General features: G+C 43.5%; 108 protein-coding genes and 2 pseudogenes (2 of these 110 cut by a window edge). 97 read left to right on the forward strand and 13 right to left on the reverse strand.

Annotation, left to right across the window (positions count from 1 at the left end):
- The 28 genes from rsgA to FKX92_RS06275 form a co-directional block, all read left to right on the forward strand.
- A protein-coding gene (gene rsgA / locus FKX92_RS06135) for a ribosome small subunit-dependent GTPase A (protein WP_149565819.1) crosses the window boundary here: on the forward strand, positions 1 to 778 show its 3' portion. The gene continues 101 nt to the left of window position 1, outside the view; 778 of the gene's 879 nt are visible here — the last part of the coding sequence; the start codon falls outside the window, past its left edge; the stop codon is at positions 776 to 778.
- 11 nt (positions 779 to 789) lie between these two features.
- Positions 790 to 1449, forward strand: a complete 660-nt coding sequence (gene rpe / locus FKX92_RS06140; protein WP_048773917.1) for a ribulose-phosphate 3-epimerase — start codon at positions 790 to 792, stop codon at positions 1447 to 1449.
- The gene (locus tag FKX92_RS06145) at positions 1442 to 2074 is read left to right on the forward strand and encodes a thiamine diphosphokinase (protein ID WP_187759399.1); all 633 of its coding nucleotides are present in this window, start codon (positions 1442 to 1444) and stop codon (positions 2072 to 2074) included. Before rpe ends, FKX92_RS06145 begins: the two co-directional genes overlap by 8 nt.
- A 1-nt stretch (position 2075) precedes the next feature.
- On the forward strand, positions 2076 to 3332 hold the full coding sequence (gene rmuC, locus FKX92_RS06150) for a DNA recombination protein RmuC (RefSeq protein WP_011837560.1): 1257 nt from the start codon (positions 2076 to 2078) through the stop codon (positions 3330 to 3332).
- Positions 3322 to 4266: a 3'-5' exoribonuclease YhaM family protein gene (locus tag FKX92_RS06155; protein ID WP_002893873.1), complete on the forward strand. Its 945-nt coding sequence runs from the start codon at positions 3322 to 3324 to the stop codon at positions 4264 to 4266. Before rmuC ends, FKX92_RS06155 begins: the two co-directional genes overlap by 11 nt.
- A 92-nt stretch (positions 4267 to 4358) precedes the next feature.
- The gene (gene purR / locus FKX92_RS06160) at positions 4359 to 5174 is read left to right on the forward strand and encodes a pur operon repressor (protein ID WP_032905583.1); all 816 of its coding nucleotides are present in this window, start codon (positions 4359 to 4361) and stop codon (positions 5172 to 5174) included.
- Positions 5175 to 5195: 21 nt separating this feature from the next.
- Positions 5196 to 5639: a hypothetical protein gene (locus FKX92_RS06165; protein WP_149565820.1), complete on the forward strand. Its 444-nt coding sequence runs from the start codon at positions 5196 to 5198 to the stop codon at positions 5637 to 5639.
- Between the two features lie 215 nt (positions 5640 to 5854).
- Positions 5855 to 6268, forward strand: coding sequence for a 30S ribosomal protein S12 (gene rpsL / locus FKX92_RS06175; protein ID WP_002893867.1), 414 nt, complete (start codon positions 5855 to 5857; stop codon positions 6266 to 6268).
- Between the two features lie 19 nt (positions 6269 to 6287).
- Positions 6288 to 6758 (forward strand): 30S ribosomal protein S7, encoded by a 471-nt coding sequence (gene rpsG / locus FKX92_RS06180; RefSeq protein WP_002893865.1) that lies wholly within the window; start codon positions 6288 to 6290, stop codon positions 6756 to 6758.
- A 240-nt stretch (positions 6759 to 6998) separates the two neighbouring features.
- The gene (fusA, locus tag FKX92_RS06185; RefSeq protein ID WP_004185285.1) at positions 6999 to 9080 is read left to right on the forward strand and encodes an elongation factor G; all 2082 of its coding nucleotides are present in this window, start codon (positions 6999 to 7001) and stop codon (positions 9078 to 9080) included.
- A 320-nt stretch (positions 9081 to 9400) separates the two neighbouring features.
- The gene (gene gap, locus FKX92_RS06190; protein WP_002899102.1) at positions 9401 to 10408 is read left to right on the forward strand and encodes a type I glyceraldehyde-3-phosphate dehydrogenase; all 1008 of its coding nucleotides are present in this window, start codon (positions 9401 to 9403) and stop codon (positions 10406 to 10408) included.
- A gap of 352 nt (positions 10409 to 10760) precedes the next feature.
- Complete coding sequence (gene glmS / locus FKX92_RS06195) at positions 10761 to 12572, forward strand: glutamine--fructose-6-phosphate transaminase (isomerizing) (protein ID WP_149565821.1); 1812 nt, start codon at positions 10761 to 10763, stop codon at positions 12570 to 12572.
- A 213-nt stretch (positions 12573 to 12785) separates the two neighbouring features.
- Positions 12786 to 13835 (forward strand): LLM class flavin-dependent oxidoreductase, encoded by a 1050-nt coding sequence (locus FKX92_RS06200; protein WP_062005071.1) that lies wholly within the window; start codon positions 12786 to 12788, stop codon positions 13833 to 13835.
- Between the two features lie 212 nt (positions 13836 to 14047).
- Entirely contained in the window at positions 14048 to 15094 is a 1047-nt protein-coding gene (locus tag FKX92_RS06205; protein WP_149565822.1) for a uroporphyrinogen decarboxylase family protein, read from the forward strand.
- A 55-nt stretch (positions 15095 to 15149) separates the two neighbouring features.
- A complete protein-coding gene (locus FKX92_RS06210; protein WP_149565823.1) occupies positions 15150 to 15350 on the forward strand; it encodes a hypothetical protein in 201 nt (66 codons plus the stop codon).
- An 87-nt stretch (positions 15351 to 15437) separates the two neighbouring features.
- A complete protein-coding gene (locus FKX92_RS06215) occupies positions 15438 to 16439 on the forward strand; it encodes a uroporphyrinogen decarboxylase family protein (RefSeq protein ID WP_149565824.1) in 1002 nt (333 codons plus the stop codon).
- Between the two features lie 15 nt (positions 16440 to 16454).
- The gene (locus FKX92_RS06220; RefSeq protein WP_149565825.1) at positions 16455 to 17339 is read left to right on the forward strand and encodes a transporter substrate-binding domain-containing protein; all 885 of its coding nucleotides are present in this window, start codon (positions 16455 to 16457) and stop codon (positions 17337 to 17339) included.
- A 195-nt stretch (positions 17340 to 17534) separates the two neighbouring features.
- A complete protein-coding gene (locus FKX92_RS06225) occupies positions 17535 to 18227 on the forward strand; it encodes an amino acid ABC transporter permease (protein WP_002920294.1) in 693 nt (230 codons plus the stop codon).
- A gap of 3 nt (positions 18228 to 18230) precedes the next feature.
- Positions 18231 to 18917: an amino acid ABC transporter permease gene (locus FKX92_RS06230; protein ID WP_002908663.1), complete on the forward strand. Its 687-nt coding sequence runs from the start codon at positions 18231 to 18233 to the stop codon at positions 18915 to 18917.
- Positions 18918 to 18929: 12 nt separating this feature from the next.
- Positions 18930 to 19694: an amino acid ABC transporter ATP-binding protein gene (locus FKX92_RS06235; RefSeq protein ID WP_060976176.1), complete on the forward strand. Its 765-nt coding sequence runs from the start codon at positions 18930 to 18932 to the stop codon at positions 19692 to 19694.
- 458 nt (positions 19695 to 20152) lie between these two features.
- Positions 20153 to 22291 (forward strand): ATP-dependent Clp protease ATP-binding subunit, encoded by a 2139-nt coding sequence (locus FKX92_RS06240; protein ID WP_149565826.1) that lies wholly within the window; start codon positions 20153 to 20155, stop codon positions 22289 to 22291.
- Between the two features lie 254 nt (positions 22292 to 22545).
- Positions 22546 to 22998 carry a hypothetical protein gene (locus FKX92_RS12155; protein WP_262405248.1) on the forward strand — a complete coding sequence of 151 codons (453 nt, stop codon included), beginning with the start codon at positions 22546 to 22548 and terminating at the stop codon, positions 22996 to 22998.
- Positions 22999 to 23058: 60 nt separating this feature from the next.
- On the forward strand, positions 23059 to 23433 hold the full coding sequence (locus FKX92_RS12160) for a CPBP family glutamic-type intramembrane protease (protein ID WP_125407672.1): 375 nt from the start codon (positions 23059 to 23061) through the stop codon (positions 23431 to 23433).
- Positions 23434 to 23705: 272 nt separating this feature from the next.
- On the forward strand, positions 23706 to 23978 hold the full coding sequence (locus FKX92_RS06255; protein ID WP_149565827.1) for a TIGR04197 family type VII secretion effector: 273 nt from the start codon (positions 23706 to 23708) through the stop codon (positions 23976 to 23978).
- 12 nt (positions 23979 to 23990) lie between these two features.
- A complete protein-coding gene (locus tag FKX92_RS06260) occupies positions 23991 to 24353 on the forward strand; it encodes an energy transducer TonB (RefSeq protein ID WP_125407566.1) in 363 nt (120 codons plus the stop codon).
- Positions 24343 to 25923, forward strand: a complete 1581-nt coding sequence (locus tag FKX92_RS06265; protein WP_149565828.1) for a virulence protein — start codon at positions 24343 to 24345, stop codon at positions 25921 to 25923. The genes FKX92_RS06260 and FKX92_RS06265 overlap by 11 nt, the downstream gene beginning before the upstream one ends.
- A gap of 17 nt (positions 25924 to 25940) precedes the next feature.
- On the forward strand, positions 25941 to 26261 hold the full coding sequence (locus FKX92_RS06270; protein ID WP_002907960.1) for a DUF4176 domain-containing protein: 321 nt from the start codon (positions 25941 to 25943) through the stop codon (positions 26259 to 26261).
- Positions 26251 to 26661 (forward strand): hypothetical protein, encoded by a 411-nt coding sequence (locus tag FKX92_RS06275; RefSeq protein WP_002922449.1) that lies wholly within the window; start codon positions 26251 to 26253, stop codon positions 26659 to 26661. Before FKX92_RS06270 ends, FKX92_RS06275 begins: the two co-directional genes overlap by 11 nt.
- Positions 26662 to 26793: 132 nt before the next feature.
- Here FKX92_RS06275 and FKX92_RS12045 read toward each other — a convergent pair whose 3' ends face one another.
- On the reverse strand, positions 26794 to 26934 hold the full coding sequence (locus tag FKX92_RS12045; RefSeq protein ID WP_173361598.1) for a hypothetical protein: 141 nt from the start codon (positions 26932 to 26934) through the stop codon (positions 26794 to 26796).
- Positions 26935 to 27302: 368 nt separating this feature from the next.
- On the opposite strand from FKX92_RS12045, the gene FKX92_RS06285 reads away from it, so the two are divergent.
- The 8 genes from FKX92_RS06285 (at position 27303) to FKX92_RS06325 (ending at position 36444) form a co-directional block, all read left to right on the forward strand.
- Positions 27303 to 27560 (forward strand): hypothetical protein, encoded by a 258-nt coding sequence (locus FKX92_RS06285; RefSeq protein WP_002893837.1) that lies wholly within the window; start codon positions 27303 to 27305, stop codon positions 27558 to 27560.
- 722 nt (positions 27561 to 28282) lie between these two features.
- On the forward strand, positions 28283 to 30259 hold the full coding sequence (tkt, locus tag FKX92_RS06290; protein WP_149565829.1) for a transketolase: 1977 nt from the start codon (positions 28283 to 28285) through the stop codon (positions 30257 to 30259).
- Positions 30260 to 30436: 177 nt separating this feature from the next.
- Positions 30437 to 30772 carry a preprotein translocase subunit YajC gene (gene yajC, locus FKX92_RS06295; protein WP_002920276.1) on the forward strand — a complete coding sequence of 112 codons (336 nt, stop codon included), beginning with the start codon at positions 30437 to 30439 and terminating at the stop codon, positions 30770 to 30772.
- 230 nt (positions 30773 to 31002) lie between these two features.
- A complete protein-coding gene (locus tag FKX92_RS06300) occupies positions 31003 to 31752 on the forward strand; it encodes an isoprenyl transferase (RefSeq protein WP_002907966.1) in 750 nt (249 codons plus the stop codon).
- Between the two features lie 18 nt (positions 31753 to 31770).
- A complete protein-coding gene (locus tag FKX92_RS06305; protein ID WP_002905403.1) occupies positions 31771 to 32574 on the forward strand; it encodes a phosphatidate cytidylyltransferase in 804 nt (267 codons plus the stop codon).
- Between the two features lie 226 nt (positions 32575 to 32800).
- Positions 32801 to 34057 (forward strand): RIP metalloprotease RseP, encoded by a 1257-nt coding sequence (gene rseP, locus FKX92_RS06315; protein ID WP_149565830.1) that lies wholly within the window; start codon positions 32801 to 32803, stop codon positions 34055 to 34057.
- A 65-nt stretch (positions 34058 to 34122) separates the two neighbouring features.
- Positions 34123 to 35973: a proline--tRNA ligase gene (locus FKX92_RS06320; RefSeq protein ID WP_149565831.1), complete on the forward strand. Its 1851-nt coding sequence runs from the start codon at positions 34123 to 34125 to the stop codon at positions 35971 to 35973.
- 90 nt (positions 35974 to 36063) lie between these two features.
- A complete protein-coding gene (locus FKX92_RS06325; protein ID WP_032916189.1) occupies positions 36064 to 36444 on the forward strand; it encodes a PH domain-containing protein in 381 nt (126 codons plus the stop codon).
- Positions 36445 to 36527: 83 nt separating this feature from the next.
- Here FKX92_RS06325 and FKX92_RS06330 read toward each other — a convergent pair whose 3' ends face one another.
- Positions 36528 to 37073 carry a DUF1307 domain-containing protein gene (locus FKX92_RS06330; protein ID WP_149565832.1) on the reverse strand — a complete coding sequence of 182 codons (546 nt, stop codon included), beginning with the start codon at positions 37071 to 37073 and terminating at the stop codon, positions 36528 to 36530.
- A 167-nt stretch (positions 37074 to 37240) separates the two neighbouring features.
- On the opposite strand from FKX92_RS06330, the gene FKX92_RS06335 reads away from it, so the two are divergent.
- From FKX92_RS06335 to FKX92_RS06375, 11 genes are all read left to right on the forward strand, one after another.
- Positions 37241 to 41629, forward strand: coding sequence for a PolC-type DNA polymerase III (locus FKX92_RS06335; protein WP_125378738.1), 4389 nt, complete (start codon positions 37241 to 37243; stop codon positions 41627 to 41629).
- 87 nt (positions 41630 to 41716) lie between these two features.
- Positions 41717 to 43615: an AAA family ATPase gene (locus FKX92_RS06340; protein ID WP_262405249.1), complete on the forward strand. Its 1899-nt coding sequence runs from the start codon at positions 41717 to 41719 to the stop codon at positions 43613 to 43615.
- Between the two features lie 37 nt (positions 43616 to 43652).
- Entirely contained in the window at positions 43653 to 44600 is a 948-nt protein-coding gene (locus FKX92_RS06345) for a helix-turn-helix transcriptional regulator (RefSeq protein WP_149565834.1), read from the forward strand.
- Between the two features lie 86 nt (positions 44601 to 44686).
- Complete coding sequence (locus FKX92_RS12165; protein WP_002893824.1) at positions 44687 to 44809, forward strand: hypothetical protein; 123 nt, start codon at positions 44687 to 44689, stop codon at positions 44807 to 44809.
- Between the two features lie 40 nt (positions 44810 to 44849).
- Positions 44850 to 46178, forward strand: a complete 1329-nt coding sequence (locus tag FKX92_RS06350) for a DUF262 domain-containing protein (protein WP_149565835.1) — start codon at positions 44850 to 44852, stop codon at positions 46176 to 46178.
- Positions 46172 to 48055, forward strand: a complete 1884-nt coding sequence (locus FKX92_RS06355; protein ID WP_149565836.1) for a DUF262 domain-containing protein — start codon at positions 46172 to 46174, stop codon at positions 48053 to 48055. The genes FKX92_RS06350 and FKX92_RS06355 overlap by 7 nt, the downstream gene beginning before the upstream one ends.
- Positions 48056 to 48154: 99 nt before the next feature.
- Positions 48155 to 48418, forward strand: coding sequence for a type II toxin-antitoxin system RelB/DinJ family antitoxin (locus FKX92_RS06360; RefSeq protein WP_002911650.1), 264 nt, complete (start codon positions 48155 to 48157; stop codon positions 48416 to 48418).
- Complete coding sequence (locus FKX92_RS06365; RefSeq protein WP_002908677.1) at positions 48411 to 48689, forward strand: type II toxin-antitoxin system YafQ family toxin; 279 nt, start codon at positions 48411 to 48413, stop codon at positions 48687 to 48689. Before FKX92_RS06360 ends, FKX92_RS06365 begins: the two co-directional genes overlap by 8 nt.
- An 87-nt stretch (positions 48690 to 48776) precedes the next feature.
- Positions 48777 to 48929: a hypothetical protein gene (locus tag FKX92_RS12050; RefSeq protein ID WP_187759400.1), complete on the forward strand. Its 153-nt coding sequence runs from the start codon at positions 48777 to 48779 to the stop codon at positions 48927 to 48929.
- Positions 48930 to 48950: 21 nt separating this feature from the next.
- Positions 48951 to 50192: an aminopeptidase gene (locus tag FKX92_RS06370; protein WP_149565837.1), complete on the forward strand. Its 1242-nt coding sequence runs from the start codon at positions 48951 to 48953 to the stop codon at positions 50190 to 50192.
- Between the two features lie 94 nt (positions 50193 to 50286).
- Positions 50287 to 50517, forward strand: coding sequence for a GlsB/YeaQ/YmgE family stress response membrane protein (locus FKX92_RS06375; protein WP_002908679.1), 231 nt, complete (start codon positions 50287 to 50289; stop codon positions 50515 to 50517).
- 61 nt (positions 50518 to 50578) lie between these two features.
- Here the strand turns inward: FKX92_RS06375 and def are convergent, their stop codons facing one another.
- Positions 50579 to 51211, reverse strand: coding sequence for a peptide deformylase (def, locus tag FKX92_RS06380; RefSeq protein WP_125378273.1), 633 nt, complete (start codon positions 51209 to 51211; stop codon positions 50579 to 50581).
- Between the two features lie 194 nt (positions 51212 to 51405).
- On the opposite strand from def, the gene FKX92_RS06385 reads away from it, so the two are divergent.
- The 3 genes from FKX92_RS06385 to rpsO all read left to right on the forward strand — a co-directional run bounded on the left by FKX92_RS06385 (position 51406) and on the right by rpsO (position 53751).
- On the forward strand, positions 51406 to 52575 hold the full coding sequence (locus FKX92_RS06385) for an MFS transporter (protein ID WP_149565838.1): 1170 nt from the start codon (positions 51406 to 51408) through the stop codon (positions 52573 to 52575).
- A gap of 11 nt (positions 52576 to 52586) precedes the next feature.
- On the forward strand, positions 52587 to 53315 hold the full coding sequence (locus FKX92_RS06390; RefSeq protein WP_149565839.1) for a pseudouridine synthase: 729 nt from the start codon (positions 52587 to 52589) through the stop codon (positions 53313 to 53315).
- Positions 53316 to 53481: 166 nt separating this feature from the next.
- Positions 53482 to 53751, forward strand: coding sequence for a 30S ribosomal protein S15 (gene rpsO / locus FKX92_RS06400; RefSeq protein ID WP_001018251.1), 270 nt, complete (start codon positions 53482 to 53484; stop codon positions 53749 to 53751).
- A 500-nt stretch (positions 53752 to 54251) separates the two neighbouring features.
- On the opposite strand, the gene FKX92_RS06405 is transcribed toward rpsO, so the two are convergent.
- Complete coding sequence (locus FKX92_RS06405; RefSeq protein ID WP_002914057.1) at positions 54252 to 55178, reverse strand: alpha/beta hydrolase family protein; 927 nt, start codon at positions 55176 to 55178, stop codon at positions 54252 to 54254.
- 288 nt (positions 55179 to 55466) lie between these two features.
- On the opposite strand from FKX92_RS06405, the gene FKX92_RS06410 reads away from it, so the two are divergent.
- From FKX92_RS06410 to FKX92_RS06430, 4 genes are all read left to right on the forward strand, one after another.
- Positions 55467 to 55880: a YjdF family protein gene (locus tag FKX92_RS06410; protein WP_002902267.1), complete on the forward strand. Its 414-nt coding sequence runs from the start codon at positions 55467 to 55469 to the stop codon at positions 55878 to 55880.
- Between the two features lie 188 nt (positions 55881 to 56068).
- Positions 56069 to 56290 (forward strand): DUF4649 family protein, encoded by a 222-nt coding sequence (locus tag FKX92_RS06420; RefSeq protein WP_002899027.1) that lies wholly within the window; start codon positions 56069 to 56071, stop codon positions 56288 to 56290.
- Positions 56291 to 56308: 18 nt separating this feature from the next.
- The gene (trxA, locus tag FKX92_RS06425) at positions 56309 to 56623 is read left to right on the forward strand and encodes a thioredoxin (RefSeq protein ID WP_002902269.1); all 315 of its coding nucleotides are present in this window, start codon (positions 56309 to 56311) and stop codon (positions 56621 to 56623) included.
- A gap of 157 nt (positions 56624 to 56780) precedes the next feature.
- Positions 56781 to 57191, forward strand: coding sequence for a hypothetical protein (locus tag FKX92_RS06430; RefSeq protein ID WP_002902270.1), 411 nt, complete (start codon positions 56781 to 56783; stop codon positions 57189 to 57191).
- 52 nt (positions 57192 to 57243) lie between these two features.
- Here the strand turns inward: FKX92_RS06430 and pepF are convergent, their stop codons facing one another.
- Entirely contained in the window at positions 57244 to 59040 is a 1797-nt protein-coding gene (gene pepF, locus FKX92_RS06435; protein ID WP_149565840.1) for an oligoendopeptidase F, read from the reverse strand.
- A gap of 114 nt (positions 59041 to 59154) precedes the next feature.
- On the reverse strand, positions 59155 to 60516 hold the full coding sequence (locus tag FKX92_RS06440; protein WP_149565841.1) for an MFS transporter: 1362 nt from the start codon (positions 60514 to 60516) through the stop codon (positions 59155 to 59157).
- Between the two features lie 409 nt (positions 60517 to 60925).
- Between FKX92_RS06440 and pnp the strand changes: the two genes are divergently transcribed.
- The 9 genes from pnp (at position 60926) to FKX92_RS12195 (ending at position 68371) form a co-directional block, all read left to right on the forward strand.
- Positions 60926 to 63127, forward strand: coding sequence for a polyribonucleotide nucleotidyltransferase (pnp, locus tag FKX92_RS06445; RefSeq protein ID WP_149565842.1), 2202 nt, complete (start codon positions 60926 to 60928; stop codon positions 63125 to 63127).
- A 91-nt stretch (positions 63128 to 63218) separates the two neighbouring features.
- Positions 63219 to 63836 carry a serine O-acetyltransferase gene (gene cysE / locus FKX92_RS06450; protein WP_002905377.1) on the forward strand — a complete coding sequence of 206 codons (618 nt, stop codon included), beginning with the start codon at positions 63219 to 63221 and terminating at the stop codon, positions 63834 to 63836.
- Between the two features lie 30 nt (positions 63837 to 63866).
- Positions 63867 to 64085: a YdeI/OmpD-associated family protein gene (locus FKX92_RS06455; RefSeq protein WP_004184265.1), complete on the forward strand. Its 219-nt coding sequence runs from the start codon at positions 63867 to 63869 to the stop codon at positions 64083 to 64085.
- Between the two features lie 13 nt (positions 64086 to 64098).
- A complete protein-coding gene (locus tag FKX92_RS06460; protein WP_149565843.1) occupies positions 64099 to 64863 on the forward strand; it encodes a nucleoside phosphorylase in 765 nt (254 codons plus the stop codon).
- A gap of 8 nt (positions 64864 to 64871) precedes the next feature.
- Positions 64872 to 65393: a dihydrofolate reductase family protein gene (locus FKX92_RS06465; protein WP_149565844.1), complete on the forward strand. Its 522-nt coding sequence runs from the start codon at positions 64872 to 64874 to the stop codon at positions 65391 to 65393.
- A 17-nt stretch (positions 65394 to 65410) separates the two neighbouring features.
- A complete protein-coding gene (gene cysS, locus FKX92_RS06470) occupies positions 65411 to 66754 on the forward strand; it encodes a cysteine--tRNA ligase (RefSeq protein WP_002917750.1) in 1344 nt (447 codons plus the stop codon).
- On the forward strand, positions 66747 to 67139 hold the full coding sequence (locus FKX92_RS06475) for a Mini-ribonuclease 3 (RefSeq protein ID WP_002917749.1): 393 nt from the start codon (positions 66747 to 66749) through the stop codon (positions 67137 to 67139). Before cysS ends, FKX92_RS06475 begins: the two co-directional genes overlap by 8 nt.
- Positions 67140 to 67158: 19 nt before the next feature.
- Positions 67159 to 67590 (forward strand): DUF6892 domain-containing protein, encoded by a 432-nt coding sequence (locus FKX92_RS06480; protein ID WP_002917748.1) that lies wholly within the window; start codon positions 67159 to 67161, stop codon positions 67588 to 67590.
- Between the two features lie 358 nt (positions 67591 to 67948).
- Entirely contained in the window at positions 67949 to 68371 is a 423-nt protein-coding gene (locus FKX92_RS12195) for a hypothetical protein (RefSeq protein ID WP_002917747.1), read from the forward strand.
- 124 nt (positions 68372 to 68495) lie between these two features.
- On the opposite strand, the gene FKX92_RS06490 is transcribed toward FKX92_RS12195, so the two are convergent.
- Complete coding sequence (locus tag FKX92_RS06490) at positions 68496 to 69452, reverse strand: aromatic acid exporter family protein (RefSeq protein WP_002917746.1); 957 nt, start codon at positions 69450 to 69452, stop codon at positions 68496 to 68498.
- A 152-nt stretch (positions 69453 to 69604) separates the two neighbouring features.
- Here FKX92_RS06490 and rlmB point away from each other — a divergent pair, with 152 nt between their 5' ends.
- From rlmB to rpsI, 5 genes are all read left to right on the forward strand, one after another.
- Positions 69605 to 70333, forward strand: a complete 729-nt coding sequence (gene rlmB, locus FKX92_RS06495) for a 23S rRNA (guanosine(2251)-2'-O)-methyltransferase RlmB (RefSeq protein WP_149565845.1) — start codon at positions 69605 to 69607, stop codon at positions 70331 to 70333.
- Positions 70330 to 70851, forward strand: a complete 522-nt coding sequence (locus FKX92_RS06500) for an NYN domain-containing protein (RefSeq protein WP_149565846.1) — start codon at positions 70330 to 70332, stop codon at positions 70849 to 70851. Before rlmB ends, FKX92_RS06500 begins: the two co-directional genes overlap by 4 nt.
- Complete coding sequence (locus FKX92_RS06505; protein WP_149565847.1) at positions 70841 to 71704, forward strand: DegV family protein; 864 nt, start codon at positions 70841 to 70843, stop codon at positions 71702 to 71704. The genes FKX92_RS06500 and FKX92_RS06505 overlap by 11 nt, the downstream gene beginning before the upstream one ends.
- Before the next feature lie 180 nt (positions 71705 to 71884).
- Positions 71885 to 72331: a 50S ribosomal protein L13 gene (gene rplM, locus FKX92_RS06510; RefSeq protein WP_002893769.1), complete on the forward strand. Its 447-nt coding sequence runs from the start codon at positions 71885 to 71887 to the stop codon at positions 72329 to 72331.
- A 19-nt stretch (positions 72332 to 72350) separates the two neighbouring features.
- Positions 72351 to 72743, forward strand: coding sequence for a 30S ribosomal protein S9 (gene rpsI / locus FKX92_RS06515; protein WP_002902303.1), 393 nt, complete (start codon positions 72351 to 72353; stop codon positions 72741 to 72743).
- A 207-nt stretch (positions 72744 to 72950) separates the two neighbouring features.
- Here the strand turns inward: rpsI and FKX92_RS06520 are convergent, their stop codons facing one another.
- The gene (locus FKX92_RS06520) at positions 72951 to 73829 is read right to left on the reverse strand and encodes a LysR family transcriptional regulator (protein ID WP_149565848.1); all 879 of its coding nucleotides are present in this window, start codon (positions 73827 to 73829) and stop codon (positions 72951 to 72953) included.
- A 127-nt stretch (positions 73830 to 73956) separates the two neighbouring features.
- Positions 73957 to 74307: a helix-turn-helix domain-containing protein gene (locus FKX92_RS06525; RefSeq protein ID WP_004185387.1), complete on the reverse strand. Its 351-nt coding sequence runs from the start codon at positions 74305 to 74307 to the stop codon at positions 73957 to 73959.
- A gap of 370 nt (positions 74308 to 74677) precedes the next feature.
- Between FKX92_RS06525 and FKX92_RS06530 the strand changes: the two genes are divergently transcribed.
- From FKX92_RS06530 to FKX92_RS06545, 4 genes and pseudogenes are all read left to right on the forward strand, one after another.
- On the forward strand, positions 74678 to 76303 hold the full coding sequence (locus FKX92_RS06530) for a malolactic enzyme (protein WP_149565849.1): 1626 nt from the start codon (positions 74678 to 74680) through the stop codon (positions 76301 to 76303).
- A 77-nt stretch (positions 76304 to 76380) separates the two neighbouring features.
- Positions 76381 to 77328, forward strand: coding sequence for an AEC family transporter (locus FKX92_RS06535; protein WP_149565850.1), 948 nt, complete (start codon positions 76381 to 76383; stop codon positions 77326 to 77328).
- A gap of 93 nt (positions 77329 to 77421) precedes the next feature.
- Positions 77422 to 77529, forward strand: a pseudogene (locus tag FKX92_RS12245) (30S ribosomal protein S9); the annotation flags it as partial.
- 257 nt (positions 77530 to 77786) lie between these two features.
- Complete coding sequence (locus FKX92_RS06545) at positions 77787 to 78299, forward strand: GNAT family N-acetyltransferase (RefSeq protein WP_149565909.1); 513 nt, start codon at positions 77787 to 77789, stop codon at positions 78297 to 78299.
- Between the two features lie 140 nt (positions 78300 to 78439).
- Here the strand turns inward: FKX92_RS06545 and FKX92_RS06550 are convergent, their stop codons facing one another.
- Complete coding sequence (locus tag FKX92_RS06550) at positions 78440 to 79576, reverse strand: YcjF family protein (protein WP_061595308.1); 1137 nt, start codon at positions 79574 to 79576, stop codon at positions 78440 to 78442.
- Positions 79566 to 79802, reverse strand: a complete 237-nt coding sequence (locus FKX92_RS06555; protein WP_149565851.1) for a hypothetical protein — start codon at positions 79800 to 79802, stop codon at positions 79566 to 79568. The genes FKX92_RS06550 and FKX92_RS06555 overlap by 11 nt, the downstream gene beginning before the upstream one ends.
- A 413-nt stretch (positions 79803 to 80215) precedes the next feature.
- Between FKX92_RS06555 and FKX92_RS06560 the strand changes: the two are divergent.
- From FKX92_RS06560 to FKX92_RS06575, 4 genes and pseudogenes are all read left to right on the forward strand, one after another.
- A pseudogene (locus FKX92_RS06560) lies at positions 80216 to 80658 on the forward strand (hypothetical protein).
- Between the two features lie 217 nt (positions 80659 to 80875).
- Complete coding sequence (locus tag FKX92_RS06565; RefSeq protein ID WP_149565853.1) at positions 80876 to 82126, forward strand: dicarboxylate/amino acid:cation symporter; 1251 nt, start codon at positions 80876 to 80878, stop codon at positions 82124 to 82126.
- Between the two features lie 14 nt (positions 82127 to 82140).
- Positions 82141 to 83079 carry an ATP-grasp domain-containing protein gene (locus tag FKX92_RS12055; protein WP_187759401.1) on the forward strand — a complete coding sequence of 313 codons (939 nt, stop codon included), beginning with the start codon at positions 82141 to 82143 and terminating at the stop codon, positions 83077 to 83079.
- 278 nt (positions 83080 to 83357) lie between these two features.
- Positions 83358 to 87584: a GH32 C-terminal domain-containing protein gene (locus FKX92_RS06575; protein ID WP_149565854.1), complete on the forward strand. Its 4227-nt coding sequence runs from the start codon at positions 83358 to 83360 to the stop codon at positions 87582 to 87584.
- A gap of 150 nt (positions 87585 to 87734) precedes the next feature.
- Here the strand turns inward: FKX92_RS06575 and FKX92_RS06580 are convergent, their stop codons facing one another.
- Entirely contained in the window at positions 87735 to 88571 is an 837-nt protein-coding gene (locus tag FKX92_RS06580) for a MerR family transcriptional regulator (RefSeq protein ID WP_149565855.1), read from the reverse strand.
- An 87-nt stretch (positions 88572 to 88658) separates the two neighbouring features.
- On the opposite strand from FKX92_RS06580, the gene FKX92_RS06585 reads away from it, so the two are divergent.
- Positions 88659 to 89693: an NAD(P)H-dependent amine dehydrogenase family protein gene (locus FKX92_RS06585; RefSeq protein ID WP_149565856.1), complete on the forward strand. Its 1035-nt coding sequence runs from the start codon at positions 88659 to 88661 to the stop codon at positions 89691 to 89693.
- A gap of 58 nt (positions 89694 to 89751) precedes the next feature.
- Here the strand turns inward: FKX92_RS06585 and FKX92_RS06590 are convergent, their stop codons facing one another.
- Entirely contained in the window at positions 89752 to 92859 is a 3108-nt protein-coding gene (locus FKX92_RS06590) for an LPXTG-anchored zinc carboxypeptidase (RefSeq protein ID WP_149565857.1), read from the reverse strand.
- Between the two features lie 255 nt (positions 92860 to 93114).
- Between FKX92_RS06590 and FKX92_RS06595 the strand changes: the two genes are divergently transcribed.
- From FKX92_RS06595 to FKX92_RS06690, 20 genes are all read left to right on the forward strand, one after another.
- A complete protein-coding gene (locus FKX92_RS06595; protein WP_149565858.1) occupies positions 93115 to 93381 on the forward strand; it encodes an ACT domain-containing protein in 267 nt (88 codons plus the stop codon).
- A 10-nt stretch (positions 93382 to 93391) separates the two neighbouring features.
- Positions 93392 to 94729, forward strand: a complete 1338-nt coding sequence (locus tag FKX92_RS06600) for a PFL family protein (RefSeq protein ID WP_149565859.1) — start codon at positions 93392 to 93394, stop codon at positions 94727 to 94729.
- A gap of 132 nt (positions 94730 to 94861) precedes the next feature.
- Positions 94862 to 95758 carry a hypothetical protein gene (locus FKX92_RS06605; protein ID WP_149565860.1) on the forward strand — a complete coding sequence of 299 codons (897 nt, stop codon included), beginning with the start codon at positions 94862 to 94864 and terminating at the stop codon, positions 95756 to 95758.
- A 130-nt stretch (positions 95759 to 95888) separates the two neighbouring features.
- A complete protein-coding gene (locus tag FKX92_RS06610; protein WP_149565861.1) occupies positions 95889 to 96590 on the forward strand; it encodes a histidine phosphatase family protein in 702 nt (233 codons plus the stop codon).
- Between the two features lie 99 nt (positions 96591 to 96689).
- On the forward strand, positions 96690 to 97388 hold the full coding sequence (locus FKX92_RS06615) for a histidine phosphatase family protein (protein ID WP_149565862.1): 699 nt from the start codon (positions 96690 to 96692) through the stop codon (positions 97386 to 97388).
- Entirely contained in the window at positions 97375 to 98163 is a 789-nt protein-coding gene (locus tag FKX92_RS06620; protein ID WP_149565863.1) for a M15 family metallopeptidase, read from the forward strand. The genes FKX92_RS06615 and FKX92_RS06620 overlap by 14 nt, the downstream gene beginning before the upstream one ends.
- Before the next feature lie 219 nt (positions 98164 to 98382).
- Positions 98383 to 98706, forward strand: a complete 324-nt coding sequence (locus tag FKX92_RS06625; protein ID WP_004185416.1) for a PadR family transcriptional regulator — start codon at positions 98383 to 98385, stop codon at positions 98704 to 98706.
- Positions 98706 to 99278, forward strand: a complete 573-nt coding sequence (locus tag FKX92_RS06630) for a DUF2812 domain-containing protein (RefSeq protein WP_149565864.1) — start codon at positions 98706 to 98708, stop codon at positions 99276 to 99278. Before FKX92_RS06625 ends, FKX92_RS06630 begins: the two co-directional genes overlap by 1 nt.
- A 41-nt stretch (positions 99279 to 99319) precedes the next feature.
- Positions 99320 to 100159: an ABC transporter ATP-binding protein gene (locus FKX92_RS06635; protein WP_149565865.1), complete on the forward strand. Its 840-nt coding sequence runs from the start codon at positions 99320 to 99322 to the stop codon at positions 100157 to 100159.
- Positions 100152 to 100880: an ABC transporter permease gene (locus FKX92_RS06640; protein WP_149565866.1), complete on the forward strand. Its 729-nt coding sequence runs from the start codon at positions 100152 to 100154 to the stop codon at positions 100878 to 100880. The genes FKX92_RS06635 and FKX92_RS06640 overlap by 8 nt, the downstream gene beginning before the upstream one ends.
- A 163-nt stretch (positions 100881 to 101043) precedes the next feature.
- Positions 101044 to 102078, forward strand: a complete 1035-nt coding sequence (gene hrcA, locus FKX92_RS06645; protein ID WP_149565911.1) for a heat-inducible transcriptional repressor HrcA — start codon at positions 101044 to 101046, stop codon at positions 102076 to 102078.
- 35 nt (positions 102079 to 102113) lie between these two features.
- Entirely contained in the window at positions 102114 to 102650 is a 537-nt protein-coding gene (gene grpE, locus FKX92_RS06650) for a nucleotide exchange factor GrpE (protein WP_149565867.1), read from the forward strand.
- A gap of 135 nt (positions 102651 to 102785) precedes the next feature.
- The gene (dnaK, locus tag FKX92_RS06655) at positions 102786 to 104615 is read left to right on the forward strand and encodes a molecular chaperone DnaK (RefSeq protein ID WP_149565868.1); all 1830 of its coding nucleotides are present in this window, start codon (positions 102786 to 102788) and stop codon (positions 104613 to 104615) included.
- A gap of 227 nt (positions 104616 to 104842) precedes the next feature.
- Positions 104843 to 105475: a DJ-1/PfpI family protein gene (locus FKX92_RS06660; RefSeq protein WP_149565869.1), complete on the forward strand. Its 633-nt coding sequence runs from the start codon at positions 104843 to 104845 to the stop codon at positions 105473 to 105475.
- Positions 105476 to 105613: 138 nt separating this feature from the next.
- On the forward strand, positions 105614 to 106747 hold the full coding sequence (gene dnaJ, locus FKX92_RS06665; protein WP_004192278.1) for a molecular chaperone DnaJ: 1134 nt from the start codon (positions 105614 to 105616) through the stop codon (positions 106745 to 106747).
- A gap of 320 nt (positions 106748 to 107067) precedes the next feature.
- Positions 107068 to 112800: a ZmpA/ZmpB/ZmpC family metallo-endopeptidase gene (locus FKX92_RS06670; protein ID WP_149565870.1), complete on the forward strand. Its 5733-nt coding sequence runs from the start codon at positions 107068 to 107070 to the stop codon at positions 112798 to 112800.
- Positions 112801 to 113055: 255 nt separating this feature from the next.
- A complete protein-coding gene (truA, locus tag FKX92_RS06675) occupies positions 113056 to 113805 on the forward strand; it encodes a tRNA pseudouridine(38-40) synthase TruA (protein ID WP_149565871.1) in 750 nt (249 codons plus the stop codon).
- The gene (locus FKX92_RS06680; RefSeq protein ID WP_149565872.1) at positions 113795 to 114565 is read left to right on the forward strand and encodes a bifunctional hydroxymethylpyrimidine kinase/phosphomethylpyrimidine kinase; all 771 of its coding nucleotides are present in this window, start codon (positions 113795 to 113797) and stop codon (positions 114563 to 114565) included. Before truA ends, FKX92_RS06680 begins: the two co-directional genes overlap by 11 nt.
- The gene (locus FKX92_RS06685; RefSeq protein WP_149565873.1) at positions 114546 to 115022 is read left to right on the forward strand and encodes an ECF transporter S component; all 477 of its coding nucleotides are present in this window, start codon (positions 114546 to 114548) and stop codon (positions 115020 to 115022) included. Before FKX92_RS06680 ends, FKX92_RS06685 begins: the two co-directional genes overlap by 20 nt.
- Before the next feature lie 17 nt (positions 115023 to 115039).
- A protein-coding gene (locus tag FKX92_RS06690; protein ID WP_149565874.1) for a TIGR01440 family protein crosses the window boundary here: on the forward strand, positions 115040 to 115343 show its 5' portion. Its footprint extends 260 nt past the window's final position; only the first 304 of its 564 coding nucleotides appear in the window; the start codon lies at positions 115040 to 115042; its stop codon lies off the right edge, out of view.

The following is a 115343-nucleotide window of genomic DNA, read 5'->3' on the forward strand; positions in this document are numbered from 1 at the left end:
GCAGACACCTTATGTCGGTGATGAAGTCGAATTTTCAGCAGAAAAAGACTCGGAAGGCTATATTTTAAAAATAGCAGAGCGAAAGAACAGTCTAGTACGGCCGCCGATTGTCAATATTGACCAGGCAGTTGTAATCATGAGCGCGAAAGAGCCGGATTTCAATGCCAATCTGTTAGATCGTTTTCTGGTGCTTTTAGAGCATAAACAGATTCATCCTATTATCTACATCAGCAAGTTGGACCTGCTAGAGGACGAGCAGAGCTTGGATGCCTATGTACAGTCCTATCAGGCTATCGGCTATGAGGTCGTTAAAGCAACTGAGGAGTTACTACCGCTGCTGACAGGGAAAATCACTGTTTTCATGGGACAGACTGGGGTTGGAAAGTCCACCCTGCTCAATAAAATCGCTCCAGACCTGCAGCTTGAAACAGGAGAGATTTCTGAAAGTCTGGGTCGTGGCCGCCATACGACACGGGCTGTCAGCTTTTACAATCTAAACGGCGGCAAGATTGCCGACACACCAGGGTTTTCGTCTTTGGATTACGAGGTGACTACAGCTGAAGATCTCAATCAAGCTTTTCCAGAGATTGCTGAGTTAAGCCAGTCCTGTAAATTTCGTACTTGCACTCATACCCATGAGCCAGCTTGTGCCGTTAAGCCAGCAGTCGAGTCCGGCCAGATAGCTTCATTCCGCTTTGATAATTATCTGCAATTTCTCAGCGAGATCGAAAATCGCCGGGAAACCTATAAAAAAGTTGCCAAAAAAAATTCTAAATAAGGAGAAGAACTATGACATCATTCAAAATCGCCCCTTCAATTCTAAGTGCGGACTATGCTAATTTTGAAGCAGAATTGAAGAAGTTAGAAGCGACAGGTGCTGAGTATGCCCATATTGATATTATGGACGGTCATTTTGTACCAAATATCAGCTTTGGAGCTGGGGTTGTTGCCAGTATGCGTCCTCACAGTAAGCTAGTCTTTGACTGCCATCTGATGGTTTCCAATCCTGAGCACCATATCGAAGAATTCGCTCGTGCCGGTGCAGATATTATCAGCATCCATGCCGAAGCGACACCTCATATCCACGGAGCACTGCAGAAGATTCGAGCAGCGGGAGTCAAACCTAGTGTTGTGATTAATCCGGGAACACCAGTTGAAGCAGTCAAAAATGTTTTGAATTTGGTTGATCAAGTCCTTGTGATGACAGTTAATCCAGGCTTTGGCGGCCAGGCCTTTCTGCCAGAAACCATGGATAAAATTCGTGAATTAGTTGTCTTGCGTGAAGTCAATCAGCTGAATTTTGATATTGAAGTGGATGGCGGTATTGACGATAAGACCATTGGGATTGCTAAAGAAGCTGGCGCCAATGTCTTCGTGGCTGGCAGCTATGTCTTCAAAGGCGATGTCAATCATCAAGTTCAGACCTTACGGGATGCCCTGTATGACTAAGGTCGCGCTGTTTGCTGGCGGGAACTTGGAGCATTTTAGCTTAGATTTTGATCTTTTGGTCGGAGTAGACCGTGGGAGCCTCTTTCTGCTTGAACAGGGAGTATGTCCTGACTTGGCTGTCGGGGATTTTGATTCTGTGACCGAGGAAGAATTGCTGCGCATAAAAGATAGTGCCAAGGAAGTCGTTCAGGCTCATCCTGAAAAAGATGATACAGATTTGGAGTTAGCTGTTCTAGCTTGTTTTGAGCGGTATCCAAATGCTTGTCTAACTATTTTTGGAGCCTTTGGCGGCCGTCTGGATCATGCCTTGGCCAATGTCTTCCTGCCCAGTAATGAAAAAATTGCACCTTATATGGAGAAGGTTTTTCTGGAAGACGAACAGAATCTGCTGACCTATGTTCCCAAGGGGCGCCATGAAATCAAACCAGTACCTGGCATGCGTTATCTGGCCTTTCTGCCATCGGATGATGCTACCTTAACGATTGAGGGCGCCAAATATCCGCTCAATAAAGATAACTTTTTTTTCAAAAAAGTGTATGCTTCTAACGAATTTATAGATAGGCCCATTTATTTGGACTTTGATAGCGGCTATACAGTCGTCATTTACAGCAAAGACAGGAGCTGATATGGAGTTTATAATCATCCTCATTCTTTTGGGAAACCTAGTGCTGACCTTTCTTTTATGGCAAAAGCTTAGTCAGCAGACCGAGACGCTAAAGCAAGTCTTGGAAAATCAGGCAGATCATCTATCGGATCAGTTGGACTATCGCTTGGAGCAAGAAAGCCAGAAAAAGCAAACGGCTCAGAAAGAGCTGGAATTAGCTCTGGGAGATCGTTTGAGCGAGGTCAGGACAGATTTGCACCGCAACTTGACAGAGCTGCGCTTGGAAATCAGTGACAACCTGACCAAGAATCGGGATAAAACTGACGAGCGTATGCGGCAGATCCAAGAGTCCAATGAAACTCGTCTAGAGCAGATGCGGCAGACCGTTGAAGAAAAACTGGAAAAGACACTTCAGACTCGTCTTCAGACTTCTTTTGAAACGGTCTCTAAGCAATTGGAGTCTGTTAATCGCGGTCTGGGAGAAATGCAGAGTGTTGCCCGAGATGTCGGCACACTGAACAAGGTCCTTTCCAACACCAAGACTCGGGGGATTCTAGGGGAGTTGCAGCTAGGCCAGATTATCGAGGACATCATGACGGCCAGTCAGTATGAGCGAGAGTTTGTGACGGTGGCCGGCTCCAGCGAGCGTGTCGAATATGCTATTAAACTGCCGGGACAGACGGAGCATGAATATGTCTATCTGCCCATTGATTCTAAGTTTCCTCTGGCTGATTACTACCGTTTGGAAGATGCTTATGAGTCTGGCAGCAAGGAAGAGATTGAGCTCTATCGCAAGTCTCTCTTAGCAAGTGTTAAACGCTTTGCCAAGGATATTAAGAGTAAATATCTGGCACCGCCGGCTACAACCAACTTTGGTATCATGTTTCTGCCAACGGAAGGTCTCTATTCGGAAGTTGTCCGCAACCCAGCCTTTTTTGACAGTTTGCGGCGGGAGGAGCAGATTGTGGTAGCGGGGCCATCTACCCTGTCTGCCTTGCTCAATTCACTGTCTGTCGGTTTTAAAACGCTCAATATCCAAAAAAGTGCGGACGATATCAGCAAGGTTCTGGGCTCTGTCAAATCCGAGTTTAACAAGTTCGGTGGTATTCTGACCAAGGCTCAGAAACATTTACAGCATGCTTCGGGTAACATTGATGAACTCTTAACCCGGCGGACAGGAGCTATCGAAAGAACCTTACGCCATATTGAGCTGTCTGACCAAGACCTCGATTTGAACTTACTTGATTTTTCAGAAGAAAGGGAAAACAATGAAGATTAATCAAATGAAAAAAGATGAACTGTTTGAAGGTTTCTATCTGATCAAGTCAGCAGAAGTCCGTCAGACAAGAGCTGGGAAAAATTATCTGGCCTTCACTTTCCAAGACGATACAGGAGTAATCGAGGGTAAACTTTGGGATGCTCAGCCACATAATGTTGAAGAATTCACTGCTGGCAAGGTTGTGCACATGCAAGGCCGACGGGAAGTCTACAATAACACACCCCAGGTCAATCAACTGACCCTGCGTCTTCCTAAGGCTGGAGAGCCCAATGATCCAGCGGATTTCAAGGAAAAACCGCCAGTAGACCAGAAAGAAATCCGAGATTATTTATCTCAGATGATTTTTAAGATTGAGAATTCGGTCTGGCAGCGCGTGGTCCGCTCTCTTTATAGCAAGTACGATAAGGAGTTTTATTCTTATCCAGCTGCCAAGACCAATCACCATGCTTTTGAGTCGGGACTAGCCTTTCATACCGCTACTATGGTCAAGCTGGCAGATGCAATCGGAGACATTTATCCTCAGCTTAATAAAAGCTTGCTCTTTGCTGGGATCATGCTTCATGATTTGGCTAAGGTTATTGAGCTCAGCGGTCCGGAAAATACAGAGTACACTGTGCGAGGCAATCTGATTGGTCATATCGCTTTGATTGATGAGGAACTGACCAAGACCCTGATGGAGCTGAAAATTGACGATAGTAAGGAAGAGGTTATTGTCCTGCGCCATGTCCTTCTCAGCCACCACGGTCTCTTGGAATACGGCAGTCCTGTACGGCCTAAGATTATGGAAGCAGAAATCCTTCACATGATTGATAATCTGGATGCGGAGATGATGATGATGACGGCTGCCTTAGGACTTGTTGATCCAGGTGAAATGAGCAACAAAATATTCGCTCTTGAAGGCCGTTCTTTCTACAAACCAAAACTTGAACAGTAAAATACGAAAAATGGACATTACTTGGAAAAGAATGTTCGTTTTTTTGTTTCTGTTATGGTATAATGAATAAAATAACTTTAATTGGTGAAAAAATGAAATTAAGAAGAAGTGAGCGTATGGTGGTTATTTCTAATTATTTGATTAACCATCCTTATGAATTAACGAGCTTAAATACATTTGCAGAAAAATACGAATCTGCCAAATCTTCTATTTCAGAAGATATTGTCATTATTAAGCGTGCCTTTGAAGAGATTGAAATTGGAACTATCGAAACGATTACTGGTGCCGGTGGAGGAGTGATTTTTAGCCCGTCCATCTCAGATACAGAAGCTAAGACTATTGTACAAGGTCTTTGTGATCAGCTGTCTGAAAGTAATCGGATTCTTCCTGGGGGCTATATTTATCTATCTGATCTGCTCAGTACTCCATCCATTCTGAATAATATCGGACGGATCATTGCCAAAAGCTTTAAAGATCAACAGATTGATGCGGTCATGACAGTTGCGACTAAGGGTGTACCTTTGGCCAATGCAGTAGCCAATGTTCTCAATGTACCTTTTGTCATCGTTCGTCGGGATTTAAAGATTACAGAAGGATCAACGGTTAGTGTCAACTATGTATCGGGCTCCAGCGGAGATCGTATTGAAAAGATGTTCTTGTCCAAGCGCAGTCTCAAGGCCGGCAGCCGCGTCTTGATTGTGGATGACTTCCTCAAAGGCGGGGGGACCATTACAGGGATGATTAGCCTCTTATCTGAGTTTGACTCTGAGTTGGCAGGTGTAGCTGTCTTTGCGGACAATGCGCAGGCCAATCGCGATTATCTGGACTATAAATCGCTCTTGAAAGTAACCAATATTGATGTCAAGGCGAATACCATTGATGTGGAAATTGGAAATATTTTTGATTAGGGAAAAGGGCGGAGATCATAGATGAAAACAGTTTTAGAAAAGTTTGACCACAGTCCGCTGTGGATTCGTTTAGGAGTATTGTCGATTTTATTTGGGATTCTGATTACCGGCATGGTTTTTGTGCAGGGTCAGTCTAATTCCACCAGAAATTCAGTTAGTTCGGCTGCCAGCATCGCATCAAGCAGCTCTTCCTTACAACTGTCTTCTGCTCAAAAAGAAGCACAGGAAAAAGAAATTCAGGAAGAGGAGCAAGCAGTTCAGGGCGCAGAAGAAGCGGTTAAACAGCTTGAAACCATGCAAACTTTGGAAGATTTGCAGCTAGCTAAGACTGCAGTAGAGAAGGTTAAGGATGCAGCGACGAAGGCTAGATTTCAAAGTCGTATTCAGGCGATAGCAGTCTTGATTGATCCGGAAACAGCCCAGGCAGCTGTATCAGAAGAAGCAGTGGCTCAGCCGCAGCAATAAGTTAGCAGCAATCTAATAAGCAGAGATAGGCTTAAAATAGAAAAAATGTATTGACAGAGAAGTATCCTCGTGCTATAATGATAGACGGTACTTTTTACTTTTGGTCTCTCAAAAGTGTACAGAGACGTGCTGACAAATGTTGCAAAAGTACACGCAGATGGTAGCTGTCACCAAGTGTACCATCACCAAAATTAAAAAAATACAGGAGAATGTAGATGCCTACAATTAACCAATTGGTTCGCAAACCGCGTAAATCAAAAGTAGAAAAATCTAAATCACCAGCTTTGAACGTTGGTTACAACAGCCATAAAAAAGTTCAAACAAACGTATCTTCACCACAAAAACGTGGAGTTGCAACCCGTGTCGGAACTATGACACCTAAGAAACCAAACTCTGCCCTTCGTAAATTTGCCCGTGTACGTCTGAGCAACCTGATTGAAGTTACAGCTTACATCCCAGGTATCGGACACAACCTGCAAGAGCACAGCGTAGTGCTTCTTCGTGGTGGACGTGTAAAAGACCTTCCAGGGGTACGTTACCATATCGTCCGCGGTGCACTTGATACAGCAGGTGTTACTGATCGTAAACAAGGCCGTTCTAAATACGGTACTAAAAAACCAAAAGCATAAGGAAAGGGGAGAAAGATAAATGAGTCGTAAAAACCAAGCGCCTAAGCGCGAAGTATTGCCAGATCCGCTTTACAATTCAAAATTAGTTACTCGTCTTATCAACCGCGTTATGCTTGATGGTAAGCGTGGTACAGCAGCTTCTATCGTTTACGGAGCTTTTGACCAAATCAAAGAAGCAACTGGAAACGATGCGCTGGAAGTATTTGAAACAGCTATGGAAAACATTATGCCTGTACTTGAAGTTCGTGCTCGCCGTGTCGGTGGTTCAAACTACCAAGTTCCGGTTGAAGTTCGTCCAGAACGTCGTACAACACTTGGACTTCGCTGGTTGGTAACTATTGCTCGTCAACGTGGTGAGCACACAATGGTTGACCGCCTTGCAAAAGAAATCTTGGATGCTTCTAACAACACCGGTGCAGCTGTTAAGAAACGTGAAGACACTCACCGTATGGCTGAAGCCAACCGTGCCTTCGCACACTTCCGTTGGTAAGAATAAGATACTAAGGGCGTTAAAAAAGCGACTGAAAATTAGGAAGCTTGACGCAGAATCAAAGATTCTAGAAAAGCTTATCTATTTTCTGAGTTTTTAGCCCGAGTTCAATTCAACTTATCTACAAGTTGAAACCAACAAAACAAGATAAACATTGAGAACGGGTAGGTCCTGCCTATCCGTTTTTGCTAAATCATGTTATAATAAATTGTAAAATAAATTAATAGGAGAAATAACCAAATGGCTCGCGAATTTTCACTTGAAAAAACTCGTAATATCGGTATCATGGCCCACGTCGATGCTGGTAAAACAACAACAACTGAGCGTATTCTTTACTACACTGGTAAAATCCACAAAATCGGTGAAACTCACGAAGGTGCGTCACAAATGGACTGGATGGAGCAAGAGCAAGAACGTGGTATCACTATCACATCTGCTGCGACAACTGCTCAATGGAACAACCACCGCGTAAACATCATCGACACACCGGGACACGTGGACTTCACAATCGAAGTACAACGTTCTCTTCGTGTCTTGGACGGTGCGGTAACCGTTCTTGACTCACAATCAGGTGTTGAACCTCAAACTGAAACAGTTTGGCGCCAAGCAACTGAGTACGGAGTTCCTCGTATCGTATTTGCTAACAAGATGGACAAGATTGGTGCTGACTTCCTTTACTCAGTAAGCACTTTGCATGATCGTCTTCAAGCAAACGCTCATCCAATCCAATTGCCAATTGGTTCAGAAGATGACTTCCGCGGAATTATCGACTTGATTAAGATGAAGGCTGAAATCTATACTAATGACCTTGGTACAGATATTTTGGAAGAAGATATCCCAGCTGAATACCTTGAGCAAGCTCAAGAATACCGTGAAAAATTGGTGGAAGCAGTTGCTGAAACTGATGAAGAATTGATGATGAAATACCTTGAAGGTGAAGAAATCACTAACGAAGAATTGAAAGCTGCTATCCGTAAAGCGACTATCAATGTTGAATTCTTCCCAGTATTGTGTGGTTCTGCCTTCAAGAACAAGGGTGTTCAGTTGATGCTTGATGCAGTTATCGACTACTTGCCAAGCCCACTTGACATCCCAGCAATCAAAGGTATCAACCCAGATACAGAAGAGGAAGAAACTCGTCCTGCATCTGATGAAGAGCCATTTGCAGCTCTTGCCTTCAAGATCATGACTGACCCATTCGTAGGTCGTTTGACTTTCTTCCGTGTTTACTCAGGTGTCCTGAACAGCGGTTCATACGTATTGAATACTTCTAAAGGTAAACGTGAGCGTATCGGACGTATCCTGCAAATGCACGCTAACAGCCGTAATGAAATTGAAACAGTATACGCTGGTGATATCGCTGCTGCCGTAGGTTTGAAAGATACAACTACTGGTGACTCATTGACAGATGAAAAAGCTAAAATCATCCTTGAGTCTATCAATGTTCCAGAACCAGTTATCCAATTGATGGTTGAGCCTAAATCTAAGGCTGACCAAGACAAGATGGGTGTTGCTCTGCAAAAACTGGCTGAAGAAGATCCAACTTTCCGCGTTGAAACAAATGTTGAAACTGGTGAAACAGTTATCTCTGGTATGGGTGAGCTTCACTTGGATGTCCTTGTTGACCGTATGCGTCGTGAGTTCAAGGTTGAAGCAAACGTAGGTGCTCCTCAAGTATCTTACCGTGAAACATTCCGCGCTTCTACTCAAGCTCGTGGATTCTTCAAACGCCAATCTGGTGGTAAAGGTCAATTCGGTGACGTTTGGATCGAGTTTACACCAAACGAAGAAGGAAAAGGCTTCGAGTTTGAAAATGCTATCGTCGGTGGTGTGGTTCCACGTGAATTCATCCCAGCGGTAGAAAAAGGTTTGGTTGAGTCAATGGCGAACGGTGTCCTTGCTGGTTACCCAATCGTTGACGTGAAAGCTAAACTTTACGATGGTTCATACCACGATGTCGACTCATCTGAAACAGCCTTCAAGGTTGCGGCATCACTTGCTTTGAAAGAAGCTGCTAAGACTGCACAACCAGCTATCCTTGAGCCAATGATGTTGGTAACAATCACTGTTCCTGAAGAAAATCTTGGTGACGTTATGGGTCACGTAACAGCTCGTCGTGGACGTGTTGATGGTATGGAAGCGCATGGTAACAGCCAAATCGTTCGTGCTTATGTGCCACTTGCTGAAATGTTCGGTTATGCGACAGTTCTTCGTTCAGCATCACAAGGACGCGGTACCTTCATGATGGTATTTGACCACTACGAAGATGTACCTAAGTCAGTACAAGAAGAAATCATTAAGAAAAACAAAGGTGAAGCTTAATCTTTGAGCAAACCTTGGCACTCGCATTTGCGGGTGCTTTTTCTATTTATATAGAACCGTCCCTTAATAAAAAGAGTAAATGATTGATTTTGTAAGTTGTATTCCTGCATTTTCAAAAGTTACTGCTTCGCTTTTTCAAATCAATGAAAGCAGAAATGAAAGTTAGTGAAAGAATTCATAATACTTGTTAATAACAATGAAATCAGTTGCATTTTACCTCAATTAAGTATATAATAGAAATGTTGAAAGGTGATTTGTAGCAACTCAAGTTACTCTTTTCACATAAAAATTTTTTGATTTTCATAAGGAGGAAATCACGAATGGTAGTTAAAGTTGGTATTAACGGTTTCGGTCGTATCGGTCGTCTTGCTTTCCGTCGTATCCAAAACGTAGAAGGTGTTGAAGTTACTCGCATCAACGACCTTACAGATCCAGTAATGCTTGCACACCTGTTGAAATACGACACAACTCAAGGTCGTTTCGATGGTACTGTTGAAGTTAAAGAAGGTGGATTCGAAGTTAACGGTAAATTCGTTAAAGTTTCTGCTGAACGTGACCCAGAACAAATTGACTGGGCAACTGACGGTGTAGAAATCGTTCTTGAAGCAACTGGTTTCTTTGCTAAGAAAGATGCTGCTGAAAAACACCTTAAAGGTGGTGCTAAGAAAGTTGTTATCACTGCTCCTGGTGGAAACGATGTTAAAACAATTGTATTTAACACTAACCACGACATTCTTGATGGTACTGAAACAGTTATCTCAGGTGCTTCATGTACTACAAACTGCTTGGCTCCAATGGCTAAAGCACTTCAAGACAACTTCGGTGTTGTTGAAGGTTTGATGACTACTATCCACGCTTACACTGGTGACCAAATGATCCTTGACGGACCACACCGTGGTGGTGACCTTCGTCGTGCTCGCGCTGGTGCTGCAAACATCGTTCCTAACTCAACTGGTGCTGCTAAAGCTATCGGCTTGGTTATCCCAGAATTGAACGGTAAATTGGATGGATCTGCACAACGCGTTCCAACTCCAACTGGATCAGTTACTGAATTGGTTGCTGTTCTTGAAAAGAATGTAACAGTTGATGAAGTAAACGCAGCTATGAAAGCAGCAGCTAACGAATCATACGGTTACACAGAAGATCCAATCGTATCTTCAGATATCGTAGGTATGGCTTACGGTTCATTGTTCGACGCGACTCAAACTAAAGTTCTTGATGTTGACGGCAAACAATTGGTTAAAGTTGTATCATGGTACGACAACGAAATGTCATACACTGCACAACTTGTACGCACTCTTGAATACTTCGCGAAAATCGCTAAATAATTCAATAGTAGAAGAAAGAGGCTCAATTGAGTCTCTTTTTCTGTACCTTGCTTTGTGAAAATCATCAAAGACAGGTCTGTGGTTTATTAAGCTTCTATTTCCCCAAATTTTTAGTCATATAGAAAGTCATTTTTGCTATATCTGTCCATTTTTCTAAATGCTTCAAGGGGCTGTTTTGCGGTAAGAGAAGCTAAGCATACTTTTCTTAAAGAAAACTATACCAATTTCATGCTTGACAAACCAAAAAACAGTGTGTATACTGGTTTTGTTGGAGTTTTTAGATTCCAAGAAGACTATACCAATTTTCAATAAGAAGGGCTGGTTTCTAAGACCAGAAATCAGAAGTAACGTTATGTGTGGAATTGTCGGAGTTGTCGGAAATCGCAACGCAACTGATATCTTGATGCAGGGCTTGGAAAAGCTGGAATACCGAGGTTATGACTCGGCTGGAATTTTTGTAACAACAGGAAAAACTTCTAGTCTGATCAAGTCGGTCGGTCGTATCGCTGACCTGCATGCTAAAATTGGCATTGATGTTGCTGGGACTGCTGGTATCGGACATACTCGTTGGGCTACTCATGGAAAACCAAGTGAAAACAATGCCCATCCTCATACTTCACAGACCGGCCGTTTTGTCTTGGTTCACAACGGTGTGATTGAGAACTACCTTGATATTAAGAATACTTATCTAGCTGGTCATGACTTCAAGGGGCAGACAGATACAGAGATTGCTGTGCATCTGATTGGCAAATTCGCTGAAGAAGAAGGCTTGTCTGTTTTAGAAGCCTTTAAAAAAGCTCTCCACATCATCCGTGGTTCTTATGCCTTTGCTTTGGTGGACTCACAAGATGCAGATGTTATCTATGTTGCTAAAAATAAATCACCTCTTCTAGTTGGACTGGGTGATGGCTATAATATGGTCTGTTCAGATGCCATGGCCATGATTCGTGAGACGAATCAGTTTATGGAAATTCATGATCAAGAGCTGGTTATTGTCCGTAAAGACAGTGTGGAAGTAAAGGATTATGATGGGAATACTCTGGAGCGTGAAAGCTATACAGCTGAGCTTGACTTATCCGATATTGGTAAGGGAACTTATCCATACTATATGCTCAAGGAAATCGATGAGCAGCCAACTGTGATGCGTAAGCTAATCAGCGCTTATACAGATGATAAGGGGCAAGTATCAGTAGATGCAGATATTGTCAAAGCTGTTCAGGAAGCTGACCGTCTCTATATCCTTGCAGCTGGAACTTCTTACCATGCTGGCTATGCTTCTAAGCGTATGCTGGAAGAGTTGACGGATACACCTGTTGAGCTGGGCATTGCTTCTGAGTGGGGCTATGCTATGCCGCTCCTCAGCAAGAAGCCTCTCTTTATCTTTATCAGCCAATCTGGTGAAACAGCTGACAGCCGTCAGGTCTTAGTCAAGGCGAATCAGATGGGCATTCCAAGTTTGACCGTGACCAATGTTCCGGGTTCTACGCTTTCTCGGGAAGCCAATCATACCATGCTGCTGCATGCAGGTCCTGAGATTGCTGTTGCTTCTACTAAGGCCTATACAGCTCAAATCGCTGCTTTGGCTTTCTTGGCTAAAGCTGTTGGTGATGCCAATGCTTCTGAAAAAGCGGCAGCCTTTGACTTGGTTCACGAGCTGTCCATAGTTGCGCAGTCTATTGAGTCCACTTTGTCAGAAAAGGAGTTGATTGACAATAAGGTCCGTGGCCTTCTGGAAACAACTCGCAATGCTTTCTATATCGGCCGTGGTCAAGACTACTATGTGGCGATGGAAGCTAGCTTAAAACTCAAAGAAATTTCTTATATCCAGTGTGAAGGTTTTGCTGCTGGTGAGCTCAAACACGGTACAATCTCTCTGATTGAAGACGGGACACCAGTTTTGGCCCTGCTTTCTGATGAAGTCTTGGCTAGCCATACTCGGGGCAATATTTCAGAAGTCGTAGCTCGTGGAGCCAAAGTTTTGACTATTGCTGAGGAAAATGTGGCTAAGGATGGAGACGATATTGTCCTGAGCCAAGTTCATCCATACCTGTCACCAATCTCTATGGTGGTACCGACACAGCTCATTGCTTACTTTGCAACCTTGCACCGTGGTCTGGATGTAGATAAGCCTCGTAATCTGGCTAAGTCTGTCACTGTAGAATAAGCTTTCTAACGAATCTTGATAATAATACTAAGCCTCAGATTTTTCTGGGGCTTTTGGTATGGTATTTGGTGATAGTGCTCTTTGGAAGTCTCTTTCTATCATGATAAAACCATGTTATTCTATGCAGATAGACAATGGATTGAGCATCATTTCTGTATTTATCACTAATTAGTGATAAAATATTTTTATCTTAAATATCAGGAGGACAAAAGCATGGTGGAATTAGGTATTTCTACTTTTGGAGAGACAACGCCGCTGGAGGGGACAGGGCAGACCTATACACATGATGAGCGGATTCGGCAGCTGGTAGCAGAGATTGAACTGGCAGACAAGGTGGGGCTGGACGTGTATGGCATTGGAGAGCATCACAGGGAGGACTTTGCGGTCTCTGCGCCGGAGATTGTGCTGGCGGCTGGTGCGGTCAAGACGGAGAAGATTCGCCTGACCAGTGCTGTTAGCGTCCTGTCGAGCTTGGATCCTATTCGAGTCTACCAGCAGTATGCGACGATTGATGCATTGTCAAATGGCAGAGCAGAGGTCATGGCTGGCCGTGGCTCTTTTATCGAGTCCTTTCCGCTTTTTGGCTATGACTTGAAGGATTATGAAGAGCTTTTTGATGAAAAGCTGGACCTGCTCCTCTATGCTAGTGCCGAGACTCGGCTAAATTGGAAGGGCAAGCTGACGCAGACTATTGACAATCGGGAAGTCTACCCACGGGCGGTGCAAGAAACATTGCCAGTTTGGGTAGCGACGGGGGGCAATGTCGAGTCCACCATTAAGGTCGCCCAGAAGGGCCTACCTATTGCGTATGCCATTATCGGTGGACAGCCTAAGCGCTTCAAGCCCCTGCTGGATGCGTATCGCCGGATTGGGCAGGAAAGTGGCCACTCAGATGAAAAGTTGAAGATCGCTGCCCACTCTTGGGGCTGGGTCATGGAGGATAATGAGGAGGCGGTCCGGACTTACTTCCATCCGACCAAGCAGGTAGTGGACGCTATCTCTAAGGACCGCCCTCACTGGCGGGAGATGACCTATGAGCAATACCTAGATCAGGTAGGACCAGAGGGGGCCATGTTTGTCGGTAGCCCTGAAAAGGTCGCTCAGAAATTGATCAAGATGATAGAGGAGCTGGGACTAGACCGCTTCATGCTGCATCTGCCGTTGGGATCGCTTCCGCATGAGCAGGTTCTCCAGTCTATCGAACTCTTTGGCACCAAGGTTGCACCGCTCGTGCGGGAGTATTTTGCAGCTAAGGGTAAGTAAGATCGGAATAGCAGTTTTTTGATAAAAATTACCTATCTCATCCATAGAAAATATATATGGTACTTATCTAGAAAGGGTACAAAAAATAAGGTTGTTCAGCAGAGTCTGAAAAGCCTTGAAAAAGCTAGCTTAGTCTAGCTTTTTTATTTTGCTTTGATAAATATTTTTAATCAGGCTGATAGGGAAAATATATTTCCCAGGAGAAAGAGAGGGTGGTAAGATATATTACAAATTCAAAGAAGGAGGAAGTAATGGTCAGCAAGAAAGAATTAGTGCTGAGAGCTTTTCGGGGTGAAGAAGTTGACCGAGTGCCTGTTGGTTTTTGGTTTCACTTTGTAAGCCAAGAGGAAAAGATGCTGGGCCTAGACAATCCGGTGATTTTCAATAAAAGTGTTGAGGGGCATGCTGCTTATGTTCGGGCTGCACGGCCAGACTTTGTTAAGATTATGAGCGATGGCTTCTTTAAGTATCCTAGTGCGCTCTATTCGGGTCATATTGAGTCCATTCGGGACTTGGCAGATATCCAGTCTATCGGAGAGCATCATCATTGGATTGAGCAGCAGATTGAGATGGTGAAGGCTGTAAAAGCAAGCTATCCAGAGGACCTCGCTTCCTTCTACAATATCTTTGCGCCGGTCTCCTATCTCAAGCGCTGGTTCCGCCGAGAAGGGTCGCGAGGAGATAGAGAAATAGCAGATTTTCTGGCAGAGGATCCTGAGCTGGCAGGACATGTTTTAGATGTTATTGCTGGCGATATTGCTATTTTGACTAGACGCATCATTGAGGAAGCGGGCATTGAGGGGATTTATCTCAGTACCCAGCAAGTCCAAGACGGTCGGGTAGATGAGGCCAGTTATCGTCGTTATATTGAGCCTAGTACAGTTAAGGTTCTGGAAGCGGCAAATGCGGCTGGCGGTCAGAATATTCTCCACATCTGCGGCTTTGAAGGAGCCAGCAATGATTTGGAACTGTTCAAGGACTATCCGGCTCAAGTGTTTAACTGGGCAACTCATCATGAGGGGGTCAGCTTAGCGGAAGGGCGCAGGCTCTTTGGCGGTCAGGCTGTCCTGGGCGGCTTCGAAAATGGCAGAGCAGCTCTTCTAAATACGGGCAGTCGTGCAGAGTTAGAGGCTGAGACCAAGCGGCTGCTGGCTGAAACTGGCAGTCAGGGAGTGATTCTAGGGGCTGACTGCACTGTACCAGATGATTTCGAAATAGAAAGACTGGACTGGATCCGTCAGGCAGCTAGTCAGTTCTGACGGACTTGCCAAAGTCCTAAAGAGTGATTTTCAACTCTTTCAAGGAGGAAGATAGATGAATCGATATCAAAAAAGGCTTGCAGCCCTTGCTCTGATATTCTTGATAGTAGGAGCATTTCTGAGTGTCACTCAGATTTATGCTCATCAGCCTTCAGACAAAAAAGAAGATGATTTGCAGGTGCTCAAGAAACTGCCAGAGCAGTCAACTGGCTTGATGCAGCCTAATGATATTGCTGCTCTGCTCTTGTCAGATTAGAATTTTTACTAAAATTTTAGACCAACATAATGAGAAAGATAAAAACAACTCATTGGCGAGATAGGAACAATAGAAAAAGGAGAGAAGATGACTTCAAAAAGAGAATTAGTACTGAAAGCTTTCAGAGGAGAGCCCGTTGACCGAGTGCCAGTTGGTTTCTGGCATCATTTTACCAGCGAGGATGAGTGGCTGGTAGGTTTTGGAAATCAGGCCATTATTGAGAAAAATCTGGCTGGCCATCAAGCTTTTCTGGCAGAAGTCGACCCAGACTTTATCAAGCTGATGAGTGATGGTTATTTTGCCTATCCTAATGAACGCTTGAAAAAAGTCCAATCTATCAAAGACTTAGCAGATATTGAGCCGCTAGGTGCTGACCACCCTTGGATTAGTGAGCAGGTGGAACTGGTTCAGAAGATTAGGGCTGGCTTTACAGAGGACTTGGTCGCTATTTACAATATTTTTGCGCCAGTGACCTACTTCAAATGGTTGGTCGGCAAGGTTGCTGGTGGAGATGATATCATTGCAGATTTCTTGGCGGAGAATGCGGTGCTCACGAAGCGGGTGCTGGATGTGATTGCTAAAGATATTGCGGCTTTGACGGAGCGGATTATCAAGGAAGCTGGAGCGGATGGAATCTACCTCAGCGTTCAGAGCATTCAGGATGCACGGGTGTCAGCAGAAGATTATAAGACTTTTATTGCTCCTAGTGAATTGGCGGTGCTGGAAGCAGCCAACGCGGCTGGCGGAGTGAATATCCTGCACATTTGCGGTTACGAAGGCGCGCGAAACGATGTTCATCTTTTCACTGACTATCCAGCTCAGGTCATCAATTGGGCAGTGGGGCCAGAAGGTATCAGCCTAGCGGAGGGCCGGAAATTGTTTGGCGGCCGGACTGTCCTCGGTGGCTTTGAAAATGGCAAGGACGGCCTGCTTTACACGGGCAGCCAAGCGGCTATTCAAGATGAGACCAAGCGGCTGATAGCAGAGGCTGGCAAGGAAGCTTTGATTATCGGGGCTGACTGTACTATTCCAAGCGATATTAAGACAGAGCGGATTCAGTGGGTTCGCCAAGCAGCAAGCTTAACATAAGAAGGAGGAGAAAGAATGAGCAAGAAAAAATGGATTATTGGTGGAGCAGCAGTGATTGCTATTGTAGCTGCGACTTATTTGGGGCGGACCTTGACAGGTGCTTCATCTAGCAAGACAAGCAGCTCTGCATCAGGCAGCGGTAAGGTCACGACTTTGAAAGTGGCACATACACAGAACTATGTTCCTTATGACTTTGTGGACGAAAAAGGCGAGTCAGATGGCTATGAGGTTGCTGTTCTCAAGGCCATTGATGAAAAGCTGCCAGACTATCAGTTTGAATATACTGGTACTAGTGATGAGGATCTTTTAGTCGGTCTGGAATCTGGGAAATATGACATCGGAACCAAGGGAGCATGGTACACCGAAGAGCGGGCGAAGAAATTCATCATTCCAAAAAGCCCAATCGGCGCTAGCATTATAGGTTTCACTATCCTCAAGGAAGACGCTGAAAAATACAAGACAATTGATGATTTTGCCAAGGAAAAGGGCAAGCTGGTACCAATCTCTCCGCAGAATGCTCAATGGGCTGTTATCGAAGAGTATAACCAAAAGCATAGCGGTGCTCCTATTGATTTGACTGCAGCAGAGTCCTTCAAGGTGGCTGATGCTTATGCTTGGGTTCTGGAAGGGCGCTACGATGCTTTCTTTGACATCAAGCTGTCTTTTGAAAAAGCAGTGAAAGATAAAGAAGGTTCTTACCATCAGTATGCGGATCAACTGACTTGGTTCCCTTACAAGGGGATTCCGACCTATCCCCTGCTTCATAAAAACGAAAAAAATGAAGACTTTGCCAAGGCATATGAGAAGGCAATTAAGGAACTGGAAAAAGACGGAACCCTGGCTAAACTATCTGAAAAGTATTTCGGAGAAGATGTCTTCTCTTATGTGGACAAGGACTAGTTGCTGCTGTCTGCTGATTATGGAAAATCAAAAGATTGACTGAGAAGCTAGCTGAATACAGAACTGGTGGCTTCTAAGCTGACCTTGATGCTGTTTGAAGGGATTTTCAAAGAGAGAGCATGGCTGCTCCAAGCTGAAAGTGCCCGTTCAAGAGAAGATTATTCCATCTAATCACTGTCGAAGGAGAAGAAAATTATGGTCTCGTATGACTTATCCCGTGTCTTTGGCCTGCTGCCTAGTCTGCTGCAGGCTCTGCCGACCACTTTATGGATTATGTTTGTGACAGCTTTGATTGGCTCCTTGCTGGGGGGTCTGTTGGCTTGGGCTCAGATTGCCGAGGAGCAGTCTTTCGCTGGTCTGGCTAGAGGATATATATTTATCCTTAGATGTACACCACCTATCGTCTTGCTTTTCTTGGTTTTTTATGGCATTCCAGAGTTTTTAGAATGGTGGCTGGGGCTGGATATCAATAATTGGTCGCGGACTGTGTTTGTCATCATCACCATGATTCTGCTCTTTGCGGCCATGATTGCGGAAGTCTTCAAGGCAGCTTATCTTGCTGTTCCCAAGGGACAGACCGAGGCAGGTCTCAGTATTGGCTTGACACCGGTGCAGACTTTTCTGCGCATCATCCTGCCACAGGCTTTTCGCATCGCCCTGCCCAATCTGACTACTGCCCTTCTTAATCTCATGCGGGATGCTGCGCTGGCCTATACGATTGGGGCAGTTGATGTCATGGGAGCGGGGCAAAATCTTATCAGCCGTAATCTGGGCAATTATTCCCTAGAAACCTATACAGCGTTGGCCTTGATTTACTGGGGGATTGCTCTAGTGGTTTCGCTGGTTTCCCAGCTTCTGGAAAAAAGTCTGACAGTCAAGGAGAGGTAAAGCATGGATTTGAATTATATTGTAAATACCTTTCTGGTAACGTTGAAAGGCATACCAGTAACCCTGATTATTATGGTGGTTGCTATTCTGCTCAGCTTTATTCCAGCTCTGCTTCTAGCTCTGGGGCAGATTTATAAAGTTCGAGGTGTGCGGACCTTTTCGGTGGTTTATCTGGCCTTTATTCGGGCGACGCCGCCCATTTTGCTCATTCTCTTTTTCTACAGTCTTTTTCCTAGCTTACTGAATCAAATATTCAAAAGTCTGGGCAGTCAGGTAGACGTCTTTAAGTTCAATCCGCTTTACTATGCTTTCATCATTTATAGCCTGATGACGACAGGCAGTTTATCGGAAATTCTGCGCTCTGCCATTTTGACGGTGGATAAAGGACAGTTGGAAGCGGCGCAGGCTATTGGTTTAACGAATTTTCAAGCCTATCGGAGAATTGTTTTTCCTCAGGCTCTGCGCTCTGCCCTGCCCAATCTGGCCAATCTGGTTATCAATCTAGTCAAGGGAACCTCGCTGGTATTTGTCATGACGGTCAAGGATATCACAGCCCTGGCTAAGATAGAAGCCTCCCATTCTTACCAGTATTCAGAGTCTTATCTGGTGATTTTTGTTATTTATCTCATTATTTGTGGCTTGATTCAGTGGATGTTTAGGGGCTTGGAAAAGCGCTACGCTCTTGCTTAGGAAGGAAAGATTATGTTAGAAGTAAAACATATCTCCAAACGATTTGGAGAGCACCAGGTGCTGGCAGATGTCAGTCTCAAGGTCAATCAAGGTGACGTTGTAGTTATTCTGGGACCGTCAGGCTCTGGGAAAACAACATTTCTGCGCTGTCTGAATCACTTAGAAAAAGCGGATGGCGGCCAGTTGACTTTGTCTGGTAAGGACTATGATTTGGCTAAGCTCAGCAAAAAGGAGATTTTGGAAATTCGTAGAAAGACGGCCTTTGTCTTCCAGCATTATAATCTCTTTGCCAATAAAACAGCCCTTGAAAATATCTTAGAAGGCTTAGTGATAGCTCGTAAGATACCGAGGGAAGAAGCGCTTAAGATTGCGGAAGAGTCCTTGAATCGCGTGGGCCTCTTGGCCTACAAAGACTACTATCCTTCTCAGCTATCAGGCGGCCAGCAGCAGCGGATTGGGATTGCGCGTGCCATTGCTGTCAAGCCAGATGTCATCCTGCTGGATGAACCAACTTCGGCTCTAGATCCGGAATTGGTCGGAGAAGTTCTCAGTGTCATGAAACAGCTGGCTCAGGAGGGAGTGACCATGGTCGTTGTGACCCACGAGATGAGCTTTGCCCGTGATGTGGCCAACCATGTCATCTTTATGGACGGAGGTCACATCGTCGAAGAAAATCCTCCTCAGGAGTTCTTCTCTAGCCCGAAGGAAGAGCGGACCAAACAGTTTCTGTCCCGCATTCTATCGGATGCCAGCTATAGTGTAGAGTATATGATTTAAAAATCTGGATTATGTCCAGATTTTTATTATAAAAAGGCGTCTTTATAGGAATGAAAAGGACCTAAACGACATTTTCGATTACAATTGTAAATTTATTTTTAAAAAATTATGTAAAATCTATTGACAAATAGATTCTGTCATGATAAAATTACAACTGTAAACAAAAAAGTTTACGTAAATTTAATTAGAAGGAATGAATACAGCCGGAAGGCGATTATTTTGGGAGGATTAAAAATTATGTAAAATTATCTTCTTCTGAAAGAGATCAAATTCACTCATAAAAATAGAGACTGAATCAGTCTTGATTTTTGAAAAGAGAATAAGTTATGTAAAATAATAGTTTGGAGAAGATCTCCCAAATCAAAATTTATAGTGGATAAGGAAGAGATTTCTTATCTGAAACTTTGGTAAAATCAAAAATTATGTAAAGCAAAATATGAAAAAAGCGAGGTAATGCTATGAACAACAACTACAACAATTTTAACAATATGGATGACCTTTTTAACCAACTTATGGGACGCATGGGTGGCTACAACAGCGAACACCGTCGCTACTTGATTAATGGTAGAGAGGTCACACCGGAAGAGTTTGCTCAGTATCGGGCCACTGGCAAGCTCCCTGGTCAAGGAACAGGTGAGCAGACTGGACAAGCTACTGCTCAAGGACCTAAGCAAGATGGTATCCTGGCTAAGCTAGGTCGCAATCTGACTCAGGAAGCGCGTGATGGCAAGTTAGATCCAGTCATTGGGCGCAATAAGGAAATCCAAGAAACAGCTGAAATCCTTTCTCGCCGAACCAAGAACAATCCTGTATTGGTCGGAGACGCCGGAGTTGGTAAGACAGCTGTCGTAGAAGGATTGGCTCAGGCTATCGTCAACGGTGATGTGCCAGCGGCTATCAAGAATAAGGAAATTATTTCTGTTGATATTTCCGGTCTGGAAGCTGGAACCCAATATCGTGGTAGCTTTGAAGAAAATATCCAAAACTTGGTCAATGAAGTCAAGGAAGCCGGCAACATTATCCTCTTCTTTGATGAAATCCATCAAATCCTAGGAGCAGGATCTATCGGTGGAGATAGTGGCTCTAAGGGCATGGCGGATATTCTCAAACCAGCGCTTTCTCGTGGTGAGTTAACCGTCATCGGAGCTACTACTCAGGATGAGTACCGCAATACTATCCTTAAAAATGCAGCTTTAGCTCGTCGTTTCAATGAAGTCAAGGTTAATGCACCGTCTGCCGAAGATACCTATCAGATCCTTCAAGGTATTCGTGACCTGTATGAAAAGCACCACAATGTCATCCTGCCAGATGAAGTGCTGAAAGCGGCTGTGGACTACTCTGTCCAGTATATTCCACAACGGAGCCTGCCAGACAAGGCGATTGACCTGGTCGACGTGACTGCTGCCCACTTGGCAGCCCAGCATCCAGTGACTGATGTTCATGCGGTTGAAAATGAGATTGCTGAACAGAAAGACAAACAGGAAGCGGCTGTTGAGAAAGAAGATTATGAAGCAGCTCTGAATGCTAAGACTCGCATTGAAGAGCTAGAAAAGAAAATTCAAAATCACACTGAGGATATGAAGGTGACAGCTACGGTCAACGACGTAGCAGAGTCTGTTGAACGGATGACGGGTGTACCAGTATCTCAGATGGGTGCCAGCGACATTGAGCGCCTCAAGGGCATGAGTGACCGTCTCAAAGCTAAAGTGATTGGCCAAGATAAGGCTGTAGAAGCCGTGGCTAGAGCTATACGCCGTAACCGTGCAGGATTTGATGAAGGCAACCGTCCAATCGGAAGTTTCCTCTTTGTTGGACCAACTGGTGTTGGTAAGACTGAGCTTGCTAAGCAACTGGCTCTGGATATGTTCGGTACCAAGGAAGCCATCATCCGTCTGGATATGTCAGAATACTCCGACCGGACTGCTGTTTCCAAGCTAATTGGTACGACTGCAGGCTATGTCGGCTATGATGATAACAACAACACCTTGACCGAGCGTGTGCGTCGCAATCCTTACTCTATCATTCTCTTGGATGAGATTGAAAAGGCTGATCCACAAGTGATTACCCTTCTCCTTCAAGTTCTGGATGACGGTCGTTTGACAGATGGTCAAGGGAATACAGTCAACTTCAAGAATACGGTTATTATTGCGACTTCCAATGCTGGATTTGGATATGAAGCAGGCTTGGAAGAGGATGCTGAAAAACCTGATCTGATGGATCGACTCAAAGCTTACTTCCGTCCAGAATTCCTCAATCGTTTCAACGCGGTTATTGAGTTCTCTCATCTCAAGAAAGAAGATTTGATGGAGATTGTTAATCTCATGCTGATCGAAGTAAATCAAACCTTGAGCAAGAAAGAAATTGATCTGGCTGTATCTGATGCAGCTAAGGAATTCCTGCGCGATGCTGGTTATGACCAAGTAATGGGTGTTCGTCCGCTCCGTCGTGTCATTGAGCAGCAAATTCGTGACAAGGTGACTGACTTCCACTTGGATAATCTAGATGCTAAGCACTTGACAGCCGATTTAGAAGATGGTGTCTTAGTTATTCGTGAAAAGGGTGCTGACGCATCTGAAGAAGACAAGCAAGCAGAATAAAGCTTACTGAGTCAACTAACTTTTCAAAGATCTCCTTCTTAGATGAAGGTAGGTCTTTTTTGTTAAGTAGGAATTACAAATATCTCCCCTTTCTGGAAATAAATTACCATTTACCCCAAAATCTCAACTAAATTCTCCTTGATATCACTTAAAAGAAATGTTTCTATTAGGTATATAAAAAGAAAAACATTGAAACCTGATGCTGAAGAAAAGCCAGACTTGCTTAGAAGGTATCGGTAAAATGAAACAAAATCTTGATATCGCTGAAACAGTCCATAACTACAATTAAGCGTAATGCCATTATCTTTGCCATTCTTAGCACCCTATGTGGCTGGGTTGGTTATGTTGTTGATAAAGTAACCGGCCAAGCTCTTTACGATAATATCGGAACAGAGATAGGAAGCGGCTCTTTAGGGATGCTGATTTGGCTGGTAACTCCGTTAATCTGTACCATCTTTCTCCGTAGCTTTGGCGGAGATGGCTGGAAAGAAGCAGGGTTTTCAATTAATTTTAAAGATAACAAAAAATTATATCTGATTAGTTTTTTAGTCTACCCTCTTGTTACGATGATAGTGATACTTTTGGGACTGATGACACAAGGCATCATAGTGACAGATGTGAAGGTTGAGTTCACGGTCTATCTTGGAATCTTGCTCACACAGATAGGGACTCAATTCATAAAAAATATTTTTGAAGAATCTGTTTGAAGGGCATATCTTACCAATCAATTAATCGAATTAAAATTACCCGACTTAAAACTATATCTAATTGTTGGCTTTATATGGTGGATTTGGCATCTGCCTTACATTATGAAGTTTCGGTCTGAGGGAGAAATCCCAAATACCTTGCCGGTTGGAAGGCTGACATTCTTCCTTATCGGGATGATAAATGTTGCATGCTGGACGGTCATGTATACAGAGATTTTTAGAATTACCAAATCTGTTTGGCCTCTAGTTATTATGCACACTATGGAGGATGCGGTTATAAATCCTTTACTATTACTAGGATTTGTCTCGGTAGAAAAAAATCAGGCTTTCCTCTTCTCGCTTTCAGTGGGGATGATTCCGACTATTCTTTATTTAACAGTTGGTCTAGCTATACGAAAATGGAGAAAAAAACAGGAGTATGGAAAGGCGAGCTAACAGAGTAACAGAAAGCAGATTCCTGATAATGTTGCCGGCTCTCGCTTGAATCATCTGGCTGTCAAAGATTTGGAAGGCGATCTGGAGGATGAGTTTCTGATTATTCGGTAGAGGAAATCAGAGACTTTAAAAGCACTAGCTTAAGTAGGTTTAGCAATTAACAAGATTGGAATTATTTATCAGTCTTGTTTCTTTTTGGTTAAAAAGCAGGCGGAGACTTGAACTTATAATATAAATGTCATAAAATAAAAGCAAAAACAGAGGAGCAAGCAATGTCAGATATTAAAAGTGATAATGGGCTAGCAGCTAGCCATGCTAATAGCTTTTCAGTCGCTTCCAGTCAGATAGGTGCAGCATCTCAGGCTGACAAGGATGCTATCAGTCGTTTGGAAGGAAACAGTCGGGCCAGTGAGGAAATTGATCATTCCAGAACAGCGTCAGCTGATGTCGCCGGTAAGATTACAAGCTTCAGTCAGCTCCTGCAAAGCGTAGCAGAGGAATTTCAGGCGACCGATCAAGGAATGGCTGCGGATATTGAGGGATAAGGGGGAAGTAGTATGAAGAATTCCCAAACTCTGGCTGCCGAACGCCTGCGGGCTTTTGAAAAGCTGGATAAGGCTGAGGAGCAAAAGCGTCGTCTAGACCGTTTTGAAGAGGATATGGACTATCTCTATGACCGGGGACTTTCGGCTTTAAGAGAGCTGAATTATTTGCCCTTAACGGCCAAGGACAGTCAGGATTTTTATGATATTATGGGTTTGGTTGAGCACAGTCACCGACTGCTGGATTTGGATATCCAGGATGGTCAGGATCGGCTGGATAAGGAAAGAAAAAAGCTAGACCGTCAAATTGAGACCATCCAGGGGCAGTATAGACAAGCCCTAGAAGCAGAAGAAAAGGAGGCTGGATATGGGCGCTAAGATGGAACTCCCTGCTTCCAACCAGCAGGCAGGGTCAATGGCTACTGCCGGCCAGGTGAGGATCGCGGCTTATGAATCTGCCATGCAGGCCATGGAAAATTTTGTAGGGGAAAGCGGGCTGACCGGAACAGCATATGACAGTGCTAAAACCTACTGTCAGGGGATGTTTCTTCCCCTCTTTAAGGCAGCGATTCTCTTTGAAGAAGAGTTGGTTAAGGCTGGCAGCGATCTGCCCAGCCGTTATGTCAGTGAGGTGGCAGAAGAGAGTTTGGATCAGGATGTCCTGGAGAGTCAAATTGCTTCTTATGATCAGACCATTGACAGCCAAAATCAGGCTCTGACCGAGGCCAATAAACAGAAGGATGTAGCTGATTCTACCAAAAGCAGCATCCAGAATGCCATTACAGCAGCTCAGGACAAACGTCATGAATTGCAGGACAAGCTAAATAAACTGCTGGCCTTTTATTCATCGTCGGCCACCATTTTCGACAATCTGCCGGGGCTGGCTGCTGCTTTGGACCAAGCTCTGAGCCTGATGACAGAAGGCTTTGCAAACTTTAACGGCAGCTTTGTCCTGCCTAGTCCGGACAGGATGACCTGGACCCAGACTGTTGAAACAGCTTGGGAGAGCAAAAAAGCAGTTGAAGCTGCCTTTCAAAAGGTCATGGATAAGCTAGACAGCGGTGAAGAGCTGACTCCGGAGGATATCCAGGCTGTCCAGGCCTATCTAGAGCGCTATCCCAGCCGGAACATTCCGCAGGCCCTCCGCAGCCATCTGGAAGAAGCGGTCCAGCAGGCTGATCCCATCCTCAAGGCAAGACTGGACCAGGCCAAGGCAGATCAGGCTTCTGGTAGTCTCTCGCAGGCTGCTTTCAATGGGCTGTGGGCTGGGGCTATGCTGGGCTTTATGAAGCAAGCAGGCAATCAAACTGGTGCCCAAACAGTAGCTATGCCTGCTGCCAAACAGGCTGCTGGTAGTAGCGGTGGTTCATCGGGCTTTTGGGACTTTCTTTTTGGTCATACCAATACCCTGGAACACTCCAAAAAGACTGACTGGAGTACAGGCTGGTTATATAGTACCTATGCCAAATACTCGACAACTGTGGAAGAAGACGATCCTGGTATTTTCAAGTACAAGACAAATAATGGTATTTTTAATGGAGTAGCTGTAGATTTGGGTGTGGCTTCTGTTGATATAGATGCCAGTGACTGGAAGCTGAATGCCAGTCCTCAAATCAGTGTCGGTGGCTATCATATTGGTGTCAATGGCAGTGTTGGCTTAAATACAGACACAGGTTGGCTCCCTATGCCGGAGATTAATCTTTCTCTACATGCTGGAACAGAGCAGCACGATACTGCGGCCGGTCTTAAAGTATCTACTGATATCTGGAATGGTATGGTTGGAGTCTATGGCGTCGACTCGAACATCAGTAAAGACTCGAATGGAAATAAAACGGTGAATTCGGTTGAAACGGGGGCGCAAACCGTGAATGGTCTGGAAGTTGCAGCTGTAGTAGTTGCAGTGACAGTAGCTCCTGTAGTCGCCCTCCCAGCGCTTGCTCTGGCTTAAGGAGAAAGGAGACTTTGATGAAGCAACAATTACCTATCGGAAGTGTAGTCATGGTTAAGGGTAGTTCTCAACCCCTGATGATTGTCAGCCAGTTTCCTGTGACGACCCTTGACGGACAGACCGGCTACTTTGACTTTGGGGCAGTAACCCTGCCCTCCGGTCTGACGGGAAAAGAATTAATCTTTTTTAATAAAGAAGATATTGAGCGGCTGGTCTTTGTTGGTTATGTAGATGTGACTTTTCAAGATTTGCTCCAGCGTTATGACGAGCTGATAGCTGATATCCCCTATCCCAGGCTGACCGTCCCGGAAAGAGCAGGAGCGGCAGATGAAGCGTAAGACAATTATTTTCTCTGGCCTGGTCCTCCTTGCTTTAGCTTTTGGAGCTCTCTTCCTCTTTGCCAGCCTGAATGAGGCCAGTCTGGACGGAGTGTATTACCGCCAGATTGAGGATGGGGCAGACGGCTTCAGTGGCTTGGACAAGGAAACGATTCTGAATCTCAGAGACCAGCAAGTCACCTTCTATAAAGAGGGTCTGGAAGAGAAGGGAAGCATTGACCGCAAGGCCGGCAGTATCCGGCTAGGGTCTAAATTTTACAGCTATGTCCACAATGGGGATTTGCTCATGCTCAAGCTCAAGGAGGATCCGACCAATTCCAAGGAGAGCCTTTATCTGGTCAGAAAAGACAGCCCCTCAGCCAAGAGGCTGGAGCAGAAGTCTAAATCTCAGTCACCTTAATGCACAGCTACATCCGTCTCGTTCTAGCGAGGCGGATTTTGTCATTTGAACAAGCTCCTGCAGCAGCGAAAGAGCTGATAAGCCTTATACAAGTCTTCTATCAAAACCTTTCTATTGGCTTGGTGCTCCATTTCATAATTTGGAAATACTTGCAAGGGCATAAGAACTATCACTTGTCATCTGTTCTTTGTTTTCTTCTAGATACTGCCGTTCTCTCTGATAGACTAACATACTGGCTTCATGAGGCTGCTTACTTTTTAGAAAGGTTAACATTGCTATTTTCCTCTAAATTTTTTAAGTTTTTCTTGAAAACTCTAAAGCAGACTAGTGTAAAATGCGAGAACGCAATGCTGTATTTCATCAGTTTTCAGAAAATTTAAAAAAACTGTTGGATGACACTCACATAATCTGAATTAGCATGATTTAGGCTTCTAAAAAATGTTTAGATAATTTGGAGGAAGACAGCAAATGACAAGTGGGCATTTTAAATTTTTTAGATAATGGAGATAAAACATAAAAAGTTGACATTTCAACGAATTATGTTCTAATTTTTTTGTACATTTTCAAGTTTTTATATATGTAAATGTCAGAAAAAAGTGTATAATGGATTAGTAAATTAAATTTTAGGAGAGGATTTAATTATGAAAAAGTTGGATATTACAACCATGCCCGACTATAGGAAAGTCGAGGCTGTTGTTCAGTTGTTAGTTAATGGAACCTTAACTAGTTATCGAATTGCGACGGATGCAAACATCAGCAAGATGAGTATCCTGACCTTAACTAAAGGGACCAGCAAAATTAAGAACATTACTTATCAAACTGCGATGGCCTTAATTAATTGGTATGAAGAAAACCATGAAAAATATGGCATCACTATTCATCAAAAGGCCGCAGGATAGTCTAAAACTATGATGTAGCTCAAACCTAACCCAGCTAACCATTTGGATAGCTGGGTTTTTCTATGCCTCTTAATGAGACAAGCCGTGGGCGCAGTCGAATTTAGAGGCATTGATGCAGACTGAGCGTAAGCGAAGTCTACGTTCCGCTAATTTCTTAGCGATTGCCGGCTCGCAGAGTCGAGCAGAGTTTAGAGGCATAGATGCAGTTTGAGCGTTAGCGAGAACTACGTTCTGTAAAAACTTAATGAGACAAGCCGTGGGCGCAGTCGAATTTAGAGGCATTGATGCAGACTGAACGGAAGCGAAGTCTAGGTTCCGCTAATTTCTTAGCGATTGCCAGCTCGTAGAGTCGAGCAGAGCTTAGAGGCATTGATGCAGTTTGAGCGTAAGCGAAAACTACGTTCTGAAAAAACTTAATGAGACAAGCCAGAGGCACAGTCGGACGTAGGAGCAGCGATGCTCACTTTCTTACTTTTTATCTGTCCTTAGGGGCAGATTTTTTTGACAGTCCAAGAGTGAACAGTCACCTGTGTAATTCTTGGTCTTTTTATTATCGTTTTCAAGATTTATAATAAATCTATAAAAAGATGAGATTATCCCTATCTTGCGATATAGGGATAATTTTCTTATAATAGATATGAGACAATTTTTATCGTTTCTACGACCATTGTTTATCCTGTTCTGATGTCAGGACAGATTTTAGTAAAAATAAGGAGAATCCAATGTCACAATTATCAGTTAATGCCATTCGCTTTTTAGGGATTGACGCGATTGAAAAGTCTAAGTCAGGTCACCCTGGCGTAGTCATGGGCGCTGCGCCGATGGCTTATGACTTGTTTACTAAACAATTGCGTATCAATCCAGAAGAGCCAAACTGGATTAACCGCGATCGCTTCGTCCTGTCTGCAGGACATGGTTCTATGCTGCTTTATGCCTTGCTTCATCTGTCTGGCTTTAAAGATGTCAGCATGGAGGAAATCAAAAACTTCCGCCAATGGGGTTCTAAGACACCAGGTCACCCAGAGTTTGGCCACACAGCTGGTGTTGATGCCACTACTGGTCCACTGGGACAGGGTATTTCTACAGCTACTGGATTTGCTCAGGCAGAGCGTTTCTTGGCTGCTAAGTATAACCGTGAAGGCTACCCAATTTTCGACCATTACACTTATGTCATCTGTGGTGATGGCGATTTGATGGAGGGGGTTTCAGCTGAAGCTGCTTCTTATGCTGGCCTACAAAAGCTGGACAAGCTGGTTGTTCTCTATGATTCAAATGATATCAACCTAGATGGAGAGACCAAGGATTCCTTTACAGAAGATGTTCGTGCCCGCTATGAAGCCTATGGTTGGCATACTGCCTTGGTGGAAGACGGAACAGACCTTGCAGCGATTGATGCAGCTATCAATGAAGCTAAAGCTTCCGGCAAACCATCTTTGATTGAAGTCAAGACGGTTATCGGTTACGGTTCTCCAAACAAGCAAGGAACGAATGCAGTGCACGGTGCGCCTCTGGGAGCAGAAGAAGCTGAAGCTACTCGTAAAGCCTTGGGCTGGGACTATGCTCCATTTGAGATTCCTGAGGAAGTCTATGCAGATTACCGTACAAATGTGGCAGAGCGTGGTGCAGCGGCATACGATGCTTGGAAACAGCTGGTAGAGGACTACAAGCAAGCCCATCCAGAATTGGCAGCAGAAGTAGCAGCTATCATTGCTGGTCAGGATCCAGTAGAAATCAAACCAGAAGACTTCCCAGTGCTTGAAAATGGCTTCTCTCAAGCGACTCGTAATTCCAGTCAGGATGCCCTCAATGCAGCAGCTAAGGTGCTTCCGACTTTCCTCGGTGGTTCTGCTGACTTGGCTCACTCCAATATGACCTATATCAAGGAGGATGGCCTGCAAGATGATGCCCACCGTCTCAACCGCAATATCCAATTTGGTGTGCGCGAGTTTGCTATGGGAACAATTCTCAACGGTATGGCGCTTCATGGTGGTCTTCGCGTTTACGGTGGTACCTTCTTCGTCTTCTCAGACTATGTCAAGGCAGCTGTCCGTTTGTCTGCCCTTCAAGGCTTGCCAGTGACTTATGTCTTCACGCACGACTCTATTGCAGTTGGTGAAGATGGACCAACTCACGAGCCGATTGAGCATTTGGCTGGTCTGCGTGCCATTCCAAACCTGACTGTTTTCCGCCCAGCAGATGCGCGTGAAACTCAGGCAGCTTGGTATCTGGCCCTTAAGAGCCAATCCACTCCGACTGCTCTGGTCTTGACCCGTCAAAATCTGACAGTCGAAGAAGGCACAAACTTTGACAAGGTAGCTAAAGGTGCTTATGTGGTCTACGAAACAGGAGCAGATTTCGATACCATCTTGCTGGCTTCTGGTTCTGAGGTTAATTTGGCTGTTGCAGCTGCTAAAGCACTTGCAGAAGAAGGCGCTAAAATTCGCGTGGTCAGCGTGCCATCAACAGAGCTTTTTGATGCTCAAGATGCAGCCTACAAAGAAGAAATTCTGCCAAATGCAGTTCGTCGCCGTGTAGCGATCGAGATGGCAGCTAGCCAGCCTTGGTACAAGTATATCGGTCTAGACGGTGCAGTTATCGGAATCGATCAGTTCGGTGCATCTGCTCCGGCAGGCAAGGTTCTGGAAGAATATGGCTTTACAGTTGAGCATGTAGCAGAAGTTGTTAAAAATCTTAAATAAAAAGACATAAAATCAGGGTGTTAGTCATCCTGATTTTTACTTTTTAAAAAATGTCGTTAGGCCAGTCATGCTTCATCCGACTTGAGACGGACTTTGCCTGAAAAGTCAGAATCGTCTTGTAAAAATAAGGGAAATCTGCTATAGTAGTTCATATATGACATTCGAAGGAGAAAAGATATGAATCCAATTATGCTTATTGTATTTGCGGTTGTACTGGTAGGGATGACTTATTTCCAAATGCGTACTCAAAAGAAACAGGCTCAGCAGCGTATGGAAAGCCTTAACAAGCTGCAAAAGGGTTATGAAGTCATTACCATCGGCGGTTTATACGGGACAGTAGATGAAGTAGACACAGACAAGAAAACAGTTGTTCTGGATGTGGACGGTGTTTACCTGACCTTTGAACTGACAGCTATTAAGACTGTGCTGCCATTGACTGAGGGCATTCCTGCTGTTGCTGGCGGTGAAGGAAGCGTTGACGTTCCTGAGGAAGAATCAGCGATTGAAGAGTAAAGAAATAAACAGCTTGCGGGCTGTTTTTTTGTTTTGGTTCATGTAGCTAGGAGGTGTTTGATTGCAACTTTATCTGCCTCGCAGTTTGGACAGGCTGGGTGAGTTTGGATTCTCTGGTTGACATTCTGTCCTTATTTTATATCCTCGGGTTTGAAAAAGCGGATGAATTGCCCACATTCCAAGGATTTATGATATAATGAACTGACAAAACTTTAAATAGGATAAAAAGTATGTTTAGTTTTAAGAAAAAAGAAAAGCTGAACGCACCGCTGAATGTTCCCAAACACATTGCTGTCATTATGGATGGCAACGGCCGCTGGGCCAAAAAAAGGATGCAGCCGCGCGTGTTCGGTCATAAGGCTGGCATGGAAACCTTGCAAAGGGTGACGATTGCTGCCAAGGAAATGGGTGTTCAGGTCTTGACTGTCTATGCCTTTTCAACGGAAAATTGGTCTCGGCCGGAAAAGGAAGTTTCTTTTATTATGAATCTGCCGGTTGAATTTTACGATCGCTATGTGCCGGAGCTGCACAAGAACAATGTAAAAATCCAGATGATTGGTGATACGGCTAAGCTTCCTAAGGCGACATTTGAAGCTTTGGAAAAGGCTGAAAGCCTGACCAAGCTCAATACAGGTTTGATTCTCAATTTTGCTCTAAATTACGGTGGCCGATATGAGATCAATCAGGCGGTTAAACTGATTGCTCAGGATGTTTTGGATGCCAAACTCAGTCCCGGTGACATTACTGAGGAAGTCATTGGCAACTACCTCTATACCAGCAACTTGCCTAAGATGCTGCGCGATCCAGATCTGGTGATTCGGACCAGTGGAGAGCTGCGTCTCAGCAATTTTCTGCCTTGGCAGTCAGCCTACAGTGAGCTGTATTTTACGGATATTCTATGGCCTGACTTTGATGAGAAGGCTTTGAAGGCTGCAATTGCAGAATACAGCCGTCGGAATCGACGCTTTGGCGGTGTTTAAGGGAGAAAGTAAAAGAGTATGAGTAAAAATTTACAAAAACGTCTAATCTTTGGAGGAATCGCTCTTGCTATTTTTATTCCTCTGGTATTGACTGGGGGAGTTATCTTTCAGATTTTTGTAGGGCTGCTGGCTATGCTGGCGGTGCATGAATTTCTCCAAATGAAAGGTCTGCCGACAGCGACCATCGAAGGTGTCTTAGCCATGCTGGCAGCCTTTGTCCTAACCCTGCCCCTGGAAAACTATCTGAAGTTTCTGCCGGTCGACGGCAATGTCGTGGCCTATGGCTTGGTCGTCTTCCTTCTGTTGATTTCGACTGTTCTAGGTTCCAACTATACTTTTGAAGATGCGGCCTATCCGATTGCAGCTAGTTTTTATGTCGGTCTTGGTTTTAATGCCTTGATTGATGCCCGCTTGATGAATATTGACAAGGTCCTGCTAGCTCTCTTTATCGTCTGGGCTACTGACAGCGGAGCTTATCTGGTCGGGGTGCGTTTCGGTAAAAGAAAGCTGGCGCCAAGAGTTTCCCCTAATAAGACTATTGAAGGAAGCCTGGGCGGCATTCTATCAGCCGTTCTAGTGACTGGGATTTTTATGTTAGTTCGACCGCAAGTGGCGACTCCTTACAATGCCTTTGTCTTTTTGATTCTGGCAGTGCTCTTTAGTATTGCAGGCCAGCTAGGTGATTTGGTCGAAAGCTCAGTCAAGCGCCATTTCGGGGTCAAGGATTCTGGGAAATTCATTCCTGGCCACGGCGGTGTCTTGGATCGCTTTGACAGCCTTCTCTTCGTCTTTCCGCTGATGCATTTCTTCGGCTTGTTCTAAGACAGTCGTGCATGGCTGAAAGCAAGGGATGACAAGCTTGTCCAACGACCTCACAATCTGAGAAGGAACTAGGATTTGGAGTTCAAAATTTTGAGAGGAGCTTCTACCCTATTTTCAAAAGTGTCAGCTATGCAGGGGCGGGAAGCTCGGTATTTGGCCGTTTTCTGCTCCTTCTTTGATTTAAAGAAAAAATAAGATTTCTAGGAAAGGTAAAATATAGAAGTCCATGCAGTTTATAACCTTTATTATTATTTTTGGGATCATTGTGGTGGTCCATGAGTTCGGACACTTCTACTTTGCAAAGAAGTCCGGCATTTTGGTCAGAGAGTTCGCTATCGGTATGGGACCCAAGATTTTCTCCCATATTGGTAAAGACGGGACGGCCTATACGATTCGGATTTTACCCTTGGGGGGCTATGTGCGTATGGCCGGCTGGGGGGAAGATTCCACTGACATTAAGGTGGGGACACCAGCTAGTCTGAGCTTGGATGCAGAGGGCAAGGTAGTTCGTATCAATCTCTCTGGCAAAAAGGTTGACCAGACAGCTCTGCCCATGAATGTGACTGGCTTTGACTTTGAGGAAAAGCTGGAAATCACTGGTCTGGTTCTTGACGAGCTCAAGACTTATGCAGTAGATCATGATGCAACGATTGTTGAAGAAGACGGCACTGAGGTGCGGATTGCACCGCTGGATGTTCAGTATCAGAATGCTAGTATCTGGGGTCGTCTTATTACCAACTTTGCTGGGCCTATGAATAACTTCATTCTGAGTGTCCTGGTATTTATGCTGCTGGCCTTTGTTCAGGGCGGCGTTCGCGATGAAAACAGCAATCATTTTCAAGTCATGGATGGTAGTGCCATAGCAGCTGCTGGGGTTCAAAATAACGACCAAATCCTTAAGATTAATGACTATAAGATTAGCAACTGGGCGGATCTAACCAGTGCTCTAGCGAAAATCACAGGCAAGAGCAAGGAAGCGCCGACCTTGTCTGTTACCTACAAACACGGCAGCGAAACGAAAGAGATTACCGTACAGCCTAAAAAAGACGGCAATCGTTATCTGCTAGGGGTATCTCCAACGGTCAAGACAGGCTTCTGGGACAAGGTCATTGGCGGATTTACTGCAGCTTGGTCTACCACGGTTCGTATTTTGTCAGCTCTGAAAGATATCATCTTCAACTTCAATATCAATAAGCTGGGCGGTCCGGTCGCTATTTACAATTTCAGCAGTCAGGCTGCAGAGCAAGGCTTGCCAGCAGTACTCAGCCTCTTGGCCATGCTGTCGCTCAATATCGGTATTTTCAACCTGATTCCTATTCCAGCCTTGGACGGCGGAAAAATCGTCCTCAATATTCTGGAGGCTATCCGCAGAAAACCTCTGAAAAGAGAAACTGAGACCTATATCACTCTGTCTGGAGTGGCTATTATGGTTATTCTGATGATAGCCGTTACTTGGAACGATATTATGAAATTATTCTTCTAAGAGCCCGAAGCTCATAGAGCCATGAAAAAGAAATTATTCAATGAAAGTCAAGGAGTTTTGTTTTTATGAAGCAAAGTAAAATGTTAATTCCAACCCTGCGTGAGATGCCTAGCGATGCTCAAGTTATCAGTCACGCTCTGATGCTGCGGGCTGGCTATGTCCGTCAGGTTTCAGCTGGGGTCTATTCTTATCTGCCGCTGGCCAATCGTGTGATTGAAAAAGCAAAAAAAATCATGCGAGAAGAGTTTGACAAGATTGGTGCAGTGGAGATGCTGGCTCCAGCCCTGCTCAGTGCAGACCTCTGGCGCGAGTCTGGCCGTTATGAGACCTATGGTGAAGACCTCTATAAGCTGAAAAATCGTGAGAAATCAGACTTTATCTTAGGGCCAACCCATGAGGAAACCTTTACAGCTATCGTTCGTGATTCGGTTAAATCCTATAAACAGCTGCCACTCAATCTCTATCAGATTCAGCCTAAATACCGTGATGAAAAGCGTCCTCGTAACGGGCTCTTGCGGACGCGTGAGTTTATCATGAAAGATGCCTACAGTTTCCACGCTAACTATGACAGCTTGGATGTGGCCTATGATGAATACAAGTCTGCCTATGAGAAAATCTTTACCCGCAGCGAGCTGGATTTCAAAGCCATTATCGGTGATGGCGGCGCCATGGGGGGTAAGGACAGTCAAGAATTCATGGCCATTACGCCAGACCGGACGGATGTGAACCGTTGGGTGGTTTTGGACAAGTCTGTAGCTAGCTTTGATGAAATTCCTGAGGATGTTCAGGAAGCTATTCGGACAGAATTGACCAGCTGGATGGTATCTGGTGAGGATACCATTGCTTATTCCAGTGAGTCCAGCTATGCTGCCAACCTTGAAATGGCGACGGATGAATACAAGCCGGCAGGACGTGTCGTGACTGATGAAGAAGTAGCCCGTGTCTCAACGCCTGACTGCAAGACCATTGACGAAGTTGCTGCTTTCCTTGGGCTGGATGAAAGCCAGACAATCAAGACCTTGGTTTACATGGCTGACGAAGCTCCTGTCGTAGCACTTTTGGTCGGCAATGACCAGCTTAATGAAGTCAAGCTGAAAAATCATTTAGCGGCGGATTTCTTTGATGTGGCGAGTGAGGATGAAGTCCGTCAGCTCTTGGGAGCAGGTTTTGGCTCACTAGGGCCAGTCAATCTGCCAGAAGGCGTGAGAATCATCGCTGATCGTAAGGTGCAAGACCTGGCTAACGCTGTGGTTGGCGCTAACGAAGATGGTTACCACTTGACCGGTGTCAATCCAGGCCGTGACTTTACCGCTGAGTATGTGGATATCCGTGAAGTTCGTGAAGGTGAGATTTCGCCAGACGGCCAAGGTGTCCTCAAGTTTGCTCGCGGGATTGAGATTGGGCATATCTTTAAGCTGGGAACTCGCTACTCTGACAGCATGAACGCTAATGTCTTGGACGAAAATGGCCGAGCAGTACCGATGATTATGGGTTGTTACGGTATCGGTGTCAGCCGTCTCCTGTCTGCTGTTATGGAGCAGCATGCCCGTCTCTTTGTCAATAAAACTCCTAAGGGCGAATTCCGCTATGCTTGGGGCATCAACTTCCCGAAAGAGCTAGCACCATTTGATGTGCACTTGATTCCGGTCAATGTCAAGGACGAGGTAGCCTTGGCTCTAACAGACCAAATCGAGGCTAACTTGCTAAGTGCTGGTTATGAGGTCTTGGTGGATGATCGCAATGAGCGCGCTGGTGTTAAGTTCAGCGACAGCGATTTGATTGGTCTCCCAATCCGTGTGACAGTAGGTAAGAAAGCTGCAGAAGGCATTGTCGAAGTTAAGATTAAGGCTACTGGCGATACCATTGAAGTCCACGCCGATAATCTGCTAGAAACCTTGTCTATTTTGACAAAATAAAACAAACTGCCAGTTTTATCTGGCAGTTTTCTTTTGCTTATTGGAGGTGAAAATGCTATAGTAGGAAAAAATAGATTGGAGGACCGATTGATGGGATTATTCGGCGGTTTATTAGGCAATGCCTCTCAGAAAGATATTGAAAAAACAGAAAGACAATTGGAGGATATTCTGACAACAACAGAGAATGTAGAACTGGCTTTTAGCCTCATTCGTGACTTGATTGTCTTTACAGATAAGCGTTTAATCTTGGTCGACAAGCAGGGAATGACTGGCAAAAAGACTTCTTATAAGTCTTTTCCTTATCGCTCTATCAGTCGCTTCTCAGTAGAAACAGCTGGGCATTTCGACTTAGATGCTGAGCTGAAAATCTGGGTTTCCAGCGCTCAAGAGCCAGCAGAAGTCCTGCAATTTACCAGCGACCGCAGTGTCATCGCTATCCAAAAAGCCTTAGCGGAAGCGGTTTTAAGATAGCATATTGCCCCTTTAGGATTTAAAAATAAACAGAAAAGCCTTCTGAGCATTAACTATAAAGTTAAATCACTCAGAATGCTTTTTTATTCTTCTGTCAAACCTTGCTCTCTCATAAAGTTAAAGACCTCTTCGGGTTTATCTTGGAGTTTATTAAAGACAGTTTGTTCGCCATCAGAACCACCTGTGGACTGAATCAGCTGTTCTTGATCTATTTTGCTGAGGTCAAAGTCAAAAATTGCTGAAGCTATTTTCTTGTCTTCGGAAATCTCAACGTGAATTTCAAGCCCCTTTAACGTTTCCTTGTTTTCTATCGTAGAATTTTTCTGAGCATATTCGCTATAGAATTTTGTTAATTCTTCGACGCTCATCTTTTGATTTTCTTCAGAGATAGTTTGGCTAGCGATGAGTTGAAAAGATACAATCTTGTCTTTTGTATAGAAAAACTTGATTGAATTGGTATAATGCTCATCGATTTTTTTAGAAAAAGTTTTCGTCTTCACTTTTTCTTCTTCTTTGGCTTTGCTTTGACTCTGATTTTGCTTGGGCTTGTTTTCTTGCTTATGCTGATTAGGCATACTACAGGCAGTCAGGGTCAGCAGACAGGCGCTGGCTAGTAAAATTTTCTTCACAATTAAGACTCCTTTTGATAAATGTTTTTGTTCTATTATATCATAACTTATCTCCAGGAAGAATGTCTTGATAATTGTGTAAGACTCGCACTTTGCCCTATTCTTTTTCTGTCGAAAAAAGTGCTGATTTATGGTAAAATAGGGTCACTACTGTACGAGGAAATGTCATGTCAAACAAGTTTGAAATTTTAATGCATCAGCTGGATATGCCACTGGAAATGAGAAATTCAGAGGCCTTTTTGAATGCTGAAATTGAGAAGGTTCTGGTCCACAAGGTCAGTCGGGTCTGGGAGTTTCATTTTTCTTTTACGAATATTCTGCCCATTGAGATTTTTCGGGAATTGCAGAAGCGCTTAGCTCAAGAGTTTTCTAAGACGGGCAATCAAGCCGTTTTTGAAATTCACTGTCAGGCTCCTCAGGTATCGGATGAGCTCTTGCAGGCATATTACCAGTTGGCCTTTGAGGAAGGTCCATGTGCCAGCCATGGCTTCAAGAGTCTGTATCAGGATTTGCGGGTTCATATGGATGGGGACAAGCTGTTGATTGAGGGAGCTTCAACCATTGATACGGAGCATTTTCGCAAGAATCACCTGCCCAATCTCAGCCAGCAGCTGGTCAAGTACGGCTTTCCTCAGCTGACTTGTCAAGTTCAGCACAGCGATGAGCTGACCCAGCAGCAAGCGGAGAATTTCCAGGCGGAGAATGATAAGATTGTCCAGGCGGCCAATGAAGAAGCGCTCAAAGCCATGGAATCCCTGCAGCAGATGGCACCACCGCCAGAGGAAAAGCCAGCCTATGACTTCCAAGCTCGTAAGGCTGCGGCTAAACCAAAGCTAGACAAGGCAGAGATTACCCCGATGATTGAAGTTCAGACTGAGGAGAATCGTCTGGTCTTTGAGGGAATGGTCTTTGACCTAGAGCAGAAAGTTACTCGGACTGGCCGAGTCCTGCTCAATTTCAAGATGACAGACTACACTTCTAGCTTTTCCTTGCAGAAATGGATGAAAAATGAAGAAGAAGCCAAGAAGTTTGACATGATTAAGAAAGGCGCCTGGCTGCGCGTGCGGGGAAATGTGGAGATGAACAATTTTACCCGCGACCTGACCATGAATGTGCAGGATGTGCAGGCCGTTACTCACTATGAGCGCAAAGACTTGATGCCTGAGGGCCAGAAGCGGGTTGAGTTTCACGCCCATACCAATATGTCTACTATGGATGCCCTGCCTGAGGTGGAGGAAATCGTGGCAACGGCTGCCAAGTGGGGCCACAAGGCTGTCGCCATTACCGACCATGGCAATGTGCAGAGCTTTCCCCATGGCTACAAGGCTGCCAAGAAAGCTGGTATCCAGCTGATTTACGGTATGGAGGCCAATATTGTAGAAGACAGGGTTCCTATCGTCTACAATGAAGTGGACATGGAGCTGAGCGATGCGACCTATGTAGTCTTTGACGTGGAAACGACAGGCCTTTCGGCGGTCTACAATGACTTGATTCAAGTTGCGGCCAGTAAGATGCATAAGGGTAATATCGTCGCTGAGTTTGATGAGTTTATCAATCCTGGGCATCCTCTTTCGGCCTTTACGACGGACTTGACCGGGATTACAGATGAGCATGTCCGCAATGCCAAACCACTGGAGCAGGTGCTGAAAGAGTTTCAGGAATTTTGTCAGGACAGTGTCCTCGTTGCCCATAATGCTACCTTTGACGTGGGCTTTATGAATGTCAACTATGAGCGTCATGGCCTGCCGAAAATCAATCAGCCAGTTATTGACACGCTGGAATTTGCCCGCAACCTCTATCCAGAGTACAAGCGCCATGGTCTGGGGCCTTTGACCAAGCGTTTCCAGATTGCTCTGGAGCACCACCATATGGCCAACTATGACGCAGAAGCGACGGGTCGTCTCCTCTTTATCTTTATCAAGGATGTGGCTGAAAAGCATGGTGTGACCAATCTCAAGGATTTGAATACGGATCTGGTCGATGAGAATTCTTACAAGAAGGCTCGGGTCAAGCATGCGACCATTTATGTGAAAAATCAGACGGGGCTCAAGAATATTTTCAAGTTAGTCAGTCTGTCCAATACTAAGTATTTCGAAGGTGTCCCTCGGATTCCACGGACCGTGCTGGATGCCCATCGAGAAGGCCTGATTTTAGGCTCAGCCTGTTCAGAAGGTGAAGTCTATGACGCCGTTGTCTCTCAGGGGGTGGATGCAGCTGTCGAAGTAGCCAAGTATTATGACTTTATTGAGGTCATGCCGCCGGCTATCTATGAGCCACTGATTGCCAAGGAGCAGATTAAAGACCAGGAAGAACTGCAGACCATTATTCGCAATCTGATTGAAGTCGGAGATCGCTTAGGCAAGCCCGTCCTTGCGACGGGGAACGTCCACTATATCGAGCCGGAAGAAGAAATTTATCGCGAGATTATCGTTCGGAGTCTAGGTCAGGGAGCCATGATTAACCGGACCATCGGTCACGGTGAAAATGCCCAACCGGCTCCGCTTCCTAAGGCTCACTTCCGGACCACCAATGAGATGCTGGACGAATTTGCCTTTCTAGGCGAGGACTTGGCTAAGAAGCTGGTCATCACCAATCCCAATCAGCTGGCGGAGACCTTTGAGCCGGTAGAGGTAGTCAAAGGCGACCTCTATACGCCTTTCATTGACAAGGCCGAGGAGACGGTTGCTGAGCTGACCTATCAAAAAGCCTTTGAGATTTATGGCAATCCGCTACCTGATATCGTGGACTTGAGGATCGAAAAAGAGCTGACCTCCATCTTGGGGAATGGATTTGCCGTGATTTACTTGGCTTCGCAGATGCTGGTGCAACGCTCCAACGAGCGGGGCTATCTGGTAGGTTCGCGGGGGTCTGTCGGATCCAGCTTTGTTGCGACCATGATTGGGATTACCGAGGTTAATCCTCTGTCGCCTCACTATGTCTGTGGCACATGCCAATACAGCGAGTTCATCACGGATGGCTCCTATGGTTCAGGCTTTGATATGCCGGATAAGGACTGTCCAGAGTGCGGTCACAAGCTGAGCAAGAACGGTCAGGATATTCCATTTGAGACCTTCCTTGGATTTGATGGGGACAAGGTACCCGATATTGACTTGAACTTCTCCGGAGAGGATCAGCCGAGCGCCCATTTGGACGTGCGGGATATCTTTGGTGCGGAGTATGCCTTTCGGGCTGGGACCGTTGGTACCGTTGCGGCTAAGACGGCCTATGGATTTGTCAAGGGCTATGAGCGCGACTACGGGAAGTTCTACCGGGACGCAGAAGTTGAGCGGCTGGCGCAGGGAGCTGCCGGAGTTAAGCGGACGACTGGACAACACCCGGGCGGAATCGTTGTTATCCCTAACTACATGGATGTTTATGACTTTACACCGGTCCAATATCCAGCTGATGATGTGACGGCCGAGTGGCAGACCACCCACTTCAACTTCCACGATATCGATGAAAATGTCCTCAAGCTAGACGTTCTGGGACACGATGATCCGACCATGATTCGGAAGCTTCAGGACTTGTCTGGCATTGATCCTAATGACATTCCTATGGATGATGCTGGCGTCATGGCCCTCTTTTCTGGAACAGACATTCTGGGAGTGACTCAGGAGCAAATCGGCACGCCGACTGGTATGCTGGGGATTCCGGAGTTTGGGACTAATTTTGTACGGGGCATGGTTGATGAGACCCATCCGACAACTTTTGCCGAGCTCTTACAGCTATCTGGTCTCTCTCATGGTACGGACGTTTGGCTGGGCAATGCTCAGGACTTGATTAAGCAAGGGATTGCTGACCTATCCACCGTTATCGGCTGTCGGGACGACATCATGGTTTACCTCATGCACAAGGGCTTGGATCCTAAGATGGCCTTTACGATCATGGAGCGCGTGCGGAAGGGCCTTTGGCTGAAGATTTCTGAAGAAGAGCGCAATGGCTACATCGCAGCCATGAAGGAAAACAATGTGCCAGAGTGGTACATCGAGTCCTGTGGAAAGATCAAGTACATGTTCCCCAAGGCCCATGCGGCAGCCTATGTTATGATGGCCCTGCGGGTGGCCTACTTCAAGGTGCATCATCCGATTTATTACTACTGTGCTTATTTCTCCATCCGGGCTAAGGCCTTTGATATCAAGACCATGAGTGGCGGACTTGATGCCGTCAAGCGTCGGATGAACGAAATCGCTGAGAAGCGTAAGAACAACGAAGCCTCCAATGTAGAAATTGACCTTTATACAACCTTGGAAATCGTCAATGAAATGCTGGAGCGGGGTTTCAAATTCGGAAAGTTAGATCTCTACAAGAGCCATGCAACTGAGTTTCTCATCGAAGGAGATACCCTTATTCCACCATTCTCCGCTATGGACGGTCTGGGTGACAACGTTGCCCGCCAAGTAGTCAGAGCGCGCGAAGAAGGCGAATTTCTCTCTAAGACAGAACTCCGCAAACGCGGCGGCCTCTCTAGCACCCTAGTCGAAAAAATGGACGACATGGGTATTCTAGGAAATATGCCCGAGGATAACCAGTTGAGTCTGTTTGATGAGTTTTTCTAAAATAATTCAAAAAAAGTTAAAAGATGGACGAAGTTTGTCCATCTTTTTTGTTATCTTTATGTTAGTAAATAGTAGATGGGGGAGAAGATGTTTTTTTATCAAATAGAATTTAGCAAAATGAATAAAAATATTAAAGAAGCAGATAAGGATTTTATCAAGGAGAATCAATGGTTTTATTGTTTCAAAAACCAAACATGCCTTTACGTTGTTGGAGTCACAGAACGTACCAAAGAGGATTTGTTTGATAAGCTAAAAACTTTGGGGTTTAATGAAGAAGAACATACTGATTTTAAAGTTAAATCTATCAGTAAAAGAGAATATTTAAAGGAGGTGGGGAACAAGTATTCAGTTCAAATAGGTCAGCTTTTTCTTTATTCAGATGAAAGAGAGCTTTCAAATTCTGATGGCTTTGCTATTACTGATTTAGAATGCGATAACTTAAATATTGTAGGTCTAAATGAATTTAAAGAGTATGTTTTAAAACTAAAAATGTTTTTAAATAATCAAAAGGAAAGAAGGCAGAAAAAAGAAAAGGTCCTTGTTGAAAATCAGTTTTTAATTTTCAAAGGTTCTTTAGGAACTGGTAAAAAATTTGCTATCAAATATTTGATGAGGCTGTTAAATGTCAAGTGTAAGACTATTTTGAAAGATGGGTTTTCAGTTAATTTTGAGTCAGAACAGCGTTTAGTGATAATAAAGGACTATTCAACTATGCATCCTAGAAAAAAAGAGGAATTAAAAAATAATATTGTAGAAGCAACGGAAGGAAGAATATATATTTTTTTAGCAGAATCAGATAGTATAGCTTATGAAATATCTAGAGAATTTCTTCCACTATTTCATGTTGTTTATGAATTAAATTTTCCTCCCTACTCATATAACGAACTTGTTAATATTATAAAATTTCGCTTAGGAGATTATGGTTTTCATTTAGAAGAAGATCTAATAAAACTGCTTTCAAATCACAATTGTCTTACAAATAGTTACGATAGTTGTTATTTTGCTCAAAAGATTATTGAATATAATGTAATAGAAAGTAATTTGAGTAATGGAAAACAAAGTTTTTCTTTGCCGTCGGATCTGTTTTGTATGAAAGGTTGCAACAATCCATTAGCCACAAATTCTGATGCATTAAAGGAGCTAGACCGTTTGGTTGGCTTATCTACTGTTAAAAATCTGATTCATAGAATTTTAGCTTATTTTTCTATATCTCAAAGAAGGCATGAAATAAATTCTTCACTCGTTCGGCCGTCTATGCATTTTATGTTTTCTGGAGCATCTGGCACTGGAAAAACAATCGTTGCTAGATTGTTGACAAAAATTTTTTATAAACATGGTATTATTAAATCAAACGTTTTGATTGAAGTAGGTCGCTCAGATTTAATTGGTGAATATGTTGGCCAAACAGCTCCAAAGGTTAAAAGATTATTTGATAATGCAAAAGGCGGTATTTTGTTTATTGATGAGGCATATAGTCTAATTCCACAAGGTGAGCGTGATTTTGCTAATGAAGCTATTCCTACAATTATTCAGGAAATGGAAAATAATAGAAATGATGTCATTGTGATTTTCGCTGGTTATACAGAAATGATGGAGGAATTTTTAAACATCAATCCAGGTTTAGCTTCTAGAATTAGTAGAAAAATTCATTTTGAAAATTATAACAAGTATGAACTGTATGACATATTGACTCTAATGGCTGATCAACAAGGTTATATAGTGGATAAGAAATGCAAAACTATCCTCCTGACTTATTTTGAAAAATGTCTTTGCTCAGAAAGTTTTGGTAATGCTCGTTATGTCAGAAAACTATTTGAGTTAGTTTTATATATTCAGGCGGAGCGACTGATGAAAGAAGAGATAGTATCAGATCTAACTGATGCAGAGTTGAGCTATTTGTCTTACATAGATTTTGAAAAAGCAATACACGATTTAGAGAAAAAAGAAAATAACTTAAAAATAATAGGATTCAGGACAGATATATAGAATATTCATGTTATAATATAGGGAAAGAGGAGGTTTTATGAACGATCAAGAACGTATTTTATCCATTTTGTTACGTTTGCAATCAGGAGCTCATCTATCAAAAAATCAATTAAGTGATGAGTTTGAGGTTAGTGCAAAAACGATTCAGAGAGATTTCTCTTTATTAGGTGATTTTTTAATGACTCAGCCCATGATTGCAGCTGAGTTGGCATACGATTCAAAACACCATACAAGATATTTAAAAGGAAAATCACTTTTTAATAAAAAAGATATTTTAATAATTTCTAAGATTTTATTAGAAAATAGAGCTTTAAATAAAGTAGAAAATGAGGATTTATTAAAAAGCTTGTTGGGGCTTGTTTCAAAAGAGGAACAAAAAGAAATAGAAATGATTATCAACAGCGAAAGACTGAACTATGCCCCAATTACAGACGAGCAAAATCGTATTCAAAAGATTTGGGAATGGTCAGAGATGATTCGCAAGGAGAAGGTTCTAGAAATTGTCTACAAGAGTCCATATCAAGATAAAAAAGAACATTTAATTTTTCCAGTTTCTCTGTACTATGATATTCATTATTTTTACATTGTAGCTTACAATCTTAAGAATGAGCATTACATGACCTTGCGTTTGGACAGAATCCAGACTTGGATGGCCACAGAGGAATCTAAACCTAACATCTCTTATGGCAGAAAATTCAGGGACGGAGATATTCGTAATCAGCGAGTAGACGCTTTTCTAGGAAGAAAAATCACAGTTGAATTGGAATTCTGTTATGATCGAACTATTGTTTTAGACCAATTTCCTAATGCACAGTGTTTATCTGCCGACGAAGGATGGACACATTTTAAGTTTGAGAGCCAATATACACCTGGTCTTAAGCGTTGGCTGCTCAGTCAAGGAGAAGCCGTTAAAATTTTGTCGCCACAGTCTTTAGTTGATGATATTCGGAAGACGATGAAAGAAATTTTAGGCTACTATCAATAAATATTTTTCATATTTGAACTTGAGTGGACATAAAATGTCCACCGAAAGGTGTAGAATTTATATATTAAGAAATAAAGGAGACAAAAATGATTGAATGGATTGTAGTTGATAGGTTTGGTAATCAAATCGCAGGACCATTTTTTGATAAAATAGCAGCAGAAAACGTTGCAAAAGCAATTCCTAATGCTACTATTATTCCAAAGCATTAATGGACCAAAGATTCTATGCTGATAAGATTTTTAGGAGATAATGATGAATGCCAATGAAAAAGAAATAGGATTTGAAAGTAAAAAAATATCAGAAATATTGAAATGGGATAGGCTAACAATACCAAGTTATCAAAGACCTTATAAATGGAACAGAAAGCATGTTCGTAATCTTTTTTATGATTTACGAGATGCTATGGAAAAACAGGAATATCAAGTTGGCTCTGTTATCTTGCATGAGAATGACGGACACTTAGATATTGTAGATGGCCAGCAACGATTGCTTTCCATTTCGCTATTTCTTTATGCTTTAGGTAGAGATAAAGAATTTAAAGGAGCAAGAAATTTACTTGAAGCTGATTTTGGAGAACTATCTTGCTATAATGCTTACGAAAATTTTAATGAATGGAAGAATTTAATCCAACTTGTAGGCGAGAAAGAAGCTGAACAGGTGTGTAGTTTTCTACTTGAAAATTGTTCTGTCTCGGTGATTACTATGCCACAGGAACGATTATCAGAGGCCTTTCAGCTGTTTGATTCTCAAAATAATCGTGGAAAATCTCTAGAACCTCACGATTTACTCAAAGCTTATCATCTTCGTAAGCAAGATTCAGAAGATGAAAAGATTGTTGAAAAGTGGGAACAGTTTGTAGAGGATAAAGATTTAAGTCTCAAAGAGTTGTTTGATAAACATCTTTTTCGTATGAGACGTTGGTCTCGGGGAGAGGCAGGATTAACAAATAAGCGTTATGGCTCTTATCTCCGTTTTACAGAGGATTTTATCGATGACTTTAAAGGTGTTGATTTAAACCAGAACTTTCCATACCTAGAATTGTATCGTCATGTTGAAGAGTTCCCTATGTCAATTACCATGCCTATTATTGATGGAAGTGAATTTTTTGAATATATCGAATCTGCCCATCATACTATTAAAGATTATAAAGTTTTTTTAAATGAAAAGTTAGGATTTTCTGATGAGCTTGAGGCGGAAGAAAAAAATTTGACTTACCCAGAAGGTATGTTGAAAATTTACAATAGCTCAAAGGGACGCTATCTCAAGTGCCATAATATATTCCTAAATATTTGTTTGCTTTTTGCAGAGAGATTTGGAAAAGAAGAGCTATCAAAGGAAATAGTAGAGACCTTATTTATTTGGTCTTATTACCCCCGTGTTAAATCTCGAGCGATATATGATGCAACTGTTGGAAACTATGCTGCTGGTGGAAGATTCAGACAAAAAGATGTTCAAAAACTATTCCAACTTTTAGCCCATGCTGTAACTCCAAATGATTTCATGGTCAAGATAGATCGAGAATTATTTGACAATTACACAGTGGAGCAGATTATAGAGGAGGAAAAAGAGAAATGGTAGAAACACATATAAGCTTATCAGTTAATCGTTTGTTAAATGAAGATAGCTATGCTATTCCTCTTTATCAGAGAAATTTTGCCTGGACTTATGATGAAATTGAGCAATTATTGAACGATGTTGCAGATGCTTTTCAGGAACAAAGAGAAAATTACTATATTGGAACATTAATCGTTAATGAAGAGAATGGTCTTTTCAAAATTATAGATGGGCAACAGCGGACTACAGCCCTTAATTTGATTGCCTTAGCTTTGAAACATGAGTTTGGTTTTGATAGATTGAAAGCTATCAATCTTACTTTCCCAGCTAGGAAGAGGTCCAATGAGAATATTCAAAAGCTATTTACCAAGCAAAAAATTTCTGAGGATGATGAAAATGAACTGACTAGAGGTTACCGACACGCTCAAGACGCATTGAAGAAAGTGCTAGAGGAGCGACAATTTGACTCTCAATCTTTCTTTGAATATCTATTTGATAATGTCATTATTTTTCGTAGTATTCTTCCTAATGATTTAGATTTGAATCTCTATTTCGAACGTTTCAACTCTCGAGGAGAGCAACTAGAGGCCCATGAAATTCTTAAAGCACAAATGATGGCTAAGTTTGGTGAAGATCAAGAAATGGCGCAAAAATTTGCAAGAATTTGGGATGCCTGCGCAGAATTTGATAAGCCTGTTGCTACTCAGTTTAAAATGAGAAGAAAAAGGAAAGATGATTTTCAAGAACGAGAAAAGATTTTTGGTTGGCATTTTTCAAATTATGAATTTAAAAATCTTTATGATAACATTGCTACTACCTTAAATGAAAAGAAGACACTGATAGAAGCATTAAATTATAAGGTAATTGAAAATAGAGAATTTGTGGAAAAAGAATTTGGGGATTACACTACAGTAGTTGACTTTCCAACCTTTTTACTTTGTGCATTTGCGTTCAAAAATGGGCAAACAATTGGTGGTGTTCAGTTAGATGATAAAAAAATGTTATCCTTGTTTGATGTAAAGAACCGTGATAAAAAATGGATAATTGATTTTAGTAAGCTTCTTCTTACAACGAAACATATTTTTGATAATTACATCGTTAGAAATTCAAATACGGATTCTTCAAGTAGAAATAAGGATGAATGGTTTTTACAGAAGGGTACTTATTATGAATATCAACCAAATGGAAAATCGAAGGAGCACTATATAGTTGAAGAACGCTTTACTAATAATACGTTTTCAGATTCGGAGATTAATAAAAACATCATTCTCCTCCAATCCATGTTTGCTGTGACCTTCACTGCCAATCGAGATAGTCGTTGGTTATATGAAATCTTGCATTTTCTCTTCAACCATATGGAAGAGTTAAATCAAGCAGAATTTGCTGTTCGGTTTAAGGGTTTTCTTGAAAAAATGGCGGTGAGATATGCTGAAGAAAGATTGTTTACTGAGGATGGAAGTATAAAGAAATACGGGGATATTCCTGTTTATGCATTTAACTTTGTAGATTATATTTTATGGAAAAATCGTTCTGATTTAAAAGAAAAATATTCGAGTGTTGAATTTGAAGCTTTCAAATTTGCCTATCGCCGTTCCATAGAGCATTGGTATCCTCAGAATCCAGATGATCAGGATGGATTGAGCAAATTACATGATGAATTTTTGCATTCCTTTGGCAATCTTTGTGTCGTTACAGATAGCCAGAATTCTAAGTTTGGAAATTTAGTTCCGAGTGCAAAATATAATCAATGGCAAGGTATATTCTATCGTCAAAGTCTAAAATTACAGATGATGGCAGCAATAACAGGACAACAAGATTCTGGCTGGGGAGCGAATCAGATAAAAGAATTGGAAAACGAGATTATGCCTATGGTAAGCAAATTTATAGAAAATAAAAAGTAAGTTGTCAGATCTAGATAATTTAAGAGGCTAATGTATATCCAATAGATTTACATTGGCTTTCTTTTTTGTTAAAATAGTCTATAGAAAGAAGGTGAGAGTATGTCAAAGACTAGTATGAGTATCCGCTTGGACAGTGAGGTCAAGGAGCAGGCTCAGCAGGTTTTCAACAGCTTGGGCATGGATATGACAACGGCTATCAATATTTTTCTTCGTCAGGCTATTCAGTACCAAGGGCTACCCTTTGATGTCAGACTGGATGAAAGTCGGAAGCTGATGGAAGTATTGGGGGATTTAGATCAAAATAGGAATATGAGTCAGTCTTTTGTGAGTGTATCAGACTTGATGGAGGATTTACGTGCTTAAGATTCGTTATCATAAACAGTTTAAAAAAGATTTTAAGTTGGCTATGAAGCGTGGACTTAAGGCAGAATGGTTAGAAGAAGTCTTGGAGTTTTTGATTCAAGAAAAAGACCTTCCTGCTAAATATCGAGATCATCAACTGACAGCATCCAAGCACTTTAAAGGAGTGCGAGAATGCCATATCCAGCCAGATTGGCTCTTGGTTTATAAAGTGGATAAGGAAGAATTGATTTTAAACTTGCTTAGGACAGGCAGTCATAGTGATTTATTTTAATCTATTAAAAGATAATTGAGGATTCTGAAGACGCTAGTACAAGTAAGAGTTCATACCTTAGAATTATGATTTAGAAAGGACTCTCTCATGAAACTTAGAATAAATGCTGAAGATAAGCCAGCGCAAAAAGTTTTTGATTACCAGCTGAATCTTGACCCAGATACGATTTTGAAAATGACTGCCTTGATTTGCGGCACAGTGGCAGCGGTTAGCCTACTGTCCCTGTTTAAAGAGAAATAACAAAAGAAAAGGAGAAGCAGAATGGTTCTGCCAAATTTTAAAGAAAACTTAGAAAAATACGCTAAACTATTGGTTGCCAATGGTATTAATGTGCAGCCGGGTCACACGGTGGCGCTCAATATTGATGTGGAGCAGCGTGAGTTGGCTCACTTGATTGTCAAGGAGGCCTATGCTCTGGGGGCTCACGAAGTCATTGTCCAGTGGGCGGATGATTTGAGTACGCGGGAGAAATTCCTCCATGCGCCGATGGAGCGCTTGGACAATGTTCCAGACTATAAGGTGGCTGAGATGAACTATCTTCTTGAGAAGAAAGCCAGCCGCTTGGGCGTTCGTTCATCTGACCCAGGAGCTTTAAATGGCGTGGATGCTGAGAAATTATCGGCTTCTGCTAAGGCTATGGGGATAGCCATGAAGCCGATGCGGATTGCAACCCAATCCAATAAAGTCAGCTGGACAGTCGCTGCAGCAGCCGGTACAGAGTGGGCTAAGAAGGTCTTTCCAAACGCAGCCAGTGATGAGGAAGCGGTAGACTTGCTTTGGGATCAGATTTTCAAAACCTGCCGTGTCTATGAGAATGATCCAGTAGCCGCTTGGCAGGCGCATGAAGAAAAACTCAGCTCAAAAGCTAAGGTTTTAAACGAGGAGCAATTCACAGCTCTGCACTACACAGCTCCTGGAATTGACTTGACATTGGGCTTGCCCAAGAACCATCACTGGGAGTCAGCTGGCAGTCTAAATGCTCAGGGCGAGTATTTCATTGCCAACATGCCGACAGAAGAGGTCTTTACAGCACCGGACTTTCGCCGGGCAGAAGGTTATGTGACTAGCACCAAGCCTCTTAGCTACAATGGCAACATCATCGAGGGCATCAAGGTAACCTTCAAGGATGGACAGATTGTGGATATTACTGCTGAAAAGGGCGACCAGGTTATGAAGGATCTTGTCTTTGAAAATGCGGGTGCGCGTGCTTTAGGTGAGTGTGCCTTGGTGCCAGATCCAAGCCCGATTTCCCAATCAGGTATTACCTTCTTCAATACTCTCTTTGATGAAAATGCTTCTAACCACTTGGCTATCGGTGCAGCCTATGCGACCAGTGTGGTTGGTGGAGAGAATTTCTCTGAAGAAGAGCTAGAAGCAGCGGGTCTCAACCGCTCGGATGTCCATGTGGACTTTATGATTGGCTCTAACCAGATGGATATTGACGGTATCCGAGAAGACGGCAGCCGTGTAGCCATCTTTAGAAATGGAGATTGGGCAATCTAAGATTTCGAGCTACCTTAAATAGCGCATTCCATAATGACGGCTTCCACTTGCTTCTTGAGAAGCCTTGCTAGAAATATAGAAAGAAGGGGAATATATGATTGGTAGTATGTTTGTCGGTTTTATCATCGGCCTTATCGCCGGGGCTATTACTAGCCGAGGGGAGCGCATGGGCTGTATTGGAAAAATCCTCTTGGGTTGGTTTGGTTCCTTGATAGGTCAATTTCTCTTTGGCCATTGGGGACCAATGCTGGCTGATACAGCTGTTGTTCCATCAGTGCTAGGAGCAGTTATCCTCTTGGCTATTTTCTGGAGACGGGATAGTTAGAATAGAAAAAATACCTAGATAGTTTCTATCTAGGTATTTTTGATAATGATATGCAAGTTATTTACTCAATCACCAACATGCCGTCCTTGACTGCGAATGGGTCTTTTTCGTTGATGCGGTCGTAGAACATGATGCCGTTGATATGGTCGATTTCATGCTGAACGACAATGGCGTTATAGCCCTTGAGTTTGATACGATGCTTTTGACCATCCTTGTCAAAGTAATCCACGGTCACTCGTGCATGACGAACTACGTAGCCCGGTACTTCTCGATCGACTGATAGGCAGCCTTCACCATCAGCTAAGGCTGCATCCTGAACGGAATGGGCTACAATCTTAGGATTGTACATCAAAGTTTGCAGGCTATAAGCTTCCTTAGGCGGATTGCCCTCTTCGTCCTCAGGATTTGGGACCAAAACAGCAATTAAGCGTTTGGAAATATCCAGCTGGGGAGCAGCTAGACCAACACCGCCACGCAGTCCCATTTTTTCCGCCATGACTGGGTCTTGGGAATGCTTGAGAAATTGCATCATCTTCTCGCCCAGAATGATTTCCTGGTCTGATAGAGGGAAGCTGACTTCCTCAGCGATAGCACGCAGGGTCGGATTACCCTCGCGGATAATGTCCTCCATATCAATTAAATGGGCTGGTTTGGTTAATCGTTCAATAACAGATGTTTTTTCACTCACAGACATGATTCTCTCCTTTTTCTATCCTTCATCATAACATAAAACCTACAAGAAATAAAGGCGGGAGCGGTTTTGAATGGCTGGCGGTGCCTGCTTTTTGAATGGAGCGACAGCGCCCCATAATATTCCTGACAAAGAAATTGCGTCTTGAACCAAAAAACTGTATGATAGAACTAGTGTGAATTTTAAAGGAAAATAGAATGAAAAAATTGATGGAAAAGGTGAGTATCCTCTCGCTTTCTTTGATTCTGACGACGGCTTTTTCGATTTCCAGTGCCCAGTCGGCCATGTTTGCTTTTTATAAAGGGATTCCAGAAAGTTGGGTAGAACTTCTGGTTTCTTTGCCTTCGGCTGGGATTATGCTGATGTTGCTGTTTAATAGAGTCATTGAAAAATACCTGACAGAGCGTCAGATGATTGTGAGCGGGCTTCTGATTTTTTCACTTTGTGGGCTTCTTCCTCTTCTTAATCAGTCGTACTGGCTTATGTTTGTCTCTCGGCTTGTCTTTGGGATGGGAATCGGTCTGCTCAATGCCAAGGCTATCTCAATTGTTAGCGAGCGCTACAAGGGACAGGAACGCGTTCGGCTTTTAGGACTGAGGGGATCAGCAGAAGTAGTCGGGACAGCTTTCTTGACTTTTGGCGTCAGTCTACTTCTTCCTCTCGGCTGGCAGGCTGCCTTTCTCGTCTATACTTTCGGACTGGTGGTTTTAGCGCTTTATTTGCTTTTTGTCCCTTATGACAAGGTTTCTGAAAAGCAGCAAGAACAGTCTGAATTGGCTCCTAAGTTAAGCCGGCAGGATTGGCAGCTGAGTTTGGTTTTTGCCTTTGTGGCGGGGGTTATTGTACTGACTTATATTGCCATCAATGTGCGCGTGCCGGGTATTGTAGAGAAGTCTGGCATGGGGACAGCCCAGATTGCAGGCGTGATTCTTTCCTTGATGCAGTTGATTGGGATTGCAGCGGGCATCAGCTTTGCTAGTTTGATCCGTCTTTTTAGAGATAAACTGCTGGTGCTTTCTGGTCTGGTTTTTGGACTGACTCAGATTATCATTGGCTTCACACCTAATCTCTTGTCACTCAGCATGGCTACTATTAGCGCCGGCTTTGTCTATAGTGTCGGTCTGACGACCATTTTTTACACCCTGTCCGAGCGCATTTCCGCCCAACTCCTCAATCAAGCCACTTCTATCGTGATTTTAGGTTGCAGTATCGGAGCAACGGCCACTACATTTGTCCTCAGTTTCATCGGGAGATTCTCCAACGCCCCAGCCTTTATCTTCAGCGTTTTGGGGCTGGCTATGATTCTGACCTCGCTCTTTGTTCTAAGATTTAGCAAAGAAAAGAGCGGAATAGCTCCAGAAAGTTAGGAGGTTATACGATGCGTCTGGATAAATTTTTAGCAGAAAATGGTCTGGGCTCACGCGCTCAGGTCAAGCAGCTCCTAAAGAAAGGGCTGATTTTGGTCAATGGCAGAGCAGAGAAATCACCTAAGACCCAAATTGATGAGACAGCAGATGAGATTGTCGTTTCTGGCCAAAGGCTGACCTATGAAAAATTCGTTTACTACCTTCTGAACAAGCCGCAGGGAGTCATTTCGGCTACAGAAGATAACCGTCATAAGACAGTTCTGGACTTGCTGGACGAGACTGCCCGTCAGAAGGAAGTCTTTCCTGTTGGCCGCTTGGATATTGATACCCATGGTCTGCTCCTTCTGACAAATAATGGCAAGCTAGCCCATGCCATGCTGTCACCCAAAAAGCACGTAGAAAAAATCTACCGGGCTCAAGTGGCAGGCCTGGTGAACCAAGCAGATGTAGAGCGATTTGCTGCAGGAATAGAACTGAAAGACTTCACCTGTCAGCCAGCTCAGCTCAAGATTTTAGAGCTGGATGAGGCAAAAGAGACTTCTCTCGTAGAAATTACCCTAGCGGAAGGCAAATTCCACCAGGTCAAGCGCATGGTAGCCGCCTGTGGAAAAGAAGTTACGAATCTTCAGCGCCTCACGATGGGACCCCTACAATTGGATCCCGCACTGGCTCTTGGAGAATGGCGGAGGCTGACCGAGGAAGAGATGCTTTCTTTAGAAATTTTTGGGGTTGAATTGTAAGCGAAAGAGCCTGAATTCCTCATACAAAAGAGTTGAAACAGAATCATTTGACAAAGGTAGTCCTTCTTGGTAGAATAAGTATGTCGTAAAGACAAATAACTTCTTCTTGGTTGCAGGCCATGCCAAACCTGCCACTCGGATGAAGCGTAAAGAAAAGGAGTATATCATGGCAATCTCAAAAGAGAAAAAAAATGAAATCATTGCACAATACGCACGTCACGAAGGTGACACTGGTTCAGTAGAGGTACAAGTTGCTGTCCTTACTTGGGAAATCAACCACCTCAACGAACACATCAAACAACACAAAAAAGACCACGCTACTTACCGTGGTTTGATGAAGAAAATCGGTCGCCGTCGTAACCTCTTGGCTTACCTTCGTAAGAACGACGTTAACCGTTACCGTGAGTTGATCAACTCTCTTGGACTTCGTCGCTAATCTTGCGTCTAAAACGTTTCTATACTTCGTTGACTTCGCCTCGATGTACCATTAGTACAATCTTCGCCTCGTCGCCTAGTTTATAAACGTTTTATCCAGCAAGAATCATGATGCTAAGGGCGTCAAAAATCCGTATGAAAATAGGGAAACGACATCGTGTTCGATGAACACAAGGAGTTTCATCTTTTTCACGAGAATTTTAGTTCGAGCTCAAATTAGTTCTCTGATTTCAGGGAGCTTTTTTGTTTTATCAACTCACTTAGGCCGTGTTCAATTGAATACACAAAGTTGAAGCTGTTCTACTAAAGAGTAGTTTTTCTTTTTCTCTAGGATTTTAGCCCGGTCTCAAATTAGTTCTCTGATTTCAGAAGTTTTTTTATTCATCATTCCTCTTAGTTCGTTTTAAGATATTCAAATATCATTTCTAAGTCTAATTCTTCTAATTTTTCCAAATAAAAGGTCCTTCTATTTCTTTAGAAGAACTTTTTCTATCAGCGACTTTACTCTTTCAAGAATTTTTGGATGGCAGGAGCGGCAGTGATAGCAAATCTTTCGTCAATACGATGCTCCCCGCCTTCTACAGTGACCAGCTTTGCATTTGGAATGGTCTGACTCGCTTGAACAGCATACTGGTAGGGCACGACTGCATCATCGGTACCATGGATAATGAGGGTCGGAGCTGTGATTTTGGTCTGTTCTGCTTGGATGTCAATGTCTAAGGCATCAATTAGATAAATCTTGCCCAGAGTAGCATTGTGGTGTGTCAAGCTATCAGGAAGTTGGTCGAAGTCAGGACTCCCTAGCTCACGATAGGTCTCTTTGGCATCATCGAAAAGAACGAAAGCTGGAAAGATGAGCAGGAGTTTGTGCACGCGGTCCGGATAAGCAGCAGCATAAAGACTGGCAACAACGCCGCCTTGACTGGCACCGAATAAGCTCATTTTGCTTTTATCTACAAAGGCCTCGGAACGAAGCTTTTCCATGACTTGGGTCAAGTCTGTCAGTTCGGTCTTGACCGACATATTCAGCATATCTTGTCCACCGCTCTTCGACTGACGGCTGCCGCCGTAGAAATCAAAGCTGTAAACCAGATAACCTTGCTTTGCCAACAGCTGGCTGTACATTTCATATTGCTCAAGGGTGTTGTTCAATCCATGTGCGATAACAATAGTCGGCAATTTTTTACTCTTGTAGTCAGAAGGAGCAGTAATCTTTCCGTAGAGCTGCTTGTCATCGTATGAAACGCTGTATTCTTCAGACACGATGTCTTCTGTCGGAGTCGGTTGATTGTCCATTTTCTCGCTAGAAGCTGTCTGTGTGGTTTCTGGCTTAGGAGGAGTAGGATTTGATTTGGTTTGGGAGTGCCAGAAGAAAAGAACCAGTCCAGCTAAGCTCAAGGCTGCTAAAAAAGCCCAAATATACTTCATAGTTCTCTCCTTTCAGTATTTGTAGTATTATATCGGAAATGAATGTATTTTACAAGAAGAGAGATTTCTTGTTTTTGATTTTTCTGGATCTCATACAAGAAAATCCAATTCATTTATCTAAGCGAGATTCAGATAGCCTTGAATTTTTTAGAAAATATTGCTAGACTGTAGCTACTAAGATAAAAACACAGTTCTGGTTGGTAGTCCAGACGCAAAAAATCGATTTTTTGTCAGTAACCTTCCTCCTTGGTTGTCCATTCTTAGGGATTTTTTAAAGGAGGTGCTGTCATGGATAAGATTTCAATGACGCTGACAGTTTACTTTGAAGAGGGATTTTGGCACGGTCTTTTCGAGCAGGAACATGCTCAATCTTATAGAGTTTGCCGAGTCACCTTTGGTGCAGAGCCTAGCACGCGGGAATTGTTGGATTTTCTAAACCGTTATTATCATCGGTTGCAATTTAGTCCTAGCATCAGGGTAAAGGAGAAGGCTAAGTCCATCAGTCCCAAACGCTTGCAGAGACAGGCTAAAAAAGAGCAGCTGGCTTCACGTTCTTCAAAGTCTCAGGAAGCGCTGAAGCTGCAATTTGAAGAGCAAAAGAAAATCGCTCGAGTCAAGCGTAAGCAGCAGAAAGAACTGGCTAAGCAAAGGAAATTCGAACTCAAACAGCAAAAACGATTGGAAAAGCACAAGGGGCATTGAGCCTGCTTTTTCTTATTTATATGGGAAAGTCTTCCGATGGGAGGCTTTTTTGTTTGTCAGGCAATCAGTGAGTGGCTTAAAAAGTGAATTGATTTCTCCAAGTCGTTTTATTTGACAGATGTAACAAAAGAGATTACAATATAATCATAAAATAAAAATTACAAGAGTAGTTTTGAAAAGGAGAAGTTATGATTGAAATCACATATTTGGATGCTGTCAAGCAGGAGCGGAAGATGACCTTTGAGTCTTATCAGGAGTTTGAGCAATCCCAGCAAGCCTGCTTGATTGGAGTGGCAGATTATTACCCAGTTAAAAAACTGACTTATAAAGGTCATGATTTGAACTACCAGGGCACTTATGGAGATGTCTTCTTTTTCCTGATGAAGCAGGATTTGACAAAGTTTGACTAAGAATAAAGGAGAAAAATAATGGTAAAAGCAATCACAGATGCAACATTTGAGCAAGAAACAAAAGATGGATTAGTGCTCATTGACTTTTGGGCCACTTGGTGCGGACCTTGTCGGATGCAGGGGCCAATCCTTGACAAGCTCTCAGAGGAACTTTCCGAAGATGAGCTCAAGATTGTTAAGATGGATGTGGACGAAAATCCAGCTACAGCACGCGCTTTTGGCATCATGTCTATCCCGACCTTGCTCTTTAAAAAAGACGGTCAAGTCGTCAAGCAGGTAGCGGGCGTTCATACTGCCCAGCAGATTAAAGCCATTGTGGCGGAGTTGGGATAAAGTAAGATTATGGTTATATAGGCCTGTTTTAAAATGAGACTGCTCTTGTTTGGAGCGGTCTTTTTTATTTCGATTATAACAATAATGAGTCAATTTAAAATTTTTGTTTGAAAATGCATATTTTAAGGTATAATAAGTAGAGGTAAATTTTTTTCCAATGGGTCGCGCTAGAGATCTAGGTTATTTAAAACACGATGGGAATGTGGTGATGATTATTATTGAGTTTTTAAAATATATTTTATTTATCTTTATGATTTTTACACCATTTGTTGCTCCAGCGGTTTTCTGTTTTTTTGTAGGCTGGATGATTCCTAGAGAGCAGATAACGCAAAAAAGAATCATACTAGTATTAGCTTTCTTGATCCCTGTTTTGCTTTTAATTTCGTATTTTGCCCCTCAGATATTAGGCCTAGTGTTTTGGAGTCTAATCTGGTTTTTCATCGGGCTGTTGCGAATGAAGAATTATACTAAATCACAGTACTGGACAAGATGGCTTATATTTATCGCTTGTTTTAGTGCCTATATTTTACTTTATCTCCGCTTTTTTGGGTCGCTTTATTTTTATTAAACTATTTAAAAATCAGCTTGAAGCAAATCTTCAAGCTGATTTTGTTTATTCCTTACTCCCCCAACTCCTCGCTGTAAGCAATAATCTGATCAACCGTGTCAGACAAGAACTGGATGGTGTCGCGGAGTGGTTTGTCTGTCGAAATATCTGCCCCGATAATCATAGCTGACTCAAGCGGAGTCTTGCTGCCGCCAGATTTGAGTAGCTCAAGCCAGTCGCGGGCACCATTTTCGTCATTTTTCAGGTGTAGGTAACCGGCAGTAGAGATGACCAGACCTGCTGAGTAAGTATAACTGTAGAGCCCCATGTAGTAGTGAGCTTGGCGCATCCAAGTTAAGGCAGCATCGTCGTCGATTTCCACGGCATCGCCCCAGAAGTCCGTCAAGACTTCTTTCATGATAGCGTTGAGTTTGCTTGCGCCGAAGGTTCCGCCTTCTTCAATCAAAGTATAGACCTTGCGTTGGAAGGCAGCTTCCAGCAAGTGAGTAATGAAGTTGTGGAAGTAAGTATCCGTCAGACGGTGAGCCAGGGCAAAGCGTTTCTGGCGAGGATTATCAAATTGGTGCTCCAGATAATCACTGAGCAGGAGCTCATTAAAGGTAGACGGTGCTTCCACATAGTAGGTGGACATGTGGGCGTTGAAATAGCTTTGGTGATTGTCAGAGAAGATAAACTGACCAGAGTGGCCGATCTCGTGAATCAGAGTATAGACATCGCTCATACGGCCAGTCCAGCTCATGAGGACATAAGGGTGGACCCGATAAGGATCCGCAGCATAGCCTCCAGAATCCTTTCCAGCATTGGCCGCAAAGTCGACCCAGCGTTCTTCCTTGTAGCGGGCAACATCTTGACAATACTCTTGTCCGAGTGGCTCGACTGACTTCATGACGAGGTCATAGGCGTCATCAATGCTGACTTCGGGATTGAGCTCGCTGTCCAAGTCCAGTTTCCAGTCGGCAAAGGTCATTTTTTCAAGTCCGTTTACCTTAGCGACATGCTTGAGGTATTTCTGAGCTACTGGGGCAAATTCGCTCATAATCAAGTCAATTTGCCGGTCAAACATAGAGCGATCAACTTCTTGCTCTGCCAGTAAGTAGTCAAAGACAGAGTCGTAGCCTTTCATGTCAGCCAGCAATTTTTCAGACTTGACCTGAGCTAGATAGGCAGCAGCGGCAGTATTTTGATGCTGACGAAGACCTTCTGAGAAAGAGCGGAAAGCTTTTTCGCGGATTTCTGCATTTTCATGGTTTTGATAGAAATTCTCATAGGTGACAAAGCTGTTTTTGTAAACTTTACCGTCTACTTCGAAGTCAGCCATGGCAAAGTCGCCAGCCCGCATCTTGGTGTAAATATCCTGTGGACTGTAAAATACCTCACCTAGATTAGTCAAGGCTTTTTCGACATCTGCTCCTAGATAGTGGGCTTTTTTGATTTTAGCCTGGCGAATGGCTGAGGTCAAATGGGGCTCTTGGCCTAGTTTCTCCAAGACAGCCTCGTCTGCACCGACCAGAGCGTCGTCAAAGAAGCTGAGTGCGACATTGGCCTCGGTCTCAAACTCCATGGCTGCTTGGGCAATCTGCGCAAAGCTCTCGTCGCCATAGTCAGTGGTCTGTGGCATAAAACCGTAGTTGCCGATGTGGCTGATTTGGATATAAATCTGCTCTAACTCAGCAAATGCCCGTTCAAAATCTTCGAAAGTGCTAAGTTTGCCTTGATAATCACGGACGAATTTCTGGATGTCCTCTCTGGCCTTTTCGATGGCTCGCAGGAAGTCCTCTTGGTCTTGGTAAAGGGCTGTTAGGTCCCAGAGTTCATTTTCCGGGAATTCAGAACGATGTTTTTGTTCCATAGTCTACTCCTTTTGTCGTATATAGAAATAGTATAGCAAAAAATCCCCCAAAATGTCTTTGGGGGAGAAGGATAAGTCAGTATTTTTTAGATGTCTATCACTTAAGGATAAAAGTCAATGTTTCTTTGCAGCAATCCTTTTAAAAAGCAGTAGATAAGACAAGAAGACGAAGATAACCAGGCCTAATAGCAGGGTGAAGACGTTTTGAGTTCCTTTTGTCATATTTGGAGCTTGATTGGCGATGACAGCTGTGACTGCAGTACCTATAGCGCCCGCAAAGGTTTGGGCCAGTTGAAACAGCGCAGTTGTATCTGCAGTTTTTTCTTTATCAACTTGAGTCGTCGCTAGGGCAAGTGTGTTATTAAAGGCCATGTTTCGCCCCAAGGTAAAGCAAATATAAATCGCAATAACAGCTGTTAAGGTGAGTTCTTTTGTGAAGAGAAGGAGCAAGAGAACAGCTAGGAAAAGAAGTGAATTTCCTGTAAAAAGGGTTGGTTTAGGACCATTTCTATCATAGAGTTTGCCAAAAAGAGGAGAGAGGAAGGCTCCAAGCATGGTTCCCGGAAGTAATGCAAAGCCTGCCTGAGCGGTTGAAATATCTTTTTCTATGACTAGAAAGTTGGGAATCAGAAAATTAGCCGATAGGTTGATAAACTGAAAAATGAAGAAGGGTAAAATAGCCAATAAGACCGTCGGTTGCTTTAAAATCCGAATATCTAGGAATGGATGATCGATTTTCAAGCTCCGATAGATAAAACAAGCTAGTGGCACTATGCAGAGAATAAGATAGAGACAATCGATATATCCTTCTTCTAAGCTGGAAATGGCTACAATGGCAAAGACGAGTGAGCTTGCTAAGAGGAGAAATGAGAGAAGATCAAAGGCGCGTTTCCTAGACTGTTCGGAATTTCTTAAAAAGAAAAAGCCAAGGATAAAGGATATGATTGGGACAGGAAGAATAAAGGTATAAATCATATGCCAGTCAAAACGACTAATCATAAAACCACCGTAAGTTGGCCCAATTGCTGGTGCTAGGCTGACCACCATCCCAGACAAGCCCATGTAGGTTCCGATTTTTTGCTTAGGAACACGCTCAACAATCAAGTTAAAGAGCAAAGGAATGGCTAATCCAGTAGCTCCTCCTTGTAGGACTCTCCCTATCATCAAGATAGGAAAGCTTGGAGCCAACATTGCAATCAGTGTGCCCAAGCAAAAGTTGGCTAAAGCAGTAAAGAGGATGGTTCTCTCTTTCCAATTGTGGGCTAAGGTTGCTCCTAAAGTAATCGTAATGGCCACTGCTAACAAATATCCTGTTGTAATCCATTGCAGTGTTCCCAATCCTAAGCCAAAGACCTTACTTAGATGCGGGAAGGTCACATTCATACTGGTTTCAGATAAGATGCCTGCAAAGCAGACTAAGGCTGTCGCAAGGAGCGAGAAAAAATCTTTCTTTTCAACTGTTTGATGATCTGGCACGATTGTCTCCTTTACATGTTTGAAATGAGTCACTGTATTTATTATAAAGCAAGAAGTTCTCTTTGAAAAGTGAATAATGGCTATACCGCCATCTTATTTGACGAATCGAAAGGGGAAAAACGAACTCAGCCAGCCAACTATAATCAGCTATAGAAAAGAAAAATAGATTTTCAGTGCTTTTATAGAAAAAAGCCATTTCCAGCCTTTTTCTTTTGCTTGAAATTGTGGTAAAATAAGGTCTGTACGTGCTTGATACAAAGATGAGGATATAATAAGCTGCTAAGACTATAATTTTAAAATCACAGTGCTAACTGAACACGTCCTATGAGTTGATTAAAGTCTTAATATCTTGATCTTTGTAGCCAAGGCGTATGAAAAAAATTGAGCATGTGCTCGGCAAGGAGTCTTTATGACAAAACAAGTTTTTAAAACCGTTTTTGCAGGTCGTGAACTGGTAGTTGAAACCGGACAGGTTGCAAAGCAGGCAAATGGCAGCGCCGTTGTTCGATATGGAGAAAGTACCGTTTTAACTGCAGCAACCATGTCCAAAAAGATGGCTACTGGTGACTTTTTCCCATTGCAGGTCAACTATGAGGAAAAAATGTATGCGGCTGGGAAATATCCTGGCGGCTTTAACAAGCGCGAAGGCCGTCCGTCAACAGATGCGACTTTGACAGCCCGCTTGATTGACCGCCCGATTCGCCCTATGTTTGAGGAAGGTTTCCGCAATGAAGTTCAGGTTATCAATACAGTTCTTTCTTATGACGAAGATGCTTCGCCTCAAATGTCTGCTATGTTCGGTAGCTCTTTGGCTCTTTCTATCTCAGATATTCCTTTTAATGGCCCTATCGCAGGAGTTCAGGTCGGCTATGTAGATGGTGAATTTATCATCAATCCTAGCAAGGAACAAAAAGAAGTTTCACTTTTGGAACTGACAGTGGCTGGTACCAAAGAGGCTATCAACATGGTAGAGTCTGGAGCCAAGGAACTTTCTGAAGATATCATGCTGGAAGCTCTTCTCAAAGGGCACGAAGCGGTCAAAGAATTGATTGCCTTCCAAGAAGAAATCGTTGTGGCAGTCGGCAAGGAAAAAGCAGAAGTAGAATTGCTGCATGTTGATGAAGAGCTGCAGGCAGAGATTATCGCAGCCTATAATAGCGACTTGCAAAAGGCTGTTCAGGTAGAAGAAAAGCTGGCGCGTGAAGCCGCAACTCAGGCTGTCAAAGACCAAGTCACAGCAGTTTATGAAGAGAAATACGCGGACCATGAAGAATTCGACCGTATCATGCGTGATGTGGCTGAAATCTTGGAGCAAATGGAGCATGCAGAAGTGCGGCGTTTGATTACCGAAGATAAGGTCCGTCCTGATGGTCGTAAGGTCGATGAAATCCGTCCGCTGGATGCGGAAGTGGATTACCTGCCGCGCGTGCATGGTTCTGGTCTCTTTACTCGTGGACAAACCCAAGCCTTGTCTGTCCTGACCTTGGCACCAATGGGCGAAACGCAAATTGTGGATGGCTTGGATCCAGAATACAAGAAACGCTTCATGCACCACTATAATTTCCCGCAATACTCAGTCGGGGAGACAGGTCGTTATGGGGCTCCTGGCCGTCGTGAAATCGGACACGGTGCTCTTGGGGAACGCGCCTTGGAGCAAGTCTTGCCTAGCTTGGAAGAGTTTCCTTACGCTATCCGCCTGGTGGCAGAAGTCTTGGAGTCAAACGGTTCTTCCTCCCAAGCCTCTATCTGTGCGGGCACTTTAGCTCTGATGGCCGGTGGTGTGCCGATTAAGGCTCCGGTTGCTGGTATTGCTATGGGCTTGATTTCAGATGGCAGCAACTATACGGTTCTGACGGACATTCAAGGTTTGGAAGACCATTTTGGTGATATGGACTTTAAGGTAGCTGGTACTCGTGAAGGGATTACAGCCCTGCAGATGGATATCAAGATTGAAGGAATTACAGCTGAGATCCTGACAGAAGCTCTTGCTCAGGCTAAGAAAGCCCGCTTTGAAATTCTGGACTTGATTGAAGCGACGATTCCAGCTCCGCGTCCTGAGTTGGCTCCAACTGCTCCGAAAATCGACACCATCAAGATTGATGTGGACAAGATTAAAATTGTCATCGGAAAAGGTGGGGAAACCATCGACAAGATTATCGCTGAGACTGGTGTTAAGATTGACATTGATGAAGAAGGAAATGTGTCCATCTACTCTAGCGACCAAGACGCCATCAATCGTGCTAAGGAAATCATTGCTGGCTTGGTCCGCGAAGCAAAAGTGGATGAAGTTTACCATGCCAAGGTTGTTCGGATTGAGAAATTCGGTGCCTTTGTCAATCTCTTTGACAAGACGGATGCCCTCGTTCACATCTCAGAGCTGGCTTGGACTCGGACTAATAATGTCGAAGATGTCGTACAAATCGGTGATGAAGTGGATGTCAAGGTTATCAAGATTGATGCCAAAGGCCGAGTAGATGCTTCCATGAAAGTATTGCTGCCGCGTCCACCAAAGTCTGATAAGCCAAAGCATCACCATGACAAGGGACATCATCCGCACAAGGAGTACAAAGGTCACAAAGACCATCAAGAAAGCCCTAAAACAGAAGAATAAGAGGTCACTTATCCCTGTAGACCTCATCAGAAATCGGCAGAGGCGAGCCTAGTTCTCGTCTCTCCTTGTTTAGAGAAGGAAGGAGGCTAGCATGGGTTGGTGGAAGGAATCTATTGATATTGTAAAAGAAAATGACCCGGCGGCACGAACGTCGCTGGAAGTCTTACTAACCTATCCGGGCATTAAAGCTTTGGCGGCTCATCGTCTTTCTCATTTTTTGTGGAAGCGTGGTTTCAAGCTATTAGCACGAATGCACAGTCAATTCTGGCGTTTCTGGACCCAGATTGAGATTCATCCCGGTGCTCAGATTGAGTCAGGTGTCTTCATTGACCATGGCAGTGGCCTAGTGATTGGTGAGACAGCCATTGTGGAGAAGGGGGCCATGCTTTACCACGGCGTGACCCTAGGCGGTACGGGCAAGGATACAGGTAAACGCCATCCGACCGTGCGCCGGGGTGCCTTGGTCTCTGCCCATGCTCAAGTCATTGGACCAATTGAGATTGGAGAGAAAGCCAAGGTCGGAGCCGGTGCAGTTGTTGTGGCGGATGTTCCAAGTGATGTAACCGTTGTTGGTGTACCAGCGAAAATTGTCCGTGTTCACGGTGAGAAGGACGAGCCAACCATTCACGAGGTAGAAGAGAAGCGGGAATATTATCTAGACAAGCTAGAGCATGCCCGCGAAGCCAGTCACCATTCATCAAGTCTTTAGAAAAGGTTGGCAAAGTTATCGAAGTGAAATATGACAGGAGGAACCGACATGTCAGATTTATCAGATGCTATTTTGAACCAGGTAGTCCTTGAACTGAAAGAGCGCTTGGACGGTCCTGCCAAGGAGCGCTTTATCAAACTACCGCTTATCCACCAGCGCGAATGGGCTCGCTATATCAGTGAAGCCAAAAAAGATGAGACCAAGCTGCGCCGCATAGAAAAGATGAAGGTGGATTTGCTGGAGCCTTAAAGAAAGAGAAGTTATGCTATTAGAGGAATTTGAAGATGTAGCAGCAGTCATTGAGCCAACAGATAGGCAGATTATTGACAAGGGTGAGGTATGCGAAACGATCATCCTGTCCTTTAATGGCGAAATTCTGAAACGTTTGATTGAGTCAGAAGCAGTCTATCCAGGAGGCTATTTGAAAAGCATAAACGGACAGCATCCATGGTATATTTACCGCCAAGGTCCTAGCAAGCTAGCAGTTATGTTGGCTCCAATTGGGGCTCCCATAATAGTTGGCCAGCTGGAGGAGTTGGCGGCTAGAGGCTTCAAGAATTTCATTATTCTAGGTTCCTGTGGCGTTTTGGATCGCTCAATTGAAGCAGATAAAATCATCTTGCCGGCTGCTGCTTTGCGAGATGAAGGGACTAGCTATCACTATGCCCCACCGGGTGATGAAGTCGCCTATGATGAGTCTCTGCTAATCGAGCTAGAAGCTACCTTTGACAAGCACGATATCGAGCATATCCGCACTAAGTCTTGGACGACTGATGCCTTTTATCGGGAAACGCCTGATAAGGTCAAGCGTCGCTTAGCTGCTGGAGCCCAAGTGGTGGATATGGAAGCTTCAGCTATCATGGCTTGGAGTCAATTTCGCAAGAGTAAAGTCTATCAGTTCTTCTACACAGCTGACTATGTGGATCATCATAACCGAACCTGGGATGCCCGCCATGAAGAGCGGACAGCTGATGCCATGACTTTTTTCACTATCGCTTTGACAATAGCAAAGGAACTAGAAAGGTAACTACAAGAATGGCAGTATATTTTTACGGCTGTATCACCATGGATGGCTACTTGGCAGACAGCCAGCACAGGATAGACTGGCTGCATCAGCTTGGTTCTGTAGAGGATACAGGCTATGATGACTTTTACAGGCAAATGGATATCACCATCATGGGCAAGCGGACCTTTGAGGAAATCCAAGATTTGCAAGATGTAGAAAGTTTTTATCAAGCTACGGAAAACTATGTCTTTACGCATGATAGGCACCTGCCTGTCAGCAATTACCAGCCAGTAGCTGGGGATGTGGTGGACTTTGTTCACCAGATTGACAAAGGCAAAAATGTCTTTGTGATTGGTGGTAATTCCTTGGTAGGACCGCTCTTGGATGCGGATCTTTTCGACTACCTCATTATTCAGATAGCGCCCCTTATCCTAGGAAAGGGGGTTCCCCTCTTTACCCAAAAGGAAGGGCAGCGCTTTTACCAACTGGATAGCCTCAGACAATTTGGCCCTTTTGCAGAGCTGGTTTTCAGCCGAAAAAGTCAGAAATAGAGAAGGGAGTGGACCGCATGATTAAAATTTACGACACCATGACCCGCAGCCTACGTGAATTTGTGCCCATTGAAGAGGGCAAGGTTCGCATGTATGTCTGCGGTCCGACGGTTTATAACTATATCCATGTCGGCAATGCCCGCTCAACAGTAGCTTTTGACACAGTTCGTCGCTATTTTGAGTATCGGGGATTTGAGGTCAATTATATTTCCAATTTTACAGATGTAGATGATAAGATTATCCATCGAGCTAAGAAAGAGGGCATTACTCCCAAAGAAGTGGCTGACAAGTATATCGCAGCTTTTCGTGAGGATGTGACGGCCTTGGGCGTGAAACCTGCGACTCGCCATCCGCGTGTAGTGGAGTTTATGGATGACATCATCCGTTTTGTTGAGGACTTGGTTGACAAAGGCTACGCCTATGAGTCAGAGGGCGATGTCTACTTCCGCGTCGAAAAGTCTCGTGATTATGCCAAATTAGCCAACAAAACTTTGGCAGACTTGGAGTTAGGTGCTTCTGGTCGGACAGATGAGGAGACTGCTCGTAAGGAAAATCCAGTTGACTTTGCTCTCTGGAAGGCAGCTAAGCCGGGCGAGATTTCCTGGGACAGTCCTTGGGGAGCAGGCCGTCCGGGCTGGCACATCGAGTGCTCGGTCATGTCAACGGAGATTTTGGGTGATACAATTGATATCCACGGGGGCGGAGCAGACTTAGAGTTTCCTCACCATACCAATGAAATCGCCCAGTCAGAGGCCAAGACTGGTCAGACTTTTTCCAACTATTGGATGCACAATGGCTTTGTCAACATTGATGACGTCAAGATGTCCAAATCTCTAGGTAATTTCATCACTGTTCACGATGCCCTCAAGACCATTGATGGTCAGGTGCTGCGTTTCTTCTTTGCTACTCAGCATTATCGCAAGCCGATTAATTTCACGGAAAAAGCTGTTCATGATGCAGCGACTAATCTCAAATATTTGAAGAATACCTATGAGCAGCCTTTCACTGGTCAGACAGATTCTGCTCAGCTTCAGGCCTTTCTAGACAAGTTCACCGCCGCTATGGACGAAGATTTCAATGCAGCCAATGGTATCACGGTTGTCTTCGAGTTAGCCAAGTGGATCAATTCTGGCAATTACACCGCTGAAGTTAAGGCAGCCTTTGCCAAGCTCTTAGAAGTTTTTGGTATCGTCTTTGTAGAAGAAGTTTTGGATGCGGACATTGAGCGCTTGATTGAGGAGCGCCAAGCAGCGCGTGCTAATCGAGACTTTGCAACTGCAGACCGTATTCGGGATGAATTGGCCGCTCAGGGTATCAAGCTCTTAGATACTAAGGACGGAGTGAGGTGGACACGTGACTGATGTCAACCTGATTAACGGTATTGCCCTCGCCTTTGAGGGAGATGCTGTCTACTCCATGTATATCCGGCGTCACCTGATTTTTCAGGGTCTGACCAAGCCCAATCAGCTGCATAGGGAAGCGACCAAGTACGTTTCTGCCAAGGCTCAGGCCAACCTCATTTCTCTCATGCTGGAAGAAGGGATTCTGACGGAGAAGGAAGAGGATATTTACAAGCGCGGCCGCAATGCTAACAGTCACACCAAGGCTAAGAATACGGATATCGTCACCTATCGTATGTCTACTGGCTTTGAGGCAGTTATGGGCTACCTGCATATGACCGAAGCTATTGATCGACTGGAAGAGCTGATTGACTGGTGTATTCGGAAGATAGAGGGTTCGTTCTGATTATGAAAGGAACCAATTTATGAGTGATTTCTTACAATTTGACAATTTTAATTTCAAGTTGGCTATTATTCAGGAGTTGATGTATGAACAAAACGTGCTTGAGCCACGATTTAACGTTTACAGTTTTTGTGAATCTGAGAAATTATCTGTAGATCCAGAAGACTTCGATGAGACACCAATTCCTGAAGTAGAGACTTATTTTAAACAGTTGGAAATACCTAAAGAGTATGCGCAGAATGTGCAAAGCCTCTTCTTTGATGGAGGTAATGATATCTATGCGCAATTAATCCCTTTATGGGATGGTGAAGATGATCAATTTGATTTGGAAAATGTGAGTGAAAAAGAGCTATCACAGTTTTCGAATTTAAAAACCATAGACGGAACAATCTTTCCATTTTCTAAAGAAGTACGTGATTTATTTGAATCCAAAGGAATTGATATCGAAGAGTAATATTTAGTAATAACGCTCTTATGTTTTATGAAAAAGCGATAGATAAACCTAAGATACAGTAAAATAATGTATCTAAATTGAATAAAGGAATCTTATGAAAAAATTTATATTGTTTGCAGTCTGTTTGTTTAGTCTGATGACACTTAGCGCCTGCATGTTTGTCCCTCTTTTCAGACGAAGTGGCAATACCTCTTCCTCGTCTAGTTCTAGCTACTCTAGAAAACAGAGCTCATCTTCGAAAAAAGAATACTCTGATGGCGACTATGACTATAGCTCATCTAGTTCGTCTTCTGCAATTGAAGATGATCCATATACTCTCTTTAATGATTTTGGTCAATCTTTGGATGCCCTTACTGATATGCAAGATATTGATAAGTGGGAAGAATTTAAATCAATCAATCTCATTTATTTTGAAGAGGAATCTGATCGGGTTGCTACTAAAAAGGATGAAGTACGTGCTAAGCTGGGTCAGCCAACTTCAGAGCTAAGTAGTGGAGGTAACCTGTGGGAGTCGGATAATTATACTATCTTTATTGCTTATGATGAAAATTCTGTTGTCATGAATAAGCTGATTACATTCACTTCTTCCAAGCAGGTGGAAAGTTTAAGCGGTATTTCTAAAGGGATGTCAGCCCAAGACGTTGTCAAAAAACTAGGTAAACCACGAGGACTGGATGTGACAGGTATGTTTACTCGCTTCGTTTGGGCGGACGAGGATGATAAGGACTATTACATCTATTTTGAGGGAAACAAGGTTTATGATACTAAGGAACCAAATTAAAAAGACATCAGCTTTATAGCTGATGTCATGAAATGAAAACAAATTATTTTAATTCAGAGATAAAGATGATTAAAAGTCTTTATCTCTTTTTTAGTTTTAGTGCTTTATTTGCCAAACAAAGCAGCTAGTCTTCTTTATAATTCTCGTAAAATTCTACCTTAATTCTAATAAAGGTTTCCAAGTCTCGCAGGAGCTGCAGGAGCATGGCGCGGGTTTCAAATTCTTGGCGGGTCTTAGGGAGCGGCCGCTCGCGAAATACGGTCAAATAGTTGTCAATCTCGCCCAAGAGGTCTCGGGCGGGATTTTCTTGGCTCAGCTGCTTAGCGGTCTGGGAGAAGAGGCGGGCTAAAATCAAGCTTTCACTGGCTGCTAGATGGCAATTGTTGATATTGCTGGCCATGTCTTGCAAGATACGGTTTTGGGCCTGCCGCATTTCAAAATAGTGGATATGGTAGTTGGTCTGGTGAAAGAGGTGGTTGGAGTGGTCCAGATAGACCAGCTGCAAGGCTTGCTGCAAAATCTTGTCCAGTTCCTTGATCATAGCTGCATCATTTCGACCATCTCCAGATTTTAAGAAATATTCAAAGCGTAGCAAAATCTTTTTCAGCTGTTCTTCCACTTGCTCGTGGTAGCTGTCAATCTCCTGCTGACGCGAGGGCATATAGAGATTGGCTAGGAGGGCAAAGCTAGTTCCGATGAGAAATAGAGCTAGCTCATTTCCAAGCAGAGACCAGGAGGTGGATTTTTCTAAGAGCAGATGGGTGACTAGGACGGTACTAGGTGTAATGCCGATTTCCCAGCCAAGCTGAAAGGCCAGAGGCACATAGAGCGCGATATAGATGGCCAATGCTCCGAGATGAAAACCTAGAAAGTGAAAAGCCAGGCTTCCGATAGCCAGAGCCAGCAGGGTAGATAAAAAGCGATTGCCAGCTAGCTTCGCTGTGCTGCGGCGGGTGTCAGAGACGCTGAGGATAGCAATAATTCCAGCTGAAGTTGAGTAGGTCAGACCTAAAAAGTCAGCTAGCCAAGCAGCGAGACAGGTAGCTAGTACCAGCTTGATGGTGCGTTGGAGGAGAGACATGAGTAAGAGTTTCCTTTTTTAGACTTCTTTCTATTATAGCACGACTGGTGGGGAATCTTGGGGACTGCTGATTGCTTTTTATCAGAGCAGAATTCTGTCTCGCCCGAGTAAATCCTGCCGCCATTCTTTCGCCTTTGTGTTATACTAGTCCTATGGAAAAAAACGATATTGTCTACGGTGTGCATGCGGTGACAGAGGCTCTCGCAGCTAACACTGGAAATAAACTCTACATTCAAGACGACCTGCGTGGTAAAAAGGTCGACAAAATCAAAGATTTAGCAGCGGAAAAGAAGGTTTCCATCTCCTGGACGCCTAAGAAAACCTTGCAGGAGATGACTGATGGAGCAGTTCACCAGGGCTTTGTCCTGCGGGTGGCGGAGTTCGCCTATACTGACTTCGAGGTGCTGTTGAAAAAAGCAGAGCAGGAAGACAATCCACTCTTATTGATTTTGGACGGGCTGACTGACCCGCATAATCTGGGTTCTATCTTGCGGACGGCTGACGCGACCAATGTAGCGGGAGTCATCATTCCCAAGCACCGGGCAGTCGGTGTGACACCAGTTGTGGCCAAGACCTCAACGGGTGCCATTGAGCATATTCCCATTGCCCGTGTGACCAATCTCAGCCAGACCCTGGACAAGCTCAAGGAAGTTGGTTTTTGGATTTTCGGTACAGATATGCAGGGGACGCCTTCTCATAAGTGGAATACAACTGGAAAGCTGGCCCTCATAATCGGTAACGAAGGTAAGGGGATTTCAAGCAATATTAAAAAGCAGGTGGACGAGATGATTTCCATTCCTATGAATGGCCATGTCCAGAGCCTCAATGCTAGTGTCGCAGCGGCTATTCTCATGTATGAAGTCTTTCGCAATCGCCTATGAAAAGAAAAATCTTACTGGTGGACGGCTACAATATGACGGCCTTTTGGCGGGAGACTCGTCCTTACTTTAACCGCGGAGAGCTAGATGCAGCGCGAACGATTCTGCTCCAGAAGCTCAGCAATTATGCCAGCTTTGAAGGACTGGAAGTTATCTGCGTCTTCGATGCCCAGTATATGCCGGGAGTTCGGCAGACCTACGAGGAGTTTAATGTGACGGTCGTTTTCACTGAGGAGGAGGAAACGGCAGATGACTATATCGAGCGCTTGGCAGCTGAACTTAATACACCAAAAAATCAGGTGTCGGTTGCGACCAGCGATCTCAATGAGCAGTGGACTGTCTTTGCCCAAGGGGCTTTGAGAGTGTCTGCTAGAGAGCTAGAGAAGCTAGTGGCTGTTACCAAATCAGACCTCAATAAACTGAGCGGACAAATTAACCTACAAAGACCGCCCTTGCGACCGATGGACAGCCAATCTTTGCGCGATTTACAAAAAATGATGGAGAAAAAAGATGACCTTTAAAATTTTAACCGATTCAACAGCAGACTTGCCAGAAAACTGGACCCAGGAAAATGACGTACAGGTCCTAGGCCTGACCATTCAGCTAGATGGCCAAACTTATGAGACAGTTGGTGCGGACAAGCTGACCAGCCAAGAACTTCTGGAGAAGATGGAGTCCGGCAGTAAACCGACTACCAGCCAGATCAATGTCGGCCAGTTTCAAGATGTCTTTCGCAGCTATGCTAAGGAAGGGACACCAGTTCTCTATGTAGCCTTTGCTTCAGCCCTATCAGGTACCTATCAGAGTGCTGTCATGGCACGGGAGATAGTCTTGGAAGATTTTCCAGATGCTCTGATTCGCATCATTGATACCAAAGCGGCTTCTATGGGGGAAGGACTTTTAGTCATGAAGGCGGCAGAGGCTAGAGCGGCAGGCCAGACCTTGGAGCAGACAGCAGACTTGATTGAGAGCTTGGTGCCTAAGGTCAAGACTTATTTTCTGGTTGATGACCTCAATCACCTCATGCGGGGCGGTCGGATTTCCAAAACTGCTGCGCTTATGGGGAGCTTGGTCAATATCAAGCCGATTATCGCTGTCAAGGGAGATGGAACTCTGGACTCGGTCGCTAAGGTTCGTGGCAAGAAGAAGGCACAGGCCGAAGTGGTCCGCATGACCCTGGAGGGAGTGGCTGATCCGCGGGTGGTCATCGCCTACGCGGGTGCCAAAGAGGTTGCTGAGAGTTTAAAAGCTCAGCTGCTGGAAAGCGACCAAGTGGAGGAAGTTCTACTTATGCCTCTGGGACCTGTCATTTCTACCCATACTGGTCCGGGAACTTTGGGACTCTTTAGTATAGCCCAAGACATTCAAGACTAAGAAAACATGAAATCGCTATTTCATAAATAATTGCTTCAAATCTATTGCTTTTGCCTACTATTTTTGATATGATAGTAGGCGGTATTGTTTACCCCATTTGTAAGGCCCCGGAACCTTTCAAATAACTCGCGGACCGGAACATCCGCCCTGTAAACAAAAACGATATTCATAGGAGAAATCATGAACAAAACAACATACATGGCTAAGCCAGGTGAAGTTGAACGCAAATGGTATGTAGTGGACGCTACTGATGTCCCTCTTGGCCGCCTTTCTGCTGTTGTAGCAAGCGTACTTCGCGGAAAAAACAAACCAACCTTTACACCACACACTGATACAGGTGACTTCGTAATCGTTATCAACGCTGAAAAAGTAAAATTGACTGGTAAAAAAGCGACTGATAAGATCTACTACACTCACTCTATGTACCCAGGTGGATTGAAACAAATCTCAGCAGGTGAGCTTCGCTCTAAGAACGCTGTTCGTTTGATCGAAAAATCTGTTAAAGGTATGCTTCCGCACAATACTCTTGGCCGCGCTCAAGGTATGAAGCTGAAAGTATTTGTAGGCGCTGAGCACACTCACGCTGCACAACAACCAGAAGTTCTTGATATTTCAGGACTTATCTAAGGAAAGGAACAAATAAGCTATGTCACAAGCACAATATGCAGGTACTGGACGTCGTAAAAACGCTGTTGCACGCGTTCGCCTTGTTCCAGGAACTGGTAAAATCACTGTAAACAAAAAAGATGTTGAAGAGTACATCCCACACGCTGATCTTCGTTTGGTTATCAACCAACCATTCGCAGTTACTTCAACTGTTGGTCAATACGACGTTTTCGTAAACGTTGATGGTGGTGGCTACGCTGGTCAATCAGGCGCTATCCGTCACGGTATCGCTCGTGCCCTTCTTCAAGTAGACCCTGACTTCCGCGATTCATTGAAACGCGCAGGCCTTCTTACTCGTGATGCCCGCATGGTAGAACGTAAGAAACCAGGTCTTAAGAAAGCTCGTAAAGCATCACAATTTAGTAAACGTTAATTCGAGAGAATTACAGTACATACAAAGAGCACCTTTCGGGGTGTTCTTTTTTATCGACACTTTGTAGATTTATAATTGGGAATCTCGTTGAATGGTATCAGGTAAATGAAAAATTCGGCGATCATATTCTATTTCTTCGTGCTTTAGTCTAATACCTATAATGTAAAAAACTCTAGCTATCAGGTAGTTGATAGTTAGAGTCTTTTTCTATTCATATGATTTAATGAGATTAAATAAGGCTTCTACTTCTGATGACAGTGTAGCTGATTTGAGATAAGCGTAATAAACTGTAAATGTTATCTGGTCCTCCGGTATTAGAGGGATTTTTATTAAATCATCATCTTCATCAGAAAGTGCGATATCAGCCAGTAAACTAACGCCAATCCCTTTCTTTAAAAGTTCTTTAATGATGACAATGTCGTCACTCTTGAAGAATATTTCTGCCTTGTTTTGATGCTTTTGATTAAGTAGTTCAAAAGCTTTCAGGTGAACAAAGTGTTCGTCTAAAAGTATAAAGGATTGATCTACTAAATCTTCAAAAGTGAGGGAAAGAGCAGTAGCAAGAGGATGGTTCTTAGATAAAACGACATACAGTTCTTTATGAAAGAGTTCATGTGTCTCTATTGAAGGATGATTGAGTGGTTCAATCAATCCGAGTAAGCTCGCATCTAGTTCTCCCTTAAGGAGAAGATTTAATAGTTCTACGGATCCACCACGAATAGGGCGTACCTTTTTTAAAAAATCAAATTCAGTTTCTTTATTTAAGACAGAGAAAAGATACTGAATGATAATAGGAGGGAATCCTACAGTAGAGCAATGCGCCAAAGAGCGATTAATTTCCTTGCGAGTAGAAATGACCTCAGGTAAAATCAGTTCTGTATGCTTCAGAAGGATTTGACCTTGATTAGTTAATTTAAAGGAGCGATGTGAAGGATCATGGTGAATCAATTTGCAATTAAAGGAGTCCTCTAAGCGCTTGATAGCATAAGAAATAGACGGCTGGGTAACATTGTGTTGTTTTGCTACTTCCGTATAGGATTGAAGCTGGCAGAGGTCATAAAAATATTGTAGATCTTTTAAATTCATATGGGCTCACTTTCAATAGTTGGAGAAGGAAAATAAGTGGAAATCACCAGATAAATAATTTTTATCCGTATCCTACAATTTGACTATACGAGTATTCGCTGGTTAAAATGTAAGTGAGTCAGGGATATCAAAGATTATCTAAGATACTTTCAAAAATGACCAAGATCTTTTCTCGTTTATCAATAGGGAGCTGTTTAATCTTCATGTTGATTCTTTTGAGTGAAAGATTGTCAGTCTTATCAGAGGTTGATTCAAGGCTATCAAAATTGAAAAATTCCTCTGGGGTCATCTCTAGGGCGTCAATCACTTTTTCAAGACTGTGAATGGTCAGATTCACATTTTGGTTTTCGAGTTGGTTGATATACTTAAGCCCAAGTCCCGCTTGTTCCGAAAGTTCTTCCTGGCTCATTTTGTTTTGTGTTCGAAAATATTTCACTTTTTTGGAAATATATTGTTGTAAATAGTTTTTAGTTGTCATATAAATAGAATACAAGTTTTGTATGACAAAAAAACACCTTAAAAAATACGAAGTATTGTATAAAAAACTTAAATGATATTTATCTATTGTAATTTGCCTTATAAATTTATATTCTAGTATGGCTTTATTTGTCCGATGATAAAGAGCGATTACCGAAAATCTTATGAGTATAGAAATTTATAACATAAAGAGGTTAAAGAATCACAAAATGGTGCTTTGAGTAATAATCTACAGAATAAAGAGTTTTCAATAACGCTTTACTTCTAGACTCATTATAACATATACACTAACGATTGTATTTTTTAAATAACAAAGTTCGCCTAAAAATACATATTAAGTGGTATAATATTATCAAAAAGGAGGTTGCACTATGACTGCATATGATATTTTAAATAACCCTTTCCTTAATAAAGGGACTGCCTTTACCTTAGAGGAACGGAAGGAACTAGGTCTTATTGGTTTATTGCCACCTTATGTTCAAACCATTGAAGAACAAGCGACACAAACTTATGAGCAAATGCAAACAAAAGTAAATGATTTGGAAAAACGTCTTTTCCTAATGGAAATTTTTAATACCAACCGGACTCTTTTCTATTACCTCTTTTCTCAACATTTGGAGGAATTCAATCCAATTGTATACGATCCAACCATTGCAGATACCATTGAAGGCTATAGTGACCTCTTTGTAAATCCACAATATGCGGGATATCTTGATATCAATCATCCTGAAAATATTGAAGCCACTTTGAAAAATGCTGCTGGGAATCGCGAGATTCGTCTCATTGTTGTAACAGATGCAGAAGGAATCCTTGGAATCGGTGACTGGGGAACAAATGGTGTCGATATTTCTGTTGGGAAATTGATGGTCTACACGGGTGCTGCTGGAATCGATCCTTCTATGGTCCTTCCTTTAGTTATTGATGCAGGGACTAACCGTGAAGAACTTCGTAACAATCCTAATTACTTAGGGAATCGTCACGAACGGGTTCGCGGAGATCGTTACTACGACTTCATTGACCAATTTGTTCAAACAGCAGAACGTCTCTTTCCTAAACTCTACCTTCACTGGGAAGACTTCGGTCGCTTGAATGCTGCCAATATTCTTGAAAAATACCGAAAACAAATTCCAACCTTTAACGATGATATTCAAGGTACAGGAATCGTTACCTTAGGTGGCATCTTTGGTTCACTAGATATTAGTGGCGAAAAATTAACAGATCAAGTTTATCTCTGCTATGGTGGGGGAACAGCTGGTGCAGGGATTGCTTCTCGTGTTCTTCGTGAAATGGTTAGTGAAGGTCTTTCTAAAGAAGAAGCCTATAAGCGCTTCTTTATGGTTGATAAGCAAGGTCTTCTCTTTGATGACATGGATGACCTAACTCCTGAGCAAAAACCGTTTGCTAAGAAACGTGCTGACTTTACTAACGCAGATAAGTTGACTGACCTGCTTGAAGTAGTGAAGACTGTGAAGCCAACCATTCTTGTAGGAACGTCAACTCAACCTAATACCTTCACTAAAGAAGTAGTAGAGGCTATGTGTGAAAATACAGAGCGTCCGATGATCTTCCCTTTGTCAAATCCAACCAAACTAGCTGAAGCTAGTGCCAAAGATTTGATTGAATGGTCAGATGGCAAAGCTTTTGTCGCAACAGGAATTCCTGCTGATACGGTTTCTTATAAAGGTGTCGACTATGTGATTGGTCAAGCCAATAATGCCTTGATTTACCCAGGCCTTGGTCTAGGTATGCTGGCTTCTGAAGCAAGTCTTTTGACTGATGAAATGATTGGAGCAGCGGCTCATTCATTGAGTGGTATTGTCAATCCAGGTCAACCAGGAGCTCCTGTTTTGCCGCCGTTCAAGTATGTAGCAGATGTTTCTATTAAAGTAGCGGAAGCAGTCGCTAAAAAAGCGCAAGAGCAAGGTCTTGCACGCGCTAAGGAAACAGATATGGCCAAAGCAGTTCGTGATTTGAAGTGGTATCCAGAGTATAAATAATTCACTGCTGCTGTCTATCCTTCGCTAGCGACAGATTTGTATGGGCTGTGGACTTAAGAAATTTAGAAAGGATACCTATGTCACTCTTTTTAACTTCGATTACGAGTATCATTCCGATTATCGTTATTATTGTTTTGGGGTATATTCTTCAGGTGAATGGATGGTTTGGAGATGACTTTGGTCCCAACCTATCTCGTTTGATCATGTATGTAGCCTTGCCAGCATCAATCTTTGTGTCGGTGATGAAATACCTAACACTAGATAAACTAATCAGTCTTTCTGGAGGTATCCTTTATACTTTTGTGGCATTTATCTTAGGATATATGGTAGCTTATATTGCAGTTATGCTTTTCAAGATCCGTCCAGGACGACGAGGAACCATGATTAATACCTTTGTTAATGCCAATACTATTTTTATCGGTTTACCTTTAAACGTTGCTCTTTTTGGGGATCAGGCTCTTCCTTATTTCTTAATTTACTATATCACCAATACGATTTCCACCTGGACATTGGGCGTGTATTTGATGACGAGCGACAGTAAATCGGGTCAAAGCAAGGAGACAACTAAATTTGACTGGAAGAAATTGCTACCAGCTCCGCTTGTAGGTTTTCTTGTGGCTCTACTAGTTTTGATTCTCCGAATTCCTATTCCAGATTTCGCAACGAACACCTTAACCTATGTTGGAAATATCGTCACTCCCTTATCTCTGATTTATATTGGTATCGTTCTTGCTAAGGCAGGCTTGAATACCATTGCTTTTGATAAAGATACAATTGTCACCTTGGTTGGACGCTTTATCCTAGCTCCTCTGATCATGCTTCTTGTCTTGAAGTTCTTTGCCCCAAATATGGCGGCAGTAGAATTTAAGACCTTTATGATTCAGTCCGCGACACCAGCTCTAGCTGTTCTCCCAATCCTTGCTAATCAAGGAAAAGGAGATGTGGAATTCTCTACGAATGTAGTGACTCTAAGTACGGTTCTATTTATCGTTGTTATTCCAATATTACAAACTTTATTAGGTTAAGAAGGAAGAGGATAGGATTGAAAGTTATGCGCTAAGAAATTCCCTATTTAAAAAATATTGATTCAAATTTTATGAAATTAATCTGTAGATCTTGTTCTGAAAAGCCTTGATATTACACTATTTTTAGTCCAACTAAAATCTATACTTTCCAAACCAGGTCTTAAGAAAGCTCGTAAAGCGTCACAATTCTCAAAACGTTAATCAATACGATTATATCAATATTTCAAAGCACTCAAGAGTTTACCTCATGGGTGCTTTTTTCGTGTTTTTTGAAAAAGTTCACCTCAAAATCCACCTTAGTTTTACCTTAATCTTGAATATTCTTTTGTTAATATTCTTTTGTGTTATAATGTAGAAAAGATATGACAAAACAAAAGTATTGGTTTAAATTCTGTAAATTTCACTTTGTGTAAAGATGAGAAAATTTGAATGTAGATAATGATGGGAGATGTTTTGCAATGATAAGTTTAGAGTTGATGTCTGAAGAAAATAGTATAGATGTATATACTTTTGAAAAAGAAAATCAAGAGTATTTTGAGCAGAATTTACCTCCTAGACCAGGTAACTATTTTGATCCAGAAAGTTTTAAGGAAATTACAAGGGAATTGTTAACGGAACAAGCAAATCATGACATCTACATGCATCTTATTAGAGATTCGCAAGGTGCTATGGTCGGAAGAATCAATTTAAGTGTTTTAGGGAATGATAGAAAAACAGCAGAACTTGGATATAGGATTGGAGAAAATTACACCAATTTAGGCTATGCAAGCGAAGCGGTTAAACTCGTTTTAGAAAGGGCGTTTCATACTTATGGTTTAAATAGAATCATTGCGGGAACAGCAACGGATAATCTGGCCTCTAAGAGAGTGCTTTTGAAAAATGGTTTCACTTTTATTAGGATCATAGAAAATGATTTACAGATTAATAATGAGTGGGTGCATACAGCAGTATTTGAGATAACGAATCAATAACATCATCATTCCCAGTTTGTTGATAGGACTGATGGAGTTATCAAACTTTACAGACATTCAAGAGTTTGCTCTTGGATGTCTTTTTTGATGTAAAAAGCAATTTAACCTAAAAATACACCAAGATTCAAAATCTTGGTGTATTATCTTTTTTTAGACAATTGTTCTCTAAAAAGTTTTGTCATTTGTTTTTGTCCGGCAGGAGTACCTAGCGCTTCTTTGCTTATTTCTCCTTTAAATATTTGTTCCATTAAAAACAGGTAAGCCTCGCCCAAAGCTGTTGTAATTAATCCAGCGGTAGTACCAGAAATTGTTCCACCAACTGCCGTTCCTACTCCGGGAATAAATTTGAGTATATTAGAAACAATTGTTTTTCCAAGGAATGTTGCTCCCCCAGACCCTAAGGTTGAGGATACAAAGGCGGTTAGAAAAGTTTTATTGATATCAAGGCCAAATATTACAGTAATGCCAGTAATCATGCTTATCTGGGTTGGAACAAGCATGAATGCATCTGCGAATGGAACTGGAGCGAAACCTTCACCAAAACTTGCTGCTACTGCAGTCGCAATGACTGCCCTAGCATGTTTTTTTTTAGATTCCAGAGATACTTTTTGGATATTTTGGAGAGTATCTTGTAGTTCAGTTGGCAATACCTCAGACATTACATCAATCAAAGTATCTAATCCAAAAGCTTTAGCGACATATTCCTCATCAAAATCCATATCTTGAGCTAAAATTGGCACAACTTTACAGACGTCTAAGTTTTCCTGCTCAACATGAGCTTTCATTTCTAATGCTTTCTTCTTAGGTACAGATTGAGTAAGGACAACAATGATTGGTACCTTAGACGTTTTATTCTTCTCAGAAAACTCTCTGAGCCATTCCACTTCCGAACTATCGAAAGTACGGTTTGAACCGACATTAATACAATACCAAATGCAGTGGATCACCTCATTGATATCATTAGAAGAGTAACCGTTGTTAATTAGTTTGATCACTTCATCTTTGACACTCTCCTGTTGGGCATATGACAATTCAAAGCCGGGTGTATCGTAGATTGCCAAAGGATATCCGTTTTTTTCAATTTTGCGAATTTCTTGAGTTACTGGTCGACCCAATCCAGTATCAGCAAAATTACCTCTAAACAAACTGTTGATTAGTGTGCTTTTGCCGACACCTGATTTCCCAATTACAATGATGTTTAATCTTTTTAAATTATGAATTCTATCATTAATCGCATTGAGACATTGTTGAGCAATATTGTCAGTATTAATTTGCATGATCTTCTACCTTTTTATATTCAGATTTTTTAACCAATTTGTCCTTGCAATCAAAATTGACTTTTCGATGATTAGTTATTTTTACTTGCTTTTTATATAAATAATTTGTTGTTTTTTTCAAAACTTTAGGCAGAATCACTGTGGAAGCTAAAATTAAAGCTCCGCTTCCTAAGATATATTTTACTTTAGAAGAATTTCTTTTTTTATTACCTTTTGTCTTTGACATAATATTTCTCACTAATATGGTATTTTAAATAATTATATCATATAAGAAATTAAAAGAGTCAATTTAATGATTTTGCTTATCTCTTTGTTTTAAAGAATTTAGAACAAATTCTTCGATAGAAATTGAAGTAATGTTAGCAGTGAACTATAAGGTGTAAAGAAGAGGGGGCAAAGATATTGAAGATAGAAAAGCAGTTATGTGGCTTTCAGCTTGTCTCACTCTCCAAGGTACAAGAAAAATAGACCAACAGCTTTGTGGGTGTGTTTCATAGATTTAGTAATTTATAGATTTTTAAAAATTTATATAGTACACTAGATATGTAATATTGAGTTTTGAGTGACTGAACAATTAGTATGGATGTTACCAGCTGTTTTAGAAAATTAGTGTGGTATCAAAAAATTTAAGGAGACGTTATTAAGAAACGAACGAAAATCATAATTGCAACAATTGCATCAATAGTTGCGCTCGTAAGTCTGGGAGGATGTGCCATGACTCAAAAAGAAAGTAATAAACAAGATAAGAAAGTTACTTCTTCAAAAAAGAATATCACAGATGACAAGGAAGCCATCAAACAAAAACAACTCGCCTATCTCAAAGAACATGAGCAAGAAATTATAGATTTGGTAAAAGCTCAAAGTCCAAAAGTCGAATCAGTTCAGATTGATTGGGAACAGACGCAATGGAGTGATGGCGCTCTTACAAATCCCGAGTATTATATTAATGTTTTTGGGCGTATAAATAATATTGAAGAATCGGGTTGGGGAGTAGATGTACCAATTAATGATGATAAGTCAATTGATATGGGGGGATGTTTATGCTCCATGAACCTACGATAGGAGGTGGACCTATTGCCTAATTGGAATTTAAAAAGTTTTAATAATATATGCTTCGTTAGAGGAATCATTCTATAGGGATAAAACTAATAGACATTCAAGAGTTATTTCTTGGATGTCTTTTTTCCATTATTCAACTTCCCTATAAAATTCTTCTATTACTTTCATAGAAAATATATATTAGCCAGATAGGGGCAATCATAGTAAAATAGCTATCAAAATAGACTAAAGGGGTTTGGAATGAAGTTAGTTTCTTTATGGTCAAAGGTTTCTCTGGGCTTGCAGTTGTTGATTGCTTTAATTTTTGGGGTTCTTGTTGCTCTTATCTGGCCGCAATTTTCGGCTTTTTACCAGTTTTTGGGTCAAGCTTTTATCAGTTTGATTAATATGGTGATTATTCCGCTGGTCTTTCCGGTTGTGGTCGTAGCTGTAGCTGGTGTGATTGGTAAGAAATCTTTCGGGAAGCTCTTGTCAAAGAGTCTGCTCTATTTCTTTGGGGTCACGACGGCGATTACCTTTATTTTTGTCTTTGCAGCTTATTATCTAGGCTTTGGTCAGGGAGTCAATATCGGTCAGGCGGGAGCCAGCATTGACGGGATTGCCAAAAGTATTCAGTTGGATGAGTTTTTGCTTAGCTTCATTCCCTCTAATATCGTCAAGTCGCTTTCAGAAGGGGCTTTGCTTCCTATCATCGTCTTTGCGATATTCTTGGGTTATGGTCTTGGGAGTCTTAAGGAAGACAAGTCACAGAAGTTTATTGATTTATTACAAATTTGGATTGAGGCTATTTATAAAATTGTCGGTGTGATTGTGAAGCTGTCTCCGATTGGTATTTTTGGTTTTATTGCTAAGGATGTGGCTACGACAGGAGTTGACAAGTTGGTCGGTTTGGGGCAATTTGTAGCAGGAACTTATCTGGCTTATGCGGTGCTAGCTTTAGTGATTTTTCCTTTGATTGCTTTTACTTTCAGAATTCCTTATCTGACAAGTTTACAACGGATTTGGAGTCTTCTGACTTTAGCTTTTGTCTCTGGTAGTTCCAGTGTTGTCCTGCCACCTCTATTAAAAGATTTAAAGAAGCAGGGCTATGATGAGCATGTCATAGATTTAGTTGTGCCTTTGGGTTACACTTTTAATCTTGAGGGAGCCGCTGTGTATTTCTCTGTAGCAACTATTTTTATTGCCCATGCTTATGGGATTGCTTTTTCTGTATCAGGGCTTTTCTTTACTGTTTTGCTTTTGACTTTGATTGGTAAAACAGCTGCAACGGTGCCTTCAGGAGCGATTGTTGTCTTGCTGGCAGCTGCGCCTCAGCTAGGCCTGCCGGTAGAAGGCGTTGCCCTGATTTTTGCGGTTGATTTCTTTGTCAATGCTGGTCGCACTGCCCTCAATGTTCTAGGCCAGGTCTTGGCCGTCAGTGTTATTGAAAAGACGGAAGGCAATGTAGTAGAAGAATCGAAAAGCAGCAAGCTGGCTGTTCGGTATTCATAATGGAGAGGAGACTTATGAGTCAAGCAAAAGTATACGTTATTCATGAAAATTTGGAGTGGACGCAGCACTTGGTAAAGTGGCTGGAGGAAAAAGATGTGCCCTATGAACTTTGGGATTTGTCAAGTGGGGTCCTAGATCTGCAGAGTCCGCCCCCGACAGGAATTTTCTACAATCGGATGTCTGCTTCTTCTCATACGCGTGGACACCGCTATGCACCAGAATTTACAGAACAAGTTCTAACTTGGCTGGAAGCTCACGGTCGCAAGGTCATCAACGGCAGCGGGGCTATTAATCTGGAAATCAGCAAAATTAAACAGTATTTGAAGCTTTCTGAGGTTGGAATTGCTTATCCAGAGACAGTAGCCGTTTTGGGACAAGAGAATATTCTGGAAGCAGCTAGAAAGCTTAATATTTATCCTCTGATTACCAAGCATAATCGGGCTGGGAAAGGTTTGGGTGTGCAGCTCTTCAATAGTGAGGAAGAGTTGGAAGCCTATATAGACAGTCCTGCTTTTGAGCCTTCTGTGGATGGGATTACCCTGCTTCAGGCCTATATCAAGCCTGCGGATGGTCGGATTCGCCGTTCGGAGTTTATTAACCAGAAGTTTCTTTATACTGTGTCCATTGATTCATCAGACGGCTTTCAGCTTTGTCCGGCAGATGGGTGCCAGATTGGGCAAAAGCCTGCTCAGTTGGAAACATCGGATAAGTTTCAAATCACGGATCCGCTGCCTGCTAGTCAAAGACAGGCTTATGAAACCTTTCTAGCTAAGGCTGGTATTCATGTAGCAGCTATTGAGTGGGTAGAGTCGGAGGCGGGTCAGATTTATGTCTATGATGTGAACACCAATACCAACTATAATCCGACAGCAGAAGAAAAAGCAGGAATTTTTGCTCATCAGCACTTGGCAGAATATCTAAAGAACGAGCTGGCAACATCCTATCCTGAATAAATTTAAAACAAACAAGAGCTTTCCGTTTTGGAGGCTTTTTGTTTTTTCTTCGTTTCTAAAATATGACATCTGTCATTTTGTTTTTGTGACAAACGTTAGGTGAAGCGCTTACAAAAATTTGTTATATTTAGATTATTGAGATTGCTTCTTTTTTATAAAGGAGTTAGGTGCTAAACGAGGTGTTCATTTTGAACAAGAAAAGGTGAAAGGAGTGCGTTATGTAGCAGTGATTTGGTTGTGAGGAGTCTGATTTTATTTTTAGAATATTGAGGTGTGTCATGAAAAATCATCAGGAAAAAGTGTGTAAAAATTGGTTTATGAGAAAAAGCGGCAAGCGTTGGGTTTTTGGGTGTGCCCTGCTGGCTTTTGGAGCTTTCTTGTTAGATGGTGGCGGTGTGGTTTATGCGGATGAGGGTAAGGCTAATCCAGCTCCTGCTCAGGTCTTGCAGGCTGATTCATCAGCTGTCTCGGAGCCTGAGAGCGGGCAAACAGCTGCTTCTACAAGGAATGCTGATAAGACAGAGAACCTTGTAGCCGGGGAGACTGCTGCAACTGCAGCGACGGAAGCAGATGATCAGGATGCAGTAGTAGAGTCAGCTCATCAGAAGGCTGATAAGGAAAATCAAGTCACAGCAAACGCTAAAGAGACCAAACAGGAAGAAGACGAACAGCCAGCGGCGAAGGAAGTTGCTTCGGAAAAAATCCCTGCCGTAGAGACTGTAGATAAGCAGTCAGGCTTCAATACTAATTTGGCAGAAGCCAAGGGAGACAAAAATGGAGTTTGGGAAGTCCGGGAACAAGGTCTTTATAGTGATGCCAGAGGCAAAGGTGATAGTTTCCTTTACTCTCAAAGTCAGGGCAAGGATTTTGTTTACTCGACGGATGTAACTTTTCTCAGTAAGGAAGGGGCAGCAGCCCTCATTTTCCGCAGTAATAATAATCCGGATGACAAGAGCAGCTATGCAGTTAATATTGATGGTGGCAGCAACAATGTGAAGTTTTGGCGTTGGCAAGGCGGACGTGACTATCAGTTTATCAATGAAAAACATATTGAGCCAACGGATGATAATAAATATCGGCTCAAGGTCGTTTCTATCGGCTCTTGGGTATCCTACTATGTCAATGATATTCTAGTGGTCAGCTCAGGAGATTACACGCTTCAGAGAGATGATAAGGGGCAGAATACTTATCTGTCAGAAGGCTATTTTGGCTTACTTAACTGGAACAGTGAGCTGCTTTTTCAAAATACCTTTTATAAAGAAATCACTCCTCGGTCTAATCCCGAGTTGGAGGATATAAGGGTGACTTCTTCGGTTGGGAAAGTGGAACAGAAAGGTCAGTTCACTGCCCCTATCACTATCCAGTATGTCAAGCATAATGCTGAGACTGTAGACTTGACTGCCGTAGCGAAAAATCCCGCTGCCAAGGTAAGCGTGACCGATGCTGCAGGTAGGGTTTATAGTGATTTGAAGAATATTCCGCTGGCAGTGGGGGCAAACTATCTGACTGTGACCAGTACTGTGACGGATGCGGATGGGCAGGAGGTCAGCCTGACTTACCGGCTCAATGTCCATCGTCGGCAGGCAGATGAGGTATACTACAATGAGCTCTATCGCGGTCAGTATCACTATTCGGTCAAGGACGGTTGGGCCAATGATCCCAACGGGCTGGTTTATTACAAGGGAGTCTATCATTTCTTCTATCAGTTTTACGACGATACCAAGTGGGGGCCTATGCACTGGGGCCATGCGACCAGCAAGGATTTGATTCATTGGGAAGAACAGCCGATTGCCTTTTATCCAGATGCTAATGGGGCTATGTTCTCAGGCTCTATCGTAGCAGATACTACCAATTCCTCTGGTTTATTTGACAATGACCAGGGCGGTTTAGTCGCGCTGATTACTGCCGATGGAAACGGTCAGCGCATCAAGTTGGCCTACAGTAAGGATGAGGGTCGGACTTGGACGAAGCTTGATCAAATTGCAGCTGACTGGACGGATGATCCACTGCAATCTCAGGATTTCCGTGACCCCAAGGTCTTCCGTTGGGAGGGTAAATGGTTTATGGTCGTTGCAGGCGGACCGCTGAGAATTTATTCGTCTGATAACCTGCGTAATTGGAAGGTTGAGTCAACTTATGCGGATCTCCATACGGAGTGCCCAGATCTCTATCCTCTACTGGCAAATGATGGTAGCCTAAAATGGGTCCTGTCTCGTGGCGGGCGCTCCTATAAGGTCGGTGATTTTAGACAGGTGGAGGGCAAGTGGACCTTCATCCCAGATGCTGAATTTGCTCAGGCTGATCAGGTTATGAACTTTGGTAAAGATTCTTATGCGGCCATGACTTACTACGTTCAGGACTTTGGCAGCAAGGCTAATCCAACCCTACCCGACATTATCGAGTCTAACTGGATGAATACCTGGGAAGACTACTGCAATCTGGTAGCCGATACCGTCGGTCAGAAGTTTAACGGCACCTTCAACCTTAACCTCAAACTAGGCCTTATCAACCAAGACGGCAGCTATCGGCTGACTCAGACGCCAATAGCAGCCTATCAGTCTCTGCGTCAGGAAGACAAGGCTGTGTTGTATAAAGACGTAGAAGTCAGTGAGAAGAATGGGCTGTTGAAAGGTTTTTCCGGTGATCAGTATGAAATTGTCTCTACTTTTCGGCCGAGTGAAACGACCAAGAAAGTCGGTTTTAACCTGCGGGTTGGAGATGGAGAAGTGACTAGAGTTACCTATGATTTAGAAAAGGAAACTCTCTCTATTGACCGCAGCCGGTCCGGCATTATTCTCAGTAATAAATTTGCTCAGGTGGATAGTCAGTCCGTCAAGCGCAATGCAGATGGCAGCATAGATCTGCATCTCTACGTAGATCGCTCCAGCCTAGAAGTCTTTGCCAAAGGATATACTGTAGCGGGTGCCAATCAGATTTTCCCTGCGCCAAATAGCCTTGCGGCTAGTGTGTTTGTAGAAGGTGGTGCAGCTAAGGCTGACATTGCTCTTTATCCGCTGAAGGGCATCTGGAAAGACAAGCAGGCAGTGACCAAACCACTGGAACTAGTGCAGGCTTCTCCTGTAACAAATAATATTTATGTCGGTGATAGTTTGGATTTGAAAGCATATGTCATGCCAGCAAGTGTCTCTCAAGCGGTCAGCTGGAGTGTGGATCAGCCAGAGCTGGTCTCTGTCACGGAAGATGGCAATAAGCTACGAGTGACTGCTCTGCAAAGAGGGGTGGTCAAGGTAACAGCAACCTCTAAGGAAAATCCAAGTCTTTCCAAGGTCTTCACCATCAATATCAGCCGTAATGACTTTAAGACCAATGTTCCAGATCTAAAAGCTGTTTCCGGTAAGTGGTATGTCGACGGTGAAAGTCTCTATAATCAGAATACCAGCGCCAATGATTATTATATGGGAGGTCAGAAGATACCTTTCCTTGAGTATAACTTGGATGTGGATCTCAAGTATCAAAAAGGCTTGATTAACATCTTCTATGCGTCTGAAAATGTTGACCCTCGCAATGCTTATTCTATTCAATTTGGTGATAATGATAAGATTCGACTTTACCGCTTTATGGGAGAGACGATTGCAGAAAGTAGCATGAATGGCAAGCATCTTAATGACGGCCAGTTCCACCATGTTAAGCTAGTGAAAACTAAAAATGGTGTCAGTGTATCTGTGGACGGTGTAGAATACCTGAACCACCAATTTGATACGGTTGAGCCTTATTATAATGATGCCTACGTTGGTCTGGGGCTCTGGGATGGGGACTTGGAAGCGCGCAATTTCTTTGTGACCAATCTTCGTGCCCCAGCAGTTAATAAGGCTTCTCTGCAGAAAGTGGTAGACAGTACGGCTAGTCTAGATCCAAACCTCTACACAGATGAGACAGTTCAGGCTTACCAGTCAGCCTTGGCTCGAGCCCAGTCTCTCTTGGCAGATGAAAAAGCGGAGCAGGCAGATTTAGATAGAGCAGAACAGGATCTGAAGGCAGCTCTTGCTGCTCTGGCTGTGAAACCAAGTCATCAGGTCACTCCAGAAGAAGGGATAAAGGACCTAGTGGAAGAAAAGCCTTTCTTAGAAATCGTAATGGAAGAGATTGCATATCAGACCCGAGAACAGGAAAATCCAGAACTGGAAAGAGGGCAGCGGCGGATACTTGTAGCCGGCCAAAAAGGTCAAAAGCGAGTCTTTGTAGAAGTCTTGAACGGTCAGCGAACCATCCTTGGTCAGGAAGTGCTCTCTCTAGCAGTTGACGAACTAGTAGAAGTTGGCAGCAAGGTGGTGGCTGAAAGTGCTAAACAGCCTTTGACAAGGACCCGGCCTCAAGCTCTGAAGCAAGGTGAGGAAGGGAAAGTTATTCCGTCGCCAAGATTGCAGCCAGCTCCCGACTCAGCTCTGCCTAAGACTGGCACTCAAGAAGATAAGTTTTTGCCTCTGGCTGGTTTAGCTTTTCTGGGAATGGGTCTTCTAGCTGGAAGGAAGAAACAAGAAGACTAAGATGCTAAGCAATGGCTATTGGCACATAAAAAGGATGGGTGTTTTCCCGTCCTTTTTTGATATAATTATGGCTTGCGAAATGATTCGTTTCTAGCTGAGCATGCTCCAGTATTTGGCAAGAAATTTCGCTACATCCTCTTTCCTCCTTTCTTAATCCTCTATCCGAACTTGCATTCGGATGAACATATCGCGGTGCTGCTCCTGGAGTTGTGGCTGTTCATGAATGACCTCGCAGATATAATCGCCCACGGGAGTATATCCAGCTTGGGTCAGAGCCTGGTAAAAATGCGGCAGAGCTTTAAGTTCATCTGCAAAGGAAGGGCAGTAAGCGACTGCATAATTTCCTGCCGGCAGCAATATTCGATTTAAGTGAGGGAGTTCATTGGGAGTATGATGGAAGAGAAAGAGTTGTTTGGAAATCCATCTTTCTTTTTGGAAATCTTCTTGTTTCATAATGGAGCCAACACGGCTGAAATGATTGAAAAAAGGACTGTAACGCAGGATTTCTTGCTTGAAGCAGCGGAGAGCAAGTTCGTATTCTTCACTTTTCATTTGATAAATATTTTGATCAATTTCAAAAGTAAGCAGCTGCCGCTCAGGAAAAGTTAGGATTTCCAGTTCTTGCTCGCTCTGTTTTTCGCCATAGATACGGGCACCAGACCGAAAGATTTCGATTTCTTGGATTTGTTTTTCTAAATTCTCTTTTTCCTCTAGAAGGCGCTGATAGCGTTCCTCGATAAGCTGATGCAGTTGAAAATGGTCTTTGTCAGATAGGATTTCTTTGATGTCTTCTAGAGAAAAATTCAGTTGACGCAGGTACTGGATGGAGTCAACCAGAGAAGATTGATTGATGTGGTAGTAGCGATAGTTGGTTTCTGGATCGACTTTATAAGGTTTTAAAAGACCGATTTGGTCATAGAATCGTAGAGTTTGGATGGAAATCTGATTTATTTGGGAAAATTCTCCGATACGCAAAATTTTTTTCATTTTTAAAAACTCTCTATTGACTCTCTAGTTACTAGAGATATTATACTATAATTGTGAAAATAATAACAATTAATGGAGGGGTTTGCCATGAGAAATACAAAAATTCGTGCTGTTCAGTATGGCTGCGGCAAGATGTCTAAAGTGATTTTCAAGTACCTACTGGATCACGGTGTAGAAATTGTCGGAGCTATTGATAACAATCCTGCTGTAGTAGGACAGGATGTTGGTGATTTTGCAGAGCTAGGCTATAAGACTGGCGTCCTGATTTCTGATAATGCTGAACGTGTCTTTGGAGAGTGTGACGCTGACATTGCCATTGTCACCATTGCTTCCTATATGCCGGAAATGTATGATTTTTTTGAAACAGCTATCAAGCATGGAGTTAATATCATCACGACCTGTGAGGAAGCTATCTACCCTTGGACGACGTCGCCATCCGAAACAAACCGCTTGGACAAGCTGGCTAAAAAATATGGTGTCACTGTAATGGGCTCAGGCATGCAGGATATTTACTGGATTAATATGCCTTGCTTGGCTATGTCTGGCCTTAATCGCATTCAAAAGGTGAAAGGGATTGTCAGCTATAATGTGGAAGATTATGGTCTAGCTTTGGCAGAAGCGCATGGTGCTGGTTACGATTCAGAGCGATTTGAAAAGGAAATTGCTAGTGCTGAGAGTCTGCCGTCCTATATGTGGAATGCTGCTGAAGCTATTTGCTCTAAGATGAACTGGACCATTCAGGATATTTCGCAAAAGAGCGTTCCTTACATTTTGGATGAAGATGTTTATTCTGAAACGCTGGGACGCACAGTCCCGGCGGGGCAAGTAACAGGTATGTCAGCTGTGACAACCATTCATACCCATCAGGGAATTGAGTTGGAAGTAGAGTGTATTGGCAAGGTCTATCGTGAAAATGACGGAGATATGTGTGATTGGGAAATTACTGGTGAGCCAAATCTAGTCTTCTCAGTCAGCAAGCCTGATACTGTAGCCTTGACCTGTGCCACTATCGTCAATCGAATCCCTTCTGTGTTAGATGCACCGGCAGGTTATGTGACTTCAGAGTTGGCGCGTTACTTGGCCTATCCGACTTATCCGCTTCATACCTATGTGGAAAAATAGCAGAGCTTATAACTAAAAATACACCTCCCGCATCAATTGGGAGGTGTGTTTTTAAGTATTAGTCTTCCTTTTTCTTTAAAAGTAAGAGTCCAGCTGCTCCTGCGATTAGGAGTCCGGCTAGAGCAAAGCTAGCAGTTTTTTCTTGGCTGCCGGTCTGCGGAAGGGTCTGACTCTTATAGGTCAGGACCACCGTTTGAGCCGGTGGATTCACTGTAGCAGGCTTCCAGTCAAGGACAGTCTGACTTGGCGCTTGATAGGTTGGGGCAGGTGCCGCAGGACTTGGGAGGTCTGTCAGCTTGGCCAACTGGCTGCCAAAGATAGCATTCGAGATCCAGCGGTAGAAGTGAACAGGGTGAAGCCGGTTGGTCGGATTGCCAGCATAGACAAAGAGAGGCTGTTCTTTATAAGTGCCGGCAATGGCTACGACTTTGTTTGCCAGTTGTTCATTGCCAGGCCACCAGCCAGCGATGTAGAAGTCACTGCCAGCAATGCTGGCAAGAGTCCTAAAGTTGGCAGGAATCTTAGCAATCCAGTTACCAGAGTTGGAGTAAAAGAGTTCATCCTTCTTGTAGCCGCTGGTCAGCGGGTCTTGGTCTTGTATAATGGCTTTCATCAGTCCTTCATAGTCACTGCCGTTCTTGAAGCGCTCAGCATCAAATCCATCTAAGATTCCTAGTTTTTCCAAGCGCTGCATAGCAGAGCCTCCGACGACGATGGTTGGCTTAAGTCCGACAAGAGACTTGTCATAGTTGTTGCTTTCAAGGACGATGACGTCCGCTTCTTCTGGGCTGTCAACGATTTCAAAGCCCATATTTTTCAGAGCCAAAGCAGTGTGAGCTGGTGAGTCCACACCTGCCCAGTAAAACTGATGTGGTGGTGCGTAGACCTTGAGAGGCTTCAGAGTCGGTCCTTGTGGAATCTTATAAAGGGCGTCACCGTAAATAGCATAACGATCTAAAAGGCTAGTAAAGGTCAGTGTATCAACGATGTAGCCGTCATCTGTCAGGTAGACCTTCTTACCTTCAGCAAGAGCTTGGTTGACAGCCTTGACCGCGCTCTCAGACGTATTGGCAATGACGTAATAAGGCGCTTTATGATCAACCTGACTGGTCCGAGCAGCACGGAGGGCTGTCACGTCGCCTAGCTTGCCTTCAAAGAGCTTGTCGCCGAAGACTGGCTGGGCTTTGAAGCCTTTCATATCAGGGAAATTGACGACCAATTCCGCATACATGGCAGCCCACTTGGATTCATTTGAGCCTTTGTAGAGGACATGATTGGCATAGCCACGCTTGGCCTGCGCCATATCGACAACCAAATCGCCTTTTTTATAGTTGCCGCTGTCTTCCTTGAGTTCTTTGACCAGGACACCGTTGCGCTTGAAATAGTCAATCATATTAAAGGCTTCTTGGGTATCGTTGTCCTTGTCCACTCCCATCGGGATGACATAGTAGTCTGGGAAGAATTTTTCCTGTCCTTTTTTAATCCGGCCTACGACCTGACCATCAGGTCCGACGAGTTCATTTTCTGCCTTAGGATCTTCGACTTTATTGATGCCGCGCAGGTAGAAGTTGAGACGCATCTCCATGAGCTTGTCGGGGTTCTGAGCCAGATAGTCAAGGCCTCCTAAAACTGCATAATATCCAGCCTTGTAGGACTCTTGATTGCCCTCCGGAATTTCGATGGTATGTCCCAGGATGCCATGGTACATAGAATAAACCGCTGTGTAGCCGGAGAAGGAATCGTCCCATCCGTCTCCCCAGTCCAGTTTTGGAATGATGTATTTGTCGTAGCCAGAGTTGGCAACGCCGGCCCGCCCCATATGACGGGCATTGTCCAGCATGAGGTCAACTAAAAGGTCATATTCAAAGTTAGGATCGTGAGGCGGAGTCGCTGGCTCAATCAGGAATTCCTTGACAAATCCGTGGATATCATAGAGGGCAATTGGGTTCCATTTGTTAATCAATCCAGCAACGGTACGGGTTTCAGGATTGGCTTGGTAACCAGTGTCACGGTTAGGGTCAAGTCCATTGGCCAGAGCCCGAGTGTTGAGGACATCGCCGTCAGGGTTCTCCGTAAAGTCAAAGAGGAAGATAAACTTCTTTAGTAAATCTTGGATTTTGAGAGTGACAAGTTTTTCAGAACCATCGGCAGCGGTTGTTTTGAAGTTGACTTGGTCTTTAGTTGCAAAAGTTTTAAAGAGACCTGTGATAATATCAATAGCAGGCTGTTCATCAGCATGGGTGTTGTTAATGAGCACAGGCAGTTTATAATCTAAGTTGCCTTTTTTGAGAGCTGCCAGCATTTCTGCTGGTTTGGTCAAGGCCTGCGGATTAGTTGTGCTGAGGTAGTCGTCGATGCTCTTTTGGTCAGAACTGATGATGCCCAGCTTGATATCGCGCCCCTGAGCACTCTTTCCGATATTCTCAATCTGTACCAAGCGATCAGTCTTGGCATCCTGACTGCTCTTTTCGATGGATTCCAGCATCTCCTCATGGCTGTGGAAGTCTTCATAAGGGCGCAAGACGATATTTTTGCGAATGGTCAAGCTCAAGTCCTGGCTCGTACCAACCAGTTCATGCTTGCCAATGAATTTTCGATAGGTCCGGCGGATATTATGGGGAGAGCGCAGGCTGAGATCGTCTCCGAAAAGCTTTTGAAACTGCAGATTCAGATGAAGATCGTTCCCGTCGGCCTTTTCCTCAATTGTGACAAAGGGTTGGCCGGTAAAGGTGCCGCTGTCCATGTTCCAGGTTTTCCAGTCGGCAATCGGTTTATTGTCCAGAGTCCAGGTCAGCTTGCCCGCCTGAGAAGCCTGTCCTTGGACGGTTTCCTTGACCTCTGCAGGCTCGGACATATAGACAGTGCTGTCGGCCAGCTGGGTCTTGGCTTCTTCAGAAGCAGCTGTTCTTGTTTGAGCTGCTGCAGAGACAGCTGGATTGTCCGCTGCAGGAGCAGGAGTCTGTTCTTTTTCTCCTGTCTGATTTGGAACAGCTTGAGCAGCTTCTGTCGCAGGAGTTACAGCCTCTATCTGATTGGCGGCTGGCTGTGACTCAGTGCTGTTCTGCTGGTCAGCAACGGCCTTGCCCTGAGCTAAGACAGCCATCAATACAGCGGCTGATAAACTCAAGGCCTGAGTATAGAGACGCTTCTTGTATGAATCGTTCATTAGGAAATCTCCTTTGTGTAAAACATTCTATATTTAGTATAACAAATATCGAAAGCGCTTTCAAACAAAAAATAGAAAAATATACAAAGATGTTCAAAATAGTTTCTCAGGTGAATTGCTGAGCATATGAGAATCTTCCTTGTTTCAAGTGCTATTTGTAATATCCGAACCTTCTGCCTTTATTTTCTGAAATAGTATACAAAATCCTCGAATTTATGCTACAATGAGACAAACTAAAAATGATTGGAGCCAAGCATGAAAGCAATTATTACCGTTGTCGGAAAAGATAAAACAGGGATTGTAGCCGGAGTTTCTACTAAGATTGCGGAGCTGGGGTTGAATATTGATGATATTTCCCAAACCGTTTTGGAGGAATATTTCACTATGATGGCCTTGGTGTCAAGCGATGAAAAGCAAGATTTTACGGCCCTTCGCAATGTGTTTGAAGCTTTCGGACAAGAGCTCAATGTCAAAATCAACATTCAAAGCGCAGCCATTTTTGATGCCATGTACAATATCTAAGGAGTGAAGGATGGATATTAGACAAGTAACAGAAACCATTGCCATGATTGAGGAGCAGAATTTTGATATTCGGACCATCACCATGGGCATTTCACTTTTGGACTGTATCGACACAGATATTGATCGGGCAGCGGAGAAGATTTACCAAAAAATCACGACCAAAGCGAAAGACATGGTGGAAGTTGGGAACGAAATTGCAGCAGAGCTCGGGATTCCTATCGTCAACAAGCGGGTCTCAGTGACTCCAATTTCTCTGATTGGGGCAGCGACAGACAGCAGAGACTACGTGCCTCTGGCCAAGGCTTTAGACAAGGCGGCCAAGGAAATCGGTGTTGACTTTATCGGTGGCTTCTCGGCCTTGGTCCAAAAGGGATATCAAAAAGGCGATGAAATCCTTATTAATTCCATCCCGCGCGCTTTGGCTGAGACGGATAAGGTCTGCTCCTCTGTCAATATCGGCTCAACTAAGACCGGCATCAATATGACGGCAGTTGCGGATATGGGGCGGATTATCAAGGAAACGGCCCAGCTTTCTGACATGGGTGCGGCCAAGCTAGTCGTCTTTGCCAATGCGGTAGAAGACAATCCTTTCATGGCAGGCGCCTTTCACGGTGTCGGCGAAGCAGATGTGGTCATCAATGTCGGTGTTTCTGGGCCAGGGGTTGTTAAGCGAGCCTTGGAAAAGGTCCGTGGTGAGAGCTTTGACGTGGTCGCTGAAACGGTCAAGAAAACGGCCTTCAAAATCACCCGTATCGGTCAGTTGGTCGGTCAGATGGCTAGTGAGCGTCTGGGCGTCAAGTTCGGGATTGTTGACTTGAGTCTGGCTCCAACACCAGCGGTCGGAGACTCAGTGGCCCGTGTCTTGGAAGAAATGGGCTTGGAAACAGTCGGTACTCATGGCACGACAGCGGCGCTTGCTTTGCTTAATGACCAAGTCAAAAAAGGCGGTGTTATGGCCTGCAATCAGGTTGGCGGACTGTCTGGTGCTTTCATCCCTGTGTCAGAAGACGAGGGCATGATTGCGGCTGTCCAAAATGGCTCGCTCAATCTAGAAAAGCTAGAAGCTATGACAGCTATCTGCTCTGTAGGTTTGGATATGATTGCCATTCCAGAGGCGACGCCGGCTGAAACCATCGCAGCCATGATTGCGGATGAAGCGGCGATTGGAGTTATCAATCAGAAGACGACAGCTGTGCGGATTATTCCGAAAGGCAAGGAAGGCGATATGATTGAATTTGGCGGACTCTTGGGAACAGCTCCGGTCATGAAGGTCAATCAGGCTTCGTCAGCTGACTTTATCGCGCGGGGCGGTCAGATTCCAGCGCCTATTCACAGCTTTAAAAATTAAAAAGCTAGATTTGAAACAGCTTTTAAGAAAGCATTATAAAGGACAGCTATTCAGTTTCTGAGTAGGAGTTTGTGGGATTGAATCTAGCTGGATGCTTGAAATATAGGGGATTATAAGGAGATTGTTTAGGTTATGAATAAAAGAGAGCTAGCTGAGCTGGCCCTTGATTTAGGTTTGGATTTTGATAAGGAGAGCGGCATTATATATGGCCGTAGAAGGGATTATGCTTTTTATCTAGAGACCATAACAGATGGCGACGAATTTGCGATTTTTTTCTCGGTCAGATGTGAGCAAGGTTATATCGGTCGAGATACCTTGGAAGCTCTGATTAACGATTCCGAGGTTTTGATTGATTTTGAGAGAGCTGGCTACAGCCTAGCCTGTCAGATTTTGGCTGATCAGGATCGGGATTTGCTGCCGGATATTTTGGAGGAGGCTATCGAAGACTGCACCCGCTACTTTAAGGAACAAGGGCTGGTTAGCGCCTGTGAGAAAACCGGTGAAACCGGAGAGGTCGACCTGTATCAGTTCAAAGGAGATTGGCTCTTTCTCACGCCATCTAGCTATGAGCGGATGGTTTCGATCTCACAGGATAAGGTGACAAAGCGCTCCCTTCCTCATCAAAATCCGCAGAAAATACATTATTTTCTGGGTGTTCTCGGAGCATTCTTTACGAGCTTGCTTGGTGCATGTCTTGTCTTCTTTCTGACAGGTGCATCCTTGGCCATGGGCTTCATATCAAGTTTTACACTGCTATTTAGCATTGCTTGCTATGAAAAATTTGTCAAAGGCGTTTCTGTTTTAGGAATTGTCGCAAGTTTCTTTTTTACTTTAGCGATGAGCTTTTTAGCTGTTCAAATCGGTTATGCCAATTCTTTTTACCAAGGAGAAGGCAATATTTTGCAAGCCGTTATCGCTATTAATAAAGCCGCTTTATCCGGACAGTTTGGTCTTAATTATTGGCTTCATTATCTGTTCATTATTTTTGGATGTGTCAGTGCCGTAAAAGTTCATATTAAGTCTCTATAGTTGATTAGATGCTGACTTCACGGTGAGCTGCAGTCTATCAAGATGAGGAAGCGTCTTCTCCCTCTTCTTTATCTAAAGAATACGAAGGCCTATACTATAATAAACAAAGAAAAAATAAAAGAGGTGAAGTATGTCAAAAACAAGACTCTATGTTATCCGTCATGGCAAGACCATGTTCAATACTATCGGCCGAGCTCAGGGCTGGTCTGATACCCCGCTGACTGCTAAAGGCGAGCGAGGTATTCGTGAGCTAGGTATCGGATTGCGAGAGTCGGGTTTACCTTTTGTTAGGGCTTTTTCCAGTGATAGCGGCCGGACCATTCAGACCATGGGGATTATCCTAGAGGAGCTGGGCCTGACTGGCCAGATTCCCTATCGCTATGACAAGCGCATCAGGGAGTGGTGCTTTGGCAGTTTTGATGGTGCTTATGGGGGTGAGCTCTTTCATGGCGTTATCCCACGAGTTCTTAAGACGGATAATTACAAAGAACTCAGTTGGCCAGATTTGGCGAATGGCCTGGTAGAAGTGGATACAGCTGGTTGGGCTGAGCCTTGGGACAAGCTTAGTGGTCGAATTTTAGAAGGATTTGAAGCCATTGCTAGAGAGGTGGAGTCCTCTGGTGGCGGAAATGCTCTGGTCGTCAGCCACAGCATGACCATTGGTACTTTGGCTTATCTGGTTGATGAGAATATCACGAAAAATCCTAATGTCGAAAACGGCAGTGTCACAGTGTTGGAGTATGAAGATGGTCGCTTTAGCATTCAAGCTCTGGGCGATGTGTCTTACCGTCAGATCGGCGCAGCCATATTGGACCGAGAAAATCAAGAATGAGCAGGAGTTTTGAGACTCCTGCTTTTTGCTTTGAAAGCCAGATGGCGCCAATTTCTTCATAAAATGGTATAATATGAAAAGAACAACGGAGGAAATGAAATGGCAAAAACAAGATTATACTTGGTTCGTCATGGCAAAACCATGTTTAATACTATCGGCCGAGCTCAAGGCTGGTCTGATACCCCTTTGACAGAAGTTGGGGAACGTGGTATTCATGAGTTGGGCATTGGTTTGAGAGAAGCTGGGCTTGATTTCAAATTGGCTCGTTCCAGCGACAGCGGCCGGACTATTCAGACCATGGGCATTATTCTAGAGGAGCTGGGTTTGACAGGACAGATTCCTTATACCTTTGACAAACGGATTCGCGAATGGTGTTTTGGCAGTTTTGATGGTGGTTATGATGGAGAGCTCTTTATGGGTGTGATGCCCCGGGTTTTCAATATTGAGCACGTTCATCAGCTCAGCTATGCTGAGTTGGCAGAAGGCCTTGTAGAAGTCGATACAGCAGGCTGGGCAGAAAACTGGGAAAAACTCAGCGGCCGAATCTGGGAAGGCTTTTCAGCCATAGCTGAGGAGTTGGAAGCTGCTGGCGGCGGCAATGCCCTTGTAGTCAGCCACGGCATGACCATCGGAACCTTTGTCTATCTAATCAATCGAACTCGGCCTCATGGTTTGGACAATGGCAGTGTGACGGTTGTAGACTATGAAGACGGTAAATTCACAGTAGCTTGCGTCGGAGACATGTCTTATCGAGAGGCCGGTGCCAAAGTAATGGAGGAAGAAGTTGAAGAGCGCTAAACATCGCAAAGAAAAGAGAAAATCGAAGTCTAAAAAGATTGGGTTGACACTTTTGCTGTTAATCGTCTTGTGTCTGGCAGCTGGAGGAACGGCGATTTATTTCCGTCCGTCCTTATTACAAGATCTGCTTGCAAAGATTCAGTTTTTGGGTTCGTCTAGCAGTTCTGCTAATAAGGGCTCTTCTAGCTCAGAGAGTTCACAGTCTGATTTGCCCAAGGTGTCTTCTACTGACTGGAATTTGATTTTGGTCAATCGTGACAACCAGCAAGAAGAAAAGACGCCTGATCTGACTCAGATTGGAGAAATTCAGGTGGACAGCCGCATTGCTGAAAATACTCGGCAATTCCTAGCTGCAGCCCAAGCGATAGCTCCTGAAGAAACTCTAATCTCTGGCTATCGCAGCCGAGCTGAGCAGGAGGAACTCTATAACGAAAAAGTTGCTGGGGAAGTCGCCAAAGGCTTGTCGAATGAAGAAGCAGTTAGCATCGTGCTGAAACAGGTGCAGCTTCCAGGAGCCAGTGAGCATCAAACGGGCTTGGCTATTGATATGAGTGCTCCAGAAGGCCAGGAGGATGAAGTGGCAGCCAAGATTGCTGAGCTAGCTCCCCAATATGGCTTTGTCCTTCGCTATCCGGATGGCAAGAGTGACGTTACTGGAGTTGATTTTGAGAACTGGCATTACCGCTATGTCGGTGTGGAGAATGCCCAGTATATGCAGAAGCATAATCTGGTTCTGGAAGAATATATCGCCCTACTCAAGGCAGCGGGAAAATAAAAAAGTAAGTCAGGTGTTCCTGGCTTTTTTTATGCTGATTTATCAGGATGCAGGTCTCTAATCCTTTTAGCTTCTGATTAAATCAACTACAAGTATTGAAAGATAAAAATGAATCACTTTTTGTAAAAAATATTTATAAATCCTTGACAACTATATCGAACTGCGATATAATTTTTTATATCAAGGTTCGATATATCGAGGTGAAAGTGAGATAAAAAGATGAGTGGACTGACAGAAAAGCTTAGGAGAGTCTATGTGCCAATGACAGAGACAGGTTTTTATATCCTCTTCTGTCTTCAGAAAGAAAGGCATGGCTACAGTATTACTCAAAAAGTCAAGGATCTGACAGAAGGACAGCTATCTATAAGCCCGGGGACCATGTACGGAACCTTGGCAAAGATGGAAAAAGATGGTCTGATTGCCTTTGTTCGTGAGGAAGAAAAGAGAAAGCTCTATTCTATCACGGAGCTTGGGAAGCAGATTTTAGAGTTGGAAATACAACGGATTGAGCGCCTTTACCGCAATAGTAAGGAGGAAGTTTGATGGAAAAGAAGATTGTCTATAAAATCTTTACCATTGCAGACTATGACAGAGAAGCAGCTTATTTTAAAAAAATGCATAGCCAAGGCTGGAAATTGAAAAAAGTAAGTTATTCTCCCTTTCTTGTTGCGGTTCGTTATACTTTTGAAGCATGTCCGCCTCAGGAAGTGGCCTATCAATTAGATTTTCGCCCTATAAAGAAAGCGGAGCAAGAATCCTATTATCAACTGTTTGAGGATTGTGGCTGGGAGCATATTACAAACTTTAATCAATTTTCTTATTTCCGCAAGCCAGTTTCTCAGCTTGATGCAGACAGCGATCTTGAAATCTATAATGATGCTTGGTCTAAGCTAGAAATGGTCAAGCGTTTGCTTGTATGGCGATTTTTGCCAGCCATCATGGTTTTGTGTGTCACTACCTATCTCATCCTAGATATTTCCCAGAAAAGTTTAAAAGCAAGTCTATTATTCAAGTCAATCTTAGCAATAGACTGTGTTATATTGCTCATTCTGTTCTGCCAACTGGTCCATATTGCCTTGCGTTTTTGGAAAATGAGGCAGGAACTGAAAGATTAATTGCAGTTTTGTTAAATACTGTTGTGAAAGCGAGGAAAACAATGAAAAAGACCATTATTGAAGTGCAAGGCTTGAAAAAGAAATTCAAGGAACAAGAAGCCTTGGCAGGAATCGATTTTTCCATCCGAGAGGGAGAAATTTTTGGCTTCCTAGGACCATCTGGATCTGGTAAAACGACGACTATCAATATCTTGACTGGACAGTTGTCCGCAGATGCTGGGACAGCTCATGTGCTGTCTGCACCGGTTGAGGATTTAAAGGCAGAAGTCCTGGAGCAGATTGGGATTGTCAGCGATGGCAGCGGTTTTTATGAAAAGATGTCACTTTATAAAAATCTCAAGGCTTATGCTATGCTCTTTGGTGTTAATATGACAGAAGTCGATGAACTTCTCCGAAAAGTGGGGCTTTATGATAGTCGCAACAAGGTGGCTGAAAAACTATCTACGGGTATGAAGCAGCGCATGTTACTGGTGCGAGCCTTGATTAATCGACCTAAACTGCTCTTCTTGGATGAGCCAACCAGTGGTTTGGATCCGTCAACCTCTCGCACCATTCATGAACTACTGCTAGAACTAAAAGCTCAGGGGACAACTATTTTTCTGACAACCCATGATATGCAGGAAGCTACCCTCTTGTGTGATCGCTTGGCCTTGCTAAGTAAAGGAAAACTAGTCGAAGTAGGCAGTCCGCATGAGATTATCCAAAAGTATAATACAGATAAGAAGGTTCGTTTAGAATATGTAGATTTGACGACAAAGACGGTGGCCTTTGAGGAACTACAAGGAGGCTTGGATTTGTCCAATGTTATCAGTATTCATTCCTGCGAACCAACTTTGGAAGATGTTTTCATCACGTTGACAGGAGGTACCTTAAATGTCTAATAAATTAAAAGGTATGATTTGGCTGAGAGGTCAAGTGACACTAGCTAATAAAAGTATTCTGTTGCAGGTCTTCATGCCGATTTTTCTCATTTTTCTCTATAAATTTATTTTTTCACTGAATGGAGCAGGTAAGGAAATTGGAGCGGATAAACTAGCTACTATGTTGCTTACGATCTCTCTGCCTTTCTCTCTAGCCATGTCTGTTGGAACACCTATTATCATCATCCTAGCTGAGGAAAGAGAAAAACATAATTTGCAAAGTTTGCGCTTGGCTGGTGTGACAGCGGGTCAATATATTCTCTCCGCTTTAATCTGGCCTGCGATTATTGGGATTTTTTATATCGTCATTACCCCAATTTTGGTAGGAGCTAAGCTTTCTAATCATCTGTTCAGCTATAGTTTGGTTCTCTTATTGACCATGCTGGTCTTAATTTTCTTCTTTTTAATGGTTGGTCTGTTTTGTAAAAATCAGGTCATGGCACAATCTCTTAGTGTTCCAGCCATGCTCTTGGCGGCATTTATTCCTATGTTTTCAAATATGAGCGAGGATTTATTTAAGGTGCTGCGTTATAGCTTTATGGGCCTCTTTAGTAGTTATATGAAAGATTGGTCTCATTTCCATTTATGGAGTGGAGAATTTTTGGCTCTGCTACTTTGGCTGCTTCTTTTTGCAGGAATTTCTTTCTATTTGATGCGCCGTTTGCAAATCTTGGACGACTAATCTAGGTCGCTAGACTGATTTTTAGCACTCTTGTAAAAAGAGTGCTAATTTTTTGAGTTTTTGTCTTGACTTTGGTGTGGAAGAGTGTATAATAGAATCATGAGTTAGCACTCGAGGTGGTTGAGTGCTAATCGACAGCAGAATCTTGATTGGAGGTGATGCCGTGGTCACGGAGCGTCAAAATGAGATTTTGAATTTGATTATTGATATCTTTACCAAGACTCACGAGCCAGTCGGCTCCAAAGCCCTGCAGGATTCCATCAATTCCAGCAGTGCCACTATCCGAAATGATATGGCGGCTTTGGAAAAGCAGGGGCTTCTGGAAAAGGCGCATACGTCCAGCGGCCGTAAGCCTAGCGTGGCTGGTTTTCAGTACTTTGTCAAGCATTCTCTGTCCTTTGATCGTCTCGCTGAGAATGAACTTTATGAGGTTATCAAAGCCTTTGACTATGAGTTTTTCAACTTGGAGGACATTCTTCAACAGGCAGCGGATCTTTTGACCAAGCTCAGTGGATGCACGGTTGTTGCACTGGATGTAGAACCCAGTCGGCAGCGCTTGACAGCTTTTGATATCGTTGTGCTCAGTCAGCACACGGCTCTGGCGGTCTTCACCTTGGATGAGTCCAATACTATCACCAGTCAGTTTATGATTCCGCGCAACTTCCTAAGAGAAGATCTGGACAGGCTTAAAGGCTTGGTACGTGAGCGGTTCTTGGGACAGACAGTCTTGGACATCCATTACAAGATTCGGACGGAAATTCCGCAGATTATCCAACGCTATTTCACTACGACAGACAATGTCATTCAGCTCTTTGAGCATATCTTTGGTGATATTTTCAAGGAAAATGTGATTCTGTCTGGCAAGGTTCAGCTCTTGGAATTTTCAGATCTGTCAGCTTATCGGTTTTTTGATGACCCGCAGAAAGTAGCCTTTGAAATTCGCGATAGTTTGGCTGAAGATCAGATGCAAAGCGTGCGCGTGGCAGACAGTAGAGAAAACTGTTTGGCTGATTTAACACTGATTTCCAGCAAATTCCTGATTCCTTATCGAGGATTTGGGGTGCTGGCAGTTGTCGGTCCGGTCAATCTTGACTACCAACGACTGGTCAGTCAGATGAATGTCGTCAACCGCGTGCTGACCATGAAACTGACCGACTTCTATCGCTATCTGAGCAGTAATCACTATGAAGTCCACTAAATATAGTATAAATATTCCTAAAAAGGAGGTGCCTTGTGGCAAAACATAAACAAGAAGAACATCCAGAAGATGTAGAAGTAAAAGAGGAGGCTGTAGAAACAGCTGAGCAAGCTGAATCAGCAAGCTCTGAAAAATCAGAATTAGAACTAGCGAATGAGCGGGCAGAAGATTTTGAAAACAAATATCTCCGTGCTCATGCAGAAATGCAGAACATCCAGCGCCGAGCAAATGAAGAACGTCAGCAGCTGCAAAGATACCGCAGCCAGGACTTGGCAAAAGCTATTTTGCCTTCGATAGATAATCTGGAGCGTGCGCTTGCCGTTGAAGGTCTGACAGATGATGTCAAAAAAGGACTGGAAATGGTACAGGAAAGCTTGATTCATGCTCTCAAAGAAGAGGGGATCGAAGAAATTCCAGCCGACGGAGCTTTTGATCATAACTATCACATGGCCATTCAAACAGTTCCAGCTGACGATGAGCACCCAGCTGACACTATCGCGCAGGTCTTCCAAAAAGGCTACAAACTTCATGACCGTATCCTGCGCCCAACAATGGTAGTGGTCTATAACTAGGCTAGAAAACTTGAAAAACCTTGTCCGAAACGACAATAAACTATGAAGAAAGATAAAAAATGTTCGGCTTTGCAATAGTAAGCGAAGCGAAACAAAGAGTATTGAAAATAAATTAAAGTAAAAAGAGGTAAAAATATGTCTAAAATTATCGGTATTGACTTAGGTACAACAAACTCAGCAGTTGCAGTTCTTGAAGGAACTGAAAGCAAAATCATTGCAAACCCAGAAGGAAATCGCACAACACCTTCTGTAGTGTCATTCAAAAATGGTGAAATCATCGTTGGTGATGCGGCAAAACGTCAAGCAGTAACAAATCCAGATACAATCATTTCCATCAAATCAAAAATGGGAACATCTGAAAAAGTAGTTGCCAATGGCAAAGAATACACTCCGCAAGAAATCTCAGCTATGATTCTGCAGTACTTGAAAGGCTATGCAGAAGAATACCTTGGTGAAAAAGTAAGCAAAGCGGTTATCACAGTTCCAGCCTACTTTAACGATGCGCAACGTCAGGCGACTAAAGACGCTGGTAAAATCGCTGGTCTTGAAGTAGAACGTATCGTCAACGAACCAACTGCAGCAGCCCTTGCTTACGGTCTTGACAAACAAGATAAAGAAGAAAAGATTTTGGTCTTTGACTTGGGTGGTGGTACCTTTGACGTTTCAATCCTTGAGTTGGGTGATGGCGTCTTTGATGTACTGGCAACTGCTGGTGACAACAAACTCGGTGGTGATGACTTTGACCAAAAGATTATCGACCACATGGTAGCTGAGTTCAAGAAAGAGAACGGCATCGACTTGTCAAATGACAAGATGGCGCTTCAACGTTTGAAAGATGCAGCTGAAAAGGCTAAGAAAGACCTTTCAGGTGTAACCTCTACTCAAATCAGCTTGCCGTTTATCACAGCTGGCGACGCTGGACCTCTCCACTTGGAAATGACTTTGACTCGTGCTAAATTCGACGATTTGACTCGTGACTTGGTAGAGCGCACTAAAGAACCAGTTCGCCGTGCTCTTTCTGACGCAGGCTTGAGCTTGTCAGAAATCGACGAAGTAATCTTAGTTGGTGGTTCAACTCGTATTCCTGCAGTTGTAGAAGCTGTTAAAGCTGAGACTGGTAAGGAACCAAACAAATCAGTGAACCCTGACGAAGTAGTTGCTATGGGTGCTGCTATCCAAGGTGGTGTCATCACTGGTGATGTCAAAGACGTTGTCCTTCTTGATGTAACACCATTGTCACTTGGTATCGAAACAATGGGTGGTGTCTTCACTAAGCTGATCGACCGCAACACAACGATTCCAACTTCTAAATCACAAGTCTTCTCTACTGCAGCAGACAATCAACCAGCCGTTGATATCCACGTTCTTCAAGGTGAACGCCCAATGGCAGCAGATAACAAGACTCTTGGACGTTTCCAATTGACAGATATTCCAGCTGCTCCTCGTGGAATCCCTCAAATCGAAGTAACCTTTGACATCGATAAGAACGGTATTGTATCAGTTAAGGCTAAAGACCTTGGAACTCAAAAAGAACAACACATTGTCATCCAATCTAACAGCGGCCTTACTGACGAAGAAATCGACCGCATGATGAAGGATGCGGAAGCAAATGCTGAAGCAGATAAGAAACGTAAGGAAGAAGTTGATCTTCGTAACGAAGTTGACCAAGCTATCTTTGCGACTGAAAAGACTATCAAGGAAACTGAAGGCAAAGGCTTCGACGCAGAGCGTGACGCTGCCCAAGCTGCTCTTGATGAACTTAAGAAGGCGCAAGAAGATAATAACTTGGACGACATGAAAGCGAAATTGGAAGCTCTTAACGAAAAAGCTCAAGCACTGGCAGTGAAACTCTACGAGCAAGCTGCTGCGGCTCAACAAGCCCAAGCAGGAGCAGAAGGAGCTGAAAACACAAGTTCAACTAAAGCAGACGATGATGTCGTAGACGGAGAGTTTACTGAGAAATAGGCGGTGAGAAAGAACTAAAAATTGAAAGTTTTTAGTTCGTAGTCGAACCCCCGCGAGGATGATTAGGATTTTTGGGAGTCTGAAAGACGAACCTAAAATCCAATCAGCTACCGCGTCAAAAATTTTTCGAAAAATATTGTTTTGAAAATTTCACGTCGTAATGATAGGAAGAAATCCAGAGGTTGCAACCCAGCCTCTGTTTTTCGGTAAACTAGAGGGTGACGCTTATGAAGAAAGTGCTCTGTTTAATTTATCCTAATTTTTCACTTTATGAAGTAGTTGGTCTGACCAGTACTTTAGGGCTATCTTTTGGTGTTGAGGTTGATTATGCTGGTTCAGATAGAAATGTTATAAGATCAGAAGATGGATTAGCCTGTCAACCTACTAGAACACTGGATGAAGTAGTTATCGAAGACTATTCTTGTGTCATTTTGCCAGGAATGATAAATATTGCTCCTGCTTTGCATGATGAAAAATTGATTTCTTTTCTAAGAACTTTGAAGCAGCAAGAGATTTTAATTACAGCTATTTCCTCAGCGCCCATTTTATTGGCGAAAGCAGGTTTGTTGAAGGACGCTAAATTTACTGGTGGGATTTGGCAAAACTTCTTTGACTATTTTGAATTTCTTCCACGTGAGAATTTCAAAGCTCAAGCTGTTCTACAAGATAAAAACATCATTACAGCTGTTGGCTTTGCACATCAAGCGTTTGCGAGAAAAGTGCTTCTTAGTCTAGATTTGGTAGATAATGCTGACAACTATTTTAAAGAACAGAATCAGTATTCGGAAGAGGACTTGATATTCACTTTATCCGATGAAGAGTTTGCTGAGATGAAGCATGAATTTGAAAATACCCTCTGATCAATATTTTCTAAAATTTAAAGAAAGGAACTGAACCCGACCTAAATTCTCAGAAAAAAAGAGAAATTAGCCTTGGAGCATCGCTCCGTCGCCTGATTTCCTATTTTTCAGTCGAATTTTACGGTCTTGGTATCTTATATGAACAATACAGAATATTATGACCGTCTAGGTGTCTCTAAGAATGCTTCTCAGGATGAGATCAAGAGAGCCTATCGGAAATTATCTAAAAAGTACCACCCCGACATTAATAAGGAAGCTGGGGCGGAGGACAAATATAAAGAAGTCCAAGAGGCTTATGAGACGCTGAGCGACGAGCAAAAGCGGGCAGCCTATGATCAATACGGCGCAGCGGGAGCTAATGGTGGCTTTGGCGGTGGTGCAGGCGGCTTCGGCGGCTTTGATGGCTCCGGCTTTGGCGGCTTCGAAGATATCTTCTCCAGCTTCTTTGGCGGTGGTGGCACTCGCAATCCTAATGCTCCGCGCCAAGGGGATGATCTTCAGTATCGTGTGAATCTCCGCTTTGAAGAAGCAATTTTCGGGGCTGAGAAGGAAATCAAGTATAACCGCGAAGCGACTTGTCGGACCTGTGATGGGTCTGGTGCTAAGCCAGGAACTAGTCCTGTTACCTGTGGCCGCTGTCATGGCTCAGGTGTCATCAATGTTGATACCCAGACACCGCTTGGCATGATGCGTCGTCAAGTGACCTGTGATGTCTGTCACGGCCGAGGAAAAGAAATCAAAAGTCCTTGTGAAACCTGTCACGGAACGGGGCATGAAAAACAGGCTCACAGCGTCAAGGTCAAAATCCCTGCTGGTGTGGAAACTGGTCAGCAGGTCCGTCTGTCTGGTCAAGGTGAAGCAGGCTTTAATGGCGGTCCTTATGGTGACCTTTATGTCGTGGTCCAAGTTGAGCCGAGTGACAAGTTTGAGCGAGATGGCTCTACCATTTACTACAAGCTCAATCTCAACTTTGTCCAAGCGGCTCTTGGTGACAGTGTGGATATCCCAACTGTTCACGGGGATGTGGAGCTGAATATCCCAGAAGGAACACAGACTGGCAAGCGTTTCCGTCTGCGTGGCAAGGGAGCACCGAGTCTGCGTGGTGGAAGCATGGGGGATCAGTATGTAACTGTCAATGTTGTGACGCCGACTGGCCTCAACGACCGTCAAAAAGCAGCCCTCAAAGAATTTGCGGAAGCTGGCAATATCTCGGTCAATCCTAAGAAAAAAGGCTTCTTTGACAAAATGAAAGATGCCTTGGAAGATTTGTAAACAGATAAAAAGGAGCAGCCTGATGCTGTTCTTTTTGTGTTTTCTAGAAGGACATTTGGCAAATGTAGTCAAGGAAGAGAGCCGCTCTGACCAGCCTTTTAATCAAAAGAAATTCACAATAAAAAGTGTAAAGAGATTTTCTATATTTACTTTTATAAAAATTAATTGTTTTTTTTAAGTAAAATCTATTGTAAAAATTTCCTAAAAGATATATGATAATACTATATGTATAAAACGTATCTTTTTAGCCTGCTGGGGGGTGGCTAGGGAGATAATGGGGGATTAGCTTTATACATTTTAGGAAAAAGGGGATTTATAAAGTGAAATGTTTTGAAAAAGTGCAGGAGCGAATTCAGAAATATTCGATTCGCAAATTGTCTGTCGGTGTGGGCTCAGTTGCCATTGCAGCTCTGATTTTTGGGAGCTCTTTGTCCAGTTCGACAGTTGCTGCAGATGAAGTAGGAGGCGGTGCGACTGCTCACTATAGCTATGTCGAAGAGCAAGAGCTAACAGAGCAGGAAAAAGGGCTGATTAAGAAAGGTCTGCCTGAAAATCTGCAAACAGGGGAAAATTATTACTTGATTTATCGGAAGCAAGATGGGCAAAGTGTCTTGCCGAGTACAGGAAATAACGGTCAGCCGCTTCTCGGCTTATTTGCGGGAACGGCTATTTTGGCTGTCCTGGTTTTCTCACGAAAGAAATCTGGTAAGTTACTAGGAGTGCTTTTGCTAGGTAGCTTGGGACAAACTGTGTTACAGTCTCCTCAAGCGTTTGCGCTAGAAAATCGGGAATTACTTTCCTATAACCGTCAAGTTGCGGTTTCGTCAGCAGTTTCTGAAGCGGATGTGACTATTGCAGGTTATAACTATATCGGTTACTTTACAGCTTCTGATTTGCGTACTTTGACAGAGACCAAGCCAACCTCTTTGTCAGCTGGTCAAGAAGCTCAAGCGCAAGCAGAAGTGTCAGAAGCTGCAAAAGAGGATTCTGATTCTATTGATCGAGCTGCTCAAGCAGGGTTGCTGTATCAGCTGAATCCTGATGAAAGTGATTCTGGCCAGATAGGGAATCTTCCAACCCCAACTCCAGTTCCAAATCTTAGTCCAGCTTCTCAACCGTCAAATCCACCTATAGAAACGGCAAAAGGAGAAAGTTTACAAGAACCTGCCTTGCCAGAGTACAGCGGTGCTGTGAACGGTGAGTCGCTAGTTCAAGCGGAAACTCCAGTCTATACTGCCCCAGTTGGTACAGTTGGAGACACAGCCCCAGTCGAGCCTGCCCTCCCAGAATACACAGGCGGAGTTAATGGCGAATCGCTAGTTCAAGCAGACAATCCGGTCTATGATGCTCCAGTAGCTACAGTTAGTGACATGGCTCCGGTTGAGCCCGCTCTCCCAGAATATACAGGCGGCGTTAACGGCGAATCGACAGTTCAAGCAGACAATCCAGTCTATGATGCTCCAGTAGCTACAGTTAGTGACGTGGCTCCAGTTGAGCCAGCTTTGCCAGAATACACAGGTGGCGTTAATGGTGAGTCGACAGTTCAGCCAGAACAGCCTAGTCTACATACAGACATCAAGCTAGAAACGATAGAACCTCAAGTTGTCAACAAGACAGATGATAGCAAGTATCTTGATGAGGAGACCACTGTCGATGGAACTCCAGGACAAAAAGAAATTGTAACCAGCTATGAAGTCTTGGACGGGAATCGCATATCAGAGCCGCAAACTACTGAAAGAATCTTGCACGAAGCAGTTGATACAGTGGTCACTCGAGGTAGCAAGGCTCGCATCAATAAAGAAGAATTGAGCAAGCAGCTAGCTTTAGCAACGGCTGTGGATCCAGGAGTTTACACCAATCAATCCTATCAGCAGCTGCAAGCAATTAAGAATATGGCTGCGACGGTTTATCAAACTTCGTCAAGTCAAGATGAAATAGATGCGGGTGTCAACCAACTTAAGCAAGCTTTGTCCGACTTATTGGCCCTTAAAGCAGCACCAACTCTGACTGTTTCAGCGGTTAAGAAGGATGAATTGCAGAAATCAGTTCAGATTCAATACCAGCTGACGGACAGGGATCAAGCCTTTACTAGTGCTCATGTTCGTCTGAAGAAGGATGGCCAGCTGATAGCAGAGCAGAACTTGGCGGCAGGCCAGTTGACTGCTAGCTTCAGTGGTTTGGACTACTATACACCATATAAGATTGAGACGACTCTGTCTTATGACTTAGGAAATGGCTCTGAAAGTCAGGAATTAGCTCAAGAGACAGTCCAGCTTGACCTGAAGAAGGTAGAACTCAAGTCCATCACTAATGTCGCTTTGATGAAGGTTGAAAATGGCCAGACAAAATTGATGCCTACTCTGGCTGAAAAGCCAGCAAATCTGGACCAATATTATCTGCACTTTACATCCGACCAGTTCAAGGACACTGTCCTACCAGTTACCTCTATTGAGGAAGTGGTCGTTGATAACCAGCCTGTCTTCAAGATTCAGGCTCAGCTGCCAGACTTGCTGCAAAGAAGCGCAACTGGTCTTCAAAACAGCTTTGATTTCTATCTGGAAAAGGCTAAGAAGCGTGAAGGAAATGTCTACTATGACTTCCAAGATCTTTTGGACGGTATCAAGGAAGATCCTTCTGGAACCTTTATTTTGGGCCGCAGTATCAGTGCCAAGCTGATTGACAAACCTGCCAACAGCAAATCTTACTTGCCAGGTGAGTTCAAAGGCCAGCTGATTGGTGGTCAAAATGGTGAGCGCCATGCGATTTTAGACTTAGCGCATCCTCTATTTGATACGATTACTGGTGGAACGGTCAAGGATATTGACTTTAAGCGGGTCAATATGGTTTATCCAGATTCGCAAGCGGGCGATACAGTTGCGACAATTGCTGCCCGCTTGAAGAATAAAGGAGTAATCGAAAATGTCAATGTCCAAGGATACTTGGAAGGAAGAGACCATATAGCCGGTCTGGTTAACAATATAGAAGGCCAATCTCGAGTTGAAAATGTCTCCTTTAAGGGCCAGATTAAGTCCAAGGGTGGAAACTCTGTCACAGCTGGTATCGCTGGAACCAACGCCATGTCCTTAGTAAGCCGAGCTTATGTCGAAGCAGATATTTGGGTTAAGAGTGGTCAAAATGCAGGTATGCTGGTCGCTCAAAACTTCACTAACTATTCAGGTGCAGGCTGGGGGAATTGGGGCAAGCTAACTCAGTCGGTTGCCAAAGGTAAGTTAGAGGATGCAGGCTCAAGAAATGCGGCTGGTATCGCTGCTTCCATTTGGCCGTATGGAACTATCAATGACACCGTCAGCTATGCCACTGTAGTGAACGGTAAAGAGCTCTTTAGCTCTGATAATGAGATTACCGACGCTTGGATGGGGCAAAAACTCCAAAACCTTTTTGGTGTTCAGGGACACAGCTCTGGAACCAAGACAGGAAAAGATGCCAAGTTCCGCCGCTTGACAGAAGCTGAAGCGGAGCAAAAAGTCAAGAGCTATCGGATTACAGCTCTTGAACAAACCAGCGCAAATGAAGTAACAACTGAGAAGCTAAATGCTGCTATCCTGAGAACAAGTACTTATCAAGATAAACCAGGATACAAGGCAGAAAATGAACAGCTTTATCAGAACCTAGAGCGCTTTATGCCTTTCTACAATCAAGAATTCTTGATTCATGAAGCCAATAAGCTGGTGGATGCTGGTAAGGCGGGTGACTTGTTGACGAAGAAAGTTCTATCAGTTCAAGCTCTGAAAGGTAACCAGTTTGTTACTGGCGGAACGGATGCAGATAAGATCTTAGTCCATTTTGCAGACGGAAGCAAGACCATCTTCAATCTTCAAAATCAAGCACGATTTGAAGAGACGGCTCTGCCGGAATACCAGATTGCAGAGCTTGGTACAGTCTATACTCCAAACCACTCAACGGCTGTCAAAGAAGACTTGCTGACTCAGCTGACTGAGAGCTTAAAGAGTTTTGAACTGTACAGTGATGAAGTCTATCGTTCTGTTGGCCTGCCTAATGATAATGACAAGGTCAACAAAGTCAAGCGTCTCTTCCTAGATGAATCTCTGGCTGAAGTGAAAGCCAACTTGCAGGATATGCTTGGTAAGCTCCTGGCCAATGAATGGACAAGATTCCATGCTGATAATCCAGCAGCCAATGAAGCTCTGAAAGCTAAAATCGAAGAGAACAAGACGGCTATCATGCTCGGTCTGACCTACCTCAACCGTTATTACGATCTCAAATTTGGTGACTATAACCTCAAGGAGCTAGTACTCTTCAAACCAGATTTCTATGGTGAAAAAGTGTCATTGCTGGATCGCTTGATTAAGATTGGTCGTTCGACAGAAAATCAACTGAAAGGGGCAGATAATGTCAATATGTTTGCACGTCAGTTGAAGGCTGAGTCCAAGTCTAGTGATTTGGTGGCTTACTTGGATTACAACCGTCGCCTGCTGACTGACTTTGCGGACATGGATACTTGGTTCAAGGATGCGACCCGAGGATTTATTCAGTTTGAAGAACGCCAGTCAGAAGTCGAGGAGATCAAGTCTGCTAAGTATCGCGTCTTTGATAACCTCAACTCTGAATATTTCAGCAACTATATCCTTCCGCTGCTAACCTTGAAAAATACGCGCTTAGCTATTCTATCAAACTATAGCACGATGGCCTTTGTCAACAGAGACAAGCGCCGGTCATGGTCTGATGAACGATTTAATGCGCGCATCAAGGAAGTAGCGACCCAGCATCGAAATCACGTAGACACTTGGTACAAGCTTCTCTCAGATGATATCAAGTCCAGAATGGTCAAGCAAAATGTAACGGCTGTATGGGATGGTTTTGATGTAGAAGGACGTGGCTGGATTGATGTCAACGGAAATGATAATAAGGGCAATCCTTATGCACCATCCCGCGAGTTCTTTAACCTAGTTGGTGGCAGAGCTGGTGGCTGGTACAAGTCAAATGGCTATGGCGCCCATGCTGCTGGTTCAATCCGTGTGAACTTCGAGGCCTTTGACCTCTTGACGGAATATGGTGTGTCCGTCTTCACGCACGAGCTTACCCACGTCAATGACAGAGATATTTATCTGGGCGGACATGGCAGACGACAAGGGATTGGACCAGAAGGCTATGCCCAAGGGATGCTCCAATCGCCTGTTCCTGATCAGCCAGGCTGGGGTGCTCTGGGTCTCAATATGGCCTTTGATCGTCCAAATAATGGTAGTCTCATTTTCAATAGCTCGCCAAGTCTCTTCAAGAACCGAGCAGACATCGACCACTATATGAAGGGCTATAATGATACCCTCATGCTGCTGGATTACCTTGAGGGACAAGCCGTTGTTGCCAAAGGAAATGCAGCAGCTGCTAAATGGTTCAAGAAGGTTGAGCCGAAGGTTGTAGATGCTCGGACTCAATATGATGTCGTGAGAGAGTTGACGGCAGAAGAGAAAGCGGCCATGTCAGTTTCATCTGTAGAGGACTTGGTTGACCAAGGCTTGCTGTCTAACCGTGCGGTTGACAATCGAACTTATAACCCTGCTGACTATGACTCTAGTTACATTGCGATCGACTTTATGACAGGTATCTATGGTGGCGGTCAAAACAATACTGGAGCGCCAGGCGCCTTGATGTTCAAGCATAATACCTTCAGAATCTGGGGTTACTATGGCTATGAAAAAGGCTTTGTAAGCTATGCTTCTAATAAACACCGTAAGACAGCCAATGAGCAAGGTGTGACTGGTTTGAGCGATAACTTTATCATCAAGCAAATTTCTGAGGGCGAATTTGAAACCATGGAAGCCTTCAAGAAAGCTTACTTCAGAAAAGTTGTGGATAAAGCACAAACCTCAGGTATTAAGCCAGTGACTGTCAATGGAAAAGTCTATACTACTTATGAAGAGTTGAAAGCTGGCTTTGCTGAAGCTGTTGACAAGGATCTGAAGAAGTCTCGTGTAGATGAACGCGCAACCAAGGACTTCAAGTATGCTGTCTTTACGCAATTGCTCAAGAACACCAACAGTTTTATGGATGAAAACTCTATTTGGGGTTCCTAAGAAAAAGTGTCAGATTTGCTGCATGTGTAACTGCAAATAATGACTTTTAGTAATATGTAATCAATAACCCATTTGAATTAGCTCTGTTTGTGTCGTCACTGACAGTCTGATTCAGATGGGTTGTTTTGTTGTATAATGGCAAGTCAGAGTGCAAATTATCCCTATTTCTTATACAATATTTTTAAAAAATCTGTCCCCGGACAGTTCCTGCTTTTAGGGCTTGCTGGGGGCTTTTTTTCCTGCTAAAATAAACACATGACACGTTATAAAGCTATTATATCCTATGATGGTTATGGCTTTGCTGGCTTTCAGCGACAGCCCCATGCCAGAAGTGTTCAGGAAGAGATTGAAAAGACCCTGACCCGTATCAATAAAGGCCAGCCTGTGGTGATTCATGGAGCGGGCCGAACCGACAGCGGTGTCCATGCTCTGGGCCAGGTGCTGCATTTTGATTTACCAGAAGAGCGGGATGAAGAGAAATTGCGTTTTGCCTTAGATACTCAGACGCCGGAAGATATTGATTTTATCAGGGTGGAGCAGGTATCGGATGATTTTCATTCTCGCTACAATAAGCACAGCAAGACCTATGAATTTTTGGTGGACATCGGCCGGCCTAAAAATCCTATGATGCGCCATTATGCCACGCATTATCCCTATCCTTTGGAGCTGAGTCTCATAGAAGAAGCGATTGCTCAGTTAGAGGGGACGCATGATTTTACTGGATTTACGGCTTCTGGGACCAGCGTGGAAGACAAGGTTCGGACCATTACCGAGGCCAAGGTTCGCTATGATGCAGAGCGTAATTTTCTAGTCTTTACTTTTTCAGGCAATGGCTTTCTCTACAAGCAGATCCGCAATATGGTCGGTACCTTACTCAAGATTGGCAACAAGCGCATGCCGGTGGAGCAGATTCAGAGGATTTTAGCGGAGAAAGACCGTCATCTGGCAGGGCCAACAGCTGGTCCAAACGGCCTCTATCTAAAGGAGATTCGTTATGAAGAATAAGTTGATTTTAGCCCTTTCGGGCAATGATATTTTCAGCGGTGGCGGACTGCACGCTGATTTGGCTACCTATACAGTCAATGGTCTGCATGGATTCGTAGCTGTGACTTGCCTGACGGCTATGACTGATAAGGGATTTGAGGTCATTCCAGTTGAGGAAGAGGTTTTTGCCCAGCAGTTGGCCAGTCTCAAGGATCTTCCTTTTTCTGCTATTAAGATAGGGCTTTTACCCAATCTGCAAATAGCAGAGCAGGCTTTGGCTTTTGTCAAGCAGCATGCGGATATACCAGTTGTGCTGGATCCTGTTCTGGTCTGCAAGGAAAATCATGATTTGGAAGTCAGTGCGCTGAGAGAAGAAATCATCAAGTTCTTTCCTTATGTCAGTATCATCACACCAAATCTAGCAGAAGCTCAGCTATTGACCCAAAAAGAAATCAAAAGTCTGGAGGATATGCAGGCTGCAGCCAAGGAGCTCTATGATTTGGGGGCCAAGCATGTGGTGATTAAGGGCGGTAATCGCTTGAGCAAGGAGCGGGCGGTGGATGTTTACTATGACGGTCAAAATTTTGAAATCATGGAATCGCCAGTGCTGGCTAGCAACAATACCGGAGCAGGCTGCACATTTGCTTCCAGCATTGCCAGTCAGCTGCTTCTAGGCAAGTTTCCGCTTGCAGCAGTTCAAATTTCTAAAGATTTTGTTTACCGAGCGATTCAGCGCTCAGATCAATATGGGGTAGTTCAGTATGAGAAATCATCAAGTTAAAAAATTAGTTATCTTAGCTTTCATCACAGCTCTATCTGTGGTTTTGGGGAATTTTTTAAAAATCCCAACTCCGACAGGATTTTTGACACTGCTGGATGCAGGGATTTATTTTACAGCTTTCTACTTTGGCCGCAAGGAAGCGGCTATTGTTGGAAGTCTTTCAGGCTTTTTGATTGATATGATTGCTGGCTATCCTCAGTGGATGATTTTCAGTCTGATTTGCCACGGACTTCAGGGGTTCTTTGCTGGCTTTGAGGGCAAGAGTCGCTATCTTGGGCTGGTCTTGGCCGCAGTGGCTATGGTCGGTGGCTATGCCATCTTTGGTAGTATCATGAATGGTGTTGGGGCTGCCCTAGCCGAAATCTTAAGTAATTTTATGCAGAATGCATTTGGTTTAGTGGTCGGTTTTGCCCTCTACAAAGCCTTCCCAGAGAGTTTGAAAAAACGGTCGCAGTGAAATAAACGAGGTGAGACATGGACTTAGCTAAGATTGGAGCGGGAACTCGTCAGATTGTTCTAGATGTTTTGGACAAGGCTGCCTTGGTCGAGGGAGATATTTTTGTTCTGGGTCTATCCTCCAGCGAGGTTGTCGGAGGCCATATCGGTCAGAATTCCAGTCTGGAAGTCGGACAGGTCATTGTCAAAACCATACTGGATATCTTAGAAGAGAAGGGGATTTTTCTAGCAGTCCAGGGATGTGAGCATCTCAACCGTGCCCTCGTAGTCGAAAGAGCCTTAGCGAACAAGAAGGATTTGGAGATAGTCAATGTTCTGCCTA

It is taken from the genome of Streptococcus sanguinis (assembly GCF_008329445.1).
Taxonomy (GTDB): domain Bacteria; phylum Bacillota; class Bacilli; order Lactobacillales; family Streptococcaceae; genus Streptococcus; species Streptococcus sanguinis_O.

Bases quoted from the DNA above. Each gene is read 5' to 3' on its own strand.
- pepF (WP_149565840.1), bottom strand. From the start codon at position 59,040: ATGGAACAAAAACATCGTTCTGAATTCCCGGAAAATGAACTCTGGGAC.
- tkt (WP_149565829.1), top strand. From the start codon at position 28,283: ATGTCACAATTATCAGTTAATGCCATTCGCTTTTTAGGGATTGACGCG.
- FKX92_RS06335 (WP_125378738.1), top strand. From the start codon at position 37,241: ATGTCAAACAAGTTTGAAATTTTAATGCATCAGCTGGATATGCCACTG.
- FKX92_RS06305 (WP_002905403.1), top strand. From the start codon at position 31,771: ATGAGTAAAAATTTACAAAAACGTCTAATCTTTGGAGGAATCGCTCTT.
- FKX92_RS06325 (WP_032916189.1), top strand. From the start codon at position 36,064: ATGGGATTATTCGGCGGTTTATTAGGCAATGCCTCTCAGAAAGATATT.
- FKX92_RS06230 (WP_002908663.1), top strand. From the start codon at position 18,231: ATGGATTTGAATTATATTGTAAATACCTTTCTGGTAACGTTGAAAGGC.
- FKX92_RS06260 (WP_125407566.1), top strand. From the start codon at position 23,991: ATGAAGAATTCCCAAACTCTGGCTGCCGAACGCCTGCGGGCTTTTGAA.
- yajC (WP_002920276.1), top strand. From the start codon at position 30,437: ATGAATCCAATTATGCTTATTGTATTTGCGGTTGTACTGGTAGGGATG.
- dnaJ (WP_004192278.1), top strand. From the start codon at position 105,614: ATGAACAATACAGAATATTATGACCGTCTAGGTGTCTCTAAGAATGCT.
- FKX92_RS06385 (WP_149565838.1), top strand. From the start codon at position 51,406: ATGAAAAAATTGATGGAAAAGGTGAGTATCCTCTCGCTTTCTTTGATT.
- rseP (WP_149565830.1), top strand. From the start codon at position 32,801: ATGCAGTTTATAACCTTTATTATTATTTTTGGGATCATTGTGGTGGTC.
- FKX92_RS06430 (WP_002902270.1), top strand. From the start codon at position 56,781: ATGGGTCGCGCTAGAGATCTAGGTTATTTAAAACACGATGGGAATGTG.
- FKX92_RS06685 (WP_149565873.1), top strand. From the start codon at position 114,546: ATGAGAAATCATCAAGTTAAAAAATTAGTTATCTTAGCTTTCATCACA.
- def (WP_125378273.1), bottom strand. From the start codon at position 51,211: ATGTCTGTGAGTGAAAAAACATCTGTTATTGAACGATTAACCAAACCA.
- rpsG (WP_002893865.1), top strand. From the start codon at position 6,288: ATGAGTCGTAAAAACCAAGCGCCTAAGCGCGAAGTATTGCCAGATCCG.
- FKX92_RS06165 (WP_149565820.1), top strand. From the start codon at position 5,196: ATGAAAACAGTTTTAGAAAAGTTTGACCACAGTCCGCTGTGGATTCGT.
- fusA (WP_004185285.1), top strand. From the start codon at position 6,999: ATGGCTCGCGAATTTTCACTTGAAAAAACTCGTAATATCGGTATCATG.
- FKX92_RS06635 (WP_149565865.1), top strand. From the start codon at position 99,320: ATGAAAAAGACCATTATTGAAGTGCAAGGCTTGAAAAAGAAATTCAAG.
- FKX92_RS06500 (WP_149565846.1), top strand. From the start codon at position 70,330: ATGAAAAGAAAAATCTTACTGGTGGACGGCTACAATATGACGGCCTTT.
- FKX92_RS06460 (WP_149565843.1), top strand. From the start codon at position 64,099: ATGCTATTAGAGGAATTTGAAGATGTAGCAGCAGTCATTGAGCCAACA.
- FKX92_RS06660 (WP_149565869.1), top strand. From the start codon at position 104,843: ATGAAGAAAGTGCTCTGTTTAATTTATCCTAATTTTTCACTTTATGAA.
- FKX92_RS06255 (WP_149565827.1), top strand. From the start codon at position 23,706: ATGTCAGATATTAAAAGTGATAATGGGCTAGCAGCTAGCCATGCTAAT.
- FKX92_RS06630 (WP_149565864.1), top strand. From the start codon at position 98,706: ATGGAAAAGAAGATTGTCTATAAAATCTTTACCATTGCAGACTATGAC.
- FKX92_RS06590 (WP_149565857.1), bottom strand. From the start codon at position 92,859: ATGAACGATTCATACAAGAAGCGTCTCTATACTCAGGCCTTGAGTTTA.
- FKX92_RS06530 (WP_149565849.1), top strand. From the start codon at position 74,678: ATGACTGCATATGATATTTTAAATAACCCTTTCCTTAATAAAGGGACT.
- FKX92_RS06520 (WP_149565848.1), bottom strand. From the start codon at position 73,829: ATGAATTTAAAAGATCTACAATATTTTTATGACCTCTGCCAGCTTCAA.
- FKX92_RS06615 (WP_149565862.1), top strand. From the start codon at position 96,690: ATGGCAAAAACAAGATTATACTTGGTTCGTCATGGCAAAACCATGTTT.
- FKX92_RS06575 (WP_149565854.1), top strand. From the start codon at position 83,358: ATGAAAAATCATCAGGAAAAAGTGTGTAAAAATTGGTTTATGAGAAAA.
- FKX92_RS06605 (WP_149565860.1), top strand. From the start codon at position 94,862: ATGAATAAAAGAGAGCTAGCTGAGCTGGCCCTTGATTTAGGTTTGGAT.
- FKX92_RS06340 (WP_262405249.1), top strand. From the start codon at position 41,717: ATGTTTTTTTATCAAATAGAATTTAGCAAAATGAATAAAAATATTAAA.
- FKX92_RS06680 (WP_149565872.1), top strand. From the start codon at position 113,795: ATGAAGAATAAGTTGATTTTAGCCCTTTCGGGCAATGATATTTTCAGC.
- FKX92_RS06375 (WP_002908679.1), top strand. From the start codon at position 50,287: ATGATTGGTAGTATGTTTGTCGGTTTTATCATCGGCCTTATCGCCGGG.
- truA (WP_149565871.1), top strand. From the start codon at position 113,056: ATGACACGTTATAAAGCTATTATATCCTATGATGGTTATGGCTTTGCT.
- FKX92_RS06270 (WP_002907960.1), top strand. From the start codon at position 25,941: ATGAAGCAACAATTACCTATCGGAAGTGTAGTCATGGTTAAGGGTAGT.
- FKX92_RS06420 (WP_002899027.1), top strand. From the start codon at position 56,069: ATGATTGAAATCACATATTTGGATGCTGTCAAGCAGGAGCGGAAGATG.
- FKX92_RS06345 (WP_149565834.1), top strand. From the start codon at position 43,653: ATGAACGATCAAGAACGTATTTTATCCATTTTGTTACGTTTGCAATCA.
- rpsL (WP_002893867.1), top strand. From the start codon at position 5,855: ATGCCTACAATTAACCAATTGGTTCGCAAACCGCGTAAATCAAAAGTA.
- FKX92_RS06360 (WP_002911650.1), top strand. From the start codon at position 48,155: ATGTCAAAGACTAGTATGAGTATCCGCTTGGACAGTGAGGTCAAGGAG.
- FKX92_RS06465 (WP_149565844.1), top strand. From the start codon at position 64,872: ATGGCAGTATATTTTTACGGCTGTATCACCATGGATGGCTACTTGGCA.
- FKX92_RS06275 (WP_002922449.1), top strand. From the start codon at position 26,251: ATGAAGCGTAAGACAATTATTTTCTCTGGCCTGGTCCTCCTTGCTTTA.
- FKX92_RS06625 (WP_004185416.1), top strand. From the start codon at position 98,383: ATGAGTGGACTGACAGAAAAGCTTAGGAGAGTCTATGTGCCAATGACA.
- trxA (WP_002902269.1), top strand. From the start codon at position 56,309: ATGGTAAAAGCAATCACAGATGCAACATTTGAGCAAGAAACAAAAGAT.
- FKX92_RS06200 (WP_062005071.1), top strand. From the start codon at position 12,786: ATGGTGGAATTAGGTATTTCTACTTTTGGAGAGACAACGCCGCTGGAG.
- purR (WP_032905583.1), top strand. From the start codon at position 4,359: ATGAAATTAAGAAGAAGTGAGCGTATGGTGGTTATTTCTAATTATTTG.
- cysE (WP_002905377.1), top strand. From the start codon at position 63,219: ATGGGTTGGTGGAAGGAATCTATTGATATTGTAAAAGAAAATGACCCG.
- FKX92_RS06550 (WP_061595308.1), bottom strand. From the start codon at position 79,576: ATGCAAATTAATACTGACAATATTGCTCAACAATGTCTCAATGCGATT.
- rpsO (WP_001018251.1), top strand. From the start codon at position 53,482: ATGGCAATCTCAAAAGAGAAAAAAAATGAAATCATTGCACAATACGCA.
- FKX92_RS12045 (WP_173361598.1), bottom strand. From the start codon at position 26,934: ATGTTAACCTTTCTAAAAAGTAAGCAGCCTCATGAAGCCAGTATGTTA.
- FKX92_RS06545 (WP_149565909.1), top strand. From the start codon at position 77,787: ATGATAAGTTTAGAGTTGATGTCTGAAGAAAATAGTATAGATGTATAT.
- FKX92_RS06220 (WP_149565825.1), top strand. From the start codon at position 16,455: ATGAGCAAGAAAAAATGGATTATTGGTGGAGCAGCAGTGATTGCTATT.
- cysS (WP_002917750.1), top strand. From the start codon at position 65,411: ATGATTAAAATTTACGACACCATGACCCGCAGCCTACGTGAATTTGTG.
- FKX92_RS06350 (WP_149565835.1), top strand. From the start codon at position 44,850: ATGATGAATGCCAATGAAAAAGAAATAGGATTTGAAAGTAAAAAAATA.
- FKX92_RS06225 (WP_002920294.1), top strand. From the start codon at position 17,535: ATGGTCTCGTATGACTTATCCCGTGTCTTTGGCCTGCTGCCTAGTCTG.
- FKX92_RS06600 (WP_149565859.1), top strand. From the start codon at position 93,392: ATGGATATTAGACAAGTAACAGAAACCATTGCCATGATTGAGGAGCAG.
- rpsI (WP_002902303.1), top strand. From the start codon at position 72,351: ATGTCACAAGCACAATATGCAGGTACTGGACGTCGTAAAAACGCTGTT.
- FKX92_RS06405 (WP_002914057.1), bottom strand. From the start codon at position 55,178: ATGAAGTATATTTGGGCTTTTTTAGCAGCCTTGAGCTTAGCTGGACTG.
- dnaK (WP_149565868.1), top strand. From the start codon at position 102,786: ATGTCTAAAATTATCGGTATTGACTTAGGTACAACAAACTCAGCAGTT.
- FKX92_RS06490 (WP_002917746.1), bottom strand. From the start codon at position 69,452: ATGTCTCTCCTCCAACGCACCATCAAGCTGGTACTAGCTACCTGTCTC.
- pnp (WP_149565842.1), top strand. From the start codon at position 60,926: ATGACAAAACAAGTTTTTAAAACCGTTTTTGCAGGTCGTGAACTGGTA.
- FKX92_RS06505 (WP_149565847.1), top strand. From the start codon at position 70,841: ATGACCTTTAAAATTTTAACCGATTCAACAGCAGACTTGCCAGAAAAC.
- rplM (WP_002893769.1), top strand. From the start codon at position 71,885: ATGAACAAAACAACATACATGGCTAAGCCAGGTGAAGTTGAACGCAAA.
- FKX92_RS06610 (WP_149565861.1), top strand. From the start codon at position 95,889: ATGTCAAAAACAAGACTCTATGTTATCCGTCATGGCAAGACCATGTTC.
- FKX92_RS06215 (WP_149565824.1), top strand. From the start codon at position 15,438: ATGACTTCAAAAAGAGAATTAGTACTGAAAGCTTTCAGAGGAGAGCCC.
- FKX92_RS06235 (WP_060976176.1), top strand. From the start codon at position 18,930: ATGTTAGAAGTAAAACATATCTCCAAACGATTTGGAGAGCACCAGGTG.
- FKX92_RS06640 (WP_149565866.1), top strand. From the start codon at position 100,152: ATGTCTAATAAATTAAAAGGTATGATTTGGCTGAGAGGTCAAGTGACA.
- FKX92_RS06535 (WP_149565850.1), top strand. From the start codon at position 76,381: ATGTCACTCTTTTTAACTTCGATTACGAGTATCATTCCGATTATCGTT.
- FKX92_RS06370 (WP_149565837.1), top strand. From the start codon at position 48,951: ATGGTTCTGCCAAATTTTAAAGAAAACTTAGAAAAATACGCTAAACTA.
- FKX92_RS06410 (WP_002902267.1), top strand. From the start codon at position 55,467: ATGGATAAGATTTCAATGACGCTGACAGTTTACTTTGAAGAGGGATTT.
- FKX92_RS06265 (WP_149565828.1), top strand. From the start codon at position 24,343: ATGGGCGCTAAGATGGAACTCCCTGCTTCCAACCAGCAGGCAGGGTCA.
- FKX92_RS12055 (WP_187759401.1), top strand. From the start codon at position 82,141: ATGAGTCAAGCAAAAGTATACGTTATTCATGAAAATTTGGAGTGGACG.
- FKX92_RS06480 (WP_002917748.1), top strand. From the start codon at position 67,159: ATGAGTGATTTCTTACAATTTGACAATTTTAATTTCAAGTTGGCTATT.
- FKX92_RS06355 (WP_149565836.1), top strand. From the start codon at position 46,172: ATGGTAGAAACACATATAAGCTTATCAGTTAATCGTTTGTTAAATGAA.
- FKX92_RS06240 (WP_149565826.1), top strand. From the start codon at position 20,153: ATGAACAACAACTACAACAATTTTAACAATATGGATGACCTTTTTAAC.
- FKX92_RS06455 (WP_004184265.1), top strand. From the start codon at position 63,867: ATGACAGGAGGAACCGACATGTCAGATTTATCAGATGCTATTTTGAAC.
- rmuC (WP_011837560.1), top strand. From the start codon at position 2,076: ATGGAGTTTATAATCATCCTCATTCTTTTGGGAAACCTAGTGCTGACC.
- FKX92_RS06525 (WP_004185387.1), bottom strand. From the start codon at position 74,307: ATGACAACTAAAAACTATTTACAACAATATATTTCCAAAAAAGTGAAA.
- FKX92_RS06210 (WP_149565823.1), top strand. From the start codon at position 15,150: ATGAATCGATATCAAAAAAGGCTTGCAGCCCTTGCTCTGATATTCTTG.
- FKX92_RS06555 (WP_149565851.1), bottom strand. From the start codon at position 79,802: ATGTCAAAGACAAAAGGTAATAAAAAAAGAAATTCTTCTAAAGTAAAA.
- rlmB (WP_149565845.1), top strand. From the start codon at position 69,605: ATGGAAAAAAACGATATTGTCTACGGTGTGCATGCGGTGACAGAGGCT.
- FKX92_RS06285 (WP_002893837.1), top strand. From the start codon at position 27,303: ATGAAAAAGTTGGATATTACAACCATGCCCGACTATAGGAAAGTCGAG.
- FKX92_RS06320 (WP_149565831.1), top strand. From the start codon at position 34,123: ATGAAGCAAAGTAAAATGTTAATTCCAACCCTGCGTGAGATGCCTAGC.
- FKX92_RS12195 (WP_002917747.1), top strand. From the start codon at position 67,949: ATGCAAGATATTGATAAGTGGGAAGAATTTAAATCAATCAATCTCATT.
- FKX92_RS06595 (WP_149565858.1), top strand. From the start codon at position 93,115: ATGAAAGCAATTATTACCGTTGTCGGAAAAGATAAAACAGGGATTGTA.
- rpe (WP_048773917.1), top strand. From the start codon at position 790: ATGACATCATTCAAAATCGCCCCTTCAATTCTAAGTGCGGACTATGCT.
- FKX92_RS06585 (WP_149565856.1), top strand. From the start codon at position 88,659: ATGAGAAATACAAAAATTCGTGCTGTTCAGTATGGCTGCGGCAAGATG.
- FKX92_RS12165 (WP_002893824.1), top strand. From the start codon at position 44,687: ATGATTGAATGGATTGTAGTTGATAGGTTTGGTAATCAAATCGCAGGA.
- FKX92_RS06390 (WP_149565839.1), top strand. From the start codon at position 52,587: ATGCGTCTGGATAAATTTTTAGCAGAAAATGGTCTGGGCTCACGCGCT.
- FKX92_RS06580 (WP_149565855.1), bottom strand. From the start codon at position 88,571: ATGAAAAAAATTTTGCGTATCGGAGAATTTTCCCAAATAAATCAGATT.
- FKX92_RS06565 (WP_149565853.1), top strand. From the start codon at position 80,876: ATGAAGTTAGTTTCTTTATGGTCAAAGGTTTCTCTGGGCTTGCAGTTG.
- FKX92_RS06155 (WP_002893873.1), top strand. From the start codon at position 3,322: ATGAAGATTAATCAAATGAAAAAAGATGAACTGTTTGAAGGTTTCTAT.
- gap (WP_002899102.1), top strand. From the start codon at position 9,401: ATGGTAGTTAAAGTTGGTATTAACGGTTTCGGTCGTATCGGTCGTCTT.
- FKX92_RS06300 (WP_002907966.1), top strand. From the start codon at position 31,003: ATGTTTAGTTTTAAGAAAAAAGAAAAGCTGAACGCACCGCTGAATGTT.
- FKX92_RS06145 (WP_187759399.1), top strand. From the start codon at position 1,442: ATGACTAAGGTCGCGCTGTTTGCTGGCGGGAACTTGGAGCATTTTAGC.
- FKX92_RS12050 (WP_187759400.1), top strand. From the start codon at position 48,777: ATGAAACTTAGAATAAATGCTGAAGATAAGCCAGCGCAAAAAGTTTTT.
- glmS (WP_149565821.1), top strand. From the start codon at position 10,761: ATGTGTGGAATTGTCGGAGTTGTCGGAAATCGCAACGCAACTGATATC.